Origin of the sequence: Stenotrophomonas sp. AB1(2024) (assembly GCF_037482345.1) — a bacterium.
GTDB lineage: Bacteria > Pseudomonadota > Gammaproteobacteria > Xanthomonadales > Xanthomonadaceae > Stenotrophomonas.
This window is the reverse complement of sequence record NZ_JBBHKO020000001.1, coordinates 2,089,606-2,204,948: the sequence shown is the minus strand read 5'-3', so window position 1 is coordinate 2,204,948 and position 115,343 is coordinate 2,089,606. Positions and strand designations below refer to the sequence as shown.

The 115,343-nt window shown below is 67.0% G+C and carries 93 protein-coding genes, 1 pseudogene and 1 riboswitch (2 of these 95 only partly in view); of the genes and pseudogenes, 41 read left to right on the top strand and 53 right to left on the bottom strand.

Annotated elements, in window-relative coordinates; translation table 11 throughout:
- A protein-coding gene (gene ddlA / locus WIX41_RS10080; protein WP_339447154.1) for a D-alanine--D-alanine ligase crosses the window boundary here: on the top strand, nt 1-1,069 show its 3' portion. It extends 35 nt beyond the left edge of the window; 1,069 of the gene's 1,104 nt are visible here — the last part of the coding sequence; its start codon lies beyond the left edge, outside the window; it ends in the stop codon at nt 1,067-1,069.
- 95 nt (nt 1,070-1,164) lie between these two features.
- Here ddlA and WIX41_RS10075 read toward each other — a convergent pair whose 3' ends face one another.
- The 3 genes from WIX41_RS10075 to oleC all read right to left on the bottom strand — a co-directional run bounded on the left by WIX41_RS10075 (nt 1,165) and on the right by oleC (nt 4,044).
- Nucleotides 1,165-1,320, bottom strand: coding sequence for a DUF1328 domain-containing protein (locus WIX41_RS10075; protein WP_339449460.1), 156 nt, complete (start codon nt 1,318-1,320; stop codon nt 1,165-1,167).
- Between the two features lie 61 nt (nt 1,321-1,381).
- Nucleotides 1,382-2,392, bottom strand: a complete 1,011-nt coding sequence (gene oleD, locus WIX41_RS10070; RefSeq protein WP_339447152.1) for a 2-alkyl-3-oxoalkanoate reductase — start codon at nt 2,390-2,392, stop codon at nt 1,382-1,384.
- Nucleotides 2,389-4,044: an olefin beta-lactone synthetase gene (gene oleC, locus WIX41_RS10065; protein WP_339447150.1), complete on the bottom strand. Its 1,656-nt coding sequence runs from the start codon at nt 4,042-4,044 to the stop codon at nt 2,389-2,391. The genes oleD and oleC overlap by 4 nt, the downstream gene beginning before the upstream one ends.
- Before the next feature lie 85 nt (nt 4,045-4,129).
- Between oleC and WIX41_RS10060 the strand changes: the two genes are divergently transcribed.
- On the top strand, nt 4,130-4,498 hold the full coding sequence (locus WIX41_RS10060; protein WP_339447148.1) for a YkgJ family cysteine cluster protein: 369 nt from the start codon (nt 4,130-4,132) through the stop codon (nt 4,496-4,498).
- A gap of 90 nt (nt 4,499-4,588) precedes the next feature.
- Here WIX41_RS10060 and WIX41_RS10055 read toward each other — a convergent pair whose 3' ends face one another.
- The 4 genes from WIX41_RS10055 to WIX41_RS10040 all read right to left on the bottom strand — a co-directional run bounded on the left by WIX41_RS10055 (nt 4,589) and on the right by WIX41_RS10040 (nt 10,287).
- A complete protein-coding gene (locus WIX41_RS10055) occupies nt 4,589-5,479 on the bottom strand; it encodes an alpha/beta fold hydrolase (RefSeq protein ID WP_339447146.1) in 891 nt (296 codons plus the stop codon).
- 80 nt (nt 5,480-5,559) lie between these two features.
- Nucleotides 5,560-6,576 (bottom strand): 3-oxoacyl-ACP synthase III, encoded by a 1,017-nt coding sequence (locus WIX41_RS10050; RefSeq protein ID WP_339447144.1) that lies wholly within the window; start codon nt 6,574-6,576, stop codon nt 5,560-5,562.
- A gap of 114 nt (nt 6,577-6,690) precedes the next feature.
- Nucleotides 6,691-7,008: a DUF4156 domain-containing protein gene (locus WIX41_RS10045; RefSeq protein ID WP_339447142.1), complete on the bottom strand. Its 318-nt coding sequence runs from the start codon at nt 7,006-7,008 to the stop codon at nt 6,691-6,693.
- A 435-nt stretch (nt 7,009-7,443) separates the two neighbouring features.
- A complete protein-coding gene (locus WIX41_RS10040; protein WP_339447140.1) occupies nt 7,444-10,287 on the bottom strand; it encodes a M16 family metallopeptidase in 2,844 nt (947 codons plus the stop codon).
- Between the two features lie 406 nt (nt 10,288-10,693).
- Here WIX41_RS10040 and WIX41_RS10035 point away from each other — a divergent pair, with 406 nt between their 5' ends.
- Both WIX41_RS10035 and trmL read left to right on the top strand, forming a co-directional pair.
- A complete protein-coding gene (locus WIX41_RS10035; RefSeq protein WP_339447138.1) occupies nt 10,694-11,164 on the top strand; it encodes a hypothetical protein in 471 nt (156 codons plus the stop codon).
- 40 nt (nt 11,165-11,204) lie between these two features.
- Entirely contained in the window at nt 11,205-11,684 is a 480-nt protein-coding gene (gene trmL, locus WIX41_RS10030; protein ID WP_339447136.1) for a tRNA (uridine(34)/cytosine(34)/5-carboxymethylaminomethyluridine(34)-2'-O)-methyltransferase TrmL, read from the top strand.
- A gap of 101 nt (nt 11,685-11,785) precedes the next feature.
- Here trmL and WIX41_RS10025 read toward each other — a convergent pair whose 3' ends face one another.
- Nucleotides 11,786-12,949 carry an acyl-CoA dehydrogenase family protein gene (locus tag WIX41_RS10025; RefSeq protein WP_339447134.1) on the bottom strand — a complete coding sequence of 388 codons (1,164 nt, stop codon included), beginning with the start codon at nt 12,947-12,949 and terminating at the stop codon, nt 11,786-11,788.
- 119 nt (nt 12,950-13,068) lie between these two features.
- Here WIX41_RS10025 and WIX41_RS10020 point away from each other — a divergent pair, with 119 nt between their 5' ends.
- A complete protein-coding gene (locus WIX41_RS10020; protein WP_339447132.1) occupies nt 13,069-13,569 on the top strand; it encodes a GNAT family N-acetyltransferase in 501 nt (166 codons plus the stop codon).
- 335 nt (nt 13,570-13,904) lie between these two features.
- Entirely contained in the window at nt 13,905-15,581 is a 1,677-nt protein-coding gene (locus WIX41_RS10015) for an electron transfer flavoprotein-ubiquinone oxidoreductase (RefSeq protein WP_339447130.1), read from the top strand.
- Between the two features lie 16 nt (nt 15,582-15,597).
- On the opposite strand, the gene WIX41_RS10010 is transcribed toward WIX41_RS10015, so the two are convergent.
- Entirely contained in the window at nt 15,598-19,185 is a 3,588-nt protein-coding gene (locus WIX41_RS10010) for an ATP-binding protein (RefSeq protein ID WP_339447128.1), read from the bottom strand.
- Nucleotides 19,186-19,263: 78 nt separating this feature from the next.
- On the opposite strand from WIX41_RS10010, the gene WIX41_RS10005 reads away from it, so the two are divergent.
- From WIX41_RS10005 to WIX41_RS09980, 6 genes are all read left to right on the top strand, one after another.
- The gene (locus WIX41_RS10005; RefSeq protein WP_339447126.1) at nt 19,264-19,905 is read left to right on the top strand and encodes a response regulator; all 642 of its coding nucleotides are present in this window, start codon (nt 19,264-19,266) and stop codon (nt 19,903-19,905) included.
- 13 nt (nt 19,906-19,918) lie between these two features.
- Nucleotides 19,919-21,055, top strand: a complete 1,137-nt coding sequence (locus tag WIX41_RS10000; protein ID WP_339447124.1) for a phosphotransferase enzyme family protein — start codon at nt 19,919-19,921, stop codon at nt 21,053-21,055.
- Nucleotides 21,056-21,096: 41 nt separating this feature from the next.
- Nucleotides 21,097-21,192: riboswitch (TPP riboswitch) on the top strand.
- Nucleotides 21,193-21,259: 67 nt separating this feature from the next.
- Entirely contained in the window at nt 21,260-23,431 is a 2,172-nt protein-coding gene (locus WIX41_RS09995; protein WP_339447122.1) for a TonB-dependent siderophore receptor, read from the top strand.
- A gap of 8 nt (nt 23,432-23,439) precedes the next feature.
- On the top strand, nt 23,440-24,012 hold the full coding sequence (gene pnuC / locus WIX41_RS09990) for a nicotinamide riboside transporter PnuC (RefSeq protein ID WP_409187485.1): 573 nt from the start codon (nt 23,440-23,442) through the stop codon (nt 24,010-24,012).
- Between the two features lie 10 nt (nt 24,013-24,022).
- Nucleotides 24,023-24,493 (top strand): helix-turn-helix transcriptional regulator, encoded by a 471-nt coding sequence (locus WIX41_RS09985; RefSeq protein WP_339447118.1) that lies wholly within the window; start codon nt 24,023-24,025, stop codon nt 24,491-24,493.
- The gene (locus WIX41_RS09980) at nt 24,490-24,909 is read left to right on the top strand and encodes a VOC family protein (protein ID WP_339447116.1); all 420 of its coding nucleotides are present in this window, start codon (nt 24,490-24,492) and stop codon (nt 24,907-24,909) included. Before WIX41_RS09985 ends, WIX41_RS09980 begins: the two co-directional genes overlap by 4 nt.
- A 4-nt stretch (nt 24,910-24,913) precedes the next feature.
- On the opposite strand, the gene WIX41_RS09975 is transcribed toward WIX41_RS09980, so the two are convergent.
- The 6 genes from WIX41_RS09975 to WIX41_RS09950 form a co-directional block, all read right to left on the bottom strand.
- On the bottom strand, nt 24,914-27,037 hold the full coding sequence (locus WIX41_RS09975) for a phosphocholine-specific phospholipase C (RefSeq protein ID WP_409187484.1): 2,124 nt from the start codon (nt 27,035-27,037) through the stop codon (nt 24,914-24,916).
- Nucleotides 27,038-27,054: 17 nt separating this feature from the next.
- Nucleotides 27,055-29,415, bottom strand: coding sequence for a TonB-dependent receptor (locus WIX41_RS09970; RefSeq protein WP_339447112.1), 2,361 nt, complete (start codon nt 29,413-29,415; stop codon nt 27,055-27,057).
- 137 nt (nt 29,416-29,552) lie between these two features.
- Nucleotides 29,553-32,618, bottom strand: a complete 3,066-nt coding sequence (locus WIX41_RS09965; protein WP_339447110.1) for an efflux RND transporter permease subunit — start codon at nt 32,616-32,618, stop codon at nt 29,553-29,555.
- Nucleotides 32,615-33,712, bottom strand: a complete 1,098-nt coding sequence (locus tag WIX41_RS09960) for an efflux RND transporter periplasmic adaptor subunit (RefSeq protein WP_339447108.1) — start codon at nt 33,710-33,712, stop codon at nt 32,615-32,617. Before WIX41_RS09960 ends, WIX41_RS09965 begins: the two co-directional genes overlap by 4 nt.
- A 45-nt stretch (nt 33,713-33,757) precedes the next feature.
- Entirely contained in the window at nt 33,758-34,390 is a 633-nt protein-coding gene (locus WIX41_RS09955; protein ID WP_339447107.1) for a TetR/AcrR family transcriptional regulator C-terminal domain-containing protein, read from the bottom strand.
- A 154-nt stretch (nt 34,391-34,544) separates the two neighbouring features.
- Nucleotides 34,545-35,078, bottom strand: coding sequence for a hypothetical protein (locus WIX41_RS09950; protein ID WP_339447105.1), 534 nt, complete (start codon nt 35,076-35,078; stop codon nt 34,545-34,547).
- A gap of 214 nt (nt 35,079-35,292) precedes the next feature.
- Between WIX41_RS09950 and WIX41_RS09945 the strand changes: the two genes are divergently transcribed.
- Nucleotides 35,293-36,117, top strand: a complete 825-nt coding sequence (locus tag WIX41_RS09945) for an alpha/beta fold hydrolase (protein WP_339447103.1) — start codon at nt 35,293-35,295, stop codon at nt 36,115-36,117.
- Nucleotides 36,118-36,160: 43 nt separating this feature from the next.
- Entirely contained in the window at nt 36,161-37,081 is a 921-nt protein-coding gene (locus tag WIX41_RS09940) for an alpha/beta hydrolase (protein ID WP_339447101.1), read from the top strand.
- A gap of 33 nt (nt 37,082-37,114) precedes the next feature.
- Here the strand turns inward: WIX41_RS09940 and WIX41_RS09935 are convergent, their stop codons facing one another.
- Complete coding sequence (locus tag WIX41_RS09935) at nt 37,115-38,029, bottom strand: LysR family transcriptional regulator (RefSeq protein WP_339447099.1); 915 nt, start codon at nt 38,027-38,029, stop codon at nt 37,115-37,117.
- 104 nt (nt 38,030-38,133) lie between these two features.
- Here WIX41_RS09935 and WIX41_RS09930 point away from each other — a divergent pair, with 104 nt between their 5' ends.
- Nucleotides 38,134-38,883 (top strand): SDR family oxidoreductase, encoded by a 750-nt coding sequence (locus WIX41_RS09930; protein ID WP_339447097.1) that lies wholly within the window; start codon nt 38,134-38,136, stop codon nt 38,881-38,883.
- A 27-nt stretch (nt 38,884-38,910) separates the two neighbouring features.
- Nucleotides 38,911-39,840: an alpha/beta fold hydrolase gene (locus WIX41_RS09925; RefSeq protein ID WP_339447093.1), complete on the top strand. Its 930-nt coding sequence runs from the start codon at nt 38,911-38,913 to the stop codon at nt 39,838-39,840.
- Nucleotides 39,841-40,022: 182 nt separating this feature from the next.
- On the opposite strand, the gene WIX41_RS09920 is transcribed toward WIX41_RS09925, so the two are convergent.
- Entirely contained in the window at nt 40,023-40,508 is a 486-nt protein-coding gene (locus WIX41_RS09920) for a helix-turn-helix domain-containing protein (RefSeq protein WP_339447091.1), read from the bottom strand.
- Between the two features lie 312 nt (nt 40,509-40,820).
- Here WIX41_RS09920 and WIX41_RS09915 point away from each other — a divergent pair, with 312 nt between their 5' ends.
- Entirely contained in the window at nt 40,821-41,393 is a 573-nt protein-coding gene (locus WIX41_RS09915) for an Ax21 family protein (protein WP_409187483.1), read from the top strand.
- 260 nt (nt 41,394-41,653) lie between these two features.
- Here WIX41_RS09915 and WIX41_RS09910 read toward each other — a convergent pair whose 3' ends face one another.
- The 5 genes from WIX41_RS09910 to WIX41_RS09890 form a co-directional block, all read right to left on the bottom strand.
- Nucleotides 41,654-42,679, bottom strand: coding sequence for an NAD(P)H-dependent glycerol-3-phosphate dehydrogenase (locus WIX41_RS09910; protein WP_339447087.1), 1,026 nt, complete (start codon nt 42,677-42,679; stop codon nt 41,654-41,656).
- A gap of 20 nt (nt 42,680-42,699) precedes the next feature.
- Nucleotides 42,700-43,215: a protein-export chaperone SecB gene (gene secB, locus WIX41_RS09905; RefSeq protein ID WP_313342263.1), complete on the bottom strand. Its 516-nt coding sequence runs from the start codon at nt 43,213-43,215 to the stop codon at nt 42,700-42,702.
- 103 nt (nt 43,216-43,318) lie between these two features.
- The gene (locus tag WIX41_RS09900; RefSeq protein ID WP_409187359.1) at nt 43,319-43,756 is read right to left on the bottom strand and encodes a rhodanese-like domain-containing protein; all 438 of its coding nucleotides are present in this window, start codon (nt 43,754-43,756) and stop codon (nt 43,319-43,321) included.
- Between the two features lie 73 nt (nt 43,757-43,829).
- Nucleotides 43,830-44,264, bottom strand: coding sequence for a hypothetical protein (locus WIX41_RS09895; RefSeq protein ID WP_339447077.1), 435 nt, complete (start codon nt 44,262-44,264; stop codon nt 43,830-43,832).
- Between the two features lie 31 nt (nt 44,265-44,295).
- A complete protein-coding gene (locus WIX41_RS09890) occupies nt 44,296-44,766 on the bottom strand; it encodes a YiiD C-terminal domain-containing protein (protein WP_339447075.1) in 471 nt (156 codons plus the stop codon).
- 43 nt (nt 44,767-44,809) lie between these two features.
- Here WIX41_RS09890 and WIX41_RS09885 point away from each other — a divergent pair, with 43 nt between their 5' ends.
- The 3 genes from WIX41_RS09885 to WIX41_RS09875 all read left to right on the top strand — a co-directional run bounded on the left by WIX41_RS09885 (nt 44,810) and on the right by WIX41_RS09875 (nt 47,983).
- On the top strand, nt 44,810-45,586 hold the full coding sequence (locus WIX41_RS09885; protein WP_339447073.1) for a uroporphyrinogen-III synthase: 777 nt from the start codon (nt 44,810-44,812) through the stop codon (nt 45,584-45,586).
- 108 nt (nt 45,587-45,694) lie between these two features.
- The gene (locus WIX41_RS09880) at nt 45,695-46,666 is read left to right on the top strand and encodes a uroporphyrinogen-III C-methyltransferase (RefSeq protein ID WP_339447071.1); all 972 of its coding nucleotides are present in this window, start codon (nt 45,695-45,697) and stop codon (nt 46,664-46,666) included.
- A 3-nt stretch (nt 46,667-46,669) separates the two neighbouring features.
- Nucleotides 46,670-47,983 (top strand): heme biosynthesis protein HemY, encoded by a 1,314-nt coding sequence (locus WIX41_RS09875; protein ID WP_339447069.1) that lies wholly within the window; start codon nt 46,670-46,672, stop codon nt 47,981-47,983.
- Nucleotides 47,984-48,046: 63 nt separating this feature from the next.
- On the opposite strand, the gene WIX41_RS09870 is transcribed toward WIX41_RS09875, so the two are convergent.
- Entirely contained in the window at nt 48,047-49,342 is a 1,296-nt protein-coding gene (locus WIX41_RS09870) for an acetyl-CoA C-acetyltransferase (protein WP_409187358.1), read from the bottom strand.
- 92 nt (nt 49,343-49,434) lie between these two features.
- On the opposite strand from WIX41_RS09870, the gene WIX41_RS09865 reads away from it, so the two are divergent.
- Nucleotides 49,435-50,322: a hypothetical protein gene (locus tag WIX41_RS09865; RefSeq protein ID WP_339447065.1), complete on the top strand. Its 888-nt coding sequence runs from the start codon at nt 49,435-49,437 to the stop codon at nt 50,320-50,322.
- Between the two features lie 176 nt (nt 50,323-50,498).
- On the opposite strand, the gene WIX41_RS09860 is transcribed toward WIX41_RS09865, so the two are convergent.
- The 6 genes and pseudogenes from WIX41_RS09860 to WIX41_RS09835 form a co-directional block, all read right to left on the bottom strand.
- Nucleotides 50,499-51,119, bottom strand: coding sequence for a superoxide dismutase family protein (locus WIX41_RS09860; protein ID WP_339447063.1), 621 nt, complete (start codon nt 51,117-51,119; stop codon nt 50,499-50,501).
- A 53-nt stretch (nt 51,120-51,172) separates the two neighbouring features.
- On the bottom strand, nt 51,173-51,742 hold the full coding sequence (locus WIX41_RS09855) for a superoxide dismutase family protein (protein WP_339447061.1): 570 nt from the start codon (nt 51,740-51,742) through the stop codon (nt 51,173-51,175).
- A 91-nt stretch (nt 51,743-51,833) separates the two neighbouring features.
- Nucleotides 51,834-53,282: a nitrogen regulation protein NR(I) gene (gene ntrC / locus WIX41_RS09850; RefSeq protein WP_339447059.1), complete on the bottom strand. Its 1,449-nt coding sequence runs from the start codon at nt 53,280-53,282 to the stop codon at nt 51,834-51,836.
- Nucleotides 53,272-54,333 carry a two-component system sensor histidine kinase NtrB gene (locus WIX41_RS09845; protein ID WP_339447057.1) on the bottom strand — a complete coding sequence of 354 codons (1,062 nt, stop codon included), beginning with the start codon at nt 54,331-54,333 and terminating at the stop codon, nt 53,272-53,274. Before WIX41_RS09845 ends, ntrC begins: the two co-directional genes overlap by 11 nt.
- A gap of 33 nt (nt 54,334-54,366) precedes the next feature.
- Nucleotides 54,367-54,549: a hypothetical protein gene (locus WIX41_RS09840; RefSeq protein WP_339449500.1), complete on the bottom strand. Its 183-nt coding sequence runs from the start codon at nt 54,547-54,549 to the stop codon at nt 54,367-54,369.
- Between the two features lie 47 nt (nt 54,550-54,596).
- Nucleotides 54,597-54,767 (bottom strand): annotated as a pseudogene (locus WIX41_RS09835) (GlcNAc-transferase family protein); the annotation flags it as partial.
- A 264-nt stretch (nt 54,768-55,031) separates the two neighbouring features.
- On the opposite strand from WIX41_RS09835, the gene WIX41_RS09830 reads away from it, so the two are divergent.
- The 4 genes from WIX41_RS09830 to WIX41_RS09815 all read left to right on the top strand — a co-directional run bounded on the left by WIX41_RS09830 (nt 55,032) and on the right by WIX41_RS09815 (nt 57,753).
- Nucleotides 55,032-55,694: a hypothetical protein gene (locus WIX41_RS09830; protein WP_339447055.1), complete on the top strand. Its 663-nt coding sequence runs from the start codon at nt 55,032-55,034 to the stop codon at nt 55,692-55,694.
- 323 nt (nt 55,695-56,017) lie between these two features.
- Complete coding sequence (locus WIX41_RS09825; RefSeq protein WP_339447053.1) at nt 56,018-56,410, top strand: hypothetical protein; 393 nt, start codon at nt 56,018-56,020, stop codon at nt 56,408-56,410.
- Between the two features lie 17 nt (nt 56,411-56,427).
- Nucleotides 56,428-56,775 carry an NAD-dependent epimerase/dehydratase family protein gene (locus tag WIX41_RS09820; RefSeq protein WP_339447051.1) on the top strand — a complete coding sequence of 116 codons (348 nt, stop codon included), beginning with the start codon at nt 56,428-56,430 and terminating at the stop codon, nt 56,773-56,775.
- Nucleotides 56,776-56,823: 48 nt separating this feature from the next.
- The gene (locus tag WIX41_RS09815) at nt 56,824-57,753 is read left to right on the top strand and encodes a polysaccharide deacetylase family protein (protein ID WP_339447049.1); all 930 of its coding nucleotides are present in this window, start codon (nt 56,824-56,826) and stop codon (nt 57,751-57,753) included.
- Between the two features lie 5 nt (nt 57,754-57,758).
- On the opposite strand, the gene WIX41_RS09810 is transcribed toward WIX41_RS09815, so the two are convergent.
- From WIX41_RS09810 to WIX41_RS09765, 10 genes are all read right to left on the bottom strand, one after another.
- Nucleotides 57,759-58,694 (bottom strand): HAD family hydrolase, encoded by a 936-nt coding sequence (locus WIX41_RS09810; protein WP_339447047.1) that lies wholly within the window; start codon nt 58,692-58,694, stop codon nt 57,759-57,761.
- Between the two features lie 199 nt (nt 58,695-58,893).
- On the bottom strand, nt 58,894-59,436 hold the full coding sequence (locus WIX41_RS09805; RefSeq protein WP_339447046.1) for a hypothetical protein: 543 nt from the start codon (nt 59,434-59,436) through the stop codon (nt 58,894-58,896).
- Between the two features lie 10 nt (nt 59,437-59,446).
- Nucleotides 59,447-60,592 (bottom strand): murein transglycosylase A, encoded by a 1,146-nt coding sequence (gene mltA, locus WIX41_RS09800; RefSeq protein ID WP_339447045.1) that lies wholly within the window; start codon nt 60,590-60,592, stop codon nt 59,447-59,449.
- Between the two features lies 1 nt (nt 60,593).
- Nucleotides 60,594-61,334, bottom strand: coding sequence for an N-acetylmuramoyl-L-alanine amidase (locus WIX41_RS09795; protein WP_339447044.1), 741 nt, complete (start codon nt 61,332-61,334; stop codon nt 60,594-60,596).
- Nucleotides 61,335-61,467: 133 nt separating this feature from the next.
- Nucleotides 61,468-61,779: a hypothetical protein gene (locus tag WIX41_RS09790; protein WP_339447043.1), complete on the bottom strand. Its 312-nt coding sequence runs from the start codon at nt 61,777-61,779 to the stop codon at nt 61,468-61,470.
- 92 nt (nt 61,780-61,871) lie between these two features.
- Complete coding sequence (locus WIX41_RS09785; RefSeq protein WP_339447041.1) at nt 61,872-62,942, bottom strand: hemagglutinin repeat-containing protein; 1,071 nt, start codon at nt 62,940-62,942, stop codon at nt 61,872-61,874.
- 55 nt (nt 62,943-62,997) lie between these two features.
- On the bottom strand, nt 62,998-63,321 hold the full coding sequence (locus WIX41_RS09780) for a hypothetical protein (protein WP_339447040.1): 324 nt from the start codon (nt 63,319-63,321) through the stop codon (nt 62,998-63,000).
- A 357-nt stretch (nt 63,322-63,678) separates the two neighbouring features.
- Nucleotides 63,679-63,879 (bottom strand): hypothetical protein, encoded by a 201-nt coding sequence (locus WIX41_RS09775; RefSeq protein ID WP_339447038.1) that lies wholly within the window; start codon nt 63,877-63,879, stop codon nt 63,679-63,681.
- 3 nt (nt 63,880-63,882) lie between these two features.
- Nucleotides 63,883-75,795 carry a hemagglutinin repeat-containing protein gene (locus WIX41_RS09770; RefSeq protein ID WP_339447036.1) on the bottom strand — a complete coding sequence of 3,971 codons (11,913 nt, stop codon included), beginning with the start codon at nt 75,793-75,795 and terminating at the stop codon, nt 63,883-63,885.
- Nucleotides 75,796-75,816: 21 nt separating this feature from the next.
- Entirely contained in the window at nt 75,817-77,532 is a 1,716-nt protein-coding gene (locus tag WIX41_RS09765) for a ShlB/FhaC/HecB family hemolysin secretion/activation protein (protein ID WP_339447034.1), read from the bottom strand.
- Nucleotides 77,533-77,937: 405 nt separating this feature from the next.
- Here WIX41_RS09765 and WIX41_RS09760 point away from each other — a divergent pair, with 405 nt between their 5' ends.
- Nucleotides 77,938-79,632 carry an autotransporter outer membrane beta-barrel domain-containing protein gene (locus WIX41_RS09760; RefSeq protein ID WP_339447032.1) on the top strand — a complete coding sequence of 565 codons (1,695 nt, stop codon included), beginning with the start codon at nt 77,938-77,940 and terminating at the stop codon, nt 79,630-79,632.
- Between the two features lie 135 nt (nt 79,633-79,767).
- Here the strand turns inward: WIX41_RS09760 and WIX41_RS09755 are convergent, their stop codons facing one another.
- From WIX41_RS09755 to glnA, 3 genes are all read right to left on the bottom strand, one after another.
- Nucleotides 79,768-81,204 (bottom strand): ammonium transporter, encoded by a 1,437-nt coding sequence (locus WIX41_RS09755; protein WP_339447030.1) that lies wholly within the window; start codon nt 81,202-81,204, stop codon nt 79,768-79,770.
- A gap of 18 nt (nt 81,205-81,222) precedes the next feature.
- Complete coding sequence (locus tag WIX41_RS09750; protein WP_282247837.1) at nt 81,223-81,561, bottom strand: P-II family nitrogen regulator; 339 nt, start codon at nt 81,559-81,561, stop codon at nt 81,223-81,225.
- Nucleotides 81,562-81,840: 279 nt separating this feature from the next.
- Nucleotides 81,841-83,250 (bottom strand): type I glutamate--ammonia ligase, encoded by a 1,410-nt coding sequence (gene glnA, locus WIX41_RS09745; protein WP_339447026.1) that lies wholly within the window; start codon nt 83,248-83,250, stop codon nt 81,841-81,843.
- Nucleotides 83,251-83,493: 243 nt separating this feature from the next.
- Here glnA and WIX41_RS09740 point away from each other — a divergent pair, with 243 nt between their 5' ends.
- Together WIX41_RS09740 and WIX41_RS09735 are read left to right on the top strand one after the other, a co-directional pair.
- Complete coding sequence (locus WIX41_RS09740; protein WP_339447024.1) at nt 83,494-84,288, top strand: undecaprenyl-diphosphate phosphatase; 795 nt, start codon at nt 83,494-83,496, stop codon at nt 84,286-84,288.
- 65 nt (nt 84,289-84,353) lie between these two features.
- The gene (locus WIX41_RS09735) at nt 84,354-85,196 is read left to right on the top strand and encodes a DUF4377 domain-containing protein (protein ID WP_409187357.1); all 843 of its coding nucleotides are present in this window, start codon (nt 84,354-84,356) and stop codon (nt 85,194-85,196) included.
- A 278-nt stretch (nt 85,197-85,474) separates the two neighbouring features.
- Here WIX41_RS09735 and WIX41_RS09730 read toward each other — a convergent pair whose 3' ends face one another.
- The 9 genes from WIX41_RS09730 to WIX41_RS09690 form a co-directional block, all read right to left on the bottom strand.
- Nucleotides 85,475-86,086 (bottom strand): YbhB/YbcL family Raf kinase inhibitor-like protein, encoded by a 612-nt coding sequence (locus WIX41_RS09730; RefSeq protein WP_339447020.1) that lies wholly within the window; start codon nt 86,084-86,086, stop codon nt 85,475-85,477.
- Between the two features lie 13 nt (nt 86,087-86,099).
- Nucleotides 86,100-88,169, bottom strand: a complete 2,070-nt coding sequence (locus WIX41_RS09725; protein ID WP_339447018.1) for a tetratricopeptide repeat protein — start codon at nt 88,167-88,169, stop codon at nt 86,100-86,102.
- A gap of 63 nt (nt 88,170-88,232) precedes the next feature.
- Nucleotides 88,233-89,222, bottom strand: coding sequence for a YheT family hydrolase (locus tag WIX41_RS09720; RefSeq protein WP_409187482.1), 990 nt, complete (start codon nt 89,220-89,222; stop codon nt 88,233-88,235).
- Nucleotides 89,223-89,279: 57 nt separating this feature from the next.
- Nucleotides 89,280-90,071 (bottom strand): lysophospholipid acyltransferase family protein, encoded by a 792-nt coding sequence (locus WIX41_RS09715; protein ID WP_339447014.1) that lies wholly within the window; start codon nt 90,069-90,071, stop codon nt 89,280-89,282.
- A gap of 97 nt (nt 90,072-90,168) precedes the next feature.
- Nucleotides 90,169-90,606, bottom strand: coding sequence for a hotdog fold thioesterase (locus tag WIX41_RS09710; RefSeq protein WP_339447012.1), 438 nt, complete (start codon nt 90,604-90,606; stop codon nt 90,169-90,171).
- Between the two features lie 27 nt (nt 90,607-90,633).
- Nucleotides 90,634-92,748, bottom strand: a complete 2,115-nt coding sequence (locus WIX41_RS09705; RefSeq protein ID WP_339447010.1) for a phospholipase D family protein — start codon at nt 92,746-92,748, stop codon at nt 90,634-90,636.
- The gene (locus WIX41_RS09700) at nt 92,745-93,317 is read right to left on the bottom strand and encodes a YceI family protein (protein ID WP_409187481.1); all 573 of its coding nucleotides are present in this window, start codon (nt 93,315-93,317) and stop codon (nt 92,745-92,747) included. The genes WIX41_RS09705 and WIX41_RS09700 overlap by 4 nt, the downstream gene beginning before the upstream one ends.
- Nucleotides 93,318-93,359: 42 nt before the next feature.
- On the bottom strand, nt 93,360-93,836 hold the full coding sequence (locus WIX41_RS09695; protein WP_339447006.1) for a SixA phosphatase family protein: 477 nt from the start codon (nt 93,834-93,836) through the stop codon (nt 93,360-93,362).
- Between the two features lie 16 nt (nt 93,837-93,852).
- Nucleotides 93,853-94,482, bottom strand: coding sequence for a ParA family protein (locus tag WIX41_RS09690; RefSeq protein WP_339447004.1), 630 nt, complete (start codon nt 94,480-94,482; stop codon nt 93,853-93,855).
- Between the two features lie 131 nt (nt 94,483-94,613).
- Between WIX41_RS09690 and WIX41_RS09685 the strand changes: the two genes are divergently transcribed.
- Nucleotides 94,614-96,098: an AAA family ATPase gene (locus WIX41_RS09685; protein ID WP_339447002.1), complete on the top strand. Its 1,485-nt coding sequence runs from the start codon at nt 94,614-94,616 to the stop codon at nt 96,096-96,098.
- A 54-nt stretch (nt 96,099-96,152) separates the two neighbouring features.
- Here the strand turns inward: WIX41_RS09685 and WIX41_RS09680 are convergent, their stop codons facing one another.
- The gene (locus tag WIX41_RS09680; protein WP_339447000.1) at nt 96,153-96,791 is read right to left on the bottom strand and encodes a tetratricopeptide repeat protein; all 639 of its coding nucleotides are present in this window, start codon (nt 96,789-96,791) and stop codon (nt 96,153-96,155) included.
- A gap of 161 nt (nt 96,792-96,952) precedes the next feature.
- Here WIX41_RS09680 and WIX41_RS09675 point away from each other — a divergent pair, with 161 nt between their 5' ends.
- On the top strand, nt 96,953-100,651 hold the full coding sequence (locus WIX41_RS09675) for an indolepyruvate ferredoxin oxidoreductase family protein (protein ID WP_339446998.1): 3,699 nt from the start codon (nt 96,953-96,955) through the stop codon (nt 100,649-100,651).
- 326 nt (nt 100,652-100,977) lie between these two features.
- On the top strand, nt 100,978-101,163 hold the full coding sequence (locus WIX41_RS09670; protein ID WP_339446996.1) for a hypothetical protein: 186 nt from the start codon (nt 100,978-100,980) through the stop codon (nt 101,161-101,163).
- A 127-nt stretch (nt 101,164-101,290) separates the two neighbouring features.
- Here WIX41_RS09670 and WIX41_RS09665 read toward each other — a convergent pair whose 3' ends face one another.
- The gene (locus tag WIX41_RS09665) at nt 101,291-101,908 is read right to left on the bottom strand and encodes a DUF938 domain-containing protein (protein WP_339446994.1); all 618 of its coding nucleotides are present in this window, start codon (nt 101,906-101,908) and stop codon (nt 101,291-101,293) included.
- A gap of 112 nt (nt 101,909-102,020) precedes the next feature.
- Here WIX41_RS09665 and WIX41_RS09660 point away from each other — a divergent pair, with 112 nt between their 5' ends.
- The 10 genes from WIX41_RS09660 to WIX41_RS09615 form a co-directional block, all read left to right on the top strand.
- Nucleotides 102,021-103,649: a TldD/PmbA family protein gene (locus tag WIX41_RS09660; RefSeq protein ID WP_409187356.1), complete on the top strand. Its 1,629-nt coding sequence runs from the start codon at nt 102,021-102,023 to the stop codon at nt 103,647-103,649.
- Between the two features lie 124 nt (nt 103,650-103,773).
- On the top strand, nt 103,774-105,408 hold the full coding sequence (locus tag WIX41_RS09655) for a TldD/PmbA family protein (protein WP_339446990.1): 1,635 nt from the start codon (nt 103,774-103,776) through the stop codon (nt 105,406-105,408).
- A 21-nt stretch (nt 105,409-105,429) separates the two neighbouring features.
- Complete coding sequence (locus tag WIX41_RS09650; RefSeq protein ID WP_339446988.1) at nt 105,430-106,764, top strand: TldD/PmbA family protein; 1,335 nt, start codon at nt 105,430-105,432, stop codon at nt 106,762-106,764.
- A 43-nt stretch (nt 106,765-106,807) separates the two neighbouring features.
- The gene (locus WIX41_RS09645) at nt 106,808-107,509 is read left to right on the top strand and encodes a DUF4159 domain-containing protein (protein WP_339446986.1); all 702 of its coding nucleotides are present in this window, start codon (nt 106,808-106,810) and stop codon (nt 107,507-107,509) included.
- A 61-nt stretch (nt 107,510-107,570) separates the two neighbouring features.
- Nucleotides 107,571-108,557 carry an AAA family ATPase gene (locus WIX41_RS09640; RefSeq protein ID WP_339446984.1) on the top strand — a complete coding sequence of 329 codons (987 nt, stop codon included), beginning with the start codon at nt 107,571-107,573 and terminating at the stop codon, nt 108,555-108,557.
- A gap of 7 nt (nt 108,558-108,564) precedes the next feature.
- Nucleotides 108,565-109,455: a DUF58 domain-containing protein gene (locus tag WIX41_RS09635; RefSeq protein ID WP_339446982.1), complete on the top strand. Its 891-nt coding sequence runs from the start codon at nt 108,565-108,567 to the stop codon at nt 109,453-109,455.
- Complete coding sequence (locus tag WIX41_RS09630) at nt 109,452-110,573, top strand: BatA domain-containing protein (protein WP_339446980.1); 1,122 nt, start codon at nt 109,452-109,454, stop codon at nt 110,571-110,573. The genes WIX41_RS09635 and WIX41_RS09630 overlap by 4 nt, the downstream gene beginning before the upstream one ends.
- Nucleotides 110,570-112,726 carry a hypothetical protein gene (locus tag WIX41_RS09625; protein ID WP_339446978.1) on the top strand — a complete coding sequence of 719 codons (2,157 nt, stop codon included), beginning with the start codon at nt 110,570-110,572 and terminating at the stop codon, nt 112,724-112,726. Before WIX41_RS09630 ends, WIX41_RS09625 begins: the two co-directional genes overlap by 4 nt.
- Complete coding sequence (locus tag WIX41_RS09620; protein ID WP_339446977.1) at nt 112,723-114,552, top strand: hypothetical protein; 1,830 nt, start codon at nt 112,723-112,725, stop codon at nt 114,550-114,552. Before WIX41_RS09625 ends, WIX41_RS09620 begins: the two co-directional genes overlap by 4 nt.
- A gap of 158 nt (nt 114,553-114,710) precedes the next feature.
- Nucleotides 114,711-115,343, top strand: partial view of a DEAD/DEAH box helicase gene (locus WIX41_RS09615; RefSeq protein WP_339446975.1) — the 5' portion only. Its footprint extends 1,848 nt past the window's final position; only the first 633 of its 2,481 coding nucleotides appear in the window; the start codon lies at nt 114,711-114,713; its stop codon lies off the right edge, out of view.

Below are 115,343 nucleotides of genomic sequence, written 5' to 3'. Positions count from 1 at the left end.
CCGTTCGGCCGAGCACGAGGTTTCGCTGCAGTCGGCGAAGAACATTCTGGATGCGCTGGACAAGGACCGCTTCGAGGTCACCCTGATCGGCATCGACAAACAGGGCCAGTGGCACGTGAGCGACCCTGACGGCTTCCTGCTGCATGCCGCCGACCCGTCGCGCATCGCGCTGAACCGCTCCGGCCAGGGCGTGGCGGTGCTGCCCGGCGCCGAGCGCCAGCAGCTGGTGCCGGCCACCCCGGCCGCTGCACTGGCTCAGATCGACGTAGTGTTCCCGATCGTGCATGGCACGCTGGGCGAGGACGGCTCGCTGCAGGGGCTGCTGCGCATGGCCAACCTGCCCTTCGTCGGCTCCGGCGTGCTGGGCTCGGCAGTGGCGATGGACAAGGATGTGGCCAAGCGCCTGCTGCGTGATGCCGGGCTGGCCGTGGCCCCGTTCGCCTGCTTTACACCGACCACGGCAGGCGCTGCCGACTACGCCGCGCTCACCGCGCAGCTGGGCAGCCCGCTGTTCGTCAAGCCAGCCAACCAGGGTTCGTCGGTGGGCGTGAGCAAGGTGCGTACCGCGCAGGAGTTCCAGGACGCGCTGGCACTGGCGCTGGACTACGACCACAAGGCACTGGTGGAATCGGCCATCGACGGCCGCGAGATCGAATGCGCGGTGCTGGGCAATGCAGTGCCCGAGGCCAGCGTGTGCGGCGAAGTGGTGGTGCACGATGAGTTCTATTCGTACGACACCAAGTACATCAGCGAGAGCGGCGCGGATGTGGTGGTGCCGGCCGACATCAGTGCAGCCGACCAGCAGCGTATCCGCGACATCGCCGTGCGCGCCTACCAGGCGCTGGACTGCGCCGGGCTGGCGCGGGTGGACGTATTCCTCACCCGCGACGGCCAGGTGGTCATCAACGAGATCAACACGCTGCCCGGCTTCACCCGGATCAGCATGTATCCCAAACTGTGGGCCGCCAGCGGCCTGGATTACACCGCGCTGATCACCCGCCTGCTGGAGCTGGCGCTGGAGCGGCATGCCAGCGAGCGCGGATTGCGCAGCGCGATCACCCTGTCCTGAACTGCCACCCTTCCTGGCCAGGTGACCTGACCCGTAGAGCCACGCCCTGCGTGGCTGACGGACCGTCGGCGGTTCCAGCCACGCAGGGCGTGGCTCTACCCTCGCTTACGGAACATCGAGATCACGGCCAGGATCAGGAACACCACGAACAGGATCCAGGCAATGTTGCTGGCAGTACCAGCGATGCCGGAGAAGCCGAGCACCGCCGCGATGATGGCGATGACAAAAAAGATGACGGCGTAGTGCAGCATGTCGATCCTCGCGTCGAGCGTGCCGGATTGGCGTGCTGCCATCTTCACCAACGCCCGGTGTTCAGGAAGTGATGGATGCCTCGCCGGGCGATGAAGCCTTCAGCCTCGTGAGTCCTTCGTCAATGCTGACCTGTGGCACGTAGCCGAAGTCGCGCCGCGCCGGCTCCATGCTGTACCAGTGCGGCGTGCACAACTGTTCGGCAAGGAAGCGGGTCATCGGCGGTTCGCCGCGCAGATGCAGCAGCGGCCACAGGCGTTCGGCCACGGCGCCGATGCGATAGGCGGTCTTGAAGCTGATCGACTTCTCCACCGGCGGCGCGCCGACGGCTGCCATCAACCTGTTGAGCAGTTCGCGCATCGGCAGCGGCTCGCCGTTGGAAATGAAGTACGCCTTGCCGGCACACGCAGCGCCCGGGGCCAGATGTTCGAACGCGAGGAAGTGCGCCAACGCCGCGTTGTCGATGTAAGTGGTGTCGACCAGGTTGGTGCCATCGCCAACCAAGCGCAGGCGCCCGGCGCGGGCACGTTCGGCCAGGCGCGGCACCAGCTGCTGGTCACCCGGGCCCCAGATCAATCGCGGGCGCAGCGCGACGGTGGCCAGGGTGGCGTCGTTGGCAGCCAGCACGTGTTGCTCGGCAATGGTCTTGGTGGCCGCGTACGGAGCCTGGAAGTTCTCCCCGTACGGCACTTCATCGGCACCCAGGCCTTCCACCGGATGAGTGGCGCGGTGGGTGACGCTCGGCGTGGAGGTGTACACCAGCGTGCGCACGCCGTGCGTGCGGCAGGCGGCGATGACGTTGTCGGTGCCGACCACGTTGGCCAGGTGGTAGCTATCAAAGCTGCCCCACGCGCCGGCCTTGGCGCCGTTGTGGAACACCGCATCCACCCCGGCCACCGCGTGGCGCACGGCGTCGGCGTGGGCCAGATCGCCGCGGATCTGGCCCACGCCCAGCGCGGCCAGTGGCGGGTAATTGCCGCGGTTGAAGCTCAGGACCTCATGGCCGCGCGCGACCAGGCCACGGCACAGTGCCTGGCCGAGAAAACCACCACCACCGGTGACGAGAACCTTCATGCGCGTTGTTCCATTCGGGAAGCTGCCCAGGCCGCGAGTTTCTCGCGGCCGATCTTGGCGTTGTGACGGATATCGACGGGGAAGCCGGGGTGCAGCAGGAAGCGTTCGATGTGCACGGTGCCGGCATGCGCGGCCGCTTCATCGCGCAGCCGCTGCTGCAGCGCCGGCGAATCGGCGGTGCCTGGCAGAAGTTCATAGCAGAGCACCGGCACCTGGGAACCCGCCGCACCGACCCCGACCAGCGCGGTGCGGGCGATGCCGACCAGCGCGTTGAACACCGGCTCCACCTGTTCGGTGTACAGCGGGCCGTGCGCGGTTTCCAGGCGCTGGGTCTTGCGCCCGCAGAACCACAGCCGTCCTTCCGCGTCGAAGTAGCCGACATCGCCCATGCGATGCACCACGCGCGTGCTGCCGTCGGCCAGCGTCTCGGCGATCTTGGCCGCGGCGGTGGCCTGCGGGCGGTTGAAGTAGCTGTCGGTGGCGGTCGGGCCAGCCACGGTGATTTCGCCGACCATGCCGTGCGCGACCTCGCGCGCCTGCGACCAGTCCGGCAGCGGCGCATCGTCGATGGCGATGATGCGCACCTCGTTGGGCGCAACCACCCGGCCCACGCAGGTGCCGGCACCGGCTTCGGTGGCCTGGCGGGTGCGCTCCAGCTCGCGCCCTTCGACCACCGCCACCGGCAGGCATTCGGTGGCGCCGTAGGGTGTCCAGAACTGTGCATCATCGGGCAGCAGGCGACGGATGCGCGCCACCACGTCCGGCGGCACCGGTGCGCCGGCCGAGGTCACCCGGCGCACGCCGGGCAGCGGCTGGCCATGGTCGGCCAACACCCGGATCAACGCGGGCGAGCCGAACAGCTGGGTCACCCCGAAGCGGGCGATGGCATCGTGCAGCCTGCGCGGGTCGGCCTTGGCCGGGCGGGTCGGGTCCATGTCCGGAATGACCGAGGTCAGCCCCAATGCCGGGTCGAACAGGGCGAACGGCGGGAAGGTGGGCAGGTCGACCCCGCCGGCCTCCATCCCGAACGCCGAACGCAGCAGATCCACCTGGCCGACGAAATGGCGGTGGCGGTAGACCACGCCCTTGGGCACGCCGGTGGAGCCGCTGGTGAACAGGATGGCGGCAACATCCTCGCCGTCGGTGGCGGCCATCGGCTGCGGGTGGCGGGCACCATCGGCCTCGAGCCGTGCCAGGGTGGTGCCACCCCAGCCCCAGCGCCGGCCGACCGTAACCAGTCGCGTGGCCGCCGGGCACCAGCGCAGCACCAGTCGCGCCACGTGGGCCAGGCCGATGCCGATGAAGGCCTGCGGCTGGGCTTCGTCCAGGCACTGCTTCAGCGCGCGCTTGTCGATGCCGGGATCGACCAGCACCGGCACCGCGCCGTTCTTGAACAGCGCGAACATCAGCAGGAAGAACTCCGGCGAGGGCCGCACCATCACCACCGCACGCACCCCACGGCCGATCCCGTAGACGGCCAGGCCGGCGGCCATGGCGTCGCTGCGGGCATCCAGGGTGCGGTAATCCAGGGTCACGTCATAGCGCGCCATGCCGTCCGGGCCGGGCCGACCGGGGCAACGGATGGCGATCTGGTCAGGGCGTTCACGGGCCAGTTCGGGCAGGCGCGCGGCGATGTTGGTCGGGCTGTTCATCCGTTCATTGTCGCCGCTGCAGAAAAATCTTGCGCGGCGGCCGCAGCCGTGGAAAATTCGCGCACCCACCCCCGGCCGGTACCCCATGTCCCATCCTTGCATGACGTGCGGCGCCTGCTGCACCCAGTACCGCGTGGCCTTTCACTGGATGGAATCGGACGAGGTCACCCCCGGCGGGGTCCCGCACCAGCTGACCGAAGCGCTCGACCCGCACCGCCTGTGCATGCGCGGCACCCATTCCACGCCGGTGCGCTGCGTGGCGCTGGATGCGGAGATCGGCGTGTATTCGCGCTGCAGCATCCACCCCAACCGGCCCAGCGTGTGCCGCGAGGTGGACGCGTCGTGGGAGTTTGGCAAGGCCAGCCCGCAATGCGACAAGGCGCGGGCGACCCACGGGCTGCCAGCGCTGAGCCTGGAGAGTTGGGCGTGGCGGGATACGCCGGAGGCCGCCTAGCGGCACCATCCGGTAGCGCCGGCCGTTGGCCGGCCCATGCATATGCCGGACAGGTTCATGAGGGCCGGCCTACGGCCGACGCTACCGGAATCAAACCGGATTCTTGTCGAGGAACGCGCGGATCTCCGGCACCAGCACTTCGTGCTTGTCTTCCAGCACGTAATGCCCGGCGTCTTTGAACGCATGCACCTGCGCCTGCGGGAGCGCCGCCTGGAAGCCTTCCAGGAAGTGGTGGTCGAACACGAAGTCGCGCAGCCCCCAACCGATGAAGGCCGGGCGGTCGGCAAAGGACGGCAGCGCCTGGCCAGCCCGCTCCAGCAGCGACCAGGCCTTGTCGGCCGGGCTCAGCGGGATGTCCTGCATGAAGCGGATGGTGCTGATCCGGTTGGCGTAGCTGTTGTACGGCGACACGTAGGCGCGGCGCACGTCGGCCGGCATCTTCCGCTCCACGCCCAGCCACGAGGCACCGGACGAGAACGCATTGAAGCTGCGGATGATCCACTCGCCGATCTTCCAGTGCCGGCCCAGCGCGATCTGCCACGGCATCTGCTTGGCCGCCGGCATCGGGAACGCGGCGGTGTTGAGTACCACCAGGCGTTTGACCTGCGCGTGGTGCGACAGCGCCCAGCCGAAGCCGATCATGCCGCCCCAGTCGTGCACGGCCAGGGTGACCGGGCCGGTGATGCCCAGGTGCGCCAGCAGCGCGTCCAGGTCATCCACGCGCGACTGCAGCGTGTAGTCGTAATGCGCGTCATCCGGCTTGTCCGACAGGCCCATGCCGATGTGGTCGGGCACGATGCAGCGGTAGCGGTCCGACAGCCCGGCCACCAGCGTGCGCCAGTAGTAGCTCCACGATGGGTTGCCGTGGACCATCACCACTACCTCGCCGTCGCGCGGGCCTTCGTCGAGATAGCCCATCGTCAGGCCGGGACGGACTTCGAAGCGCTGGGGATGGGCGGGGTAACCGGGAAGCTTGGGCATGGAAGCGCACCTGTGAAAAGGGCCGGTAGAACCGGCCCTCGAGTATGGGAAGAACCGCGCAGCAGCGCTGTAGTGGCCGCTTACCAGACCACTTCGGCCATCGAGCAGTTCAGGCCCGAACCGATGCCGAGCAGCGCGATGCGGTCGCCCTTCTTCAGCCGGCCCAGCTCCTTGAGCTTGCTCAGTACGATCGGCACCGAGGCCGGGCCGATGTTGCCGTGCTCACCGAAGATGGTCATCACCTTCTTCGGGTCGATGCCGAAGTTCTTGATGAAGGCAGCGGTGTGCGGCTGGCTGACCTGGTGGATGACGAACTGGTCCAGTTCCTCCACCGCCCAGCCCAGCGCTTCGCGGGCGGCCATGAAGGTCTTCTGCGCCAGCTTGATGCCTTCGATCAGCAGCATGCGGGTGTCGGTGACCATGCGGTCCAGGTTGCCGCGGCACAGCTGGTTCCACTCGGTGGCCGAGCGGGTCACGCCACCACGGTAACGCGGCGCGTCGGGCACCAGTTCGGTGCGCGCCATCACCATGGCGGCGGCGCCACAGCCCAGGGTCAGGGCGGCCATCTCGTTGCGGAAGTCGTCGGCGGTCACGCCCGGCAGGGCCATGCGCTCGAGGGTCTTCTCGTAGACGAGGTTGGCGGTTTCGCCGTCAACGATCAGGGCATAGTCGATCTCGCCGCGTTCGAGCATGCGGGCGGCGATGTCCATGCCGTTGATGAAGGCCAGGCAGGCGTTGGCGACGTCGAAGGTCATGCACTGGTCGCTGACGCCCAGGTTGCCCGAGACGATGCTGGCCGTGGACGGCTCCAGGTAGTCGCGGCTGACCGAGGTGTTGACCAGCAGGCCGACCTTGTCCGCGCCGATGCCGGCGTCTTCCAGCGCCTTGCGGGCGGCCAGGGTGGCGGCGTCGGAGGCGAGCATGTCCGCGTCCCACAGGCGGCGGGCGTGGATGCCGGCGATGTCGCCCAGCACGTCGGTACGGATGCCCAGGCGATCCAGCGTCGGCTGCAGACGTTCGTTGATTTCCTTGGACGTCAGCGTGTGCGGCGCGTCGATGTGCGCCAGGCCGGCGATCGATACATTCTTGAAGAGCATCAGTTAGCGCCAAGGCTCAGGCAGAGGGGGCGCTATTGTAAGCCCCCCGCGCCTTCACCGCACCTTTACGAATTCACGTCCGGGCGTATGGTGCGCGGCCCGGACCTGACGGGTTCAGCGTGGCGGGCACTGGAAGGCCTGGAAGCGCTGGCTGCCATCAGCCGGCTGGGCCGCCGCCTGTACCGCATTGGCACCGGCGCTGGGGGCTTCGTTGCGGGCCAGGGTTTCCAGCTCTTCCTGCACGCGCAGCGGGTTGCGGTTGTAGAAACCGACCTTGCTCTTGACCGTGACCACCACCTCGCCCTTGTTGACGCAGCCGGTGGGAACCGGCCCGGCCGGCAATACGCGCACGGCCTTGCCCACCGGTTCGATCGGCACCCAGGTGCAGGCAGTGGCGCTGAGGGTCAGGACGGAAAGCAGCAGAAGGCGCATGGCGGGGACGCTCGTGAAGATGAGATTGGCAGTGTGCCTGAACGGGCTGAATCGCGGGTAGATGGACCCCGAGGGCCGGCCAACGGCCGGCGCTACCCGGACGGCGCACATCGAACTGTCCGGAGCCGCTGGTTGATTGATCCAGATCCCAACCACCACGTAACAATTCGTAGGTCCGAAGAGAACGGCAGGAGCCGTTCTCAACATCGCGCAGCGATGGCCCGAAGGGTGCCCGCCAGGGACGGCGGGCATAAGAGAACGGCAGGAGCCGTTCTCAACGTCGCGTAGCGACGGCCCAAAGGGTGCCCGCCAGGACGGCGGGCATAACGTTGGCCGGACACCGCGCGCAGCGCGGCCCAGCCATCCGAAGCCGGATAAACGCCAGTCGAATTACCGCGACCGGCGTTTGCACCCACCGAAGCCACCCGTCAGCCGTTACGGAACCGGCTTGCCATCGGCATCGATGATCGTCACCTCGCCCAGGTTCAACGCACGCACCGGGGCTTCGGTCTGCTTGAGGTCGCCCACCACCACCCAGGTCAGCGTCTTCGGATCCAACGTGGCGGCCGCCTGCTGCACCTGGGCCGGGGTCATCGCCTCGATTTCCGCCTTGCGCTTGAACACGTAGTCGTCCGGGCGCTGGTAGCGGACGATGCCACTGATGGTGCCCAGCACCGCGCTGGCGGTCTCGTAGGCGCCCGGCAGGCTCAGGTTCTGGATGTTGCGGATGCGGGTGACCTCGGCCGGGCTGATCGCTTCGGTACCGGAGGCGAAGTCGGCAATCTCCTTCTGCATCTCCTTCATCGCCTCGGCAGTCTTGTCGATCTGCACCGGCGCCACGGCCATCCACGGGCGCTGGCCCAGGGTACTGCTGGCCATGGTGCGGGCGCCGTAGGACCAGTGCTTCTCCTCGCGCAGATTCATGTTCAGGCGCGAGGTGAAGTCGCCGCCCAGCACGCCGTTGGCGATGTCGAAGCGGGTGGCCCCCGGATCGCTGCTTGACGGTACGACCTGGCCGGCGAACAGGTTGGCCTGCACCGCGCCCGGCTGGTCGATCAGGAACACGCGGGCCTTGGCCGGCCGGGCCACATCCACCGGCGGCTTGGCCTGCGGGGCCGGCGTGCTGCTCTTCCAGTCGCCGAACTGGCGCTCCAGCAACGGCACGATTTCCTTCAGGGTGGTATCGCCAACCACGATCAGGGTGCCCTGCTCGGGGCGCAGCCAATCACGGTGGAAGTCGACCAGGTCGGCACGGGTGAGCGACTGGATGTCCGCTTCGTTGCCGCTGCCGGTGAACGGAATGGCGTAGGGGTGGCCGGCGCCGTACAGCAGGGTGGGCAGCACGCGCATCGCCGAGGCGTTGGGGTTGACCTTTTCCTGCTGGATGCCGGCGATCCAGGTCGCCTTGATCCGGTCGATCTCGGCCTGGTCGAAGCGCGGCTGGCGCAGCATGTCCGCATACAGGGCCAGCGACGGGGCCAGATTTTCCTTCAGCGCCGACAGGTAGACGCTGGCGCTGTCCAGCGAGGCCGAGGCGCCCAGGGTGGCGCCCAGCGCGTCGGCGGCATCGGCGAACGGCAGCGCGCCCAGCTTGCCGGCGCCCTCGCCCATCAGGTCCATGGTGAAGTTGGCGGTGCCGGACTTGCGGCCCTGGTCGGCGGTGAAACCACCGGGGAATTCATAGCTGAACTGCACCACCGGAATGTCATGGCGCTCGGCCAGGATCACCTGGGTGCCGTTCTTCAGCGTGGCACGGTGCAGCTGCGGGAACTTCAGTTCCGGGAAGGTCTTGGTCTGCGGCACGCCGGTGCTGCGGTCCACCACGGTCGGGCCGGTGCTGAACGTCGGGTCCACGGCCGGCACGGTGAACGGCTTGGGGGTGGCCGAGGGCAGTTCCGGCAGCGCCACGCGCGCGCCCGGTTCCACCACCAGGGTGTGGTCGCCCACGCCCAGCCACTTGGCACCGGCCGCGCGCACGTCGGCGGCGGTGGCCGCGTCGATGTTGGCCAGCGAACGACGGAAGCAGCCCGGATCGCCTTCGAACACGGTGCATTCGGCCAGGGCATCGGCCTTGCCGCCGAAACCGCCGATGCGCTCGATGCCGCGGATGAAGCCGGCGCGGAAGGCGGTCTTGCCGCGGCTCAGCTCATCGGCGGTCGGGCCGTCCTTGACCAGGCGGCGCACTTCCTCGTCGATGATCGCCTCGACCTTGGCCGGGTCCACGCCCTGCTTGACCGTGGCCGTGATCACGAAGTTGGAGCCCAGCTGCGAGCTGTAGGCGCCGGCGCTGATGTTGTCCACCAGCTGGTCCTGGTGCAGCAGGCGCTGGTCCAGGCGCGAGGACTTGGCCCCGCCCAGCACCTGCGCGAACAGCTGCAGCTGGTCCAGGTCGGTGGTGCCGGTCTGGGCGACGTTCCAGACGCGGTAGATGCGCGCCTGCGGCACTTTGTCGGTCATGGTTTCGCGCGTGGACGTTTCGCGCTTGGCCACGTCCACCTTGGGTTGGGCCATGCTCGGGCCGGCCGGGATATCGCCGAAGTAACGGGCGACCTTCTCTTTGGCGGTGGCCACGTCGATATCGCCGGCCAACACCAGCACGGCGTTGTTGGGGCCGTACCAGGTGCGGAACCAGTTCTTGACGTCCTCCAGCGATGCGGCATTGAGGTCGTTCATCGATCCGATCACGCTGTGGTGATACGGATGGCCTTCGGGGTACATGGAACGGGTGAGCTTGTCCCACACCTGGCCATAGGGCTGGTTCTCGCCCTGGCGCTTCTCGTTCTGCACCACGCCGCGCTGTTCGTCGAGCGCAGCCTGGTCGATCGCGCCCAGCAGGTGGCCCATGCGGTCCGACTCCATCCACAGCGCCATGTCCAGGGCGGTGGTGGGCACGTTCTCGAAGTAGTTCGTGCGGTCGGTGTTGGTGGTGCCGTTCTGGCCGGTGACACCCACCTGCTTGAAGGGTTCGAAGTATTCGCCGGCGTGGTTCTCGCTGCCCTGGAACATCAGGTGTTCGAACAGGTGCGCAAAGCCGGTACGGCCAGCGGGTTCGTCCTTGCTGCCCACGTGGTACCAGATGTTCACCGCCACGATCGGCGCCTTGCGGTCGGTGTGCACCACCACGCGCAGGCCGTTGGGCAGGGTGAATTCTTCAAACGGAATGTCGACTTTGGCCACCTGGGCCAGCTTGGCCATCACCGGCGCCGGGGCAAGGCTGCCCAATGCGGCGGAGAGCGCAACAGCCAGCAGCGCGGCACGCGGTCGAAGTTGGACGGTCATTCCGTTTCCTTGGTCATGAAAGTGAAGCGCGATGCTAGCCCGGGACTCCGGGAAAGGGCATCGGCCAACAGTCATTGCCCATGTAGGGGAACTTTCCGGGCAACCCCTGCACCGCGCTGAGCCCATCAGCGGCTACCTGAACCCCCGTCCGGACAGTCGCGCACAGCCGGATCGGACAGGTGTCCGGACAGCGGACACTCCGAAACCGCTACAAATCCCTTGAAAATCAACAACTAAAAGTTGGCACGGTGCCTGCATATACCCAAGTGCGGAAAGGAAGCGATCAAACAAAAGCTGACTGATCGCTGAACGCAACACGGAATCTGAAAATTTCTCTTGCATCCCCAGATTCGGTGTACTACCTTACTACCACACCACCGCTCAACAACACTAAACAGGCCCCGTCATGAACACCAAGACCATCGCAATCGCCATCGCCCTCGTTGCCGGCTCCGCGTTTGTTTCGAACGTGCATGCCGCTGCCGCCATCACCACCCTGCCGACCGTGCAGGTCCGCCCCTCCGCCGACCAGCTGGCCCAGGCCGAAGTCGAGCGCACCAGCAGCATCCCGACCCTGGCACTGGTGGAAGTGCGCCCGACCGCCGGCCAGATCGCCGAATACCGTGCCGAACTGGCCAACAGCCAGCGCGTCACCACCCTGGCTGCCGTCGAAGTCCGCCCGACCGCCGAACAGCGCGAAGCGCTGGCTGCCGAGCAGAACGACCGCAGCACCGATTACGTGGGTGCCCTGGCCTCGGCCGCCGGCACGATCGCCCGCGACGTGATCATCAACCTGCCGGCCCTGCAGGTGCGCCCGTCGCCGAACGATCTGCAGGCCCTGGCCCTGGAAGCCGCGTCGGTGCTGGTCCGTCCGTAAAGCGGTACCTACCGTCATTGGACGCCGCTACACTGCGCGAATGACCGCTGCCCCTACGTTCCATGTTGTGTTGTTCCAGCCGGAAATTCCCCCGAATACCGGCAATGTGATCCGGCTCTGCGCCAATACCGGCGCGCGACTGCACCTGATCGAGCCGCTCGGTTTCGACCTGAGCGACAAGCAGCTCAAGCGCGCCGGCCTGGATTACCACGAATACGCGCGCCTGCAGGTGCATCCGGACCTGGATACCGCCCTCCAGGCCATCGCACCCAAGCGCCTGTTCGCCCTGAGTACCCGCGGCAGCGTGCGCTATGACACCCCGCAGTTCGAAGACGGCGATGCGTTCCTGTTCGGCCCGGAAACCCGCGGCCTGCCGCAGGACGTGCTCGATGCGTTGCCGCACGGCCACCGTCTGCGCCTGCCGATGCAACCGGACAACCGCAGCCTCAACCTGTCCAACACCGTCGCGGTGGTGATGTTTGAAGCGTGGCGGCAGAATGGATTTGCCGGCGGCGCGTAACTGGGTTGATTGATCCCGATTCCGAAGCCACCCATCACGCGTTCATGGCCCCGGATCGAAAAGCAGCCGGCCAACGGCCGGCGCTACCGGACGGCATTCCGTCAAAATGCATTTATTCCGGTCAACTCCCGCCCGATCACCAACTGGTGCACGGTCTCGGTCCCCTCATAGGTGATCACCGATTCCAGGTTCAACGCATGCCGGATCGCCACGTGTTCGGTGGTGATCCCAGCGCCGCCGAGCAGGTCGCGGCACTCGCGGGCGATGTCGATCGCCATGCGGCAGTTGTTCCACTTGGCCAGGCTCACCTGCTGCGGCTGCAGCTGGCCGGTATCCTTCAACCGCCCCAGCTGCAGCGACAGCAGCTGTGCGGTGGTGATGCGCCGGGCCATGTCGGCCAGCTTGATCTGCGCGCTCTGGGTGGCCGCCACCGGGCGCCCGAACAGCACGCGTTCCTTGGTGTAGTTCAGCGCTTCGTCCAGGCAGGCCACCGCCGCGCCGATCGGGCCCCAGCTGATCCCGTAGCGGGCCTGGTTGAGGCAGCCCAGCGGACCCTTCAGGCCCTGCACGTTGGGCAGCCGGTTGCGCTCGGGCACGCGCACGTTGTCGAAGAACAGCGCACCGGTCAGCGAGGCGCGCAGGCTCATCTTGTGCTTGATTTCCTGGGTGGTGAAGCCGGGCATGCCCTTCTCCAGCACGAAGCCCTGGATGCCGTCTTCGGTATGCGCCCAGACGATGGCGATATCGGCCACCGGGCCGCTGGTGATCCACATCTTGCTGCCGTTGATGACCCAATCGCCGCCCTCGCGGACCGCGCGCGTCTTCATCGCGGCCGGGTCCGAACCGCCGTGGGCTTCGGTCAGGCCGAAGCAGCCGATCACGCGGCCGGCGGCCATGTCCGGCAGCCAGCGCAGGCGCTGCTCCTCGCTGCCGTAGGCGAAGATCGGGTACATGCACAGCGAGCTCTGCACCGAGACGAAGCTGCGCAGGCCCGAATCGCCGCGTTCCAGTTCCTGGCAGATCAGCCCATAGCTGACCGCGTTGAGGCCGCCGCCACCGTACTGTTCGGGCAGGCTGGAGCCGAGCAGGCCCAGCGACGCGATTTCCGGGATCAGTTCATCCGGAAACCGGCCCTGGTCGAACGCATCGCCGATGATCGGCAGCACGCGTTCGTCGGTGAAGCGCGCCACCGTGGCCTGCACCGCGCGTTCCTCTTCAGTAAGCAGCGAGCGGACATCGAACAGATCGTACGGATTGAGGGCCATGGGCGGCGACGTCGCGGGCAGTAACAGGACCCCCATTGTGATGCCTGGCCCGGAACCGGCCAAGGCACGCCGCAGCACGCCCGTACAATGGCGGCCTACCGCCACACAGGTCACCGCACATGCAGATCCGCAGCGAACGTCCCGGCGACGCCGACGCCATCCATGCCCTCACCCGCAACGCGTTCGCCGATGCGCCGTACAGCAGCCACACCGAGCAGTACATCGTCGATGCGCTGCGCAATGCCGGTGCGTTGGCGGTGTCGCTGGTAGCGGTGGACGCCGACGGCATCGTGGGGCATGTGGCGTTGTCGCCGGTGGAACTCAGTGATGGCAGCCAGGGCTGGTATGGGCTGGGGCCGATTTCAGTGGCGCCGGGGCGGCAGGGTGAAGGCGTGGGCAGTGCGTTGATGCGGGCCGCGATGGAGGCGCTGGACGCGCTGGGTGCCGCCGGTTGCGTGCTGCTGGGCGATCCGGGTTACTACGGCCGGTTCGGGTTCCAGGCCGAACCGCGGCTGCGGCTGGCCGGGGTGCCGGCGGCGTATTTCCAGGCGCGGTTGTTGCGCGGGGAGTGGCCGGATGCGGAGGTTGAGTATCACGCAGCGTTTGGGGCCACTGGCTGACGGGGGCGGTGCGTGGGCCGGCCAACGGCCGGCGCTACGGTTTCTGGATCCTGCCGGAAACCCGGGCGTTACCCTTCCTTGATCTGCCGGAAACCGGTAGTGCCAGCCATTGGCCGGCCCATGCGGTGTCAGCGCTACCCGTACGATGGCCGCTCGGGCTGGATTGATGCGATGCAGCATATGGTGACCAACGTCGTCGATCTAGGCGGAAACGGCGCGTGCCGGTACCCTGATGCACTGATCCAGCAGTTGCGCAGTGACACGTCGCGCGCGATTCCCAGGCAACCGCCGCCGGCTCCGGCCGGGACGGCACTACCCACGAGTTACGCATCACCATGAGCGAAGAGACCACTGCCCTGCCCCCGCGTGAAGCCATGGAGTTCGATGTGGTGATCGTCGGCGCCGGCCCGGCCGGCCTGGCCACCGCGATCCGCCTGCGCCAGCGCGCCATCGAGGCCGGCCGCGAACTGTCGGTGTGCGTGCTGGAAAAGGGCTCCGAGCCCGGCGCCCACATCCTGTCCGGCGCGATCATGGATACCCGTGCGCTGACCGAACTGTTCCCGGACTGGGCCGAACGCGGCGCGCCGCTGAAGCAGAAGGTCACCCGCGACGAATTCCTGTTCCTCAGCCCCGACAGCGCGCGCAGCACCCCGCATGTGCTGCTGCCGGAGTGCTTCCACAACGAAGGCAACTACATCATCAGCCTGGGCGAGGTCACCCGCTGGCTGGCGCAGCAGGCCGAGGCGCTGGAAGTGGCGATCTTCCCCGGCTTTGCCGCCGCCGAAGTGCTGTACGACGAGAACGGCGCGGTGATGGGCGTGGCCACCGGCGACATGGGCATCCGCAAGGATGGTTCGCACGGCCCCAACTTCGAACGCGGCATGGAACTGCATGCCAGGTACACGATCTTCGCCGAAGGCTCGCGCGGCCACCTCGGCCGCCAGCTGATCGCCCGCTACCAGCTCGATGCCGGCAAGGACCCACAGGCCTACGGGATCGGCATCAAGGAGCTGTGGCAGATCGACCCGGCCAAGCACGAGCCGGGCCTGGTCGTGCACACCGCCGGCTGGCCGCTGGACAGCGACACCTACGGTGGCTCGTTCCTGTACCACGCCGACGGCGGCAAGGTCGCGGTCGGTTTCGTGGTGGGGCTGGACTACCGCAACCCGTGGATGAGCCCGTTCGAAGAGTTCCAGCGCTTCAAGACCCATCCGGCGATCCGCGGGCACCTGGAAGGCGGCAAGCGCATCGCCTACGGCGCGCGCGCGATCACCGCCGGTGGCCTGTTGTCGCTGCCCAAAACCGTGTTCCCGGGCGGCGCGCTGGTCGGCTGCGAAGCCGGCTACCTCAACGCCAGCCGCATCAAGGGCAGCCACGCGGCGATCAAGACCGGCATGCTGGCCGCCGATGCCGCCTTCGACGCACTGGCCGCCGGCCGCCAGCGCGATGAGCTGAGCGCCTACCCGGCCGCCTTCGACAGCAGTTGGCTGCACGACGAACTGAAGCAGTCCAAGAACTTCAAGCAGTGGTTCAAGAAGGGCCGCAGCGTCGCCACGCTGATGACCGGCATCGAGCAGTGGCTGCTGCCCAGGCTGGGCATCCGCAACCCGCCGTGGACGCTGCGCCACAGCAAGGCCGACCACGAGTGCCTGGAACCGGCGTCGCAGCACACCAAGATCGTGTACCCCAAGCCGGACAACGTGCTCACCTTCGACCGGCTCAGCTCGGTGTTCCTGAGCAGCACCAACCACGAGGAAGACCAGCCCTCGCACCTGACGCTGAAGGACGCCAGCGTGCCGGTGCGGGTCAACCTGGCCGAGTACGCCGGGCCGGAAGCGCGCTACTGCCCGGCCGGGGTGTACGAATTCGTCGGCAGCGAAGGCCACGGGCAGCTGCAGATCAACGCGCAGAACTGCGTGCACTGCAAGACCTGCGACATCAAGGATCCCACCCAGAACATCGTGTGGGTGACCCCGCAGGGCGGCGGCGGGCCGAACTACCCCGCGATGTAAGGAGCAACCGCGGTAATCATTCGTCCAGGCTGACCAGATACACCTGCAACGCATCTTCGAACGCGCGGATCTCCTCGGTACTCGCGGCCACGCCCTGCTCGGGAATCCGCTGCATCAGGGCGCGTGCCTGCATGGCCAATGCCTCGGCACCCAGCGTACCCAGCCCGCCGACGATGCGGTGCAGGACTTCCACCACCGTGTTGCTGTCGCCCTGCTGGCGTGCTTCCAGCCCACGCTGCAGGTCGTCGGTGGTGGCCTGGCGCATGCTGTCGATCAGCACGGCGGCCACGTGTTCGGAGCCGAAGCGGCGCACGATGGCCGCACGCGTGGGGGCGGCGGCGGGGGCCGCCGGTTCCACCGGCGGCGTGCCATCGCGGGCGAGCCGCTCGTTGGCGTCATCCGTGGGCAACCACCGGCGCAGCGCCTGGCGCAGCGTGGCCAGGGCCACCGGCTTGGCCAGCAGATCATCCATGCCGGCCTCGCGGCAGCGCTGCACGTCTTCGGCCAGCGCGCTGGCGGTGAGCGCCAGCACCGGCATGCGCTGGCCGCTGCCGCGTTCGCGCTCGCGGATGCGGCGGGTAAGCGTGTAGCCGTCCATCACCGGCATGCGGCAATCGGTGATGATCAGATCGAAGCTGGTCGCGTCCAGCAACGCCAGCGCCGCTTCGCCGTCCACCGCCAGCTCATGCTGCAGGCCGAGCTGCTGCAGCCGCCAGCGCATCAGCGCCTGGTTGGTCGGGTGGTCTTCCACCACCAGCACGCGCCGCCGCGCCTGGCCCGGCGGCAGCGGCTCCACCTCGCCGCCAGGGCGCTGTTCGTCGCGCACGGTTTCCTCACCCGGCACCAGTGGCAAGCTCAACAACACGTCCACGCGCGTGCCCTCACCAGGCACGCTGTGCATCTCCAGCCGGCCGCGCATCAATCCCACCAGTCGCTGGCAGATGCTCAACCCCAGTCCTGTGCCACCGTAATGACGGGTGATCGCGACGTCGGCCTGGGCAAACGGCTTGAACAGCCGCTCGCGCTGCTCGGGTGAAATGCCGATGCCCGTGTCGGTCACGGTCAGCCGCAGCGCCTGCGCCTGCTCGTCATCGCGGTCCACACGCAACGCAATCCCGACCGACCCCTGGTTGGTGAACTTGATGGCATTGCTGAGCAGGTTGAATACGATCTGGCGCAGGCGCATGCCATCGACCAGGTGCTGCGGCGCCACCGCCGGATCGACCTCCAGGCTGAGCGACAGGCCCTTGCTGGACGCCTGCGGCGACAGCAGCTGCTGCACGTTGTCGAGGAGCGTGCGCAGCACGACCGGCTGCGGCTCCAGCGGCAGTGCACCGGCTTCAATGCGGGAGTAATCGAGAATGTCATCCAGGATCTGGCGCAGCATCTGCGCCGAGTCTTCGATGACCGCGATGATGCGCCGCTGTTCGCCATCCAGTCCGGTGTGCGACAGCGCTTCCACCATGCCCAGCACGCCGCTCATCGGCGTGCGGATCTCGTGGCTCATGGTCGCCAGGAAGTTGGATTTTGCCGCGGTGGCGCGTTCAGCATCGAATTTGGCGGCGGCCAATGCATCGGCCTGCGCGCGCGCTTCGGTAACATCCACCCAGTAGCCGCTCCACAGCACCGCCCCGTCGGCGGCCGCATAGGGCAGCGCGCGTGTGCGCACCCAGCGAATCACACCATGCGGGCTGGTGCGGAACTCCATGTCCAGCGCGGAAAAATCACGTGCGGCCTCGGTCAATGCACGGTTGACCGCCTCGCGGTCGCGCGGATCGATCTGGTCGACAAGGCGCATTTCGTCGGCGACCACCTCGGCGGTACTGACCCCGAACATCGACTGCAGGTCGCCGGTGATGTACGGGAACGTGACCCGTCCGTCGCTGTCGCGGCGGGCCTGGTAGACGATCGCCGGCAGATTGTCGGTCACCTCCACCAGGCGCTGTTCCAGCCGCCGCCGCATGCCGACCTCGCGGCGCAGCCGCCAATAGCCCCAGCCATGAACAACGATGCCGGTGAGCAGCACCAGCGACAACGGCACCGCCCAACGCGCGACCGAACGCCAGTCCAGCCCGGTGCGATATTCGGCCAGCAGCCAGTCGCCACGGATGGCGGTATGCTCGCGCGGGGTGAGGTTGGTCAACACGCGGTCGAAGGTGGTGGCCAGCGGCGCGTACTGGCGCTTGACCGCCAGCGACAGCTGGTCGCTGAACCCGGCCGGCGCGGCCACGTGCAGCGTGGCCGGGTACAGCTCGCGCACCACGCGGTCGACCATGGCCAGGTTGCCCACGTACGCATCGGCGTCGCCATTGGCCAAGCGCGACAACGCCTGCTCCACGCCGCGTGCCGGCACGATCCGCGCCTTGGGTGCGTACTGCAGGATGTAGCCGCGCAGGCGCTCGGGGTCGGAAAGCAGGATGCTGCGCCCGTCCAGGTCGCCCAGGCCCAGCACCGAACGGCTGTTGTTCGGGGTGACGATGACGTTGGGCACGCTGATGAACGGCTGGCTGAACACCCAGTCATCGCCAAGGTAATGCGCATCATTGGGCATGCCCATCACCACATCGACATCGCCACGGCGCATCTGCTCGCGCACCTCGAACCAGTCGTGCGCCGGCACCCGGTTCAACTGCGCGCCGACCATCCGCAGCTGGCGCAGGTAGTCGCCCGCCACGCCGCTGGGTTCTCCAGCCGCATCGATGAACGACAGCGGCGCCCCGGCCGGCGCATACCCCATGCGCAGCGGCGTGGCCAGCACCCGGCGTTCGGCTTCGCCCAGGATCAGGCGTGACTGCGCCGACCACTGCAACGGCGGCAGCCAGCGCTTGTACAGCGCCTCACGCTGCGCGGCGGTCACCGTGGAAAGCGCGCTGTCGAGCGCTTCTGCCAGCGGCTGGCGTGCATTGGGCACGCCAAAGTGGAGGCGCTCGGGCGGCAGGTCGCTGGGCCGAAGCAGGGCAATACCGTCGATGTCCTGCTGGCGGATCAGGGTGCTGGCAACGTGCGCGTTGCCGATGTACACATCGGCCTTGCCCTGGGCCACCATCGACAGCGCTGCGCGGGTGTTGGCCGCCGTCACCTGCCGGGCGGCGGGAAAGCGTGCCCGCACCTGGGTGCTGGTGAGGAATTCCTGCTCGGTCACCACCCGCAGTCCGGCCAGGTCAGGGTCGGTCGAGGTCCGTGTATCGCCGATCCGGCCCACCAGCGCCAACGGCGCATCGGCATAGGATCCGGTGTAGACCATGCAGCGGGTCCGATCCGGGGTCAGGGTGATGTTCATCACCACGTCGACCTCACCCCGGCATGCCGCATCCAGCACGTCGGCCCAATCGCGATACACCCGGACCTTCACACGCACCCCAAGCTGGCGGGTCAACAGCACCAGATAGTCGTAGCCCAGTCCGTCCGGCCGACCGTTCTGCATGAATTCAAATGGTGGCCAGCCGCTGTCGTACAGGCCCAGTAAGATGGTAGGGTTCCGATCGATCCATTCAGCCTGGCGCGGTGAGAGCGACGGTGCAGGCGCAGGTGCCGCAATGGCGGCGGCGCCCAGCGCGATCACCAGGCCCAGCACGGCCAGCCAGCGGACAACCGAGGTACGCATGCTGTCTGTTCTCCCAGGAGTGATCCGCCCACCGCGACGTGCCCCGAGGGGCCGCTGCCTTACCGGCAATACTATTCCATGAGCTTGCGCATAATCATCGCCGACGACCACCCCGTGGTCCGGATCGGCACCAAATCCGTGATTGAATCCAGTGGCGTGGGCCACGTGGTGGCCGAAGCCAGCAGCGTGGATGAGCTTCTGGCCGCTTTGAAGAAGGAAAAATGCGACGTACTCGTCACCGATTACTCCATGCCCGGCAGCGCGCAGCCTGACGGTTTTGCCATGATCGGGCAGGTCCGCCGTCACTATCCGGACCTGCCGGTACTCATGTTGAGCGTCTCCAACAACCTGGCGATCCTGCGCATGGTGGTCGGAACCGGCGTGCTGGGGTTGGTCGACAAGACCTCTTCGATGGAGGAGCTGCCGGTCGCCATCCAGACGGTGTACCGCGGCCAGCCTTACGTGAGCCGCACGCTCAAGAACCGCATCGACAAGATCGGAACGCAGGGCATGAGCAACGACCGCGCACGGAGCTTGTCTCCGCGCGAGGTGGAAGTGCTGCGCCTGCTTGGCAGCGGCCTGATCGTCAAGGAAATCGCTGCCAAGCTGCACAAAAGCGTGAGCACCATCAGCCGGCAGAAGGGCGACGCGATGCTCAAGCTGGGTCTGGACAAGGATGCGGACCTGTTCGATTACATAAAACACAACCCTTTTTCCTGAACATGCTGTTTGCATGACGCATACCGATCACCGCGTGCAGGGCCTGGACAACGACGACATCGCCGCGGACTGGCCGGCGATCAGCGACACCGAACTGGCCTGGCTGCGCGGGCACTACCCGGCGCTTGATGGAGACTGCCGCGCGCTGTGGCACAGCCCGCGGCCGTTTTCAGCGGCCGCACTGGTGCAGTGCGGGCCACGGCGTTGTTTCGTCAAGCGCCACCATTGCAGCGTGCGCACGGCCGATATGCTGGCCGAAGAACATCGCTTCATCGCGCATCTTGCCGCTGCCGGGTTGCCGGTGGTGAAGGTGCTGCACGCCCATGACGGTGCCAGCGCGATCGAGCACGGCAGCTGGACCTATGAACTGCACGCCGAAGGCGACGGCCATGACCTGTACCGCGACAGCCCGTCATGGACACCGCTGGGCGATACCGCGCAGGCGCGCGCGGCAGGCGCCATGCTGGCCCGCGTGCATCTGGCGGCGGCCGGTTACCACGCCCCCCAGCGCAGCACGCACCTGCTGGTGGCCCGCGATGACCTGATCCGTGCCCACGATCCCGTGGCGCTGCTGAAGCGCGACCTGGCTGGCCGCCCGGGGCTGGCCACCTACCTGTCCAGGCAGCACTGGGAACACGACCTGCAACGCACGGTGCTGCCCTGGCACGTGGCACTGGTCGACCGGCTGGCCGCCGAACCGGTGCTGTGGGGCCACAACGACTGGCACAGCTCCAACCTGCTCTGGCAGGGGCAGGGCCCGGAGGCGACGATCAGCACCATCTTCGATTTCGGCCTGGCCTCGCCGACCAGCGCGCTGTTCGACCTGGCCACCGCGATCGAACGCAACGCCATCGCGTGGCTGGAGGGCGGCAGTGCCGGCCCGGTGGCGCATGCCGGTATCGCGCTGGCGCTGCTGGCCGGCTACCGCCAGGTGCGCGCGCTGTCGGCCGCCCAGGTGCACCTGCTGGCCGACCTGCTGCCCATCGTGCACCTGGACTTTGCGCTGTCGGAAATCGAGTACTTCCAAGGGGTTACCGGCTCCCCGGCGAATGCCGACGTGGCCTGGCATACCTTCCTGCTGGGCCACGCAGACTGGTTCGCCAGCCGCCCGGGCCGGGCCCTGCTGGATGTCCTGCACGCCGCTGCCTGAACCGGCGGGGTCGCCACGGCGGGCAATTGGTGTGAAAATGACCGCTGAAGCGGGGGTGCCTGGCGTTGCCAGGCTGAGAGAGTCCCTTGGAACCTGATCCGGTTTGCACCGGCGTAGGGAGCTTGGAGCAGCGAGCGCACCGTCCTTCCAGGCCGGTGCGCGTGCGCGCCGTCGCTTCGTCTCCTTTGGCTGATGACGAATCGAATGAACCGCTGCTACCGCCTCACGCTGTTGACCGCCGCCCTCTGCGCCGCCCTGCCGCTTTACGCCAGTGAAGCCGGTACGGCGGCAGGCGAGCGTTCGCCCACCGACCTGGCCGGCATCCGCGTGCAGGCGCGCAAACCCGCCGCGCCGCTGGCATCGTCGAGCAGTTTCGGCAGCGCCGACTGGAAGAACACCCCGGCCTCGGTCAACGTGCTCGACAGCGCGTTCCTGGACCGCCTGCAGGTGCGCACCCTGTCCGAGCTGGCCCGGCATGACGCCTCCCTGGGCGACAGCTACGCCCCGGTGGGCTATTACCAGAACATCGCCATCCGCGGCTTCGCGCTGGACCCGGCTACCGGCTACCGCTTCAACGGGTTGTCCATCGCCGGCGAACAGCGGCTGGCGCTGGAGAACGTGCAGCAGGTGGAAATCCTCAAGGGCGAAGCGGGTCTTGCCGCCGGCGTGCTGGCGCCGGGCGGGATCATCAACTATGTCGGCAAGCGCCCGGCCGATGTCCGCAACCTCACCCTGGCCACCGATTCGGAAGGCTCGCGCTACGCGGCGGTCGACGTCGGCGGCTGGCTCACCCCGCGCTTCGGGCTGCGCTTCAACGCCGCGTGGGATGACACGTCCTCCTACATCGAACATGCCGATGGGCGGCGCAACTTCTATTCACTGGCCGCCGACTGGCTGATCGGCGAACACGGCAAGCTGGAAGTGGATGCCAACTACCAGACCAGCGCGCAGCGCTCGGCGTCCGGTTACCAGCTGCTGGGCGGCAGCGAACTGCCGCGCGGCGTGGACCGCAGCCGCATGCTTGGCCACCAGCCGTGGCAGCAGCCGGTGGGCATCGGCAGCACCAACCTCACCGCGCTGCATACCTACGACTTCAGCCCTGCCTGGCAGTCGCGCGTGTCGGTGGGCCACAGCCGCTCGGTGATCCAGGACAACGTCGCCTTCGCCTACGGTTGCTATTACGCCGCCGGCTGCGCCGATGGCAGCGTGCCGGGCAACTACTTCGCGCCCAACGGCGACTACGACATCTACGATTACCGCAGCCCCGACGACACCCGCCGCAACGATGAGGCGCGCGGCGAGCTGCGCGGCCGCTTGTCCACCGGCGCGGTCGAACACGAACTGTCGGTCGGCCTGAGTGCATTCCACCGCACCGTGGACAAGCGCCAGAACGTCAACGAGTACGTGGGCACCGCCAACATCGCCGACGCACAGGTCCCCGTGTTCGATCCCTCGCCGCTGCAGCCGGGTCCGTCCGCACGCCGGCTGGACAGCTGGCAGCGCGCGGTGTTCGCACTGGACCGCATGCATTTCGGCGATGACTGGCAGTGGCTGGCCGGCGGCCGTTACGTGCGCCTTGATGAGCGCGCCTACGACAAGCGCGGCACTCCCGAGCGGCACAACCGCCTGTCGCGGTTCCTGCCGCAGACCGCGCTGGTGTGGCAGGCCACCGACCAGATCAACGTCTACGCCAGTTACGTGGAAGGCCTGTCGCTGGGCCAGGAAGCGCCGTTCTGGACCTCCAACGGCAGCACCTTCCTGCCGGCCCTGCAATCGCGCCAGCGCGAGCTGGGCGTCAAATACGCCGCCACCGATGGCCTGATGCTGGGCGCGGCAGTGTTCCGCACCACCCAGCCGTTCCAGTACGCCAAGCCGGACGACAGCGATGCCGGCTTCACCTTCGTGCAGGAAGGCACCCAGGCCCACACCGGGCTGGAGCTGACCGCCAATGGCCAGGTCACCGACCGGCTGGCGCTGACCGCCAGCGCCAGCCTGCTGCAGGCGCGCGCCCGCGATGCCGGCACCGCGTTCTACGATGGCCAGCAGCTGGTCAACGTGCCCAAGGTGCGCGCTGCGGTGCATGTGGATTACGCCCTGCCGTTCGTTTCCGGGCTGTCCGTGAGCGGTGGCTGGCGCTATGCCTCGTCCAACGCGGCCACGGTGGATGGCAGCGTCAAGGCACCGTCGTATTCGGTATTCGATGCGGGCGTGCGCTTCCAGCATGCACTGGGCGAACACCCGGTGACCTGGACCCTGTCGGTGGACAACGTGTTCGACCGCTTCTACTGGCGTGACACCGGCAGCAGCTACGGCGACTACTACCTGTTCGCCGGCGCACCGCGCCAGGCACGCCTGTCGGTCACCTTCGGGCTGTGAGTGCGACCCTGCTCGAATGGACCGCCGTTGCCGCCAGCCTGCTTGGTGTATGGCTGATGGCGCAACGGCGCATGCTGGCCTGGCCGGTGGGCCTGCTCGCGGTGGGCCTGTATGCGGTGGTGTTCATCGAAGCGCGGCTGTATTCGGACACCCTGCTGCAGGTCGCCTTCGGGGCCTTCCTGCTGTACGGCTGGCTGAGCTGGCACCGCCATGCCGAACAGGACGGCGCGATCGTGATCGTGCCGCTGCCGCGCCGGCGGCTGCTGCGCGACCTGGGCGTGGGCATCGTGTTCGGCGTGGCGTTGGGCGCGGCCATGCACAGCTGGACCGATGCCGCGCTGCCGTGGCTGGATGCGATGCTGGCCGCGCTGAGCCTGGTGGCGCAGTGGTGGCAGGCACGCCGCCATGTGGCCACGTGGTGGCTGTGGATCGTGGTGGACGTGGTCTACGTGGGCATGTACCTGGCCAAGTCGCTGGATGTCACCGCCGGGCTGTACCTGGTGTTCGTCGGCCTGGCCGTGATGGGCCTGCGCGCGTGGTCGGCGGCAGGCCATGCAGGGGCTGCACTGAAACCGCGCTAGGCTTGCGCGGATGAACCAGACCCCTGAACTGCTGCGCCGGCTGCTGCGGGCCAAGGACCATATGGACCGCGCCCCGCACGAAGCGTGGCCGGTCGCACGGCTGGCCCAGGTCAGCGCGGTGTCGGAGGCCTACTTCGCCCGCCAGTTCCGCCAGGCCTTCGGGCTGCCGCCGCACCGCTACCTGCTTACCCGGCGCATCGAACGCGCGGTGGCGCTGTGCCGCGACACCGACCTGCCGATCACCGACATCGCGCTGCAGACCGGCTGGAGCAGCCTGGGTACGTTCGGGCGGATCTTCCGCGACATTACCGGGCAGAGCCCGGGCCAGCTGCGCGCCAGCCTCGCCGTTGGCACGGCCGCACAGGCGCCGGAGTGCATCGCGCGCGCGGCCAGCCGGCCCGATCTCAAGACCTCAGTTTCGGAGAAGCGGCTGGGCGGCGGGACCGGTAAAAAGGAGCCATCAACAACGGAGGTCCCATGAACCAGGGTATTGAAACGGTCGGCCTGTACGTGCGCGACCAGGATGAAGCACTCGCGTTCTACGTCGGCAAGCTGGGCTTTGTGGTGCACACCGATGCCGGTAACGGCGATTACCGCTGGCTCACCGTGCAGCACCCCGACCAGCCCGGCTTCCAGCTGGGCCTGTTCCGGCCCGGCCCGCCGGTACACGACGCTGCCACTGCGCAGGCGCTCAATGCCCTGGTGGCCAAAGGGGCGATGCCGCCGCTGGTGCTGACCGTGGCCGACTGCAAGGCGACCTACGAACGCCTGAGCGCGGCCGGCGTGGAGTTCATGCAGGAGCCGGTGGCACGCTATGGCACGGTGGATGCCGGCTTCCGCGATCCATCCGGCAATGGCTGGAAACTGATCGAACGCGCCGCCAAGGGCGGCGCGTAATCCCTCAGTCGAGCAGGAAGCGCATCGCCTCGGTGCCCAGTGCCGGGTCGGTGCTGCCCGGCCGGCCGTCTTCGATGCGGCCGGCCAGCCGCTGCATCACACCGGGCTGGCGGACCTCCAGGTCATACCAGTTGGCGGTTGCGCCGGCATTCCAGCGAAGGTCCAGCGCCTGCCCCGGCGCCAGCTGCAGCTCACGTTCCGGCATGTGGCCTGGGTAAGCGCCGCCGCGCACGGTGATCGCCTGCACGCTGGATGTGGTGTTCCGCAGCTGCAGGAGCAGCTGGTCGCCGTCGCCGCGCACTGAAGCCTGCATCGGTGCACCGGCGTTGGCCTCGCCACGGAACTGGCGGTGGAAGCCGTTCGGGCCCAGCAACCACAGGTCGTAACCTTCCTGTGCATGTATCGGCCAGTGGTCCCGCAGGGGAGCATCGGGCGCTACCGTGTAGCGACGGGGAATGGCATCCAGGCGGAGCCGGTCGTAGACATGCAGTACCGCTGCTGCACCTTCGCAGCCCAGGGTCAGCTGCACGTTCGTGCGGTCTGCATCCACCGCGACATCCGCCCGGGGGCGATAGGGCAACGCGCGCGCCGGGCGTACCCCCGCTTCCTGCTTCGCCGGTTCAAGGTCTGCCGGCAGCGCCGGCACCGTGCGCCCCGGCAGTGCCGCCGCACGCGCGGCCACGGCAACCGTCGCCGGCAGCGACGCCATGAACGGCCGCGTATCGGATGCAGCAAAATCGAAGGCACCGGTCAGATCGCCACTCACCGCGCGCCGCCACGGCGACAGGTCGGGGGCGGCCACGCCGAAGCGGCGCTCGATCAGGCGGATCACCGAGGTGTGGTCGTACACCTGCGAATCCACCCAACCCCCGCGGCTCCAGGGGGAAATGACGTACAACGGCACGCGCGGGCCCAGCCCATAGGGCCGGCCACGCAGATCGATCGGATCGGCCTTCTCGTTGCCCGGCGAAGGATGCAGGTGGTATTCACCGTCGGTGGACACCGCCGAAGTACCCGCCCAGCCCCCCGCTGCGGCGGGATCGCGCGATGGCGGCGCGGGCGGCGGCACGTGGTCGAAGAAGCCGTCGTTCTCGTCGAACATCAGCAGCAGCGCGGTGCGGCTCCACACCTCCGGATCCGCCGTCAGCGCATCCAGCACGCGCGCGGTGTAGGCCGCGCCCTGCGCAGGGCTGGACGGCCCGGGATGTTCGCTGCCGGCGGCATCGGCAATGATGAAACTCACCTGCGGCAGCTGCCCGTTCAACACATCCTCGCGCAGCTGCGCCAGGCCACGCGTGCTGACCCCACGCTCGCGCAGTGCCACGTCATGGCCGGACGCGCCGCGCCAGGCCTGGCGGAACGGTTCGAAGCCGGCCAACGGGTTGTCGGTGAAGTTGTCGGCCATGTCCTGGTAGATCCGCCAGTGGATACCCGCTTGCTGCAGGCGCTCGACATAAGTGGTCCAGGTGTAGGAATCGGGGTTGCCGCCGAGCTCCGGGAAATTGTCATGCGAGTTGGCTACCGCCGGGCCGCCGCCGCGTGCGTGTGGATCGTTGTGACCGGTCCACAGGAACAGCCGGTTCGGATTGGTACCGGCCTGCATCGCACAGTGGTAGGCATCGCACACGGTGAACGCTTCGGCCAGCGCGAACTGGAAGGGCATGTCATCGCGGCGGTAGTAGCCCATCGCGTGGTCCTGCTTGGCCGCCGGCCAGTGCACCATGCGCCCGTGGTCCCACGCGCGCTGCGCATCGGGCCAGGTGTGCGGGGTGCCTTCCACGCGCATGTAGCCGAAGTGTGCGGCGGTATCCAGCGGGAACGGCGCGATGCCGTGGGTGCCGGCTGCGTTGGGCTGCAGCCACACGTTGCGGCGTGGCTGCCCGGCCGCCAACGGGGCGGCCGGGACCACGAAGCGATCACCGAAGCCGCGCACGCCGGGCAGCGTGCCGAAGTAGTGGTCGAAGGAGCGGTTCTCCTGCATGAACACCACGATGTGCTGCACGTCTTCCAGGCTGCGGCTGCGCGCATGCGGGGCGATCGCCGCCGCCCGCGCGATGCTGGGCATGAGCGCCGCCAGGCCACCGGCCAGCCCGGCCTGCAGCAGCCGGCGCCGGCCGCTGTCGGCCACGGGCGGGCGCGCTGGGCTCACAGGTCGACCCGGACCGAGAAGCCCACCGTGCGCGGCGCGCCGATGAAGGCCGAATCGCTGCCATCCACGCCGGCCAGGTAGCGGCGGTCGGTGAGGTTGCTGACCACGAAGCTGGCGCCCACGCCCTTGAGCTTCGGCGACAGGCTCTGCAGGTCGAAACCGATGTTGGCGTTGAACACCGTGGCCGAGGGCAGGCGGTTGTCGTTGGCTGCATCCAGGTAGCGTTCGCCAAGGTAGCGCCCGGACAGGCCGACGTTCCAGGTCTCACCCTGCCAGTCGGCCGAGACCACCAGCACGTGCTTGGGCTGGCCGATCACCTGCGCACCGTCGACGATGCCCAGTTCGGTATCGCGCGCCACGTTGCCGCTGCCCAGGTATTTGGAACGGTTGTAGGTGTAGGCGCCATTGATGCGCCAGCCGTTGTCCCAGCCATAGCCGAGCGCGGCTTCCAGGCCGGTGCTTTCCACGCCACCAAAGTTCTCATAGACGCCATCGGTCTCGTCCAGGTAATCGATGCCATCGGCCAGCCGCGCGGGCAGGTAGACGATGCGGTTGTCGAACTTGATGTTGTACAGGGTCAGCGAGCCGGTCAAGGGCCAGCGGCTCACGCGCAGGCCAAGCTCGATGTTGTCGGCCGTTTCCGGCTCCACCCGCGAGAAGCGCTGCGCATCGGTCTCGCCGAGCACGCCGGACGGAATGGCGGCGAAGTTCTGCGAGAAGCCGCCGAACAGTTCCAGCCCGTCCACCGGCAGGGTCCAGGTGCCGCCAGCGGAAATCAGCGGATCGGACTTCGAGTCCGAGCGAACGTTCTCCGCGCTGCCGATCACCCGGTTGCGCTTCTGGTCGACGAAGAACTGCTTGACGCCCACGCGGGCACTGAACGGGCCGAAGCGGGCCACGTCTTCTACGTAGTACATCTGCTCGTCGGTCTTGTAGCGGTCTTCGAACTGCACCCAGTACGGCTGGTGGTCGAAGCTGATGTCGGTGCCCACGTTGAGCAGGCGGTGCCAGTCGCGGCGCACGCTGCGGTCGAACTGCTCCAGCCACACGCCGGCACGCACGGTGTTGTCGACCGTGCCCAGGGTCTGCTTCCATTCCACGTCGGCGGTGAAGCCGGCGCGGTCGTTGTCGTAGTGCGAATGGCGGTAGGACTGCACACCCTGCACGCCGGGCGCGTAGCAGTTGGGGTCGTACTCGGCGCTGAAGCCGGCACGCGGCACGCAGCCGGCGCGCATCTGCGCGGCGCTGCCATCGGGGTTGACGAAGTAGAACTGGCCCAGCGCGTTGCCGCCGTAGACGGTGTTGCCGCCGAGGTATTCCGGTTCCGGCGCGCCCGCGCCGTCGTCGCGTGCCTGCACCAGGTAAGGCGGCAGCCAGTCGCCACGGCCTTCCATCTTGTGTGCGTAACCGGTGAGCGAGAATTTGAAGCCATTGCCGCTGTCGAATGCGCCGCGCAGGTAGCCGAAGGTGTTCTCGCGCAGCGCACGCGAGCCGGAGCGGTAGTTCTGGTCCAGGTACGGAATGCCGGTGAGCGTACCGGTCAGGCCATCGCGGTCGGGGTTGGTGGCGAAGGCTTCGGGGGTGACGCTGGTGTACTCGGGTTCATCGGCATCGTTGTATGAGGCATAGCCGCTCAACGTCCAACGATCCAGTTCGGTGATGAACTTCGCAGCGAGGTGGTCGTTGCTGACGTGGCCGCTGCCGTCGATCCAGTCATTGACGCGCGCCGACGAAGCGCTCACCCATGCGCGGGTATGGCCGCCCAGCACGCCGGTGTCATAACGCACGTAGTACTTGCGCGCGTCGTTGTCGCCGCCACCGACAACCATGCGCAGGCGCTGCTCCTGCAACGGATCGCTGGTCAGGAAGTTCAGGGTGCCGCCCAGCGCTTCGTTGGAGCGCGAGGAGATATCCGCCGTGCCCTGGCTGACTTCGATGGTCTCCAGGTCCAGCGTGTCGATGTAGCGGTTGGCCAGTGAGCCGCCACCATAGCCGGAACCGCCGTTGGGCAGGCCATCGATGGTGGTACCGATCTGCTGGGTATCGCGGTTGGTGACGAAGCCGCGCATGCTGATCTGCGTGCCCCACACCGAAGAACCGGTGGCATCGGCTTCGCTCACCACCACGCCGGGCAGTTCGTTGAGCGCGTTGTTGACGCTGCCCAGAATCTGCTGGCGTTGGAGGGTTTCCTGGCTGACGGTGGTCTTGGCGAAGCTGGTGGCCTGGCCGATGACCTGCACCTGGTCCAGCGTGCGCGCATCATCGGCAGGGGCTGGTTCGGCGGCGATGGCCTGCACGGAAGCGGAGAGCAGCAGGGCGAGCAGGGAGACGCGGGGATAGCGGCCAGCAGTAGGCATCGGTCATGGGCGCGGCAGTGGGGTCGGCCGGCAGTATTGGCGGAAGCGGTTACGTCGCCATGACACCGTCATGGCGACGACCGCCGGTAGCGCCGACTGTCAGTCAGCTGACGTCCGCGCGACGCCGTGCCACCGCATCAATGCGCCTTGTGCGTGGACTTGTGGCGGAACTTCCGCGACATCCATTCGCCCAGATCGTCCATCACCGTGAACGCGGCCGGGATCACGATCAGGCTGAGCAGCGTGGAGGTGATCAGGCCGCCGATCACGGCAATCGCCATCGGTGCGCGGAAGCTGGAATCGCCGGCGAAACCCAGTGCGATCGGCATCATGCCGGCGCCCATCGCCAGCGTGGTCATGATGATCGGCTGCGCACGCTTGCGGCATGCGTCGATCAACGCATCGTGCTGGCTCATGCCGTGCTCGTCTTCGGCCATCACCGCGTAATCCACCAGCAGGATGGAGTTCTTGGTGGCGATGCCGATCAGCATCAACAACCCGATCAGCGCTGGCAACGAAAGCATGTTCTGGGTGATCAGCAGCGCACCGAACGCACCACCGGCACACAACGGTACCGCCGCCAGGATGGTAACCGGCATCAACGCGTGGTTGAACAGCAGCAGCAGGACCATATAGATGCAGATCAAGCCGGCGGCCATGGCCAGCATGAAGCCGATGAACAGTTCCACGAACACCTCGGCATCGCCGGTGTTGAGGAAGGTCACGCCCGGCGGCAGCTGTTTGACGCTGGGCAGGGCCTGTACTTCGGTCATCACATCGCCCAGCGGGCGGCCATTGAGCTCGGCGGTGAGGGTCACGTTGCGCTGGCGCTGGTAGCGCGAGATCTGCGAGGGCCCACTGCCCTGGCGGATCTCGGCCACGGCCGCCAACGGCACCGGGCCATCGCGACCGGGCACGCGCAGCTGCCCGATCAGGGCCGGATTGGCCAGCGTGGCCTCGGCAAAGCCCACGCGGATCGGCACCTGGCGATCAGGCAGGTTGAGCTTGGCCAGGCGTTGCTCGTAGTCGCCGGCCGTGGCGATGCGCGCCGCTTCGGCGATGTCCTGGGTAGCGACGCCGAGATCTGCAGCGCGCGCCGCGTTGGGCACGATCTGCAGTTCCGGGCGCAGCAGCGAGGCGGTGGAGGTCACGCTGCCCAGGCCCTGGATGCCGCGCAGGTCGCGCTCCAATGCGGTGGAGGCTTCCTGCAGGCGCTGCGGGTCATCGCCGGACAGCACCAGCTGCAGCAGGTTGCCCGGCTCGGAGCTGACATAGCTCACGCGCACGCCGGGCAGGTCGGCCAGGCGCTGGCGGGCGTCGCGTTCCAGCGCACGCTGATCGCGGTCGCGGTCATCGGCCAGGCCCCAATCCAGCACCAGGGTGGCCTTGCGCGCTTCGCCCACGCCGGTGGCGCTGGGATCGCCCAGGTCGAGCACGGCGCCCACGGCGGTGTAGACCTGCTTCAGCTCGGGCATGTCCTTGAGCAGCGCGCGGGCGCGTTCGGCCACGGCCACCGTTTCCTGCAGGCGCGTACCCGGCGGCAGTTCCAGGTTGAGGTTGCTGCGGCCGAGGTCCGACTGCGGGATGAAGGTAGCCGGGATGAACGGCACCAGCGCCAGCGAAGCCACGAACAGGCCGGTAGCCAGCCACAGCGTGCGGCCGCGGTGGCGCAGCGCCGCGTCCACCCAGCCCAGGTACCAGGTCATCAGTTTCGATTCGGGCTTCTCTTCGCCGTGCGGCTTGAGCAGGTAAGCGGCCATCATCGGGGTGAGCAGGCGCGCCACCAGCAGCGAGAACAGCACCGCCGTGGCGGCGGTCCAACCGAATTCGCGGAAGAACTTGCCGGCGATGCCGGGCATGAACGCCACCGGCACGAACACCGCCGCCAGGGTCAGCGAGGTGGCGATCACCGCGTTGCCGATCTCGCCCGCCGCTTCGCGTGCGGCCTCCAACGGCGGCTTGCCCATGCGCAGGTGGCGCACGATGTTTTCGATTTCCACGATCGCATCGTCGACCAGGATGCCGACCACCACCGACAGCGCCAGCAGCGTAATCATGTTCAGCGTGAAGCCGAAGAAGTACATCACCGCGAAGGTGGGAATGATCGACAGCGGCAACGCCAGCGCCGACACCCAGGTGGCGCGCCAGTCGCGCAGGAACAGCCACACCACCAGCAGCGCCAGCAGCGCGCCTTCGTAGAGCATCGTCATCGACGAGTCGTAGGAGCGGTGGGTTTCATCGATGGCGGTAGTGACCAGGCGGAAGTCGATGCCCGGGTGGCTGGCCTTGAGCTGGTCCAGCGCGGTGTGCACACCCGCTTCGACCTTCACTTCGCTGGAGCCGCGCGTGCGCGACATCGAGAACGCCACTACCTTCCTGCCATCCAGCAGTGCCGCTTCGGTGGGATCGGCGGCGGCATCGGTGACATTGGCCAGGGTGGACAGGCGCACGGCGCGGCCATCCGGCAAGGCGATGGAGTAATCGCGCAGCGCCTGCGCATCGCCGACGGTACCCAGTGTACGGATGGTCTGCTGGGCGCCTTCGATCTCGGCCTTGCCGCCGGCGCGTTCGACCTGGATGCGTGCCAGCTGCTGGGATACATCACCGGCGGTGATGCCCATCGCGATCAACGCATTGGGGTCCAGGTCGACGCGAACCTGGCGCTGCACGCCGCCGACGCGCGTGACCCGGGCCACGCCCGGCACGCCATACATCGCGCGCGACACGTCGCGGTCGACGAACCAGCTGGCTTCGTCCGGCGTCATGTGCGGGGCGACCAGCGCGTAGGTCATCAGCGAACCGCCGATGTCCACCTTGGAGATCACCGGTTCCTGGATGTCCTGCGGCAGGTCGGTGCGGATGCGGGTGACCGCATCGCGGGTGTCGTCCAGCGCGGTGGCCAGGTCGGCCTCGAGCTGGAATTCGATGCTGGTGGTGCTGACGCCTTCGCTGACCGAGGAGATCACGCGCTTGACGTTGTTGACCGTGGCCACCGAGTCCTCGACCTTGCGGGTGACCTCGGCCTCCAGCTGGCTGGGCGAGGCGCCCGGCTGGGTCACGGTCACGGTGGTCATCGGGAAGGCGATATCGGGGAAGCGCGCCACGGGCAGCTGGTGGAAGCCCCACAGGCCGGCCACGCAGAGCACGAAGAAGATCAGCAGCGCAGGCAACGGGCGCTTGATCGCCCAGGCGGAAATATTCATTTGGCGCTCGCCTTGGCATCGGCCACCACGCGCACGCGGTCGCCTTCACCCAGGAAGCCGGCGCCATCGACCACCACGCGGTCGCCGGCCTTCAAGCCCTCGAGGATCGCGGTGCGGCCCTGCACGGCCTGGCCGGTGCGCACGCGCAGGCGCGCGGCCTGCTGCTTGTCGTTCACCGTGAACACATAGCTGTGGCCGTCGCGCTGCACGATGGCGGCGGTTGGAATGGTCAGCGCCTGGCCTTCGCCGGTGACGATCCGGCCTTCGACATACACGCCGGGCTTGAGCGTGCCCGGTTCGGGCAGGTCGGCGAAGATCGTGCCGGTGCGCGTTTGCGCATCCACGCCCGGGGTGACCGCGCGGATGCGGCCGGTGACCACGGCGTCGGCGTAGGGCAGCTCCACGGTGTTGCCCACGGCCACGCCGGTCAGCTGGTCTTCGGGCAGCTCGGCGCGCCATTCCAGGCGGCCATCGCGGATCAGGCGCAGCAGCTCGGTCCCGGCCGATACGACCTGGCCGGGCTGCACCAGGCGCTTGGAGATCAGACCGTCAGCCGGCGCGCGCAGGTCGGCGAAGTCGCGGCGCAGCTGCGCAGCATCGCGCGACGCACGCGCGGTGGCGGTCTGGGCTTCGGCATTGATGCGGTTGGCGCGTAGTTCGTCCAGGCTGCTTTCGCTGATCAGCTTCTGGGCGGCCAGCTTGGCGCTGCGTTCGTAGTTCAGGCGCGCCAGTTCCTGCGCCGCCTGCGCCTGCTTCAACGAGGCATCGGCCTGTGCCAGTTCGCTGTCCAGGGTACGGTGGTCCAGCTGCAGCAGCACCTGGCCCTGCTTGACCCATTGGCCCACGTCCACCAGCAGCGCGGTCACGCGCTGGCCGCTGATTTCCACGCCCAGCTGCATTTCCTCATAGGCGGTGACCGGGCCGGACACCAGCACGGTGCGCGCCATGGGCTGCTGCCGGGCGGTGGCCAGCGATACCGGCAATGCCGAGGAAGCGGCTGCATCAGCGGCGGCCTTGTCGTCTTTGTCACCACAGGCGGCCAGCAGCGTGGCCATCAGCAGCAGAGAGGTGCAGCGGAAAAGTGAAACGCGCATCAGTGAGCTTCCGTGTCGGAACAGCGGTAACGGGAGAAAAGGGAATCAGGGGGCGCGGGCCAGGCGCAGTTCGATGCCATCCAGCATCAGGCCGAGGCCTTGCTCGAAGCGCGTGTCGAAATCGACCTCGCTCCAGACCTCGCGGGCATCCCAGCAATGCGGGAAGCGCGCTTCGGCCAGGGCCATGAAGGCCTCGCCCAGCGCCTCCATGCTGCCGTCGCCGGGCCAGGACTGTTCTTCGATGACAAAGCCCATCGTGTAGTACACCAGGTCCATCGCGGTGGTCGCGGCAAAGCGCACCGATGCCCCGGCACCGACCAATGCGGTGATGCTGGCTTCGCCCACCCGCAGCACGTTCTCGGTGGCCAGGAAGGTACCGGCGTAGACCCGCGCGCCATCGCGGCGGGCCTTGAAGGCGATCCGGAACTCGCGGGCGATCTGCAGCAGGGTCTGCCGCCAGGGCTGGCCGTCCGGAATGTGCCGGGCCACGTCCACGATCATCGCGTCGGCCATGGCGTCGACCAGCGCCTGCTTGCTCTTGAAGTGCCAGTACAGCGACGGCGCGCGGATGCCCAGCGTGCAGGCCACCTTGCGCAGGGTCACCCCCTCCATGCCGGCCTCGTCGAGGATCTTGAAGGCGGCACCGACGATGTTGTCCCGGGCGATGGGCTGACGCACTGGGGGCTTCTACCTAACGTTGTTAGGGGGCGAATCTAACAGTGTTAGGTTTGGCAATGCAAGCGTTGGAGAGATTGGAGCGGGCCTGCCTGATCGCGTGGTTTCGCGTTGCCGGGTGCGCGGCATGCTCCGTGGACGAATGACCCCGCACGCGCTAGCGCTTCATCATCGGCAACGGCCGCAGCGGATGGCGCAGCCCATGCCGCAGCGAGAACTGCACCAGGCGCAGGTGGAACCCCAGCCGCGGAAACTGCGCCACGATACGGGTGAAGTCATCCGGGTGCAGGCTGAAGCGGAGCAGGCCCAGCGATACATCGATCCAGTCGGCGCAGCGGAACGCCTCGATGCGACGATCCTGCCCGGGCGGTACGCGCGAGATCCGGTGGTGCTCGCTGATCATCGCCACCACTACCGGCACCAGCTCCGGCCGGTCCTGCCCGAGCAGGTACTGTCGGGCCAGCGCTTCGGAAGGCGCCAGGTAATCGAACGTGCCAGCGGTCCATATCCCAAGATCATGGAACGCTGCGGCCACCGACAAGGCGTACAGATCGTGCACCGTGCCGGGCAGCATGCACCAGTGGAAATTGGCCACGCGGTAGGTGTGGTTGCGGTAGGGATGGAAGTCCCGGCCCAGCGCTTCGGCGTGGCTCTCCAGAATCTCATCCAGCACTGCCAGGCGGTCGAGCATGCCGTTCTCCCGGTGCACGGCGCGGCGTCGTGCTGCTGGCAAGTGTAGCGCCGGTGCGGACCGATGGCCGCCGCCGGCCGGGTTGTACGTAGATCCCCCATGTGGGGGCGACGGCGCCGCAGCCCCCGCGTGGGGGAACCGCGCGCCCGAACGACCGATGCCGCCCCTGCGCCTGCGTGGGAGGCTGCCCACGTCCCCTTCTGCCGAGGCCGCCATGAGCCACTTCACCACGTCCGACGGTACATCCCTCTACTACAAGGACTGGGGCAGTGGCCCTGTGGTGTCCTTCAGCCATGGCTGGCCGCTCAATGCCGACGCCTGGGAAGCGCAGATGTTCTTCCTGGCCAGCCACGGCTATCGCTGCATCGCCCACGACCGGCGCGGCCACGGCCGTTCCAGCCAACCGTGGGACGGCAACGACATGGACACCTACGCCGATGACCTGGCGCAGCTGTTCGAGCACCTGGACGTGCGCGAGGTGACGATGGTCGGCCACTCCACCGGCGGCGGCGAAGTGGCGCGCTACATCGGCCGGCATGGCACCGGGCGCGTGGCCAAGGCGGTACTCATGGGCGCGGTACCGCCGATCATGCTCAAGACCGCCGACAACCCCGATGGCCTGCCCATCGACGTGTTCGACGGCTTTCGCAGCGCCTACCTGGCCGACCGCGCGCAGTTCTTCCTGGACGTGGCCACCGGGCCGTTCTTTGGCTTCAACCGGCCGGGCGCGAAGGTCTCCGAAGGGTTGATCCGCTCGTGGTGGGCGCAGGGCATGCAGTCGGGCCACAAGAATGCGTACGACTGCATCAAGGCGTTTTCCGAAACCGACTTCACCACCGACCTGGCGAAGTTCGACGTTCCCACCCTGATCATCCATGGTGATGACGACCAGATCGTGCCGATCAAGGCCGCTGCATTGCGCTCGGCCAGGTTGATCAAGGGCGCGCAGTTGAAGATCTATCCCGGCGGCGGCCACAGCCTGGGCGATACCGCCAAGGAACAGCTCAATCAGGACCTGCTCGCCTTCCTGCAGAGCTGAGCGCACGCACCTCCGCCCCTCCCCCGTCTCCGAGGACCTGACCATGAACACCGTACCCCCTGCCGCCCTGCACGCCGCGCCCTCGGCCCCGCGCGGACCCGGGCCGTCGCGCAGCGAAGAGTTCATCAGCGGTGGCGAGCGCGAGCTGTTCATCCGCAGTTGGCGCCCGAGTGGAAAAGTGCGCGCGGTACTGGCGATCGTGCCGGGCTTCAATTCGCACAGCGGGCACTACCAGTGGGCGGCCGCACAGTTCACTGCGATGGGCTTGGCCGTGTACGCGGTGGACCTGCGTGGGCGCGGCAGATCCAGCGGCGAGCGCTTCCACGTCGAGCACTTCGATGATTACCTGGCCGACGTGCAGTCGCTGCTGGACGTGGCGCGTGCGCGCGAACCCGGCCTGCCGGTGTTCCTGCTCGGGCACAGCGCCGGCGGTGTGATCGCGTCGGCGTACACGCTGGCCCACCAGGACGAACTGGCCGGATTGATCTGCGAAAGCTACGCGTTCCAGGTCCCTGCACCTGCCGCGGTGCTGGCACTGGTGCGCTGGCTCAGTGGCCCGTTCCCGAAGCTGCGGGTGCTCAAACTGCCCAACAAGGAGTTCTCGCGGTTGCCCGAGGTCGTGGCCGCGTTGAATGCCGATCCGCTCATCGCCAATGAAAAGCAGACCGCGCTGGCCGTCGCGCAGATGCTGGTGGGCATCGACCGGCTGCGGCGCGGCTTCCCCACCCTGCGCCTGCCGGTGCTGATCGCCCACGGCACCGCCGACAAGGTCACCGTTCCTGCGGGCAGCCAGGTGTTCAATGACAACGCCGGCTCGGCCGACAAGACCCTGCTGCTGTACAAGGACCATGCGCACGATCTGCTCAACGATGCAGGGCGCGAGGGCGTGGTGCGCGACTTCAAACAATGGATCGAGCAGCACCTGGCCAGCGAAGCGGGCGTTGAAACTGAGCGCAGCGCGTGAACCGGCACGCCGCCGCATCATGCAGCAGCCGGTTCAACGCACCTCGATGCCCTTCACCAGGCGCGAGGCGAGACGCTCGTGCTTGAGCTGCGCCAGCCACCAGTCGAGTGCGCGGCCCTGGTGATCACCGCGCCAGGCCACGTACAGCAGGTTGGGTTCGCGCGGATCGGCCATGCGCTTTTCGACCAGGTCGCCGCGCGCCAGCAGACCGGCCACGCGCTCGCGCGGCAACCAGCCCACGCCCAGTCCTTCGCACTGCACCCGGATCTTGGCGTGCATGCTCGGCACCGCCAGCGACGGCTGGCCGCCAAGCACCCCATAGCCGCGCACGTCCAGTTTCAGGGAGGTATCGGCCACCACCACCGCGCGATGCTGCAGCACCGTTGAGGCATCCACCGGTTCGGTGGCCTTGGCCAGCGGGTGATGCGGCGCCACCGCGAACACCCATTCCATTACCCCCAGTTCGAACCAGCGCAGGCCCGGGATCACCGGCGGCTCGTTGGTGGCGCCCACCACCAGGTCCGCGCGCCCATCGCGCAGCGCGTCCCAGGTGCCGGTGAGTACTTCATGGGTGATGCGCAGGGTGACTCCGGAGGCGAGCGCGTCGAAGGCCTGGATCACCGGCAGCAGCGTATCGAACTCCAGGATCTCGTCGGTGACGATCCACAGGCGGTCTTCCCAGCCGCCGGCCACCTGTTTGACCCGGCGGGTGAGCCGGGATACGTCCAGCATCAGCCGTGCCGCTTCCTGGGCCAGCAGGTGGCCGGCCGGGGTGAGCTGCAGGCGGTAGCGGCGGCGGTCGAAAAGCAGGGCATCGAAGCGCGCCTCCAGCTGGCGGGCGGCGTGCGACACCGTGGATGGCGCCTTGCCCAAGCGGGCCGCAGCACGGGACAGGCTGCCGCTCTCGCGGATGGCTTCCAGCAGGGCCAGTTCGTCGGCAGACAACATGTTCGATCCCTTCGAACGAGTTCGTCGCGATTGTGGCACGGAAACAGCAGAACGCACGCGCAACATGGGCTCACGGCATAACGCCAGCATCGAAGGAGATCAGCATGAACCGTTTCAGCAACAAGACCGTCCTTGTCACCGGCGGCAGCAGCGGCATCGGCCTGGCCGCGGCCAAGGCCTTCGCCGCCGAAGGCGCCCGTGTGGTCATCACCGGCCGCGATGCCGCCGCCCTGGAGCAGGCTGCAGCGGCGGTGGGCAGCACTGCGCTGGCGGTGGTGAACGATGCCGGGGACATCGCCGCCGCGCGCGCCCTGGCCGAGACCCTGGCCGCCGCCGAGGTGCGCCTGGACGCCGTGTTCGTCAACGCCGGCGCGGCGAAGTTCGCCGCCTACCCGGACGTGGACGAAGCGCTGTGGGACCAGATCTTCAACACCAACATCAAGGGCCCCTACTTCCAGCTGCAGGCGCTGCTGCCGCTGCTCAACCCGGGCGCGTCGGTGGTCATCAACGGCTCGATCAACGCCCGTATCGGCATGCCCAACACCTCGGTGTACGCGGCCAGCAAGGCGGCGGTGATCTCGCTGGCCAAGACGCTCTCGGCCGAACTGCTGCCGCGCGGCGTGCGCGTCAACGTACTCAGCCCGGGCCCGGTGGCCACCCCGATCTACACCAAGCTCGGCCTGGACGCCGCCGCGCTGGATGCCACCGCTGCCCAGATCCAGAGCCAGATTCCCCTCGGCCGCTTCGGCACGCCCGAAGAAATCGCCGCCACCGTGCTGCACCTGTCCTCACCCGAATCGGCCTACATCGTTGGCACCGAAATCATCGCCGACGGTGGCATGAGCCAGCTCTGACGCCACACCCCTTTCCAGGAGATCGCCATGAAACTGCTTCCCCGTTCGTTCCGCCGCGCCGCCGCCGCGCTGGTGCTGATGCTGGCCGTGCATGCCACCGCGCAGGCGGCCGACAGCGCGGTCATCCAGAGCCACAACGCCAACGTCAACGGCGTCACCCTGCATTACCTGCAGGCCGGCCAAGGCGATGAGTCGCCGGTGGTGCTGCTGCACGGCTATGCCGAAACCAGCCACATGTGGCGGCCGTTGATGCCGCAGCTGGCCGGCCGGCATGTGGTCATCGCGCCGGACCTGCGCGGTGCCGGGCAGTCCTCCAAGCCGGAAGGCGGCTATGACAAGAAGACGCTGGCGCAGGATATCCATGCGCTGGTGAAGTCGCTGGGCCATCCGAAGGTCAAGATCGTCGGCCATGACATCGGGCTGATGGTGGCTTACGCGTACGCCGCCCAGTACCCGGACGAAGTGGACAGCATCGTGTTGATGGATGCGTTCCTGCCCGGCGTGGGCGACTGGACCCACGTGTGGCTGCTGCGCGATCTGTGGCACTTCCACTTCTACGGCGAAACCCCGTTGAAGCTGGTGGATGGCCGCGAGCGCACCTACTTCGAGCACTTCTGGAACGACTTCGCCGCCGACCGCACGCACTCCGTGCCCGAGGCCGATCGGCAGTTCTATGCGTCCGAGTACGCACGCCCGGGTGGCATGCGTGCGGGCTTCGAGTATTTCAAGAACTTCGAACAGGATGCCAAGGACTTTGCGGGCTTCGCCAAGACCCCGCTGCACATGCCGATGCTGGTACTGTCCGGTGAGAAAGCCGGCGGCCAGTTCCTGATCGACCAGGCCAAGCTGGTGGACACCCGCGTGGAAGGCGTGATCGTCAAAGGCTCCGGCCATTGGCTGATGGAAGAAGCGCCGCAGCAGACCATTCCGGCGTTGGTCGCCTTCCTGGACAGGTAGCCGACGACGACATCCCGCTTCCGGACTTGAGTATTCGCCCAGCGCATTCCCTGAAGAATGTTTCACCTTCGGCGTCGTTGAGATCCGCGCGCGTCGCCACCCAGCCGAGTTTCAACCCACGCGCCTCATCAGGGTCGAGAGGGGGCTGGCCCTCGTCGAGTGGCTCCTGGAACAGCGGCAGATCAGCCAATGGGTGACTCCCGCCACAAGGTGCTGTCAGGAATGGCGGCTTCAGCCTGCTGCAGCAGGTGCCGTCGCATCGTTTCAGAGATCGACTGGTCTTCCAGGCTCATATGCGTAGCAGCCCGATCAATGTCAGCGCCGTAGCGCTGGAGGCGGCGCTGGTCAACCATGGATTGGAGCGGCTGACGGGGCACCACCAGTATGACCAGTTCGCAGTCCATGGCGCTTGCCGCGCGGCGCAGCGTATCGATCCGGATGGACCCGGCACGTTCGCTCATCTCCAGCTTCGTCACGGAGCCCGGTGACACGCCCAGACGGCGGGCCAGGTCGGATCTGGACATGCCCAATGCCTCGCGCGTCCCGGCAATCCAGCCGCCACGGGGCGCGTGTGGAAGTCTGGGTAACAGCGCGCGGAGCATGTTACCGATTTCGTCTAGTTTTGCCCTGGCCAACCGGCGCATCTGCGAGCCTTGTCTGGACAGCATTTATCACCTCCATGGTCTATTCATGAGCTTCAAATATACCCTATAGGGTACAAATAAATAGCTGGAATAGACCCTATAGGTCATATTCTGGATCTGCCTTTGTACCTTAGAGGTTCAATTCATATGGGTAGGCATCACCAGATGGCGTAGTTCCCTGAACGCCCGGTTCATTCATGTACCGGTCAGTTCAATATTCAGGGTTGATTAGAGCGCCTAACGGATAATTCACACCTGTCGACCGTCCTTCTCTCTCCCCTCCCCCAAGAGGGGACGGTCGGCGAAACCAAATAATAAAAAGGTGTGTTCCCGATGATGAAGACCTCCCTGCTTGCCTTGGGCCTGATTGCTGCCCTGCCGTTCGCCGCTTCGGCCGCCGATGGCCTGTCGTACAACTACGCCGAAGGCGGCTATGTGAACACCGATGCCCAGGGCGGCTATGCCGACGGCTGGGCCGTGAAGGGCTCGGTTGCCGTGGCGCCGAACTTCCACATCTTTGGCGATTACACCTCGCAGGAACTCAACCGCGGCAACGCCGACGTTGACCAGTGGCGCGTGGGCGTCGGCTACAACTACGGCATCGCGCCGACCACCGATCTGGTGGCCCGCGTCGCGTACCAGAAGTTCGACCCGAAGCACGGCCTGGACTTCAACGGCTACTCCACCGAAGTGGGCGTGCGCACCGCGTTCACCCCGATGATCGAAGGCTACGCGCTGGCCGGCTACGAAGATTTCAGCAAGAAGCACGGCATCAACCCGGACGGCGAGTTCTATGGCCGTGTCGGTGCCCAGGCCAAGTTCACCCCGAACTGGGGCCTGAGCGGCGAAGTGAAGCTGGCCAAGGGCGGCGACCGCGAATGGTTCGTCGGCCCGCGCTTCACCTGGTAAGGCGATCGCTGCACGGTACGTTGTTGGATGGCGTGATCTCTCTCTCCCTCACGCCATGAAGCCCGGCTTAGTAGGCCGGGCTTCACTTATCTGGCCCCACCTCGTCGGGGTGCCACGCAGAAACCCAGCGCAAGCTGGGTTTCTGCGTTCTGGGGATTCGCATCGCCGGAACGGAGAGCAGCCGGCCAACGGTCGGCTCTACCGGCGTGGTGATCGTCATCGGTCCAAAAAAAACCCCGGCTGGGCCGGGGTTCTTCCGATCACTTGAACAGGGTGTCCGGGTATTCCGGTTTCTGTTCGCGGGCCAGCAGTGCGCGCAGGCCTTCTTCCGGGGTCTGTTCGCCGTGCAGCACGGCGCGGACCCGGTCGGAGATCGGCAGGTCGATGCCGTGGCGACGCGCCTGGCGCATGACTTCGTCGGCGGTCTGCACCGATTCAACCACCTGGCCGATCTCGCGCACGGCATCCTGCAGGCTTTGCCCGCGTCCCAGCGCCAAGCCAAGACGACGGTTGCGCGAGAGGTCGCCGGTGCAGGTGAGCACCAGGTCGCCCAGGCCGGCCAGGCCCATCAGGGTCTCGGGCTTGGCTCCGATCGCGGCGGCCAGGCGCAGCATTTCGTTCAGGCCGCGGGTGATCAGGCCGGCACGGGCGTTGAGGCCCAGTTGCATGCCATCGGCCACGCCGGTGGCCACGGCCAGCACGTTCTTCATGGCGCCACCGAGTTCGGCACCGACCATGTCATCGCCGGTGTAGGCGCGGAAGGCCGGGCCATGCATCGCTTCGGCCACCTGTTGGGCGAAGTCCGCATCGTCGCCGTGCACGGTGATCGCGGTGGGCAGGCCCAGCGTGACTTCCTTGGCGAACGACGGGCCGGTCACCACCGCCAGCGGCACGTCCGGTCCGAGGACCTCGCGCGCCACTTCGTGCAGGAAACGCCCCGAGCCGGGTTCGAAGCCCTTGGTGGCCCAGGCCACGCCGGCAGCCGTCGGGCGCAGCGGGGCCAGCGCGCGCACGGTTTCACCGAACGCGTGCGAGGGCACCACCACCAGGATCCACGTCGCGTCCTTGACGGCCGCCGCCAGGTCGGTGGTGGCGCGCAGCGATTCCGGCAACGGAATGCCCGGCAGGTAACGGGTGTTCTCGTGGCGCTGGTCGATGGCGTCCACCATCGCCGCATCGCGGCCCCACAGCACGGTCTGGCGACCGTGCCGCGCAAGCAGGCTCGCCAGGGCGGTGCCCCAGGAGCCGGCGCCGAGTACGGCGATCTTGTCTGCGTTGTTGCTCATCGGTACGACTGCCGCGCCGATCAGGCGTTACCGGCCGGCTCGGAATCGGCGAGCGAGGTTTCGCCCTGTTCCTGGCGCTGGCGCAGGGTTTCGGCGTACAGGCCTTCGAAGTTGATCGGCTGCAGGAAGAACGGCGGGAAGCCGCCGGCCTGGATCAGCTCGCTCACCAGCGAACGCACGTACGGGAACAGGATGTTCGGGCACTGGGTGCCCAGCAGCACGTCGATCGACTGCGGGTCCAGGCCCACCAGGCCGAACACGCCGGCCTGCTGCACTTCAGCCACGTAGGCGGTCTTGTCGCCGGCCTTGCAGGTCAGGGTCACGGCCAGCACCACTTCAAATGCGCTCTCGCCCAGGCGCTGCACGCGCTGGTTCAGGTTGAGCTGCAGTTCGGGCTGCACCGCTTCGTTGAACACGGCCGGGGCGTTGGGCGATTCGAAGGAAACGTCCTTGACGTAGATCTTCTCGACGGTGAACGCGGGGCCGGTAGCGGCGTCGGCCGGCGCGATGGCGCCGTTGGTGTTCTCTTCGGACATTTCCTGTTGCTCCAGAATAAGTGCAGTAAATTAGATTGTTACATGCCCTGCGATGGGGGCGTGTGGCGGCGCACACAAGGCATGCCGCGCAACCCGGGCAAAATCAGTTGCGGCCCTTGACCAGCGGCAACTCGGCCTGCTGCCAGGCGGGAAGGCCGCCGTCGAGCACGTGCACCTGTTCGAAACCGGCCTTCTTCAAGGCCTTGGCGGCGGTTTCCGAGGCGGTGCCGGTGCGGCACACCAGCACGACCGGGCTCTGCCTGGCGTTGGCCACCAGCTTGTGCTCGGGCCCGAACTGGGCAGGCTGCACGTTGCGGCTGCCGGCAATATGGCCCTTCTCGAAATCGGTGCCCGCCGACAGATCGATCACGACCGCCCCGCCAGCATTGATCAGCTGGGTCAGTTCGGCCGGCTTGATCGACCTGTAGCCGCGCAGCAGGCGCCGTACTTCGGTGACGAGGATGGCTACGGTCAGGCCCACGAAGGCCATCGACAACATCGGATTTCGGCCGGCAAAAGCCAGCAACTCTTCGTAATTCACTTGGATCACGGGTCGATTAGCGGGCGCCGATTGTCGCACATGCGGGCGAACCGGCGCCTGGCGGGCTGGTGGCTCAGGATTCCTGCCACAGGTCGGGCAGCCCGTTGGCCTGCAGCCAGCGCTTGCCCTCGGCGTCCCAGCGCCAGATTTCCTTGACCCGGACCGAGCGCTCGGACTGGGTGTTGAGGTTGATCACCCGGACTTCGGCATTGCGGCCGATCCGGCCATCGGGCAGCGGCACGTTGTCCGCGGCGCGGTAGCTGGAGATCTTCACCTGCTCGAAACGACGCATTTCCAGGTCGGTCAGCGGGTGTTCCTTGGCGTAGGCCGGGTCCAGGTAAGGCAGCATGTCCTCGACGGTGCCCCAGCGCATGGTCGAGTCGTACTTGACCTGGATTTCTTCCAGCTGCTTGCGCTGCTTCTTGCTTGTCTTCTGCTCGGCAGCGAACGCCGACACGCTGGTCAGTGCCAGCAAGGCCAGCAGCAGGATCTGAATGGTACGACGCATGCGAATTCCCCCAATCGGCAAGGCGCCCATCCTACCGCCTTGCGAAGGCAACGAAACGTCCGGTCAGTTCAGCCGCCGGTTTGCCGGCCTCGCCGGGCTGACGGGCCACCACCTCGATACGGGCCTTGCCGCGCTGGGCGAAGGTGGCCAGGAAGGTGTCCCAGTCGGCATCGTCCGCCGCGTGCGCCTGGGCCTGCAGGTCGTCATAGACCGGGGCCAGGTAGCGCACATGGCTGTCGGCCACATACACGTCGGCGTCGAAGCCGGCCAGGCGCAGGCGCAGGGTGACCAGCGCCCAGCCGGACAGGGTCAGTGCCGAGGACAGGCTGCCACCGAAGGCGTTGCCCTTGTCGTTGACGTTGGCGGCCAACGGCGCGCGCAGGCTCAGCCTGCCGTCGGCATAGGCATCCACGTGGATCTGCATGGCCGCCACCGGCGGCATGCGCTCCAGCACCTGCTGCAGCGCGGTCAGGTGCGCGGGAAGGGAATCATGTTCAGACATCGGTACGGCGACGTTGCAGCGAAGGCCTCGCATAATGCCCGCAATGAACAGCCACGCACATGTGCCGGATTGGACCCTGGTGTCGCTGCGCCCACGCGGCCAGCACGCACCGCTGCGGCGGGCGGCGCAATCGCTGGGCGCGCAGGTGGTCGGCTTGTCGCCCTGGGCGCTGGTCGCCCAGCACGACGAGAGTACCCGTACCGCCCTGGCCCGCGCCCTCGGCGCCGACCGGGTGGTGTTCAGCAGCCCGGCGGCGGTGCACGCGGCGGCGCGGCTGCAGCCGCTGGCGGGGCCACATGCAGGCATCTGGCTGGCGGTGGGCGCCGGCACGGCCGCTGCGCTGCGCGGGCACGGCGCTGCCGAGATCGTCGCGCCGACCCGGATGGACAGCGAAGGCCTGCTCGACCTGCCCGCGCTGGCGAAGCTGCAGGGCCTGCGCGCGGCGCTGGTCACCGCGCCGGGAGGGCGCGGGATCATTGCCGATACGCTGCAGGTACGCGGTGCCACGCTGGAGCGGGTGGATGTCTACCGTCGCAGGACGCTGCGGCTGCCGCCCCGGCAACTGCAGCGGCTACGCCGCCAGCCGGGGCCCTGGGTACTGGCACTGAGCAGTGCCGAGGCGCTGTCCCTGCTCGTCGACCAGTCACCGCCGGACCTGCTGGCGCGCCTGCGCCAGGCACGCGTGGTAGCGGCCAGCGCACGGTTGGCCGCATTGGCCACGGATGCAGGGTTCGCCCGGGTCACCCTGGCCGACGGCCCGTTGCCGGTGCAGCTGGCCCAGGCCGCACACGCGGCGATCACCACTACCGCAACTTCCTGAACAGGGGTCGTGTTCGGCCTTGCAGCGCCCTCGGGCGGCGAGCGATGCTGTGCACCTCATCGATCGCCAGCTCGTAAATGCACCGGCGCGATCGACAAGGATGCCTGCATGAACGACGTTGTTCCTCCCCCGCCCCACCGACCGCTGCGCTGGATCCTGCCGCTTGCCGCGCTTGCGGTGATGGTGGGTGGTGCCGGCTGGGGCTGGAACCAGTGGCAGGCCCAGCAGGCGCGAACCGCACAGCGCGAGGCCGATGCCAACGTGCTGGTGCAGGGCCTGGCCGGCAGCGTGGAAGCGCTGCGCCGCGACCAGCGTTCCACCTCGCAGCGGGTGCAGGATGCAGCGGCCACCAACCGGGTGCTGCGCGATGAAATGCTTGGCCTGAGCCAGCGCAATGCGCTGCTGGAAGAGAACCTGGCGCGGCTGGCCGACAGCACCCGCCACAGCGCCCAGGCGCTGCAGCTGGAAGAGGCCGAGCTGCTGCTCAGCCAGGCCGGCCAGCGCCTGGCATTTGCCGATGACGTGGAGGGCGCCAAGCGGTTGTATGCGCTGGCGGCCGCCGCGCTGGAAGACGTACAGGGCACCGAATTGCTCAACCTGCGCCAGGCCCTGATGCAGGAACGCAATGCGGTCGATGCGCTCGGCCCGGGCGTGCGCGCCGGCATCAACCAGCGCCTGGGCGCGTTCTCGCACGCGCTGCTGGCGTTGCCCGAACAGGTGGCCCCGGCAGCGAACACGACCGCGCCGCCGTGGTGGCACCAGGTGCTGGCCCCCTTCATGACCATCACCCCGACCACCGTCCAGGGCCCGCTCACCCATGCCGAGCGCACCGCCGCGTGGGATTCGCTGCAGCTGGAGTTGACCCTGGCCCGCGCCGCTGTCGAACGCGGCGACCAGGCCGGTTTCGAGCAGGCGCTGGATCGCGTGGCGCAGTGGATGCCGCGGCTGTGGCCGGATTCACCCGGCCTGCGCGAGCGTCGTGCTGAACTGCAGCAGTTGCGCGCCCAAGTGTTACGCCCGCCGCTGCCCGAACTGGGCAGCACCCTGCAGCAACTGCGCGCCATGCGCGATGGGAGTTGATACATGAAGCCGATTCAATCCGTGGTGGTGCTGCTGCTGGCCGTGGTGCTGGGCGTGGTGGCCGCGCAATGGCTGGGCACCGAATCGCTGCGCCAGTACGGCGAAGTGATCTACCGCGCCGGCGGCAACGACTACCGCTCCACCGTGCCGCAGGTGGCGCTGATGGTGTTGGTGGGCCTGCTGGTGCTGTGGCTGTTGTGGAGCCTGGTGGCCTCGCCGTTCCGCGCCTGGGGCCGCTACCGCCGCAAGCAGGGCCGTGCGCGGTTGATCGAAGGCCTGCAGGCGTATGAGTATGGCCATTGGCAGCGCGCGGAGAAGTTGCTGGGCACCGCCGCCGAAGATGAAGAAGTGAGCGCGGTGGCCCATGTCACTGCCGTGCGCAGCGCGCAGGCGCGCGGTGACGAGGCGGCGGTGGACCAGTACCTGCAGCGCCTTTCCACTGCCGATGCCACCAGCCATGCACTGCTGCAGGCCGAACGGCTGCTGCAGCGGGAGCGCCCGGTGGATGCGATCAACGCATTGGACGCCCCCGGCATCCAGCCGCTGCCGCCGCGTGGCCTGTGGCTGCGCACCGAAGCGCTGGCGCGCGCTGATCGTGCGCATGAGGCCTACGGCCAGCTGGGCGCGCTGCGCAAGCAGAAGGTGTTGCCCGATGACGCGGTTGCCGAACTGGAAATCCGCCTGGCGGCGCAGTCGCTGCTGGAAGCGGGCGATGTGAATGCGCTGGCCGCGCAGTGGGAAGCCACCCCGAAGGCGCTGCGCAGCGACCCGGATGTGGTCTCGGCCTACGCGCTGCGCGCGGTGGCACTGGATTGGGATGAACCGGCCCTGCTCAACCTGGAACAGGCGCTGGATACGCGCTGGGACGAATCGCTGGTGACGTTGTACGGGCAGATGCCGGTGGAAAAGCTGGCCACCCGCCACGCCAACCTGCAGCGCTGGCTGGGCCAGCAGCCGTCCAGCCCGGCCCTGCTGCTGGCGCTGGGCCGCATCGCCACGCGCCAGGGCGAGCACGTGCAGGCCGAGGACTACCTGCACCGGGCGATTGCCGCCGGTGCCGGCCCGACCGCCTGGGAAGCCCTGGGCGAGGTATTCACCGCGCGCGGTGAACCGGCGTTGGCCGCCCAGTGCTGCGCCAACGCATTGCGCCAGCAGCGCGGCGAAGACAGCGTAGTCCTGGCGCGACCGGCAGCCCCAGTGGCGGCGGTAGTGCCCGAACGTGCCACGATTGAAGAACAATCATTGATGAGCGAGCCGGTGCCGGTGCGCGAGTTCAATCGCGACGAGCGCGATGAATTCGGCAACCCGATCCGGTAACGCCGTCCGGAACAAGAAGGCCGCCCATCCGGGCGGCCTTTTTTATTGCGCGATGCGAAACGCTCAGCGTTCGACGATCGCCACCACGCCCATGCCGCCGGCGGTGCAGATCGAGACCAGCGCGCGCCCACCACCACGTTCAGCCAGCTGCTTGGCGGCCGTAGCGATCACCCGCGCGCCAGTAGCGGCGAAGGGGTGGCCGGTGGCCAGCGACGAGCCCAGCGGGTTGATCCTGGCCGGGTCGATCCGCCCCAGCGGCGCATCCAGTCCCAGCCGGTTGCGGCAGTAATCCTCGCTTTCCCACGCACGCAGCGTGCACAGCACCTGCGCGGCGAACGCTTCATGGATTTCGTAGATGTCGAAATCCTGCAGGGTCAGGCCGTTGCGCTTGAGCATTTCCGGCACCGCGATGGTCGGCGCCATCAGCAGGCCTTCGCCGTGCACGAAATCGACTGCGGCCACCTGCGAATCGCGCAGGTAGGCCAGCGGCTCGTGGCCATGCGCACGCGCCCATTCCTCGCTGGCCAGCAGCACCGCCGAGGCGCCGTCGGTGAGCGGAGTGGAGTTGGCGGCGGTCAGCGTGCCGCGCCCGGACACCTTGTCGAAGGCCGGCTTGAGCGTGGCCAGCTTTTCCAGCGAGGTGTCGGCGCGCAGGATGTTGTCGCGCTCCACGCCGCGGAACGGGGCGATCAGGTCATTGAAGAAGCCGCGCTCATAAGCGGCGGCCAGCTTCTTGTGCGAGGACACCGCCCACTCGTCCTGCGAGTCGCGGGAGATGTTCCACTCCTTGGCCATGTCTTCGCAGTGGTCGCCCATGCTCTTGCCGGTACGCGGCTCGGCCACGCCCGGGAACTCCGGCTTCAGCTCGCCCAGCTTGAAGCCGCGCACGATCGCCTTGATCTTGTCGCCGGTGCTTTTGGCGCGGTTGGCCGCCAGCAGGCGCGCGCGCAGCTTCTTGCCATACACGATCGGCACGTCGGAGGTGGTGTCCGAACCGCCGCCGATGCCCGATTCGATCTGGCCCAGCGCGATCTTGTTGGCCACCGCGATGATGGTATCCAGCGAGGTGCCGCAGGCGCGCTGCAGGGTGATGCCCGGGGTGAGCGGGGACAGGCCCGAGGACAGCGTGGCTTCGCGGCCCAGGTTCCAGTCGCTGGAATGCTTGATCACCGCGCCCATCGCCACTTCGCCCAGCTGCTGCCCGTGCAGGCCGAACCGTTCCACCAGCGCACCCAGCGTGCGCACCGACATGCCCAGGTTGCCAACGTCCGAATAGGCGGTGTTCTGGCGGCAGAACGGAATGCGGACGCCACCGAGAATGGCGACGGGACGAGCGTTGGGCATGGAGATACCTGGCATGGGAGGGGTGTCTGCAACATGGCCTGCACGAAGGAGCAGGCATAATGGGGCCAAGTGTAGCTGCCGCCCTGTGATGGGCCAACTGTGAACCCATGAGCAAACCCGACCCCGGCATGAATGCCCTTGGCGTACTGGCATTGGAACTGGCCGGAGGAGACGCCCCCCGCCACGCGGCCCTGACATCCGCGCAAGCGGGCGAACTGGCCGACCGCGTTGGCCGCGACCTGGCCAAGCTGGTGCCCGGCGTGAGCGGACTCGATTTCGTGTTCGCCGGCGCCCATTTCGACCCGGCCGAAGTGCTGCGCCCGGGCTGGCCGATCCACCGCCGCCTGGAAGAACTGCAGATGCGCGCGCCCGGCCGCAACGAAGGCCCGCGCCTGCTGGCGTTCGGCGCCGGTGCCGACGGCGAAGTGCCGCTGCCGTTCCAGGCCGATGCCAGCCTCACCGGCGGCGGCCTGCGCGTGGTGCCGTTCCTGCTGACCGGCACCGACGTGGCCCAGGCCACGGCCGTGGCCGAGGCGCTGGAAGAGGTGCTGCTGGCCCAGGGCATGGCCCAGGCCGATACCGCCCTGCAGGCGCAGAACGCGTTCGGCGCGCAGATCGAGCACGCCCGCTATTTCACGGTGAACGACCTGGCCGCGATGATGTCGATGCAGTACGACAACCAGGGCCTGGCCGCGCTGTGGCCGCTGATCGAAACGGCGCTGATGGCGCCGCAGTCCGAGCAGTGGCTGGATGCCACCCCGGAGCCGCTGCTTCGATACGCTGACGGCGAAGTGCGTATGGCGCTGTTCGATCCGGCGGGGTGGTGCAACTTCTACAGCCACGGCACCGGCGACTGCGACCGCCTGCAGGGCATCTACGACCAATACCTGATGCGCCAGCGGCAGATGGCCGCCGTGCTGGAAGCGCATGGGCTGCCGGTGCTGTTCGTGCACTGCGAAGCCGGACAGGATGCGCGGGAGTTGTTGACCCGGTAATCCACGGTAGCGCCGGCCGTTGGCCGGCCCTCATCGGCGTCGGCAGGAACACGCGGGCCGGCCAACGGCCGGCGCTACCGGAGGGTCTGCATCGCATTCCGGGATACGTAACCAAAAACGCCGGCAGCGCCGGCGTTTTTGGTTTCACGGCCGTCAGCCAATGGCCGGCATCACCGTCAGGGCGCGGCTTTGATGACCGCACACGCCAGGCGTGCACCGGCATTGCCGGTCGGCTGGGTCTTGTAGTCATCCGGGTCGGCATGCACGATCAGGCCACGACCGATGATGTCGAAATCGTTGCCTTCACCGATGTTGACGTTGGTCGACACATCGGCATCCACCACCGCATTGCCTTCGGCATCGGCCCTGATGTTCGGAATGTCGCCACCGTGGTGCGGAGTGGTGGCCACGTTGCCGTGGTCTTCCTTGGCCGGGTTGAAGTGGCCGCCGGCGCTGTCGCCGTTCGGCGCGCTGCAGTCGCCCTTCTCATGGATGTGGAAGCCGTGTTCACTGTTCGGCTTCAGGCCGCTGACCTGGCCTTTCACGTGGGCCTTGCCGTCGACGACGCTGAAGGTCACGGTGCCCTTGACGTCATTGCCCTGGGTCGGCGCCAGGTCGGCCACGGCGCTGTGGTTGGCATGGGCTTCGCTGGTCATGGCCGGCGGCGCTTCGGTGGTGCGCGCGGTTTCGGCGATCGGCGGGGTGGCGGCATCGGCCGGCGCATCGGCCGGCTTGTTGCAGGCGGTCAGGCCGATGGCGGCGATGGCGGCGAACAACGAGGTATGGATCAGACGCATGTGGATCTCCTTGCAGGTAACGAGGGAAAAAGCGACGTCGGTGGGCAGCGCGTTCAGCGCGTGACCCGGATGACGCCGCAGGCGATTCGGGCGCCGGCGTTACCTGCAGGCTGGCTGCGGTAATCGTCGGCGTTGGCATGCACCACCAGTGCGCGACCCACGATATCGGTCGCCGCACCACCGCCGAGGGTAACGCCTGGCAGGCGCACATCGACATTGACCCGGCCCTGCGCGTCGGCGCGCAGGTTGTCCATGTCGCCAGCGTGATGCGCACCCGCGCTGTTGCGGCCATGCGGCTGGTTGGCCGGATTGAAATGCGGCCCTGCACTGCTGGCGTCAACGGCACTGCAATCGCCGCGCTCATGCACGTGGAACGCGGCGGTCTGCAGCGGCTGCAGGCCGCCAATGGTGCCGGTGATGTGCACACCGCGCGCATCGGGCACCAGCGCCAGGCGGCCACTGACTATGCTGGCCGAGGCCGGCGCCAGGTTGGCTTCAGCCAGCTTGGCGGTGCTCACTACCGGCACGGTGGGCACCGGCGCGGGGCGCTGCTCGGGCGCGGTGCCGCAGGCGGCCAGCACCAGCAATGACGGCATCAGCAGGGCGAGATGGGAACGACGCATCGGAGACTCCTTGGCTGCAAACTAACGTTACGGTCGTCCACGGACCATGAAAGGCGCCACCACGCGGTTCGCACGGCCCATGAACAGGGATTCATCCGCCGCGCCGGCGTCCCGCGCCCAGCTTGCGGGTCAGCGTGTTGCGGCCCATGCCCAGGCGCGCGGCGGCTTCGGCACGGCGGCCATGGGTGATCTGCAACGCCGCTTCCAGCAGCGCCTGGTCCACCCGTTCACGCACCTGCGCATGCAGGCCTTCGGCACCTTCGGCCAGGCGCTGCCGCGCCCACGCCGACAACAGGGTTTCCCAATGGCCGGGATCGCCCTGCGCGCGCGGGCTGGCGCCGGCGCCGCGGTGCAGCGCGCTGTCCACGTCGGCCACGCCGATGGTGTCCGAGGCGGCCAGCGCGGCCATGCGCCAGCACACGTTCTCCAGCTCGCGCACGTTGCCCGGCCAGTCGTGCTCGCGCAGCGCCTGCAATGCGGCGGCGGTGAGCCGCTTGGGAGGCGTGTCCAACTTGCGCGCGGCGGCAGCCAGGAAGGTGTCGGCCAGCTGCACGATGTCGTCGCGGCGCTCGCGCAGTGGCGGCAGCCGCAGCCGCACCACGTCCAGCCGGTGCAGCAGATCGGCGCGGAAGCGGCCCTGCGCTACCAGCGTTTCCAGATCCTGGTGGGTGGCGGCGATGACACGCACGTCCACCCGGATCAGCTCGCGGCCGCCGACGCGGAAGAACTCGCCTTCGGCCAGCACGCGCAGCAGGCGGGTCTGCAACGGCAGCGGCATGTCGCCGATTTCATCCAGGAACAGCGTGCCGCCGTTGGCCTGCTCGAAGCGCCCCACGTGGCGGCGCTGCGCCCCGGTAAAGGCGCCGGCTTCGTGGCCGAACAACTCGCTTTCCAGAAGTTCGGACGGAATGGCCGCCGTGTTGAGCGCCACGAACGGGCCCTGCGCACGCGGCGATTCGTGGTGCAGCGCATGCGCCACCAGTTCCTTGCCGGTACCGGTTTCACCGTTGATCAGCACCGACAGCGGCGCCTGCGCCAGCCGGCCGATGGCGCGGAACAGCGCGCGCATCGCCGGCGTATCACCGACCAGCTGCGGGCGCTGGTCGGGCGCGGGGTCTACCGGCGTTGGGCTGCGCTCGGCCACGGTGGTGTCCGGCGCCGGCAGCACGCGCTGCGCCAATGCCACCGCATCGTCGAGGTCGAAAGGCTTGGAGAGGAATTCCTGCGCACCGCCACGGAACGCACCGGCGGTACTGGTCACATCGGTATAGGCCGACATCACGATCACCGGCAGTTGCGGGTGCGCGGCCTTGAGCTTGTCCAGCAACACCAGGCCATCATCGCCGGGCATGCGCACGTCGGTGAACAGCAGGTCCGGTGGCGGCTGGGTGGCCAGCATGTCCAATGCCGCTGCCGCGCCATCGAAGCCCTCAACGGCGTAACCGGCATCGCGCAGCGCCGTGCACAGCACGAAACGCACCGCACGGTCGTCATCCACCACCCAGACGCGCTGGGCCGTGGCCTGGCTGTCAGCCGCCATGCGCGGTCTCCTCGGCAGCGGGGGTGCCCTGCCCGATCGGCAGCTGCACGGTGAATACGGTATGGCCAGGGCGCGAGCGGTAGGTCAGCGTGCCCCGGTGTTCGCGCGCCACCTGCTGGGCCAGCGCCAGGCCCAGCCCGGTGCCTTCGGCGCGGCCGCTGACCAGCGGCAGGAACAGGTGTTCGGCCAGCGCCTCGGGCACGCCACGGCCGTCATCGGCGATTTCCAGGCGCAGCGCCATCGGCTGCAGCTGGTCGCCGATGCGCACGCCATGTTCCACCCGGGTACGCAGGGTGACGGTACCGGCCCCGGCCTGGATCGCATTGCGCACCAGGTTCCACACCGCCTGGGTGAGGCGGTCGGCGTCGCCATCGAATTCGGGAATGCTGGGGTCGTAGTCGCGCTGCAGCCGCACCGCCCAGCCGCCCTCGTTCTCGGCCAGGCGCAGCACGCGTTCCAGCGACGCGTGGATGTTGAGCGGGGCGTGCGGCGCGGCCGGGGCCGGCGACAGCAGCTGTTCCAGCAGCCCGTTCAGGCGTTCGATTTCCGACCCGATCAGCTCGATCAGTTCGCGCTCTTCCGGGTCGCGCTGGGTGCTGCGCCGGGCCAGCAGTTGGGCCGCGCCTTTCAGGCCGGCCAGCGGATTGCGCAGCTCATGGGCCAGCCCTTTCAGGGCTGCGCTCAACGCGCTGGGCAGGGCCTGGGTGGGGTCCAGCCCGGGGAACTCGTCCACCGGGTGCGCTTCCAGCAGCCAGCCGTCTTCCTCATGCCGGCTCAACCAGCCCTCGGCAAAGCGCGGAGCTTCGCCCGGCAGGGCCAGCGCCAGCCGATGCAGGCGCAGGGTGTCGCGTTCGCCGCGTGCCAGGAAGTGGGCCAGCGCTTCGCCTTGAACTTCCAGCGAGACCAGCGGCTGGCCCAGCAGGCGCCGCACGCTCACCCCCAGCCAGCGCGCAAAGGCAGGGTTGCAGCCAGCGACGCGGCCTTCAGCATCGGCCCAGGCCACCGGAGTGCCAAGGACATCAAGGGATGGAGACGGTGGTGCGGGGGTCATTGCACCAATGTAGTGCAAAAAGGGGGGCGTTGCTCAATCCCGTACGTCTTGCGCGGTCACGGAGAAGAACCGCTCGGCATCCGGGTGGTTGGTAGCGGCTTCCACACCGAATGCAGCAGGGAGGCCCTGGGGATTGGAGGAATGCTCGTACACGAATGCCAGCGTACCGCTCGCAACGAGCGTGATGATCTCCTGCCCTGAGAGATCCTTGACCACGACGACCTCGGCTGCTCCTGGCGGCCTTCAGGATAAGTCTCCGGCCAGAACGCAGGTGGGTGAGCCGCAAGGTCTTCATCCGGCCCATGCTGCCAGCACACCACAACACGAATCGCGACGGGTGCCGAGGCGTTCTCGATCAGGTCAATCAAGGTCGGGATGAGTTGCCGGTCCCTGTTACTTGGAATTTGAACGAATACACGGCGCTGACCAGTCATGCAGAGAGTGTGTGCCTGTGACCTGTGTGCGGTCTGCGACGTCAAACACACAATTCTCAAACGCTACGAACATAGGAAAAGTACTAGAGAGTGATGCCATCTGCAGCGGCACCATCTCCCTCCCTGGCAGTTCCGCCAGGGAATGGGAGAACTCCATGAGCGCACGTATTCCGAGCACGCTTCTGCTGGGCACGGGCATAGCCGTTGCCGCCGCAGACGCTGGTGCTGCGCGCCGCATCATGCCGCCTGCATGAAGGAAGACGAATGATCAACTGGCCATTCAAGTGCGTAATGGTCGCGGTGGTGCTGCAATGCATCGGCTGCGCAGCCGACGCTACGGGCACGGACAGCACCGACCCGCGTGCAGCGCGCAGCCTCGCGGAAGCTGCAATTTCTGAAGACGCTTCGAGTGGGCCGGGCGACCCAGTATCCGCTTCCGTTTCTGCGGATCGACCTGCGTGGGCTTCCGATCCAGCGGTAGACGACCCGAAAGCCTCACCGTACCTTGCCACCGAATCCGAATTCATCGAACGGGGCGGTATCTCATCTGAATGGGCTGACCCTTTTCTGGAATCCAGAGAGCTGTTCTCGAGCGCGCTTCAGCGGATGAGCGAAGACGAGAGGAGGAGCATGGAAGCGCAGGATCTCGCCAGGCGTTACCGGAATGCACTGGAACGTGCCGTGGGGGCACAAGGCGTAGTCGAGGATCTGACCTGCGGCCTGAGCCTTTGCATGGGCTCGGTGTCTTCCCAATCACGGGCCGATCGTGACGCCTGGGCTGAGCGCCTGTATGAGGATGCCGACGCCGTCAGACATGTGACATTCGATGTGTTTGAAATGAACGGAGACCGACTTCATAACCGATTTCTGTTCTCGGCCGATGCCGCTATCAAGGCGATTGTTCTTCCGCCGAGGCGCGACAAGTGACATGAAGGACACGGCTGCTGTAGGTACCGCTTCACTCCATACCACGTATCGCAAATAGGGTTCTTCAGATGATCAAGTGTCTAGTCCGTAGCACTGCTGTCGCAGTTGCCCTGCAGTGTATTGGCTGTACATCCGACACAGTGGGTACAAATTTCGACGATACGCGCACGGCGACAGAGGTTCGGAAGGACGCAAGGCAGGAACTAGCTGCGACGCGGACCGGTATCGATCCAATCGCTGCACCGACAGTCCCTCGAACCCCGGCTGAGGATCGGAAGGAGGGGAATCCTGAAGCTTCTCCCTATCTTGCCACCGAGTCGGAGTTGATTGTTCACAATTCCATCTCGATTGATATGTCCAACGAAATGCTGGAAGACAATGCACTGTTCTCAAGCGCACTGGAGAGGATGCGGGACGAAGAGAGGACAAGCGCTGAAGCACAGCAGCTCGCCAGGCACCATAGAGAGGTGTTGGAGCGTGCGGTAGGAGAGCTTGGCGTAGTCGAGGATCTGACCTGCGGCCTGAGCCTTTGCATTGGCTCGGTTACGTCCCTTACACAGGCGGATCATGAAGCTTGGAGTCGTCGCCTGGTCAAGGATCCTGCCGCTCGGAGATACGGCGCAGTCCACAGTTATGAACCGGTCGGTGATCAGTTACAGCACCGTTTCGTGTTCTCAACGGATCCAGCTGTTGCGGCTCTTTTCAGCAGCCGTTAGGCAACGGGTGGCCGGGCATGACCCGACCTGTCCTTGTGGTCGGCGGAGCGGGCCACATTGGCAGCCATGTTGTCCGTCGGCTACTGGTTGCCGGTCGCGATGTGGTGGTACTCGATGACTTGAGCACGAAGTCTCACCATTGGACGACCCATGGCCGGCTCTACGTGGGTGACCTCTTCGATACGGTGCCGGTGGGCAGCCTCATCTCCGAACATGGAATCGACACGATCATCCATGCCGCGGCAAGCCATCATCCGATCCACCGAATGTCTTCCACTGCAGCTGCGTTCGCTGGCTTCGTGAAGGCTGGCGTGTCGAAAGTGATATTCACATCATATACTTCACGATCATCTCGACGGAGGTAGAGCGTGGGTAATGGAGTACTTCGGTGGGGCGTCTGGGCGTTAGTCTGCGTGGCAGGGTTTGCACAGGCCAGCGAGACGGACCGCCGCATCGCGCTCACCATTGACGATCTGCCCTGGCAGCGGCTCGGCGAACGCGCCGAGACGGACCTGCACGCCCAGCACGCACGCCTGATCGGCGCCCTCAAGCAGACCGGTGTGCCCATCGTGGGCTTCGTCAACGAAGGCAAGCTGGAGGTCGATGGCCAGGTGCAGCCCGATCGGGTGCAGATGCTTCGCAACTGGCGCGACGCCGGTTTCGAACTGGGCAACCACACGTTCAGCCATGTCTCCATGCATGCCGTGCCACTGGACACCTACCAGCAGGACATCCTGCGCGGCGAAGTCGTCCTGCGCCCCCTGCTCGCCGAGAGCGGCCAGACCCTGCGCTGGTTCCGGCACCCGTACCTGCAGGCAGGACGGTCGCCGGAGGCGCGTGCCGAACTGGCCACATTCCTGCAGCAGCACAGCTACCGCATCGCGCCGGTCACAGTGGACAACGCGGAATGGATCTGGGCGTTCGCGTACGACCAGGTGCGCGATACCGAAACCGACCCCGCCATGCGTGAGGCGCGCCTGCGCCAGCTGCGCCGTGGCTATATCCCTTACATGCTCAACAAGCTGGACTACTACGAGCAGCGCTCGCAGCAGTTGCTGGGCAGGCTGCCGGCACAGGTGTGGCTGATCCATGCCAACGCGCTGAATGCAGACAGCGTTGGGGAACTGGTGGCTGCGACACGCCGTCGTGGGTACCGCTTCATCACGCTTGAAACCGCGATGGAAGACCCGGCCTACCTGCGCGCTGAAGGCTACAACGGTGGCGCGGGAATCAGCTGGATCCAGCGCTGGGCCATGGCCGACAAGATGCCCAAGGCCTTCTACCAGGGCGAGCCCACGGTGCCTGCGTGGGTGATGAAGCTGGCCGGCCAGGAGTCGGAGTAGGCGCGCTAGTCGACGAACACCCGCGCCCAGTCCTCGCGCACGCTCACCAGCGGCCAGCCGCGCTCGGCGGCCAGCGCCACCGACTTCTGCGCACCGGAGGTGTAGGCGATGTCGCGCTTGTCATCGTCATGGGTGACCAGCAGCGCCAGCGAGGCGCCCTCGCCCTGGGTAGCGAACTGCAGCATCTGTATATCGCCATTGGAATTGCCGGCAGCGAAGATCGGGCGCGCACCGATCCGGCTCCAGATCCGCGCCACCTTGTTGGGGCCGTCGTCGAAGACTTCAAGTTTCGAGGTGTGGACCAGTTTGCCAACACCGCCTTCTTCCCGGTACTGCAGCGCGACGGTGGTACCGACCACGCGCTCGGGCGGAACGCCGTACAGCTCGGCGGTGATGGGCCGCATGAAGTCGCGCCCGCCACCGGACACGATGTAGTTGGTGAACCGGTTGGCTTCCAGGTAGTGCAGCAGCTCGCGCATGGGCGCGTAGGCGGTCTTCAGGTAGGGACGCTTCAGTACCGGGTTCTGCGCGCTGCGCAGGAATTGTTCGGCCTTGCTGGCAAATACTTCCACGTCGTCTTCGGCATAGGCCGAAAGCAGGCCGGCCGCCATTTCCTTGAGCGTGGTGTCATCGCCTTCGTAATGCTTGGTGATGACATCGCCCAGCCAGGCCTGGTCTTTTGCATGCACCGCCTTCCATGGCTGCTTGTCGCGCAGCATTGGGTCTGCTTCGGCCTGTTCGGCGATGCGGCGTATCAGAAAATCGGCCTGGATCGGCATGGGCTTTTCGCACCATAAACAACCGTCGTTGTCGAACACGGCGATCCGCGCGGCGGGTGGGACGTAGTCGGGGCCATCTTCCAGCGTGACCCGCGCGACGAAGCCGATGATGGCCTGACGCGTGGCGCCGTCGTTCCAGCTCTTGAGTAGTCCTTCGTGCATGGGTACGACCCGGCGGCTCCTGGAGCTGGAATGCTAGCCCGGGCATGCGTTGGCTACCTGCGCAGAATCACTGCGTGGGGTGCAGTAGTTTTACTGGGTGAAGCCTGCCACGCAGGGCGTGGCACTACGGGGCACTTGCGTGTGGCGTTATCAGGCACGGCACTGGTGCCACGCCCCGCGTAGCAACCTCAGCGCTGCGTCACTGCGCGCGGCGCCTCAACTGCATGATGGCTTCCGGCAGCTCGGTGCGCATCTGTTCGCGCAGCGCTTCGGCCACGCCGTGGTAGCGCCGTCGCTGGATGAGGTAGCAGCCGGCAAACAACCCCAGCATCATCAGCATCGGCCAGGCGGACGTAACAACCATGGGCATCGCCACGCACAGCGCGCCAATGGCCAGCGTCATCCAGTTGCAGAGGCCTTCCACGCGTACCTGGTTGCGCTTGGCATCCACCACTACCAGCCCGCGCATCACCGGGTAGTAGCGCCCGCTGACGCTGATGCCGAAGCTCTCGCGGAATGCCATGCGGCCGTCGGGAAGCGCGCGGAACACCAGGGGCAGCCACTTCTGGGTGGCTACATCGCGCTCCAGGCAGTTCAGCACCAGCCTTCCGCGCATGGCTGCGTTGGCGGGAATGCGCTCGTTGAACAGGCGGATGCCCGTTCCGAAGTAAAACGGATTCCAGGTCAGCTCCAGCACGATCTCCAGCACCATCACGCCGACCACTGCGTACCAGATCGCCATGGGTATGTCCTCAGCCGCCGGGAATGTTGCTGGGCAGGGCCGCGCCCTTGGGCCACAGCAGCCACAGGTTGCCCTTCTGCTTCATGTCGCCGGCCAGCTTGCCGGCGGCGTCGCCGGTGCCCCAATACAGGTCAGCCCGTACTTCGCCGGCAATGGCGCCGCCCGTATCCTGCGCGGCCACCGGCCGCACCACCGGGGTGCCATCCGGGCGGGTAGTGGACAGCCACAGCAGGCTGCCCAGCGGCACTACGGTGCGGTCCACGGCAACGCTGTAGCCGGCGGTGAGCGGCACGTTCAACGAGCCGCGTGGGCCTTCGTCGCCATCCGGGCCCTTGGTGAAGAACACGTAGCTGGGGTTGCTGGCCAGCAGTTCGGGAATGCGCGCCGGATGCGCGATGGCCCAGGTGCGGATGGCGTCCATGGTGACGTCTTCCTTCTTCAGCTCACCCTGCTCCACCAGCCAGCGGCCGATCGGGCGGTACGGATGGCCGTTCTGGTCGGCGTAGGCGATGCGCAGCTGGCGGCCATTGTCCAGGCGGATGCGGCCCGACCCTTGGATCTGCAGGAACTGCAGGTCCATCGGGTGGGTCAACCAGGCAAGGACCGGCGCCTTGGCACCCTTGGTGCTGATCGTCGCCGCATCGTCGTAGGGCCGCAGCACGCGTCCTTCCACGCGGCCGCGCAGGCGCTTGCCCTTTAGTTCGGGGTAGAGGTCATCGAGCTGCACGCTGACCATGTCGGTGGGCACGCCGTAGACCGGCACGGTGGCCTTGGCGGTGCGGGTCAGGCTGCCGGTGTAGACCGGCTCGTAATAGCCGGTGATAAGGCCGTCGGCGCGGTGGCCGCCCGCACGTAGTGCGTACACCTGCAGGTTGTCCTGCAGGAACTGGCGGATTGCCGTGGGAGTGGTCGCCACATTCGCGGCGGCTGTGCAGGTGGGCGCCCAGATGGCGTCGTTCTTCAGGCGCGGGCAGGCGCTGCGCCAGGCGGCGAAGCCGGCCTGCAGGTCGCTGTCGCTGACAGCGGGAAGCGTTGCCCAGTCGGACTTCGCGTAGGTGGTGGTGCTGGTCGGCGGGGCGTCCGGCTTCGGGGGGCTGACGCTGCAGGCGGTGAGGAAGGTCAAGCCCATGAGGGCAAAGGCGGAGTTTCTGGTCATGTCACCGGGTCTGTTGCAGCAGCGAATACAGGATGCGGGCATCTTCCGCGTCGAGGGTAGGCGGCAGGTCGTCGCGGCCGCGGAAACGGCGGTGGAAGGCGCCCACGGTGGCGGCGCGGTCGTCCAGCACGTAGCCGAATGCCTGCAGACCCAGCCAGGGGTCGAAGCCTTCGGGCGCGGGGCCGTCGTTGGCACGCGGCCACAGGCCGAAGCCGGCTTCGGCCAGCTGCTGCCACGGGAAGTAGCGGCTGGGGTCCTGCTTGCGGGCCGGTGCCAGATCGGCGTGGGCGATGATCTGGGTGCGCGGAATATCCAGGCGTGTGCACAGGTCGGTGAGCAGGCGGATCAGCGCGGCGATCTGCGCTGGAGCGAACGGGCTGCTGCCGTTGTTGTCGATCTCGATGCCGATCGAAGCCGAATTGAGGTCGGTGATGCTGCCCCAGCGGCCGCCACCGGCGTGCCAGGCCCGGCGGTTGTCGGCCACCAACTGGTAGATGCGGCCATCCGCGCCCACCAGGTAGTGCGAGCTGACCCGGCCGCCACTATTGGCGGTGCGCAGGGTCTGCAGGCTCTGCTGCACGCTGTCCTGGTCGGTGTGGTGCAACACGATGATGACCGGGTTGCGCACGTTGTGGTTCGGCGAAGGCACCCAGGTCGCCAGCGGGCTGCGCACATCGGTGCTGGCGCAGGCGGCGAGCAGGAGGGTGGCGAGCAGCACGAGCGGGTGGCGGAATCGGCGCATTGACCGATTGTGCTTGATTCGGCAACAGGATGCGCGGGGCACATGCGGCCGCCTGTGATCTGCGGGCTGGAAGTGGGTCGGTGGGCCGGACTACCGCCGGAACGTTTGCTGCCCACCGGTCTCCAAGGGCGAATCAACCACGCTGGCTTGCAACGTATATCCAAGCGATAAGACCAACTCCAAGTAGGGTGGCAATCGTCAAGCTCCCCAGGGTCACCAAATACGCTCGCTGCCATTGAGAAGCACGCCGCCAAATGAAATTGACGAAGTACCCGGCAAGGGACGACATAGCCAACCCGCCCACGATCCCAGCAAACACAGAGAAGCGCTCGCCGACCAAGGTCCAAAGCTGAAGCCAGAAACACACAAACGTCAGCCATAGACCAAAGACGGCACCCAACAGCATGTAGATGGCAATACAAAGTTTGTGCATGACACCGCTCATGCCGGCGCCTGCCGGCTGACTATGGACAATGGAACTCCGAGCGTAGCCGGCTACTTTTGGGATGTCTTTGGGATAAATCTCAAACCGAACACTCACGGTACGCAGCGCGGAGCACTCCTCTTTTTGAGATAGGCATTGGCCGCTGCATTTCTCTTCGCCGCCGCAATGTCCGCTGCGATCTGCTGTCCGGTGGCAACCACCGTACCTGCGGCGGCACCCATCACCTGGGTGTCCCGCATCAGCTTCTGCAGGTCCGGCAGCGCATCTATGGCCTGGTGCGCCTTGCTGGCGTCGGTGCTCACGCCCAGCTCGGCAGCGGTCATCTTTTTGCCGCCAATGGTGATATTGCCCTCGGTCGGGGTCGCGTAGCTGGTGGAGCTGTCACCACCAGATTCCATGACCGGTACACCTGCCCCCACGCCGCCCGTGGCACCCTGCATGCTGGGTTTGCCGTCCACCATGGCACCACCCGTGCCGCCACTGATGCCAGCTGACGTGGCTTTGTAATCCATCTCGTTCTTGAGATCGGTGAACGCGAAGGTCTCTGCGGTCAGCTCACTGTTGGCCGCATTGGTGCTGGCGATGGCACCGCCCGCGAAGCTCACGTGACCGGCATCAACGTGATACCCGCCGTCACCCGCAAACAGCACGGACTGCTGGCCCACGCCCTTGTAGCTGCCGTTGGCCTTGCTCGCACTGGCATAGCCGCTGGCGTCCCACGCGGTACCAACCGACACCTGCACCCGCCCGCCGAACTGGCTGTCCTTGGACATGCTTTCGGCCACGTCCTGCAGCGACTCGATGGTGAGCGTGCCGCCGGTCTTGACGTCGATCCGGTCGGCGGTCGCGGTGGCGCCGCGCAGGGTGGTGTCACCCTCGGCCTTGAGCGAGATGTTCTGGCCGGTCAGGGTGGTGTTCTGCCAGGTGCTGCTGTCCGACTTGGACTTGCCACTGCCCACGCTGGCTTCGGCATACACGTAGACGCCGGTCTGCACGCCTACCGATACACCCACGCCCACCTCGGCACCGGCATTGTTGCTCTTGCTCTTGTCCTGCAGATGCGCCTGGCCGGCTTCGAGCAGGATGTCGCGTGCCGAATCCAGCGCCATGGTGTTGCCGGCGCTGAGGTTGCCTTGGACGATGTGGATGTCCAAGTCAACCACGACGTTCACAGATGCGCGACCATTCTTCTTGGGGCTTTCCAAGTCGCACCTAGCCCTATTCGACGGGCCATTTCACTCCATCAACGAATTTCGCATGCCAATAACGCCGTGAGTACTCATCATCTCGATCCATGTGGCAGACGAAATCATCAAGGCGGCTTCCAATTGGAAACTCAAACTTGTACTTGGCAATTGCAATATTTCTCTGTATCAGGTGAAGTTCATCGAAGTATGGCGCGGAGTCCTCATGGTTTATCGAGCTCAGCGCACCAAGAATTTCAACTATCCTAGCCTCGTAAGCTGAGAACTTACGCCGCAGGACATTTACAGCCCTCCGATACTCTTCAAGCTCGCCCTCAGCTTCCAACGGAACGCACATCATTTCCTCCTTATTGGTTGCACGCGACCAATTTGACCTGTAGATCGCTGCCAACAATCCAGCGTTGAACAAGACACGCGCACGATCAATGCTGACCAGACTCACCCCTCATGGAGATGTTTACTGATATTTTCAGCTCGAAGGCAATCAGAGTACGTCGACGACTCTACTTCATTCCTCAAGCGCCCCCTCAATTTCTGGACGGATAGGCTTCACTTCTTCCCCATCGGCCGCCGTGACCGACCTAACCTGTAGTTGGGCCGCGAATCACTTCCAATCATCTGTGCACACGTGTTGGAAATGTCATAACACGAGATCCACTCACGATCGGCGCGCGAACCAACTTGCCCAAGAAATTTAATCTTGCCCCCCCTCAACATCCTCCAAATTAAATAATACGCATTTTCCGTTCAGCTTACCAACGAGGCTTATAGGCCTCGAAGTAATACCATCATCAAAAGAAATCTCAACTGGGAGGTGCTTATCCTCAAACGTCATCAATTCGCGAATAAGACTTTCAATCGTTTTACCGCGAGTTACCCATTCCGGAATTGCCATTGCTTAGTCTCCAATTCGCTGCATGTTCTTGTCAAACGTACCCTGGCGTGTAGCTTTGCTTTCGAGCCCTTTGACGGATTTTGCCATCTTCCACGCGCCACCGTTATGGCCGTCGAGGTCCCTAGTTATGTACTGATTGCCCCGCTTAAAGACCAGCTGATTGCCATGTACTGTCTCATTTATTCGACGATAACCCAAGGCTTCAGCGGCTTGCGCGGCCTCCTTGTTTGTCGCATAAACGCCTGTTCCTGGAGTGATTGGGCGTTTCGAAGAAGGCTTGCTTTCTGATCCCTTACCAAACCCCCCATTCTCCCCGCTGATATTGAGCACCCCAGATAGCTTCCTGGCGGCCACCTTCAGTAGCCCGAATGCTAGGATCTGGCCTGTCTCAGTCGACCACCAGCCGTTATCGTTAACAGACTCCTGAACCGATCCAGTCCATTGCGCTAGTCCGGCAAGGGTGTACTCCTGCGGCAGGATGTAAACAGGCTCCAGCCCGCCGTTCTCAAAGATGAGTCCACGGTATAGGCTGCCATCGGCGGAATGCGCGAAATTGCCAAGCTCTTCGCCGCTTCGACGCTGGTCCCCCTCAATGCCAAGGGATTCGCCCAGCAAGCTGTACCGATACTCCGTTGCTGCCGCTACGTATGAGTTGCACGCCTTGCTGGACGGAGAAATTGCACAGGTTGACCGAAGATCCATGTCCTGCTTTTGAGAGAGCTGCCTTGCTTCTTCCTGGACGGATTGCTGGCATGCGCTGTCTCCTGCGCACTCTTTCAGCTTCTCCGCGAACGCGTTCGCCTGCCCGGGAGTAAGGAAGTTATTCTCGACCGCGTTTTTCGCGAGAATTGCCCCCAATCCTGCGCCTGACAGACCATCTCCGCCCGATGCACCCGCAAGCGCTCCCACTGCCTGTGAAAGCGCCAGGATGTTCTGCTTCTCCTGCTCGCCCAACTGGGAGGAGTCGCCTCCGTAGAGGTAGTCGGTGATGAACTTTGCCGCCAGCTCACCGCCCGCCGCTGCAGCGGCGCCACTCCCGGCGCTCCCACCATTGGCCTCAGCCAACAGCGCGCCAAGCAAGGCGTGCGAGATCAACTGCATGGTGGCGTTAGGGTCGCTGCCATGGTTCGGATCGAACTGGCTGCCGATGAAGTTGGCCGCATAAGGTGCCAATGCATTGCTTGCGACCTGCGCATTGCCTTGACCGGCGACCGCACCCACCAGCGCGGTGGTGACTGCCTCCAGCGCACGGCTGTACGAGCCGCCGGTCGCCCACTTCTGTGCCTCGTTGTAGTCGTCCCGGCGCTTGAGTACTTCCCGCTGTGCCTCCGGGCTCTTCGCCAGGAACTCCGCTCTTGCATCATCACTGCCCAGCGATTCGAGATAGGCATTGGCCGCAGCATTGCTCTTTGCTGCTGCAATATCGGACGCAATCTGTTGGCCGGTCGCGATCACCGTTCCAGCGGCCGCTCCCATGGCCTGGGTGTCCTGCATCAGTTTTTGCAGGTCAGGCAGTACATCGATGGCTTGGTGCGCCTTGCTGGCATCGCTGTTCACACCCAGCTCGGCGGCGGTTACCTTTTTTCCGCCAATGGTGATATTGCCTTCGGTCAATGTTGCGTAGGTGGTGGAGGTGTCGCCACCGGACTCCATGACCGGTACACCTGCCCCCACACCACCGGTGGCACCCTGCATGCTGGGCTTTCCGTCCACCATGGCACCGCCCGCGCCGCCACTGATGCCAGCTGACGTGGCCTTGTAATCCATCTCGTTCTTGAGGTCGGTGAACGCAAACGTCTCTGCAGTCAGCTCACTGTTGGTCGCATTGGTGCTGGCAATCGCTCCACCCACCAGGTTCACGTGCCCGGCATCAACGTGGTACCCACCGTCACCGGCAAACAGCCCGGACTGCTGGCCCACGCCCTTGTAGCTGCCGTTGGCCTTGCTCGCACTGGCATAGCCACTGGCATCCCAGGCGGTACCGACCGACACCTGTACCCGCCCACCGACCTGGCTGTCCTTGGACATGCTTTCGGCCACGTCCTGCAGCGACTCGATGGTGAGCGTGCCGCCGGTCTTGACGTCAATCCGGTCAGCAGTCGCGGTGGCACCACGCAAGGTGGTATCGCCTTCTGCCTTGAGCGAGATGTTCTTGCCGGTCAGTTCGGTGTTCTGCCAGGTGCTGCTGTCCGACTTGGACTTGCCACTGCCCACGCTGGCTTCGGCGTAGACGTACACGCCGGTCTGCGCGCCCACCGACACGCCCACGCCCACTTCGGCACCGGCGTTGTTGCTCTTGCTCTTGTCCTGCAGATGCGCCTGGCCGGCTTCGAGCAGGATATCCCGTGCCGAATCCAGCGCCAGGGTGTTGCCGGCACTGAGGTTGCCCTGGACGATGTGGATATCACCACTGGTGCTGGTCAGGTTGACGTTGCCGCCGCCCTGGATGGTGGAGCCACGCGAGACGGTGCTGCTGCCCTCGGCGCTGCTGCTGGAGCTCTTGAAGCCGATGCCGGCTTCGGCACTGAACAGCGTACCGCTGCCGGCACCGCCGGCCGCCGCCGCAATCGCACTGCCCGCCTGGTAGGCGTTGGCCCCGGCCGCCATGCCCTGCATCGCGGCCAAACGCCCGTCCGACTCACGCGCCGCATCCACGTTGTTGATCAGATCAATGAAGGGCGACTTGACCCGTGCGAACACGCCGATCTTGAGGTCCTTGTCGCTCTGCGAGTTGTAGCCGGTCTCGTTGGCGGTGAGCAGCTCGATCTCGGCGGCGGTGATGTTCACGTCCTGCGCGGCCACCACGTTGCTGGCGATCTGGGTGTACTTGCCGCCCGCGCCCAGGTTGACGTTGCCGCCCAGGCTGCCGATGGTGCTGGCCACCTGCGAGACCATGCCGCTGTCGTCTTCGTGCTGCTCGCGGTGCCAGCCGGCGAACTTCTCGGTGTCCGAAATCTGCACCGTGCCGATGGCCTTGCTGTCGGCGGTGTTGGCGTTGCTCACCGTATCCTGGCCGCTGCGCACGGTCAGGTTGCCGGCGGCGCGGATGTTGACGTCCTTTTCGGCCACCACGTTCGCTGCAGTCAGGGTGATATCGCCCTCGGTGGTAGCCATGCGCACGCCACCGCCCACCGACAGCTGGGTGCCGGTGATGGTGTCGCTCTGGCCAGCACCTTCGCTGCGCGAGTTGTTGGTGCCGAACGGCAACCCGCTGGTGTTGTTGGCAAAGCCCCAGCCCTTGCCGCTGCTCTGGCTGGTGCTGGACTCGGTGTTGTGGGCCACGTCGAACACGATGTCCTTGGTGGCCAGCAGCAGTGCATCGCCCTCGGCCGAGAGCTGGGCGCCCTGGCTGGTGATCGAGCCGCCGTTGGCGATCAGGGTCATGTCGCCGCCCGCCGCCAGCTGGGTGACGCGCGCATCACTGGTGGAGTGGCTCTGGGTGCCATTGGAGCGCTGGCTGCCGCCGGTCACCACGGTGGAGGTGGTGGCCGCGCGCACGCCGGAGGCGGTGCCCTCGGCATTGCGGGTGATGTCGCCCATGATCGAGCCACTGTCGGCCATGCCGTCGGTGGTGGAGTCGCGGGCGCTGCGGTAGGCCTTTGTGGGGTCGTAGGTGACGCCCATCGAGAAGCCACTGGAGGTGCTGGACTGGCTGCCCTGCGTGTCCACGGTGTCCTGACGGGCCAGCAACTGGATGTCCTTGCCGACCAGGGTGAGGTTTTCGCCCGCGACCACGTCCGAGGCGGCGAGGGTGAGCTGGTTGCCCGCCGAGATCAGCACGTTGCCTTCGCGCGAGGCGATGGCCGAGCCGACCTGGGTGGTGGACTGAACCGATTCCTGGCTGTTGGCGCTGGACTTGTTGTAGCCCACCGATGCCACGCCATTGGAGAGCCCGCCACTGAAGCCGGACTTCTTGCTGGAGTAGCTGGCGCTGGCGCTGTGCTGGTCTTCTGCCGAGGTGATCAGCACGTTGTTGCCCGCGCCCAGGCTGACATTGCCGGTGGCATCGACCACCGCACCGACGGCAGTCAGGTCGCGACCGGCCGAGATGTCGATGGCTGCGCCTTCCAGCACCGTGCCCACGGCATAGGAATCGCGGCTGGATTCCTGGCGGGTAGTGGTGGTGCTGGAGAGGGTGCCCTTCTTCTTCTGGTAGCTGTCCAGGCTGGCTTCGTGGTTTTCCTGCACCGACAGCAGATTGACGTCGCGGCCGGCCGAGACCAGCACGGTGCCGTCGTCGCTGCGCACGCCGGTGGCGGCCAGATTGATGTCGCGCCCGGCAACCATCAGCAGGTCGCTACCGGCGGACAGCTGGCTGCCGCGTACGGTGTCGTCGCTTTGGCTGGCCTGCTCGGACCAACGCTTTCCTGCCCTGCTGAGGTCCTGGCTGCTGCTGTCAACCTGCGCCTGGCTGTTGATGTCTCCGCCGGCTTGAAGCACCAGCGCGTCGCTGGCCTTGACCTGGGTGCCGGCCAGGTTGATGTCCTTGCCCGCGGCCAGGACCACATCGCCTGCGCCCTGCACGCTGGTCACCGCATGGGTGGTTTGGCTGGTGCGCTGATGGTTGCGGTCATCGAAGGTGGCGTCGGTGCTGCTGCCCAGCGTCTGCGCGCCCAGATCCAGCGTTCCGCCAGCGGTCAGCTGGGTAATGCCGTCTTCGCCCGCGTTGCGGATCTGGGCCGCCTGCAGGCGGATATCGCCACCGGCGGCGACCGAAAGCACGCCCTGCCCGCTCGGGTTGGTCACGTACAGCCCGGCCACCCGCTCCAGCTGGGTGGTTTCGTATGCGTACGTGCCCGCACCGCGCAGCGTCTCCACGGTCGACGCCACGGTGACATTGCCGGCGGCCTGTACGGACAACGCATCCGTCGCGGTCACGGTTGCCCCCGAAATGAGGATGTCCTTGTTGGAAGACAGCCCCACGTACTGGCCGGAGATATCGCCGCCCAAGTGCTCGATATTGCCCGCCGTGATGCTGACGAGAGCGCGACCGGCGATGTTGCCCGAATTGACCAGCCCATTGCTGAGCTTGATGTCGACATCGGCACCGGCCAGCAGCGCACCCTGCCCGTCCAGGTCACCCGGGCGAAGGCGCACGTATACCTGCGGTACCAGCGCGGTGGTGGTGCTGCCGTCAGCCAGGGTGATGGTCTGTTCGACCAGCCACACAATGTCGCTGGTCAGCTGCGCCATCTGCGCTTCGGTCAGTGCCACGCCGGGGCGCAGGCCCCACGCCTTGCCAAAGGTTGCGCCGGCGCCCAGCAGGGCCTGGTACTGTTCCTCGTCGCTGGCGTAGCCCTCCAGGAAGCGGCGGCCCGTCAGCTCACCGATCTGCTCGCGGATCAGCTTCTGTTCGTAATAGCCGTCACCCAGCCGCTTCATGATGCCGTCAGGCGAGAAGCCCATCTGCGTCAGCAGGTAGTCTGAGCTCAGCCAGGTGCGATGGTCGGCGAAGCGCGGATCGGTTTCGATCAGGTAGTTGCCTGAATTCGGGCGAACGTTGAACAGGCTCGCGGTGGGGATGCGGATATCCGGTGAGACCATTGCGATCCGGTCCGGCGAATCGCCGGCGGCTTGGACCACATGCGGGCCAGCTCCACCACCATTGCCGCGCTGCGCGCCGGTAGCGGTCTGTACACCCTGGCCCTGCGCCTGCCCGGCTTCGGTGCCGGCCTGCTGCTGGGGACCCTGCGCGTCACTGCCCGGCGAACCCTGCAGCGCATCGGGGCCGTGCAGGTTCAGGTTGGCGACGGCCGCTCCGTTCTGCACGTTCGGTGCATCACGGCCCTCGTTGAGGTTGCTCAGGTCCGCGCCATCGATGGTGAGCGTGCCGTTGGTGATGATGCTGCCGCTGACCGTGCCGATGATCTCCGAGATCGCGGGGTTGCTCCATGCCACGGTGTCGCCTGAGAACGTGTGCCCCACGTTGTCGAATTCGTGGGTGCGGTACAGGGTAATTGAACGATTGGTGGTGCTGATCGCAGTCGTGTTACCGGCAATATCCAGATTGCCGCCGGCGGCGATGCCGCCGTAGCTGTTGACCAGGGCGTCGGTACGGATGCGCATCGCACCGCCGGAGCGGATCACAGCATCGGCCCCGATGCCTGGCGCGAGCACGTCTTCAGTCACGGTCCGGGTGGCTATGCGGTACTGCTCGTTGCTGCCCACCGTATCGCCACCGTTACCACGCGGGTTGGTCAGGGTTGCGTCGGGGTTGTTGTAGTCCTTGTAGGTCCACAGCTGCACGCAGTCCGTGGTACAGGTACCGTAGGTATCGGAGTAGGTTAGCGTGTCATCGACATAGCGGAACGCAGGTGCGCCCGCCTCCATCTGGGACAGCTCGGCGAACGGGTCATCCGCACCGCTGGTTGCCTTGTCGGGGTTGACCTGGTTGTCCTGCCGGCCGACGTAGTACAGAGTGACAGTGCCATCCTGCACATTCAGCCGCGAACGTTCGCCATATGCGGCATACAACCCACCGCGTCCAAAGAGGTATGCCGTGGTCTGCGCCGTCAGCCGCACCACTGCACGGTGAATGGCAAAGCCATCGGGGGTGATGTACGGCTCGTCCTCGATGATGTCGGCTGGATTGAGGTAGTACACCTCGTGAGCGCTGTAATGGCCGGTCGTTCGGATATCGGAGCCGTTGTTCTTACCATTGCTCCACCATGACGGGCGATCCAGACGCACCGGCGCTTCGACCGTAGTGACCTGCTCGACCACCACGTTCTCGCGGATGTTGTTGACTTCCAGACTGTCGATCGACAGATCGCCCGCCACGTCGATGATCGAACCAATGTTACTGATGGTGTCGGCAGTGCCGATGGCCAGCCGGTTGGTGCCCAATGCGCCGCCGATGGCGGCATCGCCATCGCTGTAGATCAGGCCTTCTTCGACGTTGGCCAGCATGCGCACACCAATGTCCAGCCGCTCGCGCGCGGCCACGGTCGCCGCACGGCTGGTGCCGTCAATGGTCTCGGCACGGTTGTTGAACATGTTGGCGGCAAGGGCGACGTGGTCGCCGTAGATGCGACCGGTGCCGACGTTCAACAGCGTGTCGGCTTCCAGGTGGGTAACGCTGCCGTCGATCAGGCCACGATTGGTGATTTGACCGCTTGCGGCAAGGTGGGTCACGCCCTGGCTGGTGATCTCGCCGCTTGCTGCGTTGGTGATGTTGGCGGCATTGAGGTCCAGGTTGCCGGCGCGCACGATGCCCTGGTTGGCCAGGTCGCCGTTGATATCCAGCGCAAGGGTGCCGTTGGCGATCAACTCCCCGTCGTTGCTCAGCCCCTGCTGCAGGGTCATGCTGAGGTCCCGCTGGGCGTGGATCTGGCCATTGCCGCTGAGGTTCCGTGCGACCAGGGTCTGATTGCCAGTGGCACGCAGCAGTCCCGCCTCGTTGTTGACGCTGGCGGCGCTGGTATCGAGCGAGCCGCCCGAAGACACGGCACCACCGCTGTTGTCGAGGCTTCCCGCCAGCTGCAGGCGTGTGTCGCCGTCGGTGACTACCTGGCCTTGACGGTTGTCCAGGCTCTGCGCTTCCAGCTCCAGTTGCCCCGCCTGCAATCCCAGCGTGCCTTCCTCGGTGCGGGTGTCGCGGTTGTCGACGCTGGCCGCCTTGAGCGTGAGCGCCTGGCCGGCCGCGATGGCGCCGCGCTGGTTGTCCAGCAGCCCTGCAAGAGTCACGTCCATGTTCGTGCCGGCCTGTACACGGCCGTCCACGTTGGCAAGACTTGCCGCATCCAGGGTCAGGCGGGCCGCACTGCTCAGGGAGCCACCGCGGTTGTCGACCGTACCCAGTGCCAGCTGTGCTTCGCCTTGGGCCAGCACCGTGCCGCCACGGTTGTCGAGCGCGCCGCCGTCGATGCGCAGCGTATCGCCGGCGAGGATGCCACCGGTGCTGTCGGAGGCGGTGTTGAGGATGGCCTGCCCATTGCTGTTGATGCGCAGGCCGGTCTGCGACTGCAGGCGGCCGCCGCTGTTGTCCAGCGCGCCGCTGCGGATATCCAGCGCGCCGGTCTGGCTGCCGATAGTGCCGCCCTGGTTGCCCAGCGCGAGGCCGCGCGTATCGATATCGACGCTGCCGCCGATCAGCTTGCCCTGTGCGTTGGACAAGCCGGCGCTGCGCAGGGTGAGCGCATCGCTCGCTTGGATTGCGCCGCCGTCGTTGTTGAGCGCGGTGGCGGTGGTCAACCGCAGTACCGTGCCCGCGTAGAGGGTACCGCCTGCGTTGTCCAGGGTGTCGGTGTCAAGCTCGAGTGCTGCAGCACTGGAGACCAGTCCGCCGTCGCGGTTGTCCAGCCGACCGTCGATGCCTACGATCAGCCCGGCTGCATGCAGGGTGCCACCGCGATTGTCGAGGCTGGCCGCGTCCACGTTGCCGGTGCCGCCGAGCAGGATCTTGCCCTGCTGGTTGTCGAGCGCGCCGCCGATGGCCAGCGTCGAATGACCGGTACCAGCCGCTTGCAGCTGTCCACCATTGTTGATGAAGCTGTTCGCACGCAGTGCCAGTTCGCCGTTGCTGGCGATGTTGCCGGCGCTGTTGTCCAGCGAGTCGCGCACGGTCAGCTGCAGCGCCTGGTCGCCAAAGGACGACAGCGTGCCGCTCGCCGTGGTCAGGCTGCCGGTATCGATGACAACGCCCCGCGCGGAGGTGCTCGCGCCGCGCAGGTCGATGCTCTGGCCGGTCAGCGCGAGCGCGCCGTTGCTGAGTACGGTGCCGCGCTGGCCGAGCAGGGTCTGCGCGTTTATCTGCAGTTGCCCGGCGCCGGCGTGCTGCACGGTGCCGGCGGTGTTGTCCAGCGTGGTGGCCTGCAGCAGCAGGTCGCCGTTGCTGGCCACGGTGCCGCCGGCGTTGTCGAGCTGGTCGGCCTGTATCCGGCTGGCGGCGGTGCCGCTGGCCACGATGGTGCCGTCGCTGTTGTCCAGGTGGCTGGTCTTGAGGTCAACCCGGTCGGCGCCCAGGGTGCCCTCGCGGTGGTCGAAGGTGTTGGCCCGGAGGGTCAGCGCGCCCTTGCTGACCAGGGTGCCCTTGCTGCCGTCGAGGCGGTCGACGTCGATCTTCAGACCGCCGCTGCCGGCGTGACTGAGGGTGCCGGCGCTGTTGTCCAGCCGCGCGGCATGGATATCGAGCGTATCTCCATTGCTGGCGATCGTGCCTTCGGCGCTGTCCAGCGTACCGACAACATCCAGCGTGCTGTTCTCACTGCCGGCCGCGCTCAGGCTGCCCTTGCGGTTGTCGACGCTGCCAGCCTGCAGCGCTATCGCGCCATTGGTGGCGATGCTGCCGCCGTGGTTGTCCAGCGCGCCGCTCACGCGCAGGTCGAGCACGTCCGTACCCGTGGCGTTGAGCGTGCCACCGGCGGTGGACAGTGCATCGGCGGTCACGCGAATGCGCTCGGCCTGGGTGGTGCTGCCAGCACCCAGCGCCAGGTTGCCGCCCTGCAGCTGCAGTTCGGCCAGGCTGAGGATGCGACCGCCGGCTCCTTGCAGGGCGTCCGCGTGGATCTGCAGCAGGCCGTCGCCAGCGTGTTCGATGGCGCCGGCCCGGTTGTCCAGGTTGCGGGCATTCAGCGCCATGTCGCCGCTGCCGACGATGCGGCCGCCGGCGTTATTCAACGCGTCCGCATCAATACTGATCTGCTGCGCCGAGACGACACCGCTGCTGACATTGAGTTGGCCACCGGACAAGGCCAGCGCACCCGCGCTGAGCAGCTGCCCCTTCGCACCGCTGAGGGTGGCGGCATGCACCCGCAGGGTGCCGTCGCCAGCTTGCTGGATCAGACCCTGCGCGTTGCCCAGTGCCTCGGCGGTCAGAGTGAGGTCGCCATTGGCGGCGATGGTGCCGCCGCTGCTGTTGTCCAGCTGCGTGGCACGGATGACACTGCCCGCCGTACCCAGCGACAGCAGGCTGCCGCCACGACTGTCGATGGAATCGGCCAGGATCTGGAAGCGCGATGCGGTAAGCGCGGCGCCCCGCAGGTCGAGCGTGCTGCCCGACCACTCAAGCGCGCCGGCGGTATTCAGGCTGCCTGCGGCGCCGGTCCAGGCGCCGTTCGAGAGCAGCATGCCGCCGCTGCCGGCGTGTTCGATGCGCCCTTCGGCATTGCTGACGCTGCCGGCGTTGAGGATCAGGCGATCGGCGTTGGTGCTGAACACGCCTTTATCGTTCTGCAGGACGTCACGGATCGTCCACGACGCGGTGCCGGTGCCGCCGTGCAGGAACTGGCCACTGCGGTTGTCCAGCGATTGCGCGTCCAGCTGCAGCACGCCGGCCACGCTGAAGCTGCCCTTCTGGTTGGAGAGCGCGCCCAGCTGCAGGGTTGCGTTGCCGTGCACCTGCAGGGTGCCGGCGTCGTTGCGCAGGTCACCAGCCAGGTCCAGGGCCTGCACGCCGATGCGGCCGCCCTGGTTGTCCAGCCCGTTGCCGAGCTGCAGCGACACGGTACCGCCATTGACCACGGTACCGCCGTCGTTGTCGATGGCGCCGGCGATGTTCAGGGCACCGGCGGCCAGCGGATCGGCTGGGGGCTGCGGATCGGCAGGGGCTGCGCCTTCGCTCGGATTTCCGCCCGGTTCCGGGGTCGAGGGTCCGGTACCGGGAGACGGCGAAGTGCCGGTATCGCCACCACCGGCACCGCCGCCGCCCGATGTCGCCGCGTCGAGCGCGCCGATGCGGCCCTCATTGCGATTGCTCAGTGTGTCTGCGGTGATCGACAGCGCCTGGACACCGGTCTGTTCGATGCTGCCACCGTGGTTGCGCAGCGTGGCCGCGTCCACCTGCAGGCGCTGCGCGTTGAGCGTACCGCTGCTGTTGTCCACCGCGCCGGGCGTGTTGAGCGTCAGCTCGCGGGTGGCGGCGATGGTGCCGGCGTTGACGACACCACCGCTGGCATCAATGCGCACATCCTGCCTGGACTGCAGCGCACCGGTGTTTTCCAGGCGACCATCGACGGTGACGACCAGCTCACCGGCCTGCGCGCCGAGCGTGCCGGCGTTGCGCACGCCCACGCCATGCTCATTGCCGACCAGGAAAATCTTGTTGGCGAACATGCCGCCCAGTGCGCCCACGTCCAGTGCGAAGGCCGGGGCTTCCCCGGTGGCCGGGAGCGGCGAACGCGCGCCACCATCTGCCGTGACCTGGTTGCTGCCCAGGCTGGCCTGCAACTGGTTGGCCCAGATGCCCGCATTGACGCGCAGCGAGCGGGTGATCAGGTCGGTGTAGTCGACCTGGCTGGTATCCAGGCCGGCCCCGGTGACGTCGATCGCTCCGCCGCTGACCCGATAGCCTTCCAGCGCACCGCCGGAGAACATCGGCGTGCCGGTGGTCAAGGTGACCCGGCTGGCGTTGAGGAATCCGCCGCCGTTGACCTGGATGCCGGCCGGGTTGGCGATGATCACTTCGGCGCGGCGGCCGGCTACTTCGACATACCCATTGAGCTGGCTGGCCGGACCATTGACCTCGTTGAGGATGACCCGCGCGGTGCCGGTGGCGAGGTAGGGATTGCCCTGCACCCAACCGCCCAGCTGGGTCTGCGCCTGGCTGCGTGCGTTGTTGAGGATCGCGCCTTCCGGGCCCACGTCGAACTGCGAATAGCGGTTGCGTGAGACCCCCGCCGCCGAGGGCGTGGTGATGTTGACCAGCGGCGCGCCGTTGGGCGCGGTAAGGACGGTGGGACGTTCATTGCCCGGCGCGTTCGGGTCGCCCACGATGCGCCCCTGCTGGGCCTGCACGCTGGATATCGCACTGACCCAGCCGAATGAACACATCAAGGCAAAGGCCAACGTGGAAAGACCGGCACTCCGCGTGACATTGTCGCGCCCGCCGGCGGCCCGACCGGCGCCGTTGGTGAGTTCGGAGGCGACCTGCCACACCATCAGGGCGCGGTTGAATACCAGGCGATATACGTTGTTCATTGCACTGATCCTTGTGTCGTTTCAGTAGCGCCATGCCAGGCTGAAGCCCAGCGTGGTGTATGCAGTGGGGAAGTAACGGGGCTTGTGCAGGGGCGAGCCCACGAAACCCTCCCAGGAGAAGTGCTGCCAGCCACCGCGCAGGCCCAGCGCCATGCCGGTGAGGTTGTCGCCGGCCAGCCATTGGGTGGAAGGGCCGGCCACGCGACCGACGTCCAGGCCCACATAGGCTTCCTGTCCACCGCCAAGCGCGAGTGACAGGTCATTGCGCAGGGTCCAGCCACGCTCAGCGCTGAGCGAACTTTCGCCATCGAACCCGCGCACGCTGTAGCGGCCGCCGATCGCGAAGCGATCCTGCGGCGACAGCGGCGAACGGTTCCATTGCGCACGCCATGCGGCGGTGTAGCGCAGGCGCTGCTTGCCCAGCTGGAGCGGCACGTTCAACTGGGCATCGGCGGTGACCACGCGCATGCGCGAGGTGCCCTCCAGTGCAATCTCCGGGTCGAACTGATGGGCCAGCTCTTCGGGCGAACGCAGCGCGTCGAAGGCGCCGGTGCCGCGCCGGTAGGCAAGGCTGGCGTCCAGCGTGGCAGCACCCATGAACAGCTTCTGGTTGATGCCCACTTCCCAGCCCGAGGTACGGCGGCGCTGGACGTCGATCTCGGTATCGTCGATGGCGTTGCGCGATGCCTTCCACCAGCCACGCCCATGGGCGCCCAGCTTGAAGCGGGCATTGCGCAGCAACAGCCGGTCGATGCGCAGTTCGGCATTGCGGCTTTCGCCGCTGTATTCGTAGGTCTCGAACGCGCCGGCGACGTTCTGGCTGTAGTCGAAGGCGCTGGCGGTGGCGCCGAACAGCCAATAGTCGTACGGCACGTCGTAGTGCGCGGTCCAGCTGCCGGTGGACTTGCCGGCGCCGTTGAACACGCCGCGGCCCACGCTGAGGTAGAACAGCTCGTTCAGCCCGAGCGGGTTGTCCAGCGACACCGTGCCGTTGGCCTGCAGCTTGCCGGTGGAGCGGCTGCCCGAATCGTCCAGGCTCAGGCTGGCACGCACTGGCAGGCGTTGCTCCCAGGCGATCATCAGGTCGCTCTGGCCGGGTTCGGCGCCGTCGCCTTCGGCCGGCGCGATGCGGATGTCGGCGGTCACCGTGGGCACGCGCTGGAAGTTCTCCAGCCCCTGTTCGATGTCGCGCAGGTTCAGTACCCGCCCACGCTGCGCGGGCAAGACATTGCCCAGGGTGGCACGGGCCGTGGCCGGATCGACAAAGGCTGCAGTACGGAACGTGCCCGGCAGCACCGACAGCCGGAGCGTGCCGCCGGTCAGGTCCTGCGGCGCTGAAAGCACGCGGGTGGTCACATAGCCGCGGGCGATGATGGCGTTCTGCACGCGCTTCATCACCAGGTTGATGCCGTCGGTTCCAAGGCAGCGGCCGATCGCCGGGTCCTGTTTCGGATTGGCCGCGCGCAGGGCCCACTGGAAGTCGGCCGCGCCCTCGCCTTCCAGCACGATCTGGTCGATTCGAAAGCAGGGTGTCTCCTGGGGCAGGCGCTCGATGCCATCGTCGGCCACCCGCTCCAGGCGCACGTCAGGGCGGGTTTCCTGCTGTTCGCGCAGCGCGCGTTCGCGGTCCTGCTGGCGCAGCAGCTCCTGGGCTGCAGCGTCGGCCAACTGCTGCGCCCCTGCGGGCGCGCTCACGGCGGCCGCCAGCAGCAGCCATTTCTGGCGTCCAAGCCTCATCTGGGTCGTCCTTCAACTGTTCTTTATCTGCGCAGGTTCTTTCCCGACATGGGTAACCGGCAGTGGCCGCGAGAGTGCGGCGGCGCGGAAGTGTACTCCGCTGCACTCGGCAAATATGTAGGACATTTCTCATATGCATGCAGCTCACGACAACCTGCGAATCACGCTGACGCAAAAATGGGGAAACCTCTTATATGTAATGCCTCGACAGATCCGTAAGCTGCCCACGCGGAGCACCGCGCATGATTTCCGCAACGTTCAGCGCAAGGACTCCGTCGCAACCGGCCGACCATCGCGCTGCAGATGGTGGGTTGCTTTCCCCGAATGCATCCCGCTTTGCCTGCGGCAATGGCGTGGGCGCTTTGAATACCCAGCAACAATCAGGAAGGACGTGTATCAATGATGATGAAGAAAACGCTCATGGTGGGCATCCAGCTGGCACTGTCCGTTGGACTGGCCAGCACCGCGCATGCCGTGAACAACCAGAGTGGCGTGAATGTTACCTCCGGCGGTTTCAGCTATGACGGTGGTGTCAACCTGACCAACAGCCAGCTGAACTTCCGCGTTCCGTCGAGCGATTCGTATGGCGTGTTGAATGTGACCAACGGTGATTTCGCCAGTACGGGAAGCACCATCACGATGAATACCTTCCTGGATGCCGGCGGCGCCACTGTCGCCAACCAGGGCAGCAACCGCCTGCTGATCAACGGCAATGCCAGCGGCATGACGATGCTGGTGGTCAACAACAACGGCGGCCCGGGCGCGTCGACCGATCTCAACGGCAGCACGTTCAACGACGCCAACGAAGGCATTTCGCTGGCGCAGGTATCGGGCAGCTCCGCGGCCGACGTGTTTGCCCTGCAGGGCGGTTACGTGGCCGTGGGTCCGTACCAGTACCGGCTGTACGCGTACGCACCGGGCGCTTCCGACGCAGGCCAGCGCCTGGTGGATGCCGATGCAGACGGCCATTGGGACTATCGCCTGCAGAACGCACAGGTCGCAACGGGCGGTGCTGCACCGGTGAACCCGGTCGCTCCGGTCAATCCTGTCGCGCCGATCGCGCCGGTTGCTCCGGCGCCGGACGTACGTGCCGGCCTGGTGCCCCAGGCGCCGTCGTACCTGAGCCACAACAACGCGCTGCTGTCGCAGGGCCAGCAGGTGATCGCGTCGCTGCATCAGCGCGTGGGTGAAACCGGTGGTGCGCATGCGCGCCGCGACAGCAATGCCGAAGTCCACGTCCGTGCCTTTGGCAGCGAGACGCGCTACGCCAGCAACCTGACGGCAGCCCAGTACGGCTACGACTACCAGCAGGATGTGCAGGGGCTGCAGATCGGCAGCGACTGGCTGACGGATCTGGGCTCGGATGCAGGCAGCAACCTGCGCCTGGGCGTGGTGTACAGCCAGAGCACCGCGCACACCGAACCGGGTTCGGTCTATGGCGTGAAGCCGACGGTGGAGGTCAACGGCCGGCAGGTACCGGTCGAGATCAGCCGCGAGAAGACCCGCGCCGAAAATGCGGCGATCACCACCACCTGGCAGCACGCCAGCGGCTTCTACCTGGACGGCGTCGCCGGTGCCGGCAAGTACGAAAGTGACGTGACCACCCCGTTCCGGGCCGGCAGGGTTGCACGTCTACGCTCCAATGACGTGTTCGCTTCGCTGGAAGCGGGCTTCGGCTGGAAGGTTTCCCCGGGCGTGACCATCGAGCCGCAGGCGCAGGTCAGCTGGCAGAAGCTGGACACCGACCGCACCACCGATGTGGACGGTGTGGTGGTGGACCTGGGTACGCCGGAGCAGTTCGTCTGGCGCGTGGGTGCGCGGGCGCTGTTCAGCCCGGCAGTGGGTCCGGACGGCTCGGCACTGACCCAATACGTCAAGCTGGCCTACCAGGGCAGCGAAGGCCCGCAGCAGCGTGCGCTGCTGTCCGGCGAGCGCTTCGAAACCGGCGAGTATGGCCACACCGCCGAGGCCGGCTACGGGCTGTCGCTGAGCTTCGTCAATGGCGTGTCGTTCTTCGGCGATGCCGTGTGGCAGCGGGACATCGGCGGTGCCAGCCGCGAGGGCTGGCGCGCCAACGCAGGCCTGCGCTGGGCGTTCTGATCTGCTCCGTCGGATCTGCTTCAGCGTCATGCAACAGCGGTAGGTAAAAGGCCGGCGGCCTTGGGGCCGCCGGCAAACCGCAACGTACAACCTACTTGCGGTTATTGTGCGCCGACCCATGGTCGGCGCTTTTTTTCAGACCTCGTACGCGGACTCGCCGTGCGAGGTGACATCCAGGCCGGTGCGCTCGGCTTCCTCTGTAACGCGCAGGCCGAACACCAGGCGCACCACCAGCAGGATCGCCACGGTAACCACGCCGCACCAGACGATGGTGAAGCCGACGCTGACCAGCTGCACCCACACCTGGTGGCCGATATCGAGGTCGGCCTTGGTGCCGCCCAGCGACTGCGCGCTGAACACGCCGGTGAGCAATGCGCCGACGATGCCGCCCACGCCGTGCACGCCGAACACATCGGCGGTGTCATCGACCTTGAGCAGGCGTTTGAGACCGGTGACGCCCCACACGCAGACCACGCCGGTGACCAGGCCGATCACGATCGCACCCAGCGGGCCGACGGTGCCGCAGGCCGGGGTGATGCCGACCAGGCCGGCAACCGCGCCGGAGGCCGCGCCCAGGGCGGACGGCTTGCCCTTGCTGACCGCTTCCACCAGCGTCCAGCCCAGCACCGCAGCGGCGGTGGCCAGGATGGTGTTGATGAAAGCCAGCGAGGCCACGGTGTCGGCAGCAGCGGCCGAGCCGGCGTTGAAGCCGAACCAGCCCACCCACAGCAGCATCGCGCCGATGTAGGTGAACGGCACGTTGTGCGGCTTGAGTGCGGTCTGGCCATAGCCGATGCGCTTGCCGACGAAGTACGCGGCCACCAGGCCGGCCACGCCCGCGTTGATGTGCACCACGGTGCCACCGGCGAAGTCGATCGCGCCCATGGCGCCGAGGTAACCGCCACCCCACACGATGTGGGCCATCGGGATGTAGCTCAGGGTGAACCACAGCGCCGAGAACAGCAGCACCGCCTTGAATTTGATGCGTTCGGCGAACGCACCGACGATCAGCGCGGTGGTGATGCCGGCGAAGGTGGACTGGAAGGCGACGAACAGATAATCCGGCAGGCCCTTGATCGGAGTGTTGCCGACCGAATCCGGGGTGAAGCCTTTGAGGAAGGCAAACTGGGTGAACGAGCCGAAGAACTGGTTGCCCTCGCTGAACACCGCGCTGTAGCCGTAGGCCACCCACAGCATCAGCACCAGCGAGAACACCACCAGGATCTGGCTGAGCACCGAAAGCACGTTCTTGGAGCGGACCAGGCCGCCGTAGAACAGTGCAAGTCCCGGTACCACCATCAACAACACCAGCAGGGTGGAGGTCAGCATCCACGCCACGTCGCCACGGTCATAGGCCGGTGCCGCTTCCGCTTCGGCAACCGGTGCGGCAGGCGCGACGGTGTCGGCCGTGGGCAGCGGTTCAACCGCCACGGTTTCGGTCGGTGCCGGGGAAACCTGGGCCTGGGCATGCGCGGTGCCGGAGAAGGCACCCACGGCCAACGCACTGAACAGCATCAACAGGCACACGGCGTGGAACCGGGCTTGCCACCCGGTGAACAAGGAAGTCTTCATTGTGGGCTCCGAGTGGGGTTAGAGCGCGTCTGCGCCGAATTCGCCGGTGCGGATGCGGATGACCTGTTCAACGGCGGTGACGAAGATCTTGCCGTCGCCGATCTTGCCGGTGCCGGCCGCGTTCTGGATCGCTTCAACCACCGCGTCCAGGCGTTCGTCGGTGACCACGGTTTCGATCTTGATCTTGGGCAGGAAATCCACGACGTATTCCGCGCCGCGATACAACTCGGTATGGCCCTTCTGGCGACCGAAGCCTTTGACTTCAGTCACGGTGATGCCCGACACGCCCGCATCGGAGAGGGCCTCGCGGACCTCGTCGAGCTTGAACGGCCGGATGATGGCGGAGATCAGTTTCATGCGCATGTCCCGATGGTGGATGGAACCGGCCCGATGACGCAGGCCGATGTCAGGTCAACCAGCGGCCACTTGCACATGGCCACCGGTCGTTGCGCCGAACGTTGCATGGACCACGCCGGTGACGCGGGAGGGAGGAAGGCCCATGCTGCGCGTCCGGTCTCTCTTGCCCCTGGTGTTGCGTGAAGCGGGTGCGTCGTGGCTCCCCAGCCGAAACGCATGGGTGAAGCGGTGGCGATGCAGAAGGTGGGAGGGAAGTCCTTCGGCATCGCCACCTGTTGCTCAGTTGGCGTAGTACATCTGGTATTCGAGCGGGTGCGTGGCGGCGCGGAAGCGGGTCACTTCCTGCATCTTCAGCGCGATGTAGCCATCGATGAAGTCGTCGGTCATCACGCCGCCGGCCTTGAGGAACTCGCGGTCCTTGTCCAGCGCTTCCAGGGCCTGGTCCAGGCTGGAGCACACCTGCGGAATCAGCTTCTCTTCTTCCGGCGGCAGGTCGTACAGGTCCTTGTCGCTGGGTGCGCCCGGGTCGATCTGGTTCTTGATGCCGTCCAGGCCAGCCATCATCAGCACGGTGAAGGTCAGGTAGCCGGACTGGATCGGATCGGGGAAGCGCATTTCAATGCGGCGCGCCTTCGGGTTGGACACCCACGGAATGCGGCACGAGGCCGAACGGTTGCGGGCCGAGTAAGCCAGCATGACCGGGGCTTCGAAGCCCGGCACCAGGCGCTTGTAGCTGTTGGTGCCCGAGTTGGCGAAGGCGTTGATGGCCTTGGCGTGCTTGAAGATGCCGCCGATGTACCACAGCGCCAGCTGGCTCAGGCCGCCGTAGCTGTCGCCGGAGAACAGGTTGGTGCCGCCCTTGGACAGCGACTGGTGCACGTGCATGCCGCTGCCGTTGTCGCCAACGATGGGCTTGGGCATGAAGGTAGCGGTCTTGCCGTTGCGGTGGGCCACGTTCTTGATGACGTGCTTCATGCGCAGCAGTTCGTCGGCCTTCTGCACCAGGGTGCTGAACTTGGTGCCGATTTCGCACTGGCCGGCGGTAGCCACTTCATGGTGCTGCACTTCGACTTCGATGCCGACCTGTTCCAGGGTCTTGCACATTTCAGCGCGCAGGTCGTGCAGCGAATCGGTCGGCGGGACGGGGAAATAGCCGCCCTTGACGCCCGGACGGTAGCCGCTGTTGGCGCCGTCGTACTTGTCGCCGGTGCTCCAGGCCGCTTCTTCGGACGAGATCTTGAAGAACGTATGGCCCATGTCGTTGGCGAACTGGACCGAGTCGAAGATGAAGAACTCCGGCTCCGGACCGAAGAAGGCCTGTTCGGCGATGCCGGAGGACTTCAGGTAGGCCTCGGCGCGCTTGGCGATGCCGCGCGGGCAACGGCCGTACGGCTGCATGGTGGCCGGGTCGAGGATGTCGCAGCTGATCACCAGGGTCGGGTCGGCGTAGAACGGGTCGACATAGGCGCTGGCCGGGTCCGGCAGCAGGACCATGTCCGATTCATTGATGCCCTTCCAGCCGGCGATGGAGCTGCCGTCGAACATCTTGCCTTCTTCGAACAGCGACGGTTCGACGATGCTGACCGGGAAGGTGACGTGCTGCTCCACACCGCGCATGTCGACAAAACGCAGGTCGATGAACTCGATCTGGTTGTCCTTGATCAGCTTCTCAACGTTTTCCACGGACATCGGTGAAACCTCAGATGGGTGATTGCCTGTGTGGGTACAGCAATCCCCGTGCCAACTTTTTGCGGCGCACAAGTGGTTGATTTTGCATGGCGTGCACCCGGATGGACGCTGAACGGAGTGCACCATTGCGGTGCAATGGACGCACCGTGCACACATTTGGTGCGGCGTGTGATGTTTTATGATTTCACCTGGCAGCCGGGCAGGGCCCGGCTCTACCCTTTTTTTTCGAGCAACTGCCCGCCGATGTCCGATCTGTTCTCCGCCCTGCTGTTGGGCATCCTTGAAGGCCTTACCGAATTCCTGCCGATTTCCAGCACCGGCCACCTGCTGATCGCACAGCACTGGCTGGGCGCACGCTCGGACTTCTTCAACATCGTGATCCAGGCCGGCGCGATCCTGGCCATCACCCTGGTGTTCCGCCAGCGGCTGTGGACGCTGGCCACCGGCCTGCACGACCGCGCCAACCGCGATTACGTGTTGAAGCTGGGCACGGCATTCCTGGTCACGGCGGTAGTGGGCCTGCCGGTGCGGCTGGCCGGCTGGGAGCTGCCGGAGACGGTGACCCCGGTGGCGTGGGCGCTGATCATCGGCGGCATCTGGATGATCCTGGTGGAAGCGCGCACCGCGCGCCTGCCCGACCGCGACGAGGTGACCTGGAAGGTGGCGGTGCTGGTCGGCCTGGCGCAGGTGGTGGCGGGCGTGTTCCCGGGCACGTCGCGGTCGGCGGCGGCGATCTTCATCGCCATGCTGTTCGGCCTGAGCCGGCGCGCGGCCGCGACTGAATTCGTGTTCCTGGTCGGCATTCCCACCATGTTCGCCGCCAGTGGCTACGCGTTCCTGGAACTGGCAAAGGAAGGCAGGCTGGCCAGCGAGAACTGGACCGACGTGGGCGTGGCCTTCGTTGCCGCCGTCATCACCGGCTTCGTCGTAGTGAAGTGGCTGCTGGGCTACATCAAGGCACACCGCTTCACCGCCTTTGCGTTCTACCGGATCGCACTCGGCGCGGGCCTGCTGCTGTGGTTGCCTGCCGGCAACTGAACGGCGCCGCGCCGCCGCAACCCCACCCGGGGTGCTCCAACGTTCTTCCCGGGGTTCCCAAGGAGATGTCCATGAAACGTACCCGCAACCTGATGCTGATCCTGCCGCTGGCCGTGCTGGCCGCGTGCAGCAATCCCTCCAGCCAGGCCCCCGCCGGCCCCGGCCGCGATGAGCTGGCCCCGGCCCCGACCGCCGCGGCCGACCTGGAGGCCGCCGCGCAGCTGGACGTGCAGCGCCTGCAGGGCAACCACTGGGTGCTCGACAGCGCCACCGACAGCGCCGGCAAGCGCATCGATGCGCTGTTCGCGCGCGCCGACAGGCCGGTCACGCTGGACTTCATCGACGGCCGCCTGGCGGTCAGCAATACCTGCAACCGGATGGGCGGCAGCTACACGCTGGCCGACGGCACGCTGACCGTTTCGCCGATGGCCTCGACCATGATGGCCTGCACCGACAAGGCGCTGATGGCGCTGGACCAGGCAGTGGGCTCGCGGCTGGAAGGCGCGCTGAAGACCGGGCTGGGCAACGCAGGCCAGCTGACCCTGCGCACCGCCAGCGGTGACGTGCTGGCGTTCAGCCCGCAGCCGACCGCCGAAACCCGCTTCGGCGGCCCGGGCGAGACGGTGTTCATCGAGGTGGCCGCACAGACCAGGCCGTGCCCGCATCCAATGATCCGCGACATGCAGTGCCTGCAGACGCGCGAGATCCACTTCGACGAAAAGGGGCTCAAGCAGGGCACGCCGGGAGCGTTCGAGAACTTCTACGACGTGATCGAGGGATATACCCACGAAGCCGGCACGCGCAATGTGTTGCGGGTGAAGCGTTTCAATGTGGCCAATCCGCCTGCGGATGCTTCGTCGAAGGCGTATGTGCTGGATATGGTCGTGGAGTCTGCGGTCGAGAAGTGACCGGCATTGCGTGGGCCGGCCAACGGCCGGCGCTACCGATGATCGCGCGCCGCGCGATCATCGTTTGCCTGCATTCCGGCGATTGCCCTGCATTCCGGCGATTGCCCTGCATTCCGGCGATTGCCCTGCATTCCGGCGATTGCCCTGCATTCCGGCGATTGCCCTGCATTCCGGCGATTGCCCTGCATTCCGGCGATTGCCCTGCATTCCGGCGATTACCCTGCATTCCGGCGATTACCCGGTAGCGCCGGCCGTTGGCCGGCCCTCCGGATGCCTGATCAGGCCAGCGAGGAATTCAATGTGTAGGTGCCATGCAACGCCGCCTCGGCCAATACGTGGCCGTGCATGGCCTTGTGCACGTCAGCGGCGGTGAACGGGGTGGGCAGCTCGAGCGTGGCCACGTCCAGGGCAAACAGCCGGAAGAAATAGCGGTGTACGCGCTCGTCGTTGAACGGCGGGTACGGGCCGTCGTAACCGAGGTACTGCCCGGCCATGTCCGGATTGCCGGCAAACCAGCCGGTGAAATCGTTCAGGCCCTGGCGTGCGCCGGCCGGACCGGCCGGCTGCGGCTTGCCCTTGGCGGTGAAGCCATCGCTGCAACTGCCTTCGGCGATGTCGCGCAGGTCCGCCGGAATGTCGGCCATCGCCCAGTGGGTGAAGTCCGCGCGCGGCTGCTCGGAGGGCACGACGCAGTCACTGCGACCGACCGTTTCCGGCACGGTCGGCACATCCGGGTCGATGCACAGCAGGGCGAACGAGCGGGTGCCGTCGGGCACGTCGCTCCACGCCAGCGGCGGATTGCGGTTGGCGGCAAAACCGTTGGCGTCGCCGGCGGCGAAGCGGCGGTCGATCGGCGCGCCGTTGTTCAGGCCGGTGCTGGTCAGTTTCATTGCAACGTTCTCCTTACGCTTCCGGATAGCCAAGCCGCACCGCGACCGGGGTGAGCTGGGCGAACGCGGCGGCCATGATGCTGTTGTATTGGCGCCAGTAGCCGGCCGGGAACCGTGCCGGACCCAGGGTCTGCGCGGGCGGGAAACTCACCCCGAACAGGCGGCCAAGGTGCTCGGCCATCGCCACCGGGTCGTTACCGATCTCGTCCAGGCGCACCAGCGCGTGCGGGTACAGGTCCTGCTCGTGCAACGTGGCGATCTGGGTCAGCGCGCGCGCCAGCCATTCGGCCGCTTCATTGACCGAGGTCACCGCAAACGGGGCCGGCGCACCATGTGCCAGCCATTCCAGCAGCATGTCGCGCGGGTCGCGCAGGGCCAGCAGCAGGCGGCCTTCAGGCAGCTGCGGGCGCAGCGCCCACAGCAGCGCGTTGTCCCACCACAACAGCCAGTCGATCACGTTGGCGTCGGCCAGGCCACGCGCCGGCAGCTGCCCGCGCCATTGTGCGATCAGTGCCTCCGGGGTCAGCTTGCCGGTGGAAAGGTCCTGCAGCGCGTAGTAGCTCTGGAAGGCGTCATCGGGCGGGTTGGCGCCGAAGCGGTCGCCGCGCAGCACCTGGCTGGCGGCGGCAATGGCCGCGATCACGCGCTCGACGCCCGAGCCGGGTGCGCCCCACACGAACATGGGGCGGGCGCTGGTGCCTGCGGCGACCTCGCCCAGGTCCGGCCAGCTCAGCGGCGCCTTGGCCTGCGGCGGCAGCGGCAGGCGATTGGGCGCCTCGCTGGCATGCAGGCTGGTCCAGGTGGCGAGCGCGGCTTCGGGTTGTGCGGCACGGTCCTGCACCGAGCCCAACCACGCGCGCAGCCCTGGCTGTGCTTCGGGTGGGGCCTGCAGGACAAGCTGTTCGACATGCGCTACGGCGGCAGCGGGGTCGCGTGCCAGCAGCGCATCGACCAGCCGTGTTTCGCCGCTGGCCCGGCCCGGCTCAAGGGCGATGATGCGGCGGGCGATGGCCTCGGCCGCGTCGGGCTCGTCGGCCATGTCGTGCACGCGCATGCGCGTCTCCAGCGCGGCCATGTGGTCGGGCATCGCTTCGATCCAGCGATCGGCTACGGCCGCGGCATCGGCGCCGCCGACCGGGTCGATCGACAACCGGGCCAGCCACAGGTTGTGTTCCTGCGGGTGGGTGGCCAGGGCGTCGTCCAGGGTCTGGCGGGCCTGCGCTTCGCGGCCCAGGCGCTGCCAGGCCATCAGCAGCAGCTGCAGGGTCTGGCGATCGGCCGGCCACTGTTCCAGCACCGGCAGCAGGTGCTCCAGTGCCTGCAGCGGCTCACCGGACTGCAGGGCCAGTTCGCCGGCCAGACGGCGCATGGCCGGGGTATCGGTTTCCGGCTGGGACAGCACCTGGTTCAACGTGGCCGCTGCGCTTTCGGTGTTGCCCTGGCGCAGCGCGAGCTGGATCAGCAGGCCCTGCAGCGAGGTGATGCCGGGATTGAGCTCGAGCACGCGGCGGAAGGCCTGCTCGGCAAAAGCCAGCATGTCCTTGCCCAGGTAGGCAAAGCCCAGCGTGTACAGGATGCGCGGGTCGTTGGGCAGCGCCTGGCTGGCGGCCGACAGCATCGCCAGCGCGCGGTCGGCATCGTTTCGGCGCAGCGCGATCATGCCCTGCAGCGCAACCACTTCGGGGTTGTCTTCCTCGACCCGGACGGCGGTGCGGGTGATCCGCTCGGCCTCGTCCACGTCGTTGCGCGACAACGCCAGGTGGGCCTGCATCAGGTAGGCCGACAATTCATTCGGGTTGAGCTCGGCGGTGCGGTCCAGCGCCGTGTTGGCTGCCTCGAACTGGCGCAGCGCCAGCAACAGGCCGGCGTGCTGCAGGTGCAGGTCGGCGTTGTCCGGGGCCAGCGCCAGGCCACGCTGCAGGCTTTCCAGGGCATCGTCGTGTTGGCCCTGCTGCTGCAGGGCCAGGGCCAGCCAGCGGTGCGCCTGCGGCTGCTCCGGCTCGGCCTGGATCCATTCGCGCGCCAGCTGCGCGGCTTCTTCCACTGCATTGCGGCGCAGGGCTTGGATGATCTTGTCTTGCATGACGGTCCGGCTTGGGGTCAAACCCCGATTGTAGAACACCGGCAGCAGTGCGCTGCGCTGCCGTCAGCGCAGCGCTTCCAGGCTCAGCCGCTGGGCCACCCAGCGCTCGGAGAAGCCATCGCCCCGCCAGTTCTCCAGGAATCCGCAGTGCCCGCCCCACGGGGCGATTTCCAGCTGGGCGTGGGCCGGCAGGCGCCAGCCATTGAACGTGGCATAGGGAATGACCGGGTCGTCCTGGGCCATCAGGATGTCGGCCGGCACTTCCAGCCCGGCCAGGCGGTCGCCGGCAATCGAGTACCCGTCGAAGTAGGCCTGCAGGGTGCCGAATTCGGTGTGGTGCTCCACCAGCCAGGCGGTCAGCGCGCGGATGTCCAGCTTCAGCACCTGGTCGTCCCAGTCGCTCAGCTCCGGGAACAGGTCGCGCTTGCGGCGCAGCGAGCCGGCCCACTTGCGGCGGAAGTACCAGTCGTACATCGCCGGCCCGTTTTCGATGCTCTCCATGGTGATGGCCGGGTCCAGCACCGGGCAGACCGAGGCCACCCGGCGCAGCGGCACGCCGGCCGACGGCGCGCGCAGCGCCAGGCGCAGCACGAAGTTGCCGCCCAGCGAATAGCCGGCGGCCACCAGCGGCAGTTGCGGCCAGCGCCGGGCGATGTCGCCGGCGGCCTGCACTACTTCGTCGATGCGGTTGGAGTGGAAAATGCCGGGATTGAGGTGGTGGGTGTTGCCGTGGTCGCGGAAGTTCAGCCGCACCACTTCGTAACCGGCCTCGAGCATGCGCGCGGCGGTCATGCGCATGTAGCTGGATTCGGAACTGCCTTCCCAACCATGCAGCAACAGCGCCATGCCGACCGGTTCACGGCCCTCGATACGGCTGTGCCAGCCCTGCAGGCGCACGCCGTCGCCGCCGTCCAGGATCAGCTCTTCAGTCACCGCACCGGTAGCGGCCAGCAGCGCCAGGCCACGCTGCATGCGCATGCGGCTGGAGCTGAGCATCGACTGCAGGTGTGGGTTGCGCAGCCAACGCGGCGGACAATAGTCGGCAGCGGTCAACATGGGCGCGAGCCTGCTCCGGGCACCTGCGCGGGCGCGTGAAGGGGCGCCATCGCGCTACTCGGCGGACATGGCCGCCACGATGCGCGCACGCGAGGTTTCCGCGATGCGGCGACGGCCTTCCAGGTCATGGGTGCCAATGGGCGCGAGGAAATGTACCTCGGCCCGCCGGGCCGGTTCTCCCAGCAGGCGCAGGAAATTGGCGAAGAAGCTCTCGCGGGCGCCGAACGCCACCACGGTCTGCGCATTGCCGCGCACGCCATACCGCAGCGCGACCGGCTGCACCGGCACCTGGGTTTCCACCGCGGCCTGGAAGATGCGTGCGTGGAACGGGCCCACTTCATGGCCACCGCGGGTGCGCCCTTCCGGAAACACGCCCACCGCTTTGCCTTCCCGCAGGCGCTCGACCATGACCTGCATCACCCCACCGAGCGATTCGGTGCTGCCGCGCTGGTGGAAGATGGTCTGCCCGCGTGCGGCCAGCCAGCCCACCACCGGCCAGCCAGCGATTTCGCGCTTGGCCACAAACCCCATCATGCGCTGGCTGTGCAGCATGGAGATGTCCACCCAGCTGACATGGTTGGCCACGAACAGCACCGCGCCCGGCAGCGGGGTGCCGATGCGGTGCAGGCGGAAGCCGAAGATCCACATCAGGCCACCCGACCAGGCATTCACCAGCAGGTGCTCAAGCGTACGACCACCCACGCGCAGGTTTCCCCACGGCGGCAGCATGCCGATCAGGAGCAGCGGAAGGAAAAGCAGCAGGTGGACCAGCAGCAGGGGAACGCGGTACAGGTAACGGCACACACGCGCCACGCCGCCACGCGAGGCCGAAGGGGGGGAAGTCATCCGCGAACGATACCCGAGCGCTGCGGGGTCTGCCAGCTGATCCGGGACAAATGCATGTCAGCGGCCGGCCATCCACCACAGGCGGTCAAGCCCGCGCTCAACCCGGGCGGACCGCCGGAACCACGGCCAGGGTCAGCCGCGAGGTGCAGACCAGCTTGCCCGCTTCGTCTTCGATGCGGATGTCCCACACGTGGGTGCTGCGGCCTACATGCACCGCCCGCGCGGTGCCGGTGACCGTGCCAGCGCGCTGGGCGCGGATGTGGTTGGCGTTGATCTCCAGGCCCACGCAGACCTGTTCGCGGGTATCCACGCACAGGTTGCCGGCGCTGCTGCCCAGGGTTTCGGCCAGAACCACCGAGGCCCCGCCATGCAGGATGCCGTAGGGCTGGCGGGTGCGGGCGTCGACCGGCATGGTCGCCTGGATCCAGTCGCCACCGGCGGCGGTAAAGACAATGCCGAGGTGTTCGATCAACGTATTGCGACCGAGCGCATTGAGCGCCTCAACCGAGACCGGCTCGCGGAATACCTGGGACATGCAGCGCCTCCGTGGAACGAAAGGGAATTACAGGATGGGCACCAGGCCGGCGCCGAACGCGGTGAGCATGCGCACCAGCAGCCACTTGGGGCCGACATTGACCTCGGGGAAATCGCCCACCGCCGTATAGCAGCTGTGGAAGTCGGGGTCCTGGCGGCGCAGCGGCTCGGGGCAGCCCGGGCCCGGCTGGAATTCGTAATCGGTGGCGTAGCGCCATGGCCAGAGATCGAGCACGGGCAGCGCTTCGGAAGCCTTGCCCACGCTGTAGTTCAGGCCCGACAGCACCGGCGGCTTGGTCCGCGGCGCCACCACCCAGGAGTTCATGGGGTGGATGTCGCGCAGGATGCTCTGCGCCAGCGCTTCGGCAAACGCCGGGTCGTCGATGATCACCGCGCCTTCGGTGTTGTAGTTCTCGCTGCGCGGGTCGAAGTTGTGGGTGCCGATCACACCGATGCGGCGATCCACCACCAGCGATTTGGCGTGCAGGCCCATGCGTGCACCGCTGCGGGTCACCGGCAGCGGCTTGGTCACCGCCTGGGTGCCCAGGAACGAAGGCCGGGTTTCGGCACGCAGCACGCGGCGTTCCACCACGCTGCCATCGGTGCGGCGGCGCGCGGCCGGGCCAGGGGTGGGCTGGCGACGTTCGCTGGCCGTACCGCCGCCGGTGGCGAGGTCGGCTTCCGGATCGATGTCCGGATCGGTACCGGCATTGGCGGCAAGCCCGGTGTCGACTGCGACCTGCGCGCTGCGCCGGTTGCTGCCGCTGCTGCGCGCGTTGCTGCCTGCCGCGCTGCCGCCCAGCAGGCTGCTGCGCCCACTGTCGGTGCTGGGCGCCACGCCCAGCGGCGCCGGCACCAGGTTGCGGTAGTCTACCGGGGCGTCCAGCGGGAACGGCTTGAACTCGTAGATGTTGAAGCCCAGCTCGCGCAGGTTGCGGCGCTTGTACTTGTAGGACAGCGCGTAGACGATCGGGTTGTCGGTGGCGGCCAGGCTGTTGGTGGACACCACCACGCGCGGCGACTGCTCGCGCTTGCGCAGCGCTTCGAACAGCTTGCGCGCCGGCTTGGACAGCACCAGGTACGGGGTCTGCAGCAGCACCTCGCTCTGCGCGCCGGCGATCAGCCGATCCAGCTGCGGCTCGGTCACGTGCTGGCCGTTGGCCGGTTGGCTGGCACGTTCGCGGCGGTGCTTGCGCGGCAGGTCGGCCACGTAACGCACCGACGCCACCGGCAGCGCGGTATCCACGAACATGCGCTGGATGTAGGCCGGGTCGACCGCTTCGTCGATGACCTGCGCCACCCGCGCCGGGCGGCGGTAGTCGGCTGGCGGCATGGCCGGGGCGCCCTGCTTGAGCAGGGTGCGGCCGACGTCGTTCAGGCGCTCGGCCGGCACGCTGCGCTGGGCGCGCCAGAACGCATCGAAATTGGCCGCCATGCCACGCGCTTCGGGGCCGGCCAGCAGCACATCGCGATCGCGGAAGTTGTATTCGCTGTCCCAGTCGTAATAGTCGTCCTGGTAGTTGCGCCCGCCCACCACGCCCAGCGCATCGTCGATCACCAGCAGTTTGTTGTGCATGCGCTGGTTGAAGCGGCGGAAGCAGCACAGCACGCTGCCAACGTAATCGGCGTAGTTCAGCCGTGCCTTGCCGAAGGTGGGGTTGTACACGCGCAGCTCAAAGTTCTGGTGGCTGCTGGCCAGCGCGGCTAGGATTTCCAGGTCGGAGATCGCCGAGAGCTGGTCGATCAGCACGCGCACCTTGACCCCGCGCCGTGCGGCGGCCAGCAGTTCGTCCAGCACCAGCCGGGCGCTGTCATCCTTGTCGAAGATGTAGGTCTGCAGATCGATGCTTCGGGTGGCGCTGCGGATCAGGTTGATACGTGCCACCAGCGCGGTCTCGCCCTCGTCCAGGATGGTGGCGTAATGGCGCGGCGCGATCTCGGTGGATTCGCTGAAGGCCTGCCCACCCAGCGCGCGCAGCGGCGAATCGAGCGCGCAGCGGTCCGGCCTGTCGCACTCCACCGTATGGGAGCGCGCCTGCGCCGCAATACCGGCCGCGCGGTCGCGCTGCGCGTTGGACAGCGACGCACAGCCGCTGCCAAGCAACAGAATTGCCAGCACCAACACCCGCAACAGTGGATTCACGGTTTCGGCGCCTCGGTCAGACGCGCGCGCAATACGAAGGTCACTCGATCACTCAAGGCTAGCTGCCAGCTGTCCATTCCATACCGGCCACGCTGCACGGTACCGCGGCTGACCACGTCGCAATCATACCCGGCCCGGGGGCAGGACGCCGGTTCAACCTGCAGGGTCTCCGGATGGGACACGCCACGCAGGATCAGCAGGCCGTGGATGCCGCCGCCATGTACGGCCAGATCCGGCGCATAGGGCACCGAGTCAAACTCCACCACCGGGTAGCGCCTGGCGTCGAAGAACTCCTCGCCCCGCATCCAGCCGGTGTAACGCTCCTTGCCGGGAATCTCCACGTAGCCGGTGAACATGCGCAGGTGGACCTGGTGGCGGCCGTCGGACAGCACCTCGATGCGGCCTTCAAAGCGCGGGAACACCCCCTCGATGCGCTGGCCCAGCCGGGTGCGGATCTCGAAGCCGAGGCGCGAGCGCGCCGTATCCAGCTCCAGCACCTGCTTGGGCGCGATGTGGGCCGGGGGCAGGGCCGGCACCGGGGGTTCGGCACACGCCCCCGCCGCCGCCAGCCCAAGCAGACAGCACAGCAGGGTACGTACTGCTGTCACGGTTTACGGCCACCAGAATGCGGTCAGGCTCGCGGCGCCGGGCTCGATGGCGCTGGTCTTGTCGAACTGGAGAACTGCAATGCCGCCCGGCGGCATGCCGCGATAATCGCTGCTGCTTCCGTCGCTCATCAGTGCCACCAGCTGTTCCAGACCGGGGTTGTGGCCCACAACAAGCAGGCGTTCGACGTCCCGCCTGTCATCAATGAGGCGGGCAAGGGTCCCCGGGGTTGCGTCGTAGACGGCATCCTCCAGCTTCTGTTCGGCGTACCCGATAACCCCCACTACCGCTTCCAGGGTCTCGCGGGTTCGGCGCGCCGGTGAGCACAACACGCTGTCCGGCGTGAGGTTGTTTTCCTTCAGCCACTTGCCTGCGGCTTCGGCTTCGGCCAGCCCGACCGGCGACAGGGGTCGGTCCAGGTCTTCCTGGCCGGTGCTTGCAGGTTCGGCATGGGCGTGGCGCAGCAGGATCAGTTCTCGCATAAGGCTCTCTTCTGGCTCAGGCAATCTTCAACCACTTCAACAGTGGCTCCCAGTCACTCTGGTGCTCGCGCACCTGCGCGGAGCGGTAATCGAACAGGCTTCGGCCCAGGCCGGTCATGACCACGTAGCCCTGGGTGTCACGCAGCTTGGCGATGATCGGGTACGGCCACTCCTCCAGCATCTGCTCGGCCTGGCGGGAGGTCTGGGTCCACGGTTTGGTGCGGTTGAGCACCAGGCCGACCGGCAGCTTGCGGTTATGCACGCGCGGCACCTTGGACAGGCTGTTGAGAAAGCCGACGATGGCCTCGATGTCCAGCGCCGACGGCAGCACCGGCACCACCACCGCATCGGCCGCGTCCAGGAAGGCTTCCAGGTCCGCAGCCCGCGCCCCGGCGGGGGCGTCGATGATCAGCACCTCGGTATCGTCGGGCACCTTCTTCAGCGGGTGCTTGCCGCTGGCATCGATGGGCAGCACCGCGCTTTCCAGCCCGGCACGGCGTTCGGCCCAGCGGGTGCTGGATCCTTGGGGGTCGGCGTCGGCCAGTACGGTCCGTTTGCCGGCCAGGGCGGCCTGCGCCGCCAGGTGGGTGGCGATGGTGGATTTACCCACCCCACCCTTGGAACCGGCTACCAGGATCGTCTTCATGCCAGCCTCGCTTCCGGGGGACGTGTCCTGAGCGTACACCGCCCTCCGTGATGGAGATAGTCGCGCGGCTGAACCTCCTGCATCCGCCGACCCTTTGCTATCGTGCGCGATCCAAAGGAATGCAAGCCGGTATGAGCGAGTTACAGGACCTCAGCGCGTTGATCCGCGCCAACACCCCGCTGATCGTGATCGAGACCCAGGACGAAGGTCGTGTGGTCGAGCTGTTCCGGCAGACCCTGATGCATGTGTGGCGGGCCCTGCACCGCTGGTCGATCACCGAAGGCCTGCGCCGGATCGACATGGACCGCGAGGACGATGCGGTCGGTCCACCCGATGCCAGCTCGGCCCTGCAGATGATCCGCCAGGCCGACCAGCGCGGCGTCTACCTGCTGCTCGATTTCCATCCCTACCTGGGTTATGCCAGCCACCAGCGCGCGCTGCGCGACCTGATCCAGCGCCGCCATTGCGAGGCCCACGTACTGGTGCTGGTCGGCGCCAAGGTGGAGCTGCCGGCCGAGCTGGAAGCACTGGCAACCCGCTTCAACCCACGCCTGCCCGACCCCAACGCGCTGCTCAAGATGCTGCGCGAGGAAGTGGCGGCCTATGCGCGCGAGAACGGCGGCCGCCGGGTCGAAGTGGACAACGATGCGGTCAGGAAGATCCTGCACAATCTGCGCGGCCTGAGCCTGGTCGATGCGCGGCGGATCGCCCGCCAGCTGATCTTCGCAGACGGTGCGATCAGCCAGGACGACCTGCCGCAGCTGGCCAAGCTGAAGTTCGAGCTGCTCAATCGCGCCGGGCACCTGCATTACGAATACGACACCACCCGCTTCGCCGACGTGGCCGGAGCCAACCGGCTCAAGCGCTGGGTCAACCAGCGTCGTCCGGTATTCCTGGGCGGCCAGGGCCCGGCCGGTCTGGATCCACCCAAGGGCATGCTGCTGCTGGGCGTGCAGGGCTGCGGCAAATCAATGCTGGCCAAGGCCACCGCTGCCGGGTTCGGGGTACCGCTGCTGCGCCTGGATTTCGGCAGCCTGTACGACAAGTTCCATGGCGAAACCGAGAAGAATCTGCGCGAGGCGCTGGCCTCGGCCGAACAGCTGGCGCCGTGCGTGCTGTGGATCGACGAGATCGAAAAGGGCCTGGCCAGTGGTGGCGAAGACGGTGGCGTGTCGCGTCGCGTGCTGGGCCACCTGCTGACCTGGCTGGCCGAGCGCAAGAGCACGGTGTTCATCGTGGCCACCGCCAACCAGGTGCATGAGCTGCCGGCCGAGCTGCTGCGCAAGGGCCGGTTCGACGAGATCTTCTTCGTCGACCTGCCCGACGCCAACACCCGGGTGGAACTGCTGCGCCTGCACCTGGGCCGCCGCCAGCTCAATGCCGACGACTTCGCCCTGCCGGCACTGGCCGCGGCCAGCGATGGCTTCTCGGGCGCGGAGATCGAACAGGCCGTGGTGGCCGGGCTGTACGCGGCGCATGCCGAAGCGCGTGCACTGGACACCGAGCTGTTGATGACCGAAATCCGCGGCAGCCGCCCGCTGTCGGTGCTGATGGCCGAACAGGTGAATGGTCTGCGGGAATGGGCCAAGGGCCGGACGGTCAGCGCGGACGAGTAGAGCCGGGCTCTGCCCGGCTGCACCACCGCGTGCCGGGCAGAGCCCGGCGCTACGTTACGGCCAGGCCGGCGGCTGCGCCGCCCAGGCCTTCTGCACTTCTGCCAGGGTGGCACGTTCGCTGTCGCGCCAGTTTGGAAGCGCCTGCGGGTAACCCCCGCTGGTACTCCAGCGCTGCGGTTCGGTGCGCACGGCGGCGGCATACCACCGCACCGCCTCGTCCTTGCGCCCGAGCGTCCACAACGCCAGGGCATAGGTCGGTGGCACCCACGATGCGTTGCCCCGCAGGCCAAGCTGGGCACTGTGCCACTGCACCAGGGCAGCCTCGGCATCGCCCTGGCGGAACAGGTCCCAGCCATGGTTCCAGCGCACCATGCGCCCGGGCACGGAGGTGCCGGGTGCATTCTTTTCCGCATCGGCATACAGCTCGCGGCCGAGCTCCGGGCGGCCCTGTGCATAGGCCACGCTGGCCAACTGCACCGTGGCTTCCAGCGCCTTGCGCCCACGTTCGCGTTGTTTCATCAGCTGCTCGACCACATCGCTGCTGTCGGCCGGTACGACCACCGGCGTGACCGCCGCCACGTCGTCATCGAAGTAGAACTCCTGCAAAGCCGGCAACGATTGCGCTGCCGCCCCGAACACCACCATTCCCGCCGCCAGCACCATGCTGGCCAGCACGTTTCTTCCCACTGCCATGCAAACTCCCCCAGGTTGTCACAACAACCTCCCTCCCCGATCCTAACCGCAGCACGGCTCGGGTGCGAGTCCCGAAGGGCCAAAACAGCCCGACTGTTACAATTCCGCCCTTTCCGGCCGCCGTTCGCGGTGGCCGTGCCAGCCGTCAGCACGGGCCAGCCATGACCAGTACCGCCGAACTCACCTCGCCTTCGTCTGCCAACCTGCCTGCCGGGCCGCTGGACGACAGCTACACGCTGGACCACAAGTACACCCGTACCGACGGCCGCATCTACCTGAGCGGGGTGCAGGCACTGGTGCGCCTGCCGCTGATGCAGCGCCTGTGCGACCAGGCCGCCGGGCTGGACACCGCCGGCTTCATCAGCGGCTACCGGGGCAGCCCGCTGGGCGGCTTCGACCTGGAACTGTGGCGCGCCCGCCAGCATCTGGAGGCGGCCCGGGTGAAGTTCACCCCCGGCCTCAACGAGGACCTGGGCGCGACCATGGTCTGGGGTACCCAGCAGACCAACCTGTTCCCCGGGGCGAAGGTCCAGGGCGTGTACGGCATGTGGTACGGCAAGGGCCCGGGCGTGGACCGCTGCGGCGATGTGTTCAAGCATGCCAACGCCGCTGGCACCTCGGTGCACGGCGGCGTGCTGGCGCTGGCCGCCGACGACCACGCCTGCCGCAGCTCGACCCTGCCGCATGGCAGCGAAGATGAATTCGTCAGCGCGATGATGCCGGTGCTCAACCCGGCCGGCGTGCAGGACATCCTGGACATGGGCCTGCTCGGCTGGGCCATGAGCCGTTACACCGGGCGCTGGATCGGCTTCAAGACCATCGCCGAAACGGTGGAATCGTCCGCATCGGTGCAGGTGGACCCGTTCGCGCGCCGGATCGTGCTGCCCGAGGACTTCGAGATGCCTGCCGGTGGGCTCAACATCCGCTGGCCGGACCCGCCGCTGGACCAGGAAATGCGCCTGCACCGCTATGCAGTCAAGGCCGCCCAGGCGTTCGCGCGGGCCAACGGCATCGACCGGGTGGTGATGGATTCGCCACGCGCGCGGCTGGGCATCGTCACCACCGGCAAGAGCTACCTGGACGTGCTGCAGGCGCTGGAATACCTGGGCCTGGACGAGCGCGCCTGCGCCGACATCGGCATCCGCGTGTACAAGGTCGGCATGACCTGGCCGCTGGAGCCGGAAGGCATTGCGCGCTTCGCGCAGGGCCTGGAAGACATCGTGGTGGTGGAGGAGAAGCGTGCCTTCATCGAGCGCCAGATGAAGGAACAGTTCTACAACTGGCCTTCCAGCGCCGGCCCGCGTCCGTCGATCGTGGGCAAGTACGACGAGCAGGGCCAGTGGATCCTGCCGTCCACCAATGAACTGACCCCGGCAACGATCGCCGGCGTGATCGGCCGCCGCATCCAGCGCTTCTTTACAAATGAATCCATCGAACAGCGACTGCGTTGGATGGACGCCAAGGAAGCCGAACTGGCCCTGCCGCGCGCCAGCTTCCCGCGCGTGCCGCACTACTGCTCGGGCTGCCCGCACAACACCTCCACCCGCGTGCCGGAAGGCTCGCGCGCGCTGGGTGGCATCGGCTGCCATTACATGGTCACCTGGATGGAGCGCAGCACCGACACCTTCACCCACATGGGCGGCGAAGGCGTGACCTGGGCCGGGCAGGCCGCCTTCACCGACACCGAACACGTGTTCCAGAACCTGGGCGATGGCACCTATTTCCACAGCGGCTCGCTGGCGATCCGCCAGGCGATCGCCGCCGGGGTGAACATCACCTACAAGATCCTCTACAACGATGCGGTAGCCATGACCGGTGGCCAGCCGGTGGACGGCACCCTGAGCGTGCCGCAGATCGCCCACCAGATGCGCGCCGAAGGCGTGCAGACGATCGTGCTGGTGAGCGATGAGATCGGCAAGTGGAACAAGCGCGAACTGTTCCCCGAGGGCGTGGAATTCCACGACCGCGCCGAGCTTGATGCCGTGCAGAAACAGCTGCGCGAAGTGAAGGGCACCAGTATCCTGATCTACGAACAGACCTGCGCCACCGAAAAGCGCCGCCGCCGCAAGCGCGGCAAGCTGATCGACCCGCCCAAGCGCGTGGTGGTCAACTCGCTGGTCTGCGAAGGCTGTGGCGACTGCGGCCAGAAGAGTTTCTGCGTGTCGGTGCTGCCCAAGGAAACCGAATTCGGGCGCAAGCGCGATATCGACCAGTCCAACTGCAACAAGGACTATTCCTGCACCACCGGCTTCTGCCCCAGCTTCGTCACCGTGCACGGCGGCAAGCTGCGCAAGGGTTCGCGCAGCGAACGCAGCGCCCTGCTCGACAACCTGCCCGCGCCGACCTTCCGCACCACGCTCGAGCAGCCCTGGAACATCCTGATCACCGGCGTCGGTGGCACCGGCGTGGTCACCATCGGCGCGCTGCTGGGCATGGCCGGCCACCTGGAAGGCAAGGGCGCCAGCGTGCTCGACCAGACCGGCCTGGCCCAGAAGGGCGGTGCGGTCACCACCCATATCCGCATCGCGCGCACGCCCGAAGACATCCACGCGGTGCGCATCGCCGCCGGCGAAGCCGACCTGGTAGTGGGCTGCGACATGGTGGTGGTCAACGATTACTGGGCGCTGTCGAAGGTACGTGCCGAGCGCTCGCAGGTGGTACTCAACACCTATGAAGCGATGCCGGGCACCTTCACCACCCGCCCGGACATGCAGTTCCCCGCCGCCGACATCATTGCCGGCATCCGCGTGGCGCTGGGCGGTCGCGAGCCGCTGCTGCTCGATGCCACCCAGCTGGCCACCGCGCTGCTGGGCGATGCGATCGCCTCCAATCTGTTCATCCTCGGCTACGCCTGGCAACAGGGCCTGGTGCCGATCTCGTTCGAGGCGCTGATGCGCGCGGTCGAGCTCAATGGCGCGGCGGTGGCGATGAACCAGCAGGCGTTCGCCTGGGGCCGGCTGGCCGCCGTGGATCCGCAGGCGGTGCAACAGGCCGCCGGCCTGGTCCGCAACGGCCATACCGATGCCGAGCGCACCCCGGGCCCGCTGCACGACCTGCCGCCGGGCGAATGGGAAGGCAACGAATGGGGCGCCACCGCCGCGCCGCGCGAAACCGGCGACGAGCGCGAACTGCGCGGCCTGCCCGGGCATGGCGGTGGTGGCGAAGTGGCGTTCCTGCCGCTGGATGACGAGCGCCTGTCGCGTTCGCTCGACGAGCTGGTGGAACGCCGTGTGCGCTTCCTCACCGAGTACCAGGATGCAGCCTACGCAGCGCGCTACCGCAAGCTGGTCGAGCGCGTGCGCGCGGTGGAGTGGGACAAGGCCGGCAGTACCGCGCTGACCGAGACCGTGGCCCGTTACTACTTCAAGCTCATGGCCTACAAAGACGAGTACGAAGTGGCGCGCCTGTACACCAGCGGCGAGTTCCAGCGGCGGCTGCAACAGCAGTTCGAGGGCGACTTCGAAGTGCGCTTCCATCTTGCCCCGCCGCTGTTTGCGAAGAAGGACGAGCAGGGACGCCTGATCAAGCAGGAATACGGGCCGTGGATGCTCAAGGCATTCGGCCTGCTGGCCAAGCTCAAGTTCCTGCGTGGCGGCACCTTCGACATCTTCGGCCGCACCGAAGAGCGCCGTGGCGAGCGCCAGCTGATCGCCGATTACGAACAGACCGTGGCGCTGCTGCTGGAAGGGCTGAGCGATGACCGGGTGGCACTGGCGGTGGAAATCGCCAGCATTCCTGAACATATCCGCGGCTATGGGCATGTAAAGGAAGCGCACCTGCACAAGGCCAAGGCGCGTGAAGCGGTGCTGCTGGCCCAGTGGCGCAACCCGAAGGCGCTGCATATCGTGCGGGTGGCGTAGCCCGCTGCGGACGGCAACCCATGGGTTGCCTACAGCCACTGTTTTGACCGCAACGTCACCGAACGCCAACATCCAGAGAATGTCGCCGTTCGGTGACTCATGTGTCGATGTAAGCGATCGAGTGCATTTCGATTGAGCATATTAATGAAACTCCCCACTTTCATTGGTATGTAAGCGTTCGTATACACAGACCCGCATCGCTTGCCGCTGTCGTATGCCCAGATCCTGGAACGCGCACGCGTTGCCACCGGCCACCCGCGCACGGCGGAACCAGCAAGCATGCATGAAACACCCCAGTCGGACACCGGCAAGCATCGGAAACCGAAATGAGCCTGCACGTGCTGATGCAGGGTGTACCCATGGGCACGTTGCGTCAGGATGCATACGGCAACCCGCACTTCACGTACGCCCCGGAATGGCGCGGCGCGGCCGGTGCCTTCCGGCTGTCGCGTGGGGACTGCTGCCTGACAACGACAACACGCTTCAAGGCTGGGCGTCGCGCTTCCACGTGATGCACACGCCACGAACTACTCGCTGCTTCTGGACAGCGAGCAGGTCCGCCTGGCGCCGCTTTACGACATCTCCAGCGCACTACCCTACCCGCAGTTGCAAGCGAAACCTGATGTCGCACCCTGCATGTCACCGTCGCCAGACACGCAGCCGGTTGTTGGCCGGCATCGCCACGTCTTCAACCCGCCACAGGCCCTGCGCTGCGGCGAGCGCATCCACCGCCTCGGCATCCCGGATGCCTGACTCCGGATCCCGCGCCTTCAACCACGCATCGAACTGCCGGTTGCTGTCGCTGCTGTAGTTGCCGTTGTAATTAAATGGCCCATACACGCACAGCAGCGCACCGTCGGCCATCACCGCGCGAAGTCCGGCGAACAAGGCCTGCACGTGCGGCCAGCTCATGATGTGCAGGGTGTTGGCGCTGAACACGGTATCGAATCCCAGCGGCGCGTCCGGCAGCGGGGCCAGGCCCGGCAGCGGCTCAAGCACCGCCTGCAGCGGCCACGGCGACGGCGCGTTGGGCAGGCCGGCCTCGGCCAGCCGCTCGGCGATGCCCGGCAGATAGTCGGGGTGGTCGCTCGCCTGCCACACCAGGTGCGGCAACTGCGCGGCGAAGTACTCCGCGTGCTGGCCGGTGCCGCTGCCGATCTCCAGCACGCGGCGGCGATCCTGCAGATGGCGGCGCAGCACGGCCAGGATCGGGTCGCGGTTGCGCTCGCAGGCCTCGGACCAGCGTTGTTGGCTCATGACGATTGGAAATGTCGGATCAGCGCACATCCAACCATGACCGCAGTCACTTGTGCCAGCACCGGGTCACAAACGACAGTCGAAGGCTGATCGTTCCTGGGAATCGCCAGCTGTGCAACGCCGTGAGTTTCTGACCCTGTCCGGTATGGGCCTGACCGGCCTGATGCTGCCGCACTCCCGCCTGATTGCCGCCGAGCAGCTGCTCGAGCCCGGCAACGTGGTCCGCAACAAGGCGCTCGCCGAAGCCGCGCTGGCTGCGGCCAAACGGGCCGGGGCCAGCTACTGCGACGTGCGCATCGGCCGCTACCTCAACCAGTCGGTGATCACCCGCGAGGCGCGGGTGCAGAACATCACCAACCGCGAATCGTCGGGTATCGGCATCCGGGTCATCGTCAACGGTGCCTGGGGTTTTGCCGCTACCCACCAGCAGACCCCGGCCGCGATCCTCGCTGCCGTGGAACAGGCCGCAGCCATCGCCCGCGCCAACGCCAGCATCCAGACCCGGCCGGTGCAGCTTGCCCCGGTAACCGGGGTCGGCGATGTGAGCTGGAAGACGCCGATCCGCAGGAACGCGATGGCGGTGCCGATCCAGGACAAGGTCGACCTGCTGCTCAGCCTGAATGCGGCCGCGATCAATGCCGGTGCGGACTTCATCAACTCCACCCTGTTCCTGGTCAATGAGCAGAAGTACTTCGCCTCCAGCGATGGCTCGTTCATCGACCAGGACGTGCACCGGATCTGGCTGCCGTTCACCGCCACCGCCATCGACAAGGGCACCGGCAAGTTCCGCACCCGCGCCGGGCTGTCCTCGCCGATGGGCATGGGCTATGAATTCCTGGATGGCCAGGCCAGCGGCAAGATCCAGCTGCCGGGTGGCATCACCGCCTATCGTGACTCCTACGATCCGGTCGAAGATGCCATCGCCGCCGCGCGCCACGCCCGCGAAAAGCTCAAGGCGCCTTCGGTCAAGCCGGGCAAGTACGACCTGGTGCTGGATCCATCCAACCTGTTCCTGACCATCCACGAAAACGTCGGCCACCCGCTGGAGCTGGACCGCGTGCTCGGCTACGAGGCCAACTACGCCGGTACCAGCTTCGCCACGCTGGACAAGCGCGATGCCGGTTACCGCTGGGGCAGCGAGCGGGTCAACTTCTTCGCCGACAAGACCGCGCCAGGCAGCTTGGGCGCGGTGGGCTACGACGATGAAGGGGTCAAGACCAAGCGCTGGGACCTGGTCAAGGACGGCATCCTGGTCAACTACCAGGCCACCCGCGATGAAGTGCACCTGCTGGGCGAAACCGAATCGCACGGCTGCAGCTACGCCGATTCCTGGTCCAGCGTGCAGTTCCAGCGCATGGCCAACGTGTCGCTGGCACCGGGCAAGGCCCCGCTGAGCGTGGCCGACATGATCAAGGACGTGGAGAACGGCATCTACATCCACGGCCGTGGCTCGTATTCCATCGACCAGCAACGCTTCAACGCGCAGTTCGGCGGGCAACTGTACTTCCAGATCAAGAACGGGCAGATCGCCGGCATGGTCGAGGACGCGGCGTACCAGATCCGCACGCCGGAGTTCTGGAACGCGTGCAGCGCGATCTGCGACGAGCGCGATTTCCGCTTTGGCGGTTCGTTCTTCGATGGCAAGGGCCAGCCCGGGCAGGTGTCGGCGGTCTCACACGGTTCGGCGACCACGCGCTTCGACGGCATCAACATCATCAACACCGCGCGCAGCCTGGGCTGAGCCGCCCTGCCACCATGCCTAACGTCACTACCGCTGGACCGCTGCGCCCGCAAGAATCGATGCACCGCTGTTGCCATACCCCCGCCTTGTTTCCGCCACCCCCACACCGACGTGGAGAGCTGCCTTGCAAAGACGTGACTTCCTTGCCCTGACCGGGCTTACTGCTGGCGGCCTGATCGTGCCGTCGTTCTTCGGCAAGGTGATCGCCGCCGAACAGCTGCACAGCACCCTGGACCCGGCGCTGAAGAAGCGCCTGGCCGACGCCGCACTGGCCGCTGCCCGCCAGGCCGGCGCCACCTACTCCGATGTGCGTATCGGCCGTTACCTGCGCCAGTTCGTGATCACCCGCGAAGACAAGGTGCAGAACGTGGTGAACACCGAATCCACCGGTGTGGGCATCCGCGTGATCGTCAATGGCGCCTGGGGCTTTGCCGCCACCAACCAGCTCAATCCGACTGACGTGGCGCGCGCCGCGCAGCAGGCGGTGGCCATCGCCAAGGCCAACGCCGGCGTACAGACCGCCAGGGTGCAGCTGGCCGCCACGCCCGGCGTGGGCGAGGTGAGCTGGAAGACGCCGATCCGCAAGAACGCGATGGAAGTGCCGATCAAGGAAAAGGTCGAGCTGCTGCTGGACGTCAATGCCGCCGCGATGGGCGCCGGCGCCAGCTTCGTCAACTCGATGCTGTTCCTGGTCAACGAACAGAAGTACTTCGCCTCCACCGATGGCTCTTACATCGACCAGGACGTGCACCGCATCTGGGCCCCGATGACGATCACCGCCATCGACAAGGCCAGCGGCAAGTTCCGCACCCGCGAGGGCCTGTCCGCGCCGATGGGCATGGGCTACGAATACCTCGATGGTGCCGCGGCGGGCAAGGTGCTCACGCCCAACGGCGTGGTCAACTACGGCTCCTCCTACGACATGAAGGAAGACGCCATCGCGGCGGCCAAGCAGGCACAGGAAAAGCTGAAGGCGCCGTCGGTCAAGCCGGGCAAGTACGACCTGGTGCTGGACCCCTCGCACACCTGGCTGACCATCCACGAATCGGTCGGCCACCCGCTGGAACTGGACCGCGTGCTGGGCTACGAGGCCAACTACGCAGGCACCAGCTTCGCCACCCTGGACAAGCGCGAGCAGCACTTCCAGTACGGCAGCGACCTGGTCAACATCTTCGCCGACAAGACCCAGCCGGGCAGCCTCGGCGCGGTGGCCTACGACGATGAAGGCGTCAAGACCAAGCGCTGGGACCTGATCAGCGACGGCAAGCTGGTCGATTACCAGACCATCCGCGACCAGGCCCACATCCTGGGCAAGACCGAATCGGACGGCTGCTGCTATGCCGATTCCTGGTCCAGCGTGCAGTTCCAGCGCATGGCCAACGTGTCGATGGCGCCGGGCAAGACCCCGCTGAGCGTGGCCGACATGATCAAGGACGTCGAGAACGGCATCTACATCATCGGCGACGGCTCGTTCTCCATCGACCAGCAGCGCTACAACGCGCAGTTCGGTGGCCAGCTGTTCTATGAAATCAAGAACGGCCAGATCACCCGCATGCTCGAAGATGTGGCCTACCAGATCCGCACGCCGGAATTCTGGAACGCCTGCAGCGCCGTGGCCGACGAGCGCGATTACCGCCTGGGCGGTTCGTTCTTCGACGGCAAGGGCCAGCCGGGCCAGGTTTCGGCGGTCTCGCACGGTTCGTCCACCGCGCGCTTCAACGGCATCAACGTCATCAACACCGCGCGCAGCCTCGGCTGACCGGTCAGGAGCCCTAATTCCATGAGTATCTTCACCGAAGCCCAGGCCAAGGCCATCCTCGACAAGGTCATCGCGCTGTCCAAGGCCGATGAAACCACCGCGGTGCTGGCCGGCTCGATCGATGGCAACATCCGTTTCGCCCTCAACAACGTCTCCACCAGCGGCATCGTCGACAACACCGAACTGGCCGTCACGGTCGCCTTCGGCAAGCGCGTCGGCACCGCCTCGATCAACGAATTCGACGACGCCGCGCTGGAACGCGTGGTCCGCCGCGCCGAAGACCTGGCCCGCCTGGCCCCGGAAAACCCGGAGTTCCTGCCGGCCATCGGCAAGCAGACCTACACCGCCAGCCCGACCTTCAGCGAATCCACCGCCGCCATCGACCCGGCGTTCCGCGCCAAGGTCGCCGCCGATTCGATCGCGCCCTGCCGTGGCAACGGCCTGATCGCTGCCGGCTTCCTGGAAGATGGCCAGGGCTTCCAGGCCACCGCCAACAGCAACGGCAACTTCGGCTACCAGCGCACCACCAACTTCGACTACACCTGCACCGTGCGTACCGAAGACGGACGCGGTTCGGGCTGGGTGGGCCGCAACCTGAAGGATGCAGCCGACTTCAAGACCGACCAGGACGTGCGCATCGCCATGCGCAAGGCCACCGAATCATCCGAAGCCAAGGCGCTGGAGCCGGGCAAGTACACGGTGATCCTGGAACCGGCTGCAGCGGCAGGCCTGATCAGCTTCATGATGAACTTCTTCGATGCGCGCGCCGCCGACGAAGGCCGCAGCTTCCTTTCCAAAAAGGGCGGCGGCAACAAGCTGGGCGAGCAGGTCTACGACCCGCGCGTGAACATGTATGCCGACCCTGGGCACGCCGAGGCGCCGGTGTTGCCGTGGGACCAGCAGGGCCTGCCGCGCAACAAGCTGGCCATCATCGAGAACGGCAAGGTCGCCAACCTGGATTACTCGCGCTTCTGGGCGCAGAAGCAGGGCAAGACCGCCAATGCCAGCCCGGGCAACCTGCTGATGAGCGGCGGCGACAAGAGCACCGCTGACCTGGTCCGCGGCACCCAGAAGGGCATCCTGGTCACCCGTACCTGGTACATCCGCATGGTCGACCCGCAGACCGTGCTGCTCACCGGCCTGACCCGCGACGGCACCTTCTACATCGAGAACGGCCAGATCAAGTACCCGGTGAAGAACTTCCGCTTCAACGAATCGCCGGTGATCATGCTCAACAACATCGAAGAGCTGGGCAAGCCGGTGCGCGTGGCCGGTGATGAGTCCAGCTTCGTGATGATGATCCCGCCGATGAAGCTGCGCGATTTCACCTTCACCTCGCTGTCCGACGCGGTCTGATGGAACGCGGTATCGGCAGACGCCCCGGGAAGCGCGTGCGGCGATGAACCGCGCGCAGTTCCTGCGGCTGATGCTCGGCGGGGCCGCCTTCGCGGCCCTGCCCTCGCTCGCCCGCGCCCAGGCCGGGCGTTACGATTTCTGGTTCACCCGCCTCAAATACGACTCCGGCGACTGGGACGTGGATGCGCGCATGCCGTCCAACGTGATCACCTCGCTGATCGATTACACCTCGTTGCGGGTGGACCCGACCGAACATGTGGTCGCGTTGTCGGACCCGCGCATGCTGGAAGCCCCGTTCTGCTACCTGGCCGGGCACACGCTGGTGGAGTTCAATGCCGCCGAGCGGCAGAACTTCGTGCGCTATGTACGCAACGGCGGCTTCGTGTTCGTGGATGACTGCAATCACGATATCGACGGGCTGTTCGCCAAGTCGTTCGAGGCGCAGATGGGCAAGCTGTTCGGGCCTGCCGCGCTGAAGAAGCTGCCCAACAACCATGCGCTGTATCGCAGCTTCTTCCGGTTTCCGGAGGGGCCGCCGGCCACGGGCTTCGAGCTCAATGGCTGGGGCGATGATCTTGTCCACGATTACCTGAAGGGGATCGAGGTCGATGGTCGGCTGGGCGTGCTTTACAGCAACAAGGATTACGGCTGCGAGTGGGATTACGACTGGCGCAACAAGCGGTTCCTGGCCGAGGACAACACGCGGTTTGCGGTGAACATCGTGATGTATGCGTTGAATAATTAGGTTCCGCTTATTTCTTCAGCCACGCAGGGCGTGGCTCTACATTCATTGCTGCGAGCGTGCCATGCAAACCGATAGCCCCATTGACGCCCTTCTTTCCAAGTTGCAGCCCCTGCGCGATGCGCTGGGCAAGGCCGTGGTGGGCCAGCATGATGTGGTGGAGCAGTTGCTGATCGGGCTGCTCGCCGGTGGCCATGTGCTGCTGGAAGGCGCGCCGGGGCTGGGCAAGACCCTGCTGGTGCGCTCGCTGGGGCAGGCGCTGGAGCTGCAGTTCCGGCGCGTGCAGTTCACCCCCGACCTGATGCCCAGCGACATCCTGGGCACCGAGCTGCTGGAGGAAGACCACGGCACCGGCCACCGCCATTTCCGCTTCCAGCAGGGCCCCATCTTCACCCACCTGCTGCTGGCCGACGAGCTCAACCGCACCCCGCCCAAGACCCAGGCGGCGCTGCTGGAAGCCATGCAGGAACGCACCGTCAGCTACGCGGGCACCACCTACGCGCTGCCGGCGCCGTTCTTCGTGCTGGCCACGCAGAACCCGATCGAACAGGCCGGCACCTACCCGCTGCCGGAAGCCCAGCTGGACCGTTTCCTGTTGCACGTGCGGGTGGATTACCCCACCGAGCAGGAAGAACGCGACATCCTGGTGCAGACCACCGGCAGCAGCAGTGGTGCCGTACCGAAGGTGATGCACGCCGACGATGTGCTGGCCCTGCAGGCTGCCGTGCGGCAAGTGCATGTCAGCGATGACGTGCTGAGCTGGATCACCCGCCTGGTCCGCGCCAGCCGGCCGGGCGCGGGCGCGCCCGATGCGGTCAACCATTGGATCAAGTGGGGCGCCGGTCCGCGCGCCGGGCAGTCGCTTGTACTGGCCGCCAAGGCGCGCGCGTTGCTGCAGGGCCGCTTTGCGGCGACCCGCGACGACGTGCAGGCGCTGATCGCGCCGGTGATGCGCCACCGCCTGCTGCTCTCGTTCGCCGCCGAAGCCGAGCAGAAGAGCGCCGACGATGTGATCGCCGCGTTGCTGCAGGCCGTGCCCTTCCCCGCCTGAGCCTGCCGTGAGCCCGCACGCCCCGATCGCCATTCCCGCCGATGTCCGCAGCCGTCTGAAGGCGCTGCGGCTGTTGCCGCGGCGTGCAGCCGGCGCACAGGGCATCGGCCAGCATGCCAGCCGCAGCCGCGGCGCCGGGCTGGAGTTCGCGCAGTACCGTGCGTACGAGCCGGGCGACGAGCTGCGCCAGATCGACTGGAAGCTGTACGCGCGTTCGGACCGTTTCTTCGTACGCGAATCCGAGCGCGAAAGCCCGGTCACGATCTGGATCCTGGTGGATGCTACTGCGTCCGCACGCCAGAACGACCATGCACGGCCGGCTGTCTCGCGGCTGGACCATATCTGCGCCACCGCTGCGTGCATCGTGGAGCTGGCGCTGCAGCAGGGCGACCGCTTCGGCCTGGTTGCCATCAATGGCGAAGGGGTGCAACTGGTTCCTGCCGGCAGCGGCGCGCGCCAGCGCGACCGCGTGCACCTGCTGCTGCACCGGTTGCGCGCCAGCGGTGGGTGGCCGGCTGCCGAAGTGCTGCGCCCGGTGTGGGAGCGGGTGCAGGCCAACGACATGCTGGTGGCGCTCGGCGATGGCTTCGACGAGGCCGGTACGGTGCTGCTGGAGCGGCTGGCCGCCGCCCGCCGCGACGTGGTGCAACTGCAGGTCCTGACTGCCGACGAGCGCGATTTTCCGTTCCAGGAGGGGCACCGCTTCCGCGACCCGGAAACCGGTGAGGAGCTGCTGGGCGATGGCCGCGCGATCCGCGACGACTACCTGACTCGATTTGCCGATGCGCAGCACGTACTGCAGGCACGGCTGCAGCGCGGCGGCGTTGCCCACGTGGTGACCCATACCGACCAGCCGCTGGACGCACCGCTGCGTACGCTGGCCGGGAGTACGCGGTGAACCTGTCGCTGCTGTTCCCGCTGGGGCTGCTGGCGCTGGCATCGCTGCTGGTTCCGTTGCTGATCCATCTGGCGCGTCGCCACCAGTACGCGCCACTGGAGTTTGCCGCACTGCGCTGGCTGCGCGCCAAGGCACGGCCACGCCAGCGGATCCGGTTCGACGAATGGCCGTTGCTGCTGGTACGAATGCTGCTGCTTGCCGCGCTGGCCGTACTGCTGGCCCGGCCGCTGCTGCATGGCGCGCCAATACGGATGCCGCCGTGGGTGGTGGTCGCACCGGGGATGAGCCCACCTTCGCTGCCGTCGGGCAGCGAAGGCCGCTGGTTGGCGCCGGGGTTCCCGCCCCTGCAGGACACCGCGCCCAGCGCGCCACAGCCACTTGCAAGCCTGCTGCGTGAACTGGACCAGACCCTGCCCAAGGGGACGGCATTGACCGTGTACGTTCCCGATCCGATGCCCGGACTGGATGGCGAGCGGCCACGACTGTCGCGTACGGTGCAATGGCGGCCGGTTGCCACGCCGGTTGCCGCGCCGGTGCCGAACATTGCGCCGCAGCTGCGCGTGGCCGGCACTGACCCGGAACCGTCGGCACTGCGCGTGCTCGATGCGGTACAGCGCGCATGGGGCGGGCAGCCGCTGTCTGCACCGCTCGACGCTGGTGTCGTGCCCAACGACGGACAGATCGGCGTATGGCTGGCGGATGCGCCCCTGCCGGCCACCTGGCAGGCCTGGGTGCAGGCCGGCGGCAGTGTGCTGATCGTCTCGGCCAAAGCGGCCCATGGCAGTGGCACGACCGTGCTGGCCGATGCCAGCGGCAAGGCCGCCGTCGTGCGCCACGCGCTCGGGCACGGCCAGGTGCTGCGCTTCACTGCGGCGCTCGCACCCGATGCGCTGCCGATCCTGCGCGAACCGTCATTCCCGCGCCGCCTGCTGGAGCAGGTGCACCCCTTGCCGCCACCGCAGCTGGCACCCGCCGCATTGCATGCACCGTTGGCCGGCGCCATCGCACCACTGGCGCAGCCGCGCGAGCTGGCCAGCTGGCTGCTGGTGCTGATCGTGCTGCTGTTCGCGCTGGAACGCTGGATGGCCACCGCACCGCGACGCGGGGAGCGCGCATGAACCGCGTTCACGAGGCCTGGCAGCGCGCGCGTCGCCGGCAGTGGTGGCTCACGGTTGCGCTGTCGTTACCGCTGGCGCTGGCCATCACTGCCATCGCCGCGCGTCTGGCGGGCATCAACATCGCCTCCGTCGTACTGTTCGCTACCTTGCTGGTGGTCGCAGGCGCCGCCACCTGGCGTGCGCGGCGGCTGGACCGGCACTGGCTGGTGCGCCAGCTGGACACGCATGCCATCGCGCAGGACAGCGCCGACCTGCTGTTCGCCGATATCGCCACGCTCAATCCCCTGCAGCAGCGCCAGCAGGCGCGCATCACCGCCGCGCTGCAGGCCTCGCCGCCGGAGCTGCGCGCCGCGTGGCCAACGCGCTGGCTGGCGTTGTCGTGGTTCAGCGGGGCGCTGGTGGCCGTGCTGGCCGTGGGCTGGCCCGCGCCGGGTACGTCGTTGCCAGACCTTCCCGGGCGCACCACGCCCACCGCCAGCGCGGCGCAGCCGCCCAGCCTGCAGTCATCGAGGTTGCAGATCCGGGCACCGGCGTACACCGGGCAACCCCTGCGCACCCAGACCGCGCTGGACGCCAAGGTGGTCCAGGGCAGTGCACTGGACTGGTCGCTGCGCTTCAGCGCGCAGCCCTCGACGGCTGCACTTCAATTGCACGATGGCACCCGCATCGCCCTGCGCCGCGATGGCGAACAGTGGGTGGCGCAGTGGAAGGCCGCCAAGCCCACGCTGTACCGGATCGTCACCGAGCCGGCACTGACGGCGCCCAGGCTGTATCGACTGGATGTGGTTCCCGACCGGCCGCCCACCGTGCGCGTGATCGCACCGGACCGCACTCTCGTACTGGCCACGCCCGGCCAGCGGCAATGGACCCTGCAGTTCGAGGCCAGCGATGACTTCGGCGTGGCCGCCCAGGCAGAGCTGCACCTGACCCTGGCCCAGGGCAGCGGCGAAAACATCACCTTCCGCGAGCAGCGCATCGCGCTGACCGGTACGGGCCCGGCCACGCAACGCCGCTTCGCGCGCACGCTGGACCTGGCCGCACTCGGCGCTGGCCCGGGCAACGATGTGATCGCGCAGCTGCAGGTGCGCGACAACCGCACGCCGACGGCGCAGACCGCGCAGAGCACCAGTCTGATCCTGCGCCTGCCCAGCGAAGAACAGATACTGGGAACGGATATGGAAGGCATGGTCAAGAAAACCCTGCCGGCGTACTTCCGCAGCCAGCGCCAGATCATCATCGACGCCGAAGCGCTGATCAAACTGCGCCGCCAGCTGCCGGCGGACGAGTTCGTGAAGCGTTCCGATGCGATCGGCGTGGATCAACGCATCCTGCGCCTGCGTTATGGGCAGTTCCTGGGTGAGGAAAGCGAAGGTGGCGCCAAGCCGCCGCCGACCAGCGACAGCCTGCCCACCAGCGACACGCCCGCTGCCGATCACGATGATGATCGCGAGCACGAAGCCACCAGCGCGCAGAGTGGCCACGACGATCACGACCACGGTGCGGCCAAGGCCGACAGCGTCCCGGTGTTCGGTGCCGCCACCGACGTGCTCTCCGAGTACGGCCACACCCACGACCACGCCGAAGCGGCCACCCTGCTGGATCCACAGACCCGCGCGATCCTGAAAGCCGCACTGGACCAGATGTGGTCGTCGGAAGGGGAGCTGCGCCAGGGCCGCCCCGAACGCGCCCTGCCCTTCGCCTACAAGGCGTTGGCCTTCATCAAGCAGGTGCAGCAGGCCGAGCGCATCTACCTGGCCCGCGTCGGACCCGAGCTGCCGCCCATCGACGAAAGCCGGCGCATGACCGGCGATCGCACCGATCTTGGCAACCGCACCTCGACCCTCACCCCGGAGAAGGCACCGGATCCGGCCATCGTGGCGGTCTGGCAGCAGCTGGCAGACAGCGGCACCACGCCGGACCTGGACGCGCTGAGCCAATGGTTGGGCCGCCATCAATCGCAGCTGTCCGATCCGCTCAGCCTGGCGGCGGCGGTGGAGGAGCTGCGCCTGGCCCCGGATTGCGCAAGCTGCCGCACTACCCTGCGCGCGCAGTTGTGGCGTGCGTTGCTGCGGCCGTTGCCGCAGGTTGAACGGCGCAGCGCGCCTGACCCGATGGCACAGCGCTACCTGGATGCAATGGAGGACACGCGATGAGCATGGCCGCGTGGATCGCCATCGCACTGGTCTTGATTACGGTAGTGGGCAGCGTGCGGATCCTGCGCGTAGAGCCACGCCCTGCGTGGTTGCCTTTGCCCAGACGCACGGCATTGCTCGTCTTGCAGGCACTGTCCGCCCTCCTGCTCTACTTCACTCTGGTGCCGCCACAGCACAGTGTGGAAGCCGGCCAGCTGACCGTACTGACCGGCAACCCCGCATTGGCAGGCGCTGCGCCCGCCGGCGCAACCGTGATCTCCCTGCCCGAAGCACCGGCCAGTGCAGAGGCCGTACGCGCCCCCGACCTGGCCACCGCGCTGCGCCAGCATCCGGGCAGCACCGCGCTGCTGCTGGTCGGCGACGGACTGTCTGCGCGTGATCGCGAAACCGCGTTGCCAGCGCGGGTGACGCTGCAGTCTCCCGCCGCGCCACGCGGCTGGCTGGAGCTGCAACCCCCGGCCGTCACCGCACCTGGTGCATTGTTCGAGGTTGCCGCCCGCGCCGGCGGTGTCGATGCGGCGCGCGCCGAACTGCTCGACCCGGCCGGCGTGGTGGTCGACCGCGCGGCACTCGACGCGCAGGGCGGCGTGCGCCTGCACAGCACTGCCCGTGCCGCCGGGCGCAGCGAATTCACCCTGCGCCTGCTCGACGCGCAGCAGCATGTGGTGGACAGCGTGCCGGTGCCCCAGCAGACCGTGGATGCACCTGCACCGCGCGTGCTGATCCTCGCCGGTGCGCCGGGTCCGGAACTGAAGTACCTGCGCCGTTGGGCGACCGACACCGGACTGGCAGTACAGGCGCAGGCCAGTGCGGGTGGCGGGGTGATGCTGGGCGATGCCCCGGTCGCGCTGAACGCCGCGCGGCTGGCCGCCACCGACGTGCTGGTGCTTGACGAACGCAGCCTGGCCGCACTCGGCGCTGCCCAGCGCACGCTGGTGCGGCAAGCGCTGCGCGATGGGCTGGGTGTGGTCGCGCGCAGCAGCGGTGCGCTGGGCGACGGCATGCGCCAGGCGCTGCGGGAATGGGGCCTGCCGGTCACCGGCGGCACCCGCGCCACACCGTTGGCGCTGCCCGCCGATCCGGACGCCGCGCTGCTGCAGGCGCGTCGCGGTCCGGTCCGCCCGGCGGCCAATTCCACCTCCTACATCGAGGAGGCGGATACCGCATCGCACAGTGCCGCCCCACCCGCACTGGAGCGCTTCGACGTAAACGCGGCAGGCGCCGAAGCCCTGCTGCAGGACGCCCAGGGCAATGCCGTGGGCGGCTGGCGCAGCGTGGGGCGCGGCCGCGTCGCCGTGCTGCCGGTGACCGACAGCTACCGGCTGATACTGGCCGGTCGCGATGATCGTTACGCCGAACTGTGGTCCGGCGTGCTGGCCACGGTCGCGCGCGCGCTGCCCGGCGCGCCCACGGTGCGCCTGGCTACCACCACCCCGTGGGCGGGCGAGCGCCTGACCCTGTGTGAAGTTCCCAGCGGCGCCCAGGTCCGCAGCCCGGAGGGCTACATGGTCGCCGTGCAGGTCGACCCGGCCACCGGCAGCCAGCACTGCGCCGGTTACTGGCCACAGCAGCCCGGCTGGCACCAGCTGCAGTACGGTGGCACCGTACAGGCGTTCTACGTGTTCGACCCGGCCACCGCGCAACCGCTGTACCGCCAGCAGCTGCGCACGGCCACCGCCCACCGCCTGGCCGAAGCCAACGCCGTCGCAGCCGGATCACCCGGCAAGGTCCCCGGCCACCGCTGGCCCTGGCTGCTGGCCTTCATCGCCGTTGCTGGCCTGCTGTGGTGGCTCGAAAGGCGGCGTCCTGCTGCACCGGCGGCGTAGCGAGGGAGCAGCTGCTCAGTGCCCCACCAGCGCCGGGCAGCCCAGCTACGGCTCGCAGAAAGGTACGCACTGAATCATTCACGCGTGCAGCCGGCGATGTCTCAACCGCTGAGACGCGTTTGTGCTTCCATGGCGTCCTTTGCAGACCGTTGTTTCCCATGGCCTACGAACTTGCCAAACGCACCGAGGACGCCGAGCGCCGCCTTGCGACCACCGACGGGCTGCCCTCGCGCAACGGTGCACTGCTTACCGCGCGGCTGCAGCAGCGCTATGCCGACCGCATCACCGGCAGTTTCACGATCCCCGGGCGCGAAGGCCGCTATGCGCCGATCCCGGCCGATGTGCCGGCCGCGCTGACCGCCGCGCTGAAGGCACGCGGCATCGAACAGCTGTACAGCCACCAGGCCGAAGCGTGGGACGCCACCCAGCGGGGCGAGCACGTGGCCATCGTCACCCCCACCGCCAGCGGCAAGTCGCTGTGCTACACCCTGCCGGTGGTCAGTGCCGCCATGCAGGGCAAGGCCAAGGCGCTGTACCTGTTCCCGACCAAGGCGCTGGCCCAGGACCAGGTGGCCGAGCTGCTGGAGCTCAACCGCGCCGGCGACCTGGGGGTCAAGGCATTCACCTTCGACGGCGACACGCCCGGCGATGCACGCCAGGCGATCCGCCTGCACGGCGACATCGTGGTGTCCAACCCGGACATGCTGCACCAGGCCATCCTGCCGCATCACACCAAGTGGGCACAGTTCTTCGAGAACCTGCGCTATGTGGTGATCGATGAGGTGCACACC

Excerpts from the sequence above, each read along its gene's own strand:
- WIX41_RS09985 (WP_339447118.1), top strand. The coding sequence starts at position 24,023 with ATGAACCAGACCCCTGAACTGCTGCGCCGGCTGCTGCGGGCCAAGGAC.
- WIX41_RS09675 (WP_339446998.1), top strand. The coding sequence starts at position 96,953 with ATGACCAGTACCGCCGAACTCACCTCGCCTTCGTCTGCCAACCTGCCT.
- WIX41_RS09870 (WP_409187358.1), bottom strand. The coding sequence starts at position 49,342 with ATGCCAGGTATCTCCATGCCCAACGCTCGTCCCGTCGCCATTCTCGGT.
- WIX41_RS09940 (WP_339447101.1), top strand. The coding sequence starts at position 36,161 with ATGAACACCGTACCCCCTGCCGCCCTGCACGCCGCGCCCTCGGCCCCG.
- WIX41_RS09885 (WP_339447073.1), top strand. The coding sequence starts at position 44,810 with ATGAACAGCCACGCACATGTGCCGGATTGGACCCTGGTGTCGCTGCGC.
- WIX41_RS09935 (WP_339447099.1), bottom strand. The coding sequence starts at position 38,029 with ATGTTGTCTGCCGACGAACTGGCCCTGCTGGAAGCCATCCGCGAGAGC.
- WIX41_RS09680 (WP_339447000.1), bottom strand. The coding sequence starts at position 96,791 with ATGGCAGTGGGAAGAAACGTGCTGGCCAGCATGGTGCTGGCGGCGGGA.
- WIX41_RS09960 (WP_339447108.1), bottom strand. The coding sequence starts at position 33,712 with ATGCGCGTTTCACTTTTCCGCTGCACCTCTCTGCTGCTGATGGCCACG.
- WIX41_RS10045 (WP_339447142.1), bottom strand. The coding sequence starts at position 7,008 with ATGCGCCTTCTGCTGCTTTCCGTCCTGACCCTCAGCGCCACTGCCTGC.
- WIX41_RS09895 (WP_339447077.1), bottom strand. The coding sequence starts at position 44,264 with ATGCGTCGTACCATTCAGATCCTGCTGCTGGCCTTGCTGGCACTGACC.
- WIX41_RS09795 (WP_339447044.1), bottom strand. The coding sequence starts at position 61,334 with ATGCGCCGATTCCGCCACCCGCTCGTGCTGCTCGCCACCCTCCTGCTC.
- WIX41_RS09965 (WP_339447110.1), bottom strand. The coding sequence starts at position 32,618 with ATGAATATTTCCGCCTGGGCGATCAAGCGCCCGTTGCCTGCGCTGCTG.
- WIX41_RS09620 (WP_339446977.1), top strand. The coding sequence starts at position 112,723 with ATGAGCATGGCCGCGTGGATCGCCATCGCACTGGTCTTGATTACGGTA.
- WIX41_RS09715 (WP_339447014.1), bottom strand. The coding sequence starts at position 90,071 with ATGACTTCCCCCCCTTCGGCCTCGCGTGGCGGCGTGGCGCGTGTGTGC.
- oleC (WP_339447150.1), bottom strand. The coding sequence starts at position 4,044 with ATGAACAGCCCGACCAACATCGCCGCGCGCCTGCCCGAACTGGCCCGT.
- WIX41_RS09790 (WP_339447043.1), bottom strand. The coding sequence starts at position 61,779 with ATGAGCGGTGTCATGCACAAACTTTGTATTGCCATCTACATGCTGTTG.
- WIX41_RS09740 (WP_339447024.1), top strand. The coding sequence starts at position 83,494 with ATGTCCGATCTGTTCTCCGCCCTGCTGTTGGGCATCCTTGAAGGCCTT.
- secB (WP_313342263.1), bottom strand. The coding sequence starts at position 43,215 with ATGTCCGAAGAGAACACCAACGGCGCCATCGCGCCGGCCGACGCCGCT.
- WIX41_RS09735 (WP_409187357.1), top strand. The coding sequence starts at position 84,354 with ATGTCCATGAAACGTACCCGCAACCTGATGCTGATCCTGCCGCTGGCC.
- trmL (WP_339447136.1), top strand. The coding sequence starts at position 11,205 with ATGACCGCTGCCCCTACGTTCCATGTTGTGTTGTTCCAGCCGGAAATT.
- WIX41_RS09950 (WP_339447105.1), bottom strand. The coding sequence starts at position 35,078 with ATGCTCGACCGCCTGGCAGTGCTGGATGAGATTCTGGAGAGCCACGCC.
- WIX41_RS09765 (WP_339447034.1), bottom strand. The coding sequence starts at position 77,532 with ATGAGGCTTGGACGCCAGAAATGGCTGCTGCTGGCGGCCGCCGTGAGC.
- WIX41_RS09925 (WP_339447093.1), top strand. The coding sequence starts at position 38,911 with ATGAAACTGCTTCCCCGTTCGTTCCGCCGCGCCGCCGCCGCGCTGGTG.
- WIX41_RS09805 (WP_339447046.1), bottom strand. The coding sequence starts at position 59,436 with ATGGCGATCTGGTACGCAGTGGTCGGCGTGATGGTGCTGGAGATCGTG.
- WIX41_RS09730 (WP_339447020.1), bottom strand. The coding sequence starts at position 86,086 with ATGAAACTGACCAGCACCGGCCTGAACAACGGCGCGCCGATCGACCGC.
- WIX41_RS10005 (WP_339447126.1), top strand. The coding sequence starts at position 19,264 with ATGAGCTTGCGCATAATCATCGCCGACGACCACCCCGTGGTCCGGATC.
- WIX41_RS09980 (WP_339447116.1), top strand. The coding sequence starts at position 24,490 with ATGAACCAGGGTATTGAAACGGTCGGCCTGTACGTGCGCGACCAGGAT.
- WIX41_RS09710 (WP_339447012.1), bottom strand. The coding sequence starts at position 90,606 with ATGTCCCAGGTATTCCGCGAGCCGGTCTCGGTTGAGGCGCTCAATGCG.
- WIX41_RS09855 (WP_339447061.1), bottom strand. The coding sequence starts at position 51,742 with ATGCGTCGTTCCCATCTCGCCCTGCTGATGCCGTCATTGCTGGTGCTG.
- WIX41_RS09860 (WP_339447063.1), bottom strand. The coding sequence starts at position 51,119 with ATGCGTCTGATCCATACCTCGTTGTTCGCCGCCATCGCCGCCATCGGC.
- WIX41_RS09830 (WP_339447055.1), top strand. The coding sequence starts at position 55,032 with ATGATCAACTGGCCATTCAAGTGCGTAATGGTCGCGGTGGTGCTGCAA.
- WIX41_RS09645 (WP_339446986.1), top strand. The coding sequence starts at position 106,808 with ATGAACCGCGCGCAGTTCCTGCGGCTGATGCTCGGCGGGGCCGCCTTC.
- WIX41_RS09695 (WP_339447006.1), bottom strand. The coding sequence starts at position 93,836 with ATGCGAGAACTGATCCTGCTGCGCCACGCCCATGCCGAACCTGCAAGC.
- WIX41_RS09670 (WP_339446996.1), top strand. The coding sequence starts at position 100,978 with ATGAGCCTGCACGTGCTGATGCAGGGTGTACCCATGGGCACGTTGCGT.
- WIX41_RS10050 (WP_339447144.1), bottom strand. The coding sequence starts at position 6,576 with ATGCTCTTCAAGAATGTATCGATCGCCGGCCTGGCGCACATCGACGCG.
- WIX41_RS10010 (WP_339447128.1), bottom strand. The coding sequence starts at position 19,185 with ATGCGTACCTCGGTTGTCCGCTGGCTGGCCGTGCTGGGCCTGGTGATC.
- WIX41_RS09810 (WP_339447047.1), bottom strand. The coding sequence starts at position 58,694 with ATGCACGAAGGACTACTCAAGAGCTGGAACGACGGCGCCACGCGTCAG.
- WIX41_RS10060 (WP_339447148.1), top strand. The coding sequence starts at position 4,130 with ATGTCCCATCCTTGCATGACGTGCGGCGCCTGCTGCACCCAGTACCGC.
- WIX41_RS09725 (WP_339447018.1), bottom strand. The coding sequence starts at position 88,169 with ATGCAAGACAAGATCATCCAAGCCCTGCGCCGCAATGCAGTGGAAGAA.
- WIX41_RS09640 (WP_339446984.1), top strand. The coding sequence starts at position 107,571 with ATGCAAACCGATAGCCCCATTGACGCCCTTCTTTCCAAGTTGCAGCCC.
- WIX41_RS09915 (WP_409187483.1), top strand. The coding sequence starts at position 40,821 with ATGAAGACCTCCCTGCTTGCCTTGGGCCTGATTGCTGCCCTGCCGTTC.
- WIX41_RS09875 (WP_339447069.1), top strand. The coding sequence starts at position 46,670 with ATGAAGCCGATTCAATCCGTGGTGGTGCTGCTGCTGGCCGTGGTGCTG.
- WIX41_RS09995 (WP_339447122.1), top strand. The coding sequence starts at position 21,260 with ATGAACCGCTGCTACCGCCTCACGCTGTTGACCGCCGCCCTCTGCGCC.
- WIX41_RS10055 (WP_339447146.1), bottom strand. The coding sequence starts at position 5,479 with ATGCCCAAGCTTCCCGGTTACCCCGCCCATCCCCAGCGCTTCGAAGTC.
- WIX41_RS09685 (WP_339447002.1), top strand. The coding sequence starts at position 94,614 with ATGAGCGAGTTACAGGACCTCAGCGCGTTGATCCGCGCCAACACCCCG.
- ntrC (WP_339447059.1), bottom strand. The coding sequence starts at position 53,282 with ATGGCGGCTGACAGCCAGGCCACGGCCCAGCGCGTCTGGGTGGTGGAT.
- WIX41_RS09690 (WP_339447004.1), bottom strand. The coding sequence starts at position 94,482 with ATGAAGACGATCCTGGTAGCCGGTTCCAAGGGTGGGGTGGGTAAATCC.
- WIX41_RS09775 (WP_339447038.1), bottom strand. The coding sequence starts at position 63,879 with ATGGCAATTCCGGAATGGGTAACTCGCGGTAAAACGATTGAAAGTCTT.
- mltA (WP_339447045.1), bottom strand. The coding sequence starts at position 60,592 with ATGACCAGAAACTCCGCCTTTGCCCTCATGGGCTTGACCTTCCTCACC.
- WIX41_RS10040 (WP_339447140.1), bottom strand. The coding sequence starts at position 10,287 with ATGACCGTCCAACTTCGACCGCGTGCCGCGCTGCTGGCTGTTGCGCTC.
- WIX41_RS09755 (WP_339447030.1), bottom strand. The coding sequence starts at position 81,204 with ATGAAGACTTCCTTGTTCACCGGGTGGCAAGCCCGGTTCCACGCCGTG.
- WIX41_RS09665 (WP_339446994.1), bottom strand. The coding sequence starts at position 101,908 with ATGAGCCAACAACGCTGGTCCGAGGCCTGCGAGCGCAACCGCGACCCG.
- WIX41_RS10015 (WP_339447130.1), top strand. The coding sequence starts at position 13,905 with ATGAGCGAAGAGACCACTGCCCTGCCCCCGCGTGAAGCCATGGAGTTC.
- WIX41_RS10035 (WP_339447138.1), top strand. The coding sequence starts at position 10,694 with ATGAACACCAAGACCATCGCAATCGCCATCGCCCTCGTTGCCGGCTCC.
- WIX41_RS09970 (WP_339447112.1), bottom strand. The coding sequence starts at position 29,415 with ATGCCTACTGCTGGCCGCTATCCCCGCGTCTCCCTGCTCGCCCTGCTG.
- WIX41_RS10025 (WP_339447134.1), bottom strand. The coding sequence starts at position 12,949 with ATGGCCCTCAATCCGTACGATCTGTTCGATGTCCGCTCGCTGCTTACT.
- WIX41_RS09760 (WP_339447032.1), top strand. The coding sequence starts at position 77,938 with ATGAAGAAAACGCTCATGGTGGGCATCCAGCTGGCACTGTCCGTTGGA.
- oleD (WP_339447152.1), bottom strand. The coding sequence starts at position 2,392 with ATGAAGGTTCTCGTCACCGGTGGTGGTGGTTTTCTCGGCCAGGCACTG.
- WIX41_RS09865 (WP_339447065.1), top strand. The coding sequence starts at position 49,435 with ATGAGCAAACCCGACCCCGGCATGAATGCCCTTGGCGTACTGGCATTG.
- WIX41_RS09890 (WP_339447075.1), bottom strand. The coding sequence starts at position 44,766 with ATGTCTGAACATGATTCCCTTCCCGCGCACCTGACCGCGCTGCAGCAG.
- WIX41_RS09625 (WP_339446978.1), top strand. The coding sequence starts at position 110,570 with ATGAACCGCGTTCACGAGGCCTGGCAGCGCGCGCGTCGCCGGCAGTGG.
- WIX41_RS10020 (WP_339447132.1), top strand. The coding sequence starts at position 13,069 with ATGCAGATCCGCAGCGAACGTCCCGGCGACGCCGACGCCATCCATGCC.
- WIX41_RS09920 (WP_339447091.1), bottom strand. The coding sequence starts at position 40,508 with ATGCTGTCCAGACAAGGCTCGCAGATGCGCCGGTTGGCCAGGGCAAAA.
- WIX41_RS09945 (WP_339447103.1), top strand. The coding sequence starts at position 35,293 with ATGAGCCACTTCACCACGTCCGACGGTACATCCCTCTACTACAAGGAC.
- WIX41_RS10075 (WP_339449460.1), bottom strand. The coding sequence starts at position 1,320 with ATGCTGCACTACGCCGTCATCTTTTTTGTCATCGCCATCATCGCGGCG.
- WIX41_RS09930 (WP_339447097.1), top strand. The coding sequence starts at position 38,134 with ATGAACCGTTTCAGCAACAAGACCGTCCTTGTCACCGGCGGCAGCAGC.
- WIX41_RS09820 (WP_339447051.1), top strand. The coding sequence starts at position 56,428 with ATGACCCGACCTGTCCTTGTGGTCGGCGGAGCGGGCCACATTGGCAGC.
- WIX41_RS09780 (WP_339447040.1), bottom strand. The coding sequence starts at position 63,321 with ATGTGCGTTCCGTTGGAAGCTGAGGGCGAGCTTGAAGAGTATCGGAGG.
- WIX41_RS09910 (WP_339447087.1), bottom strand. The coding sequence starts at position 42,679 with ATGAGCAACAACGCAGACAAGATCGCCGTACTCGGCGCCGGCTCCTGG.
- WIX41_RS09770 (WP_339447036.1), bottom strand. The coding sequence starts at position 75,795 with ATGAACAACGTATATCGCCTGGTATTCAACCGCGCCCTGATGGTGTGG.
- WIX41_RS10000 (WP_339447124.1), top strand. The coding sequence starts at position 19,919 with ATGACGCATACCGATCACCGCGTGCAGGGCCTGGACAACGACGACATC.
- WIX41_RS09650 (WP_339446988.1), top strand. The coding sequence starts at position 105,430 with ATGAGTATCTTCACCGAAGCCCAGGCCAAGGCCATCCTCGACAAGGTC.
- WIX41_RS09750 (WP_282247837.1), bottom strand. The coding sequence starts at position 81,561 with ATGAAACTGATCTCCGCCATCATCCGGCCGTTCAAGCTCGACGAGGTC.
- glnA (WP_339447026.1), bottom strand. The coding sequence starts at position 83,250 with ATGTCCGTGGAAAACGTTGAGAAGCTGATCAAGGACAACCAGATCGAG.
- WIX41_RS09880 (WP_339447071.1), top strand. The coding sequence starts at position 45,695 with ATGAACGACGTTGTTCCTCCCCCGCCCCACCGACCGCTGCGCTGGATC.
- WIX41_RS09845 (WP_339447057.1), bottom strand. The coding sequence starts at position 54,333 with ATGACCCCCGCACCACCGTCTCCATCCCTTGATGTCCTTGGCACTCCG.